A 115,343-nucleotide genomic window follows, 5' to 3' on the forward strand; every position below is an offset into this window, starting at 1 on the left:
CGGACCAGACGTGTTAGAAGCATACAGATTTGATGATAGATTATTCCGGTTCCGGTTTACACTGGTTCCGTATGTGAAAGGATAATGATATAACTCGTTTCCCGAATATCGACGTATAAGTCCGGACATACGGGGATATTCGGGATACAAGAGAACAAAAGTAAAAGCATTTAGAATAATATAGGCATCAGACTGTTTGACACATGAAATTCTAAACATGATTAAGATGAGGAGTGATTCTATGGAAGAAAAAAAGTATTTAAAATGGTATAACAAAGTCGGATACGGATCCGGCGATATAGCAGGAAATGTAGTATATGCATTTTAAACATCCTTTGTGATGATTTATCTGACGGATTCAGTCGGACTTGCAGCAGGTATAGTAGGTACGTTGATCGCAGTTTCCAAACTGTTTGACGGATTTACAGACATTTTCTTTGGCTCGATGATTGACAAGACACACAGCAAGATGGGTAAGGCGAAACCGTGGATGCTTTACGGCTACATTGGATGTGCGATTACACTGGTATGTTGTTTTGCGGTTCCTACAAGCTGGGGAAATACAGCAAAATATGCATGGTTCTTTATTGCATATACATTGTTAAATGGTGTGTTCTATACAGCAAATAATATTGCGTATTCTGCACTTACTTCTTTGATTACGAAGAACAGTAAAGAGCGTGTGCAGATGGGATCTTATCGTTTCATCTTCGCATTTTCTACAAGCCTTTTGATCCAGTCTGTAACCGTAAAATTTGTTGATTACTGCGGTGGAGATGCAGCAGCATGGAGAACGGTAGCAATCATCTATGCAATTATCGGTCTGATTGTAAATACAATCTCAGCGCTCTCCGTAAAAGAGCTTCCGGAGGAGGAGCTTAACGAGGGAGAAGTAAAAGGAGATGAAGAAAAGTATGGACTGGTTCAGGCATTTAAGCTTCTTGTAAAGAACAAGTATTATATGATGATCTGTGGAACATATATTTTACAGCAGCTTTATAGTGCCATGATCGGTGCTGGTATCTACTACATGACATGGGTATTGAAGGACAAGAATCTTTTTGGTCAGTTCGCCTGGGCGGTGAATATCCCACTTATTATAGCTCTTATCTTTACTCCGACACTCGTTGGCAAGTGGAATGGTATGTACAAGCTGAATCTCAGAGGATATATCATTGCCGTTATTGGTAGAGCGTTGGTTGTTGTAGCAGGATATATGGGAAGTATTCCTCTTATGCTGGCATTTACAGCCCTTGCAGCACTTGGACAGGGCCCATGGCAGGGAGATATGAACGCAGTGATTGCTTCTTGTTCAGAGTATACTTATCTGACACAGGGAAAGAGAATTGACGGAACTATGTATTCTTGTACATCACTGGGTGTAAAGATTGGTGGAGGAATCGGAACTGCAGTATGTGGCTGGTTATTAGAGCTTAGTGGTTATGTCGGAACAAATGCAACACAGCCGCAGTCAGCACTTGATATGATGCAGTTTATGTATTTATGGTTGCCATTGATCCTTGATGTGTTAATTATGATTGTTCTTTCCAGAATGAACGTGGAAGCTGTAAATGAAAAATTGAAAGCTGAAAAGGGAATTAAGTCTGATGAAGTAACAGACGCAACAAAGTATTAAGGTTTATATGTAATGAAAAGCATTGTCTAATTGAACATTCGAGAAAGGCAATGCTTTTTGTGCAAGCTAGGTATTCAGTTTTCACAAAGTAGTCCTTTTAGTATTTTATGCATGATATACATGTTCAAAGTAATCAGCGTAGAATACTAAAAGGTTGTTCATATAATTCTTAAACTTGTTCATAATGCGTACCTCCTTTCCTTATTTACAAGCTGATTATAGAATAAATACAATGTGATTGCCTGCCAAATCGAAAGAAAAAGTAGACAAATCTTGCAAAGGGGGCGTAACCAATGCATTTATCATTTGTTGATACAAAAGAAGAAATATTAGCTTTAAAAAGAAAATCGAAGCATGTTGCTCCGCATTTACATAATGCATTGGAGATCGTATGTGTGACAAATGGAACACTGGAGCTGGGAGTTGGACAAGAGTTATACCACATGGAAAAGGGAGATATTGGTTTTGTATTTCCTGATATTATCCATCATTATCAGGTTTTCTCTTCGGGAGTGAATAAGGCGGTTTACATTATTTCTCCACCATTTGCGATTGGGAAATATGCTGATATTATACAGACGATGGCACCGGATTACCCAATCATAAAGGCAGAAATGGTGGAGCCGGAAGTATACCGGGCAATTAATGCCATCTTAGATACAGACCACATGGATATAGCAGTTATACAGGCATACCTGCAGATTTTGATTGCAAGATGCATTGGAAAGCTGAAACTGGTCGAGAAAGGAGATGTGGGAAGTAAAGATCTTGTCTATCAGGCAGTATCGTACGTGTCTGGTAATTTTAGAAAGAATTTCTCGTTAGATGATATGGCAAGAGATTTGGGAGTGAGCAAGTATGTTTTATCACGAACATTCTCCAAAACATTCCATCGTAATTTCAATCAATATCTGAATGATGCAAGACTAAATTATGCTTGCCATCGCTTGGAAAATACCAGTGATGCCATTACAAATATATGCTATGATAGCGGATTTGAAAGTCAGAGAACATTCAATCGGGCATTTAAGGAACGATACAAAGTTACACCGAGCGAATACAGAAATACAAGCCGTACAGATATAATATCGTGACTATCAAACATAGAGGCAGAGAATGGAAAAGTTGTGGCTGTGATTGGATATAGGCAGTAAATGTGGCAATTCTACCTTTGAGGGGTGTACTCTTTTGCTGTGATAAGATAAGATTGTCATGATGAAAGGAGGAATGACCTATGGATATTGCTAAGATTGGAAGATATATCGCAGAAAAAAGAAAAAGAGCTAGGCTGACACAGAGACAGCTTGCAGATAAGCTCGGGAAGAGTGATAAGTCTGTTTCAAAATGGGAACGTGGAATTTGCCTTCCAGACGTTTCTGTATATATGGAACTGTGTGAAATATTGGAAATCAGCGTCAATGAATTTTTAGCCGGTGAAGATATCAGCGAAGATAGTGTAAGAGAAAAGTCTGATGAAACGCTATTGCAGGTGTCAAAGGAAGGAAAGAATAAACAGAAATTTCTGCGACGAATCATTGTAGCACTTTGTATTATTCTGACAGGATTTATCACTGTAATCGCTGTTATAGCGTGTAAGAAGATGAGACAACCCCGAAATTTCATAGAAGAAGTATCGCCGGATAGTGCGGAAATGAAAACTGCGGAACTGATGTCTGGAGCAGATGGGGTAATGATGTTTCGGTATAAGACAAAGGATAACTATAAATGCCTTTTTGTTTACTTGTCTGAATATCAATCCGGAAAAAGAGTATCGCATGAGAAAATTGCAGAAATATCTTTTAATGGTACAGAATCTACCGAAACTGGAATGATAGTGGTTGTTCCTAATTTTGAAAAATTTTCTGCAAGTCTAATTGTGGCAGATAACTATACGAAATACACAACAGAAAATCCAATTTTAAATGATGTTGAAGATCGGAAATATTATGGAAGATCGGCGACAAGCATAAACCATATATGTCCGATAGATTTTGGAACAGAGCAGGGGTTAGCGGCTTTGGTTTATGGTAAAAATGGATTAAGTATGTTACCGATACAGGATATTTCCGGAGATTATCTAAATACAGAGAATGATTATATGTATTATTACTCCGTAGAGTTTACGAAATGAGAATATGGATGATCTTCCTATAAAATCTTTACTGATAAGCATGAGGACTAAATATCCTCATGCTTTTTCCCTAGATAGGTGTCAATTTCCTTCTGGTGGTGTTGCAACTCCTTCAGGTCACGCTCATTTTGCCGCTGTTGTTCTTCAAGGTTATGCATGTTCTGTTTAGCCTGTTCCAGTAGTTTTTGTAGGATTTGGATGTTGGAATTCTCGGTATACCGGATGCCGTACCTGTCGTGCAGGTTCTTTTGTATCTCCTGCATGCGTCTGGCGTTCTGTACATTTTACCATTTCTGCAAGCCAACGGTATCCCGTGATACATCACCAGAGAAGTCACACATGGACGAGATTTTCAATCGACTTTTATCCAGTTTTTTTCACCGGGCGACATGGCATCATAAGCAGCTTTTCGCTTTTCTTTTCGTTCTTCCGCTTTTTTCTTTTGTGTTTTCAGATAGTCCTGTCGTCTCGAAATTCTCTTTTTTATGTTGTCATCGGTATAGAATGAACCGAGAGAGTAGCCACGATGAAAACGTTGTTCAACCGAAAATCGGTATTTTGTAACCGTTCCGTATTTCTTTGAGTTTCCGGTTTCAATTATAATATTCTGTGCTTTTAGTCGATTGATATAATCCTCAAATGAAACAGCTTCCATAAGAAGCTCCTTCAGTTCACACTGGATGACGGCACAGGCACAGACAGAACCATCCTCTCAGGAATCCATGCATTCTATGAGCCAGAGGAGTTAGTCGGCAAGACACTTATTGCAATAACAAACCTTCCACCTAGAAAGATGATGGGAATCGATTCATGCGGTATATATGAAAAAGGACCCCAGATTAGAAGTACACACTTCAGATTTGGGGTTCTCTTTTTGTGTGAGAGACGGATCAAAATCCATGATCGCAGGCATGAACAAGTCCGGTAAGTATGGCGCTGAGCTCAAGTTTTCTGTTAAGTCCATGGACGTAATGAAGGTCATGGTGAAGAGCGATTCCAAGAGCTCCAACGATGCACTCAAGGGCACGATGGCGCAGATAAAAGGTGAGGACTACACCGATCTGCAGGCGGATGCCTCGGATGTCAAAGAGACAAATACGATCATGCTGGACGAGTATATGAAGAGTGAGAACCAGAGCGTGTCCTTCAAGCGATTAGTGGAGGCGAACACTATACCGTTCCTTGTGGCATTGAAAATACTTTTTGCGCTAATAATTGCAGTGATCGTCATATTTGCAAGGCAGCGCGCAAAGATCGCCAAGGTCGATGCACTCACAGGACTTTATAACAGATATGGCATAAGAGACTATATGAAACGGCTGTATGAGAAGAGTAATCAAATATCAAATGTAATTGATATTCTGCGAACTGGAGGGTATAATATGCGGTATCTTTGGATTAGATGCTGCGGTATGTTGATGCAAGCATGTGTGTATTAAAAGCGAAATGACAGGGGTGAAGGGTAGATGAGAAGATTAAAGTATGTTTTACAGAGTGCGATCGCCTGCTTTGTCGTGGCCGGGGCCTTGCTGGTGCTGTTCTGGGGAGCAGGAATATACAATATATATCATGAGTCACATGGAAATATATCGGATCTGTCAGAGCTGTGGTCGTATATTTCGGAACAGGGATTGATGTTTCTGATCGGATTGCTGGCTTTTGTGTCGTTCCTAGTATCCGGATTTCAGGCGAAGAAGGCCAGCGAGGCGGATAGAGCAGCTAACGGTGGGAACGAGTATGATGGTGTAGGATATGGTGATGCTGATTATTCTGGCACGATAAATGCTGGTGGCGGATATACATATGATTCAATGGACACATCTATAAAGTTAGATGAAGGTTCAGGTATGGAAAATGATAGGAATGTATATGGAAAAAACGGTATGCCATATGCGGACATCTATGGGATGACTGGAGATGCACAATTAACCAATACATATTCATTGCAGTTAGGTGCCAGAAAGATAAGCTTTGACCTGCCTCAGAGGTATAGACTGATAGATGGCGATGACAGTGATCCGGCATTTGCGGGGTTTAATGAGGAGCTTAAGCCGGAACTTGTCTATTGTTCACTTCAGGAGGCTATCGATGATGAGACGGCTGAGGATTACGTGCTGGATGAGCTGGTGGAGGATGAAGCCTGCCCGGAGGAACTGCGGACAAGGGCATATCTGAAACATGAAGTGATAGAGGGAAGACTTTATTACTATTATATATTCAAGTATAAGAAGTCCAGAAAGAAGAGACAGAAGTTTGCAGCGGCATGTGACATAGGCGGCGGGCTGTTCTATACGATAGAGACAGAGTGGATATGGCGCAAGGAGGAATTGACGCTGGAAGCACTAATAGACTTTTTGAAGATACGGGTAGAGTGATTTATGACATCTACAGAACATGAGGTGATAATATGTGGACAATAAAGAGAATAGATGAGGCCGACTTCGGCTGTGAGGAGAGGCTTCCGGGGGAGCCGCTTATGGTGCTGGTGAGTCTGGAGTGTGACGATGGAAGGATGCTTCAGCTTGAGGTGGCTGACAACTGGCTGACCATGCAGGAGCTTGACGAGGGCGATGAGTGGCCGGATGATCCGGACGAACCGGATGAAGAAGATGCGAAAAGCGCAAAGCAGGTGCAGTGGATGGAGAGTTATCTGGATGCTCTGGAGGAGCTGGAATAAGAGTGAAAATAATAAGAATATCGACAAAACCGCCATATCATAAGCGATATTGGCGGTTTTTGTGCGTCTGGAATTACTTTTTGCCATATACTTTAGGATAATATGTTGTTATAACGAAAAGAATGGTCGTGTGAATTTTGTCGATGTTTGGTTTGCAGGCAACTGCGTGTGGGAGAGAATTAATGTTTGGATTGTTTGAAATGAAATATATGAATATATGCCTTGTGGCAGGAGTTATACTGGAACTTATAGCTCTTGTCGCAATACTTAATCTTTATATTAATATAAGAAGAAGGGAAAGAAGGCAGAAGAATAGAGAAGATGGAGCAGGACTTTATGATCGTGCGGTATGTGCCGGAACGGATGAGGCGCATATGCTGGTGCGGCGGGAGGACATAAGTGCGGTAAGCCAGCTTATGGATCAGAAGGTATACAGACAGTTGAGAAAGAAATATGAGGGCTGGGACAGACAGGAGAATCTGGAGTTTGATGCACGTGTTGCAGGCAGAGACGGCAGATGGCTCCGCATAATAGTAGTCCCAGATGGCACGGACGGCTGTGATCTCTTTATATTCAGAGATATAACGGAGGACAGAGGCAGGCTTGAAAGTCCATATTCTTTATGATGGAATTATATGGATGCAAGGCCGGGCAGAGCTCAGAACCCTGTATATATTTGCCGATAAGCTATACAATGCGAGAAAATCTGTGGGATTTGTCAAGAGACTAAGGATCAGGTATGGCGTGTAAGCCGTGCCGGGAAAACAAATATTTATACATTTGTCAGCGACAGATATGTCCGTGGATGGACATGTCTGCCGCTGTTTTTTGTTTTACTTAAAGATATCTTAAAGATTCGCCTCATTGAACCTTAAAGGGATGGCGGCTATAATAGCAGGTGTAGTGAGAAGCTGCAGTGCGGATTACGCTGATGGATTGAGGAAGTGTAACCATATTGTAATAACTCTTACATATAATTAAGTCTGTTGAATGTATATTAAGTTGAACTGGCAGAAAGGCATGGCATATAATCTATTCGATTTTGGAAGAAAGAAAAAGGTGGTTAAACGAGGTGGTAAATATTGAAAAATATATTGGAATTTATAGAGAATTCGGCTTTAAAATATCCAGACAAGCTGGCAGTTGCAGATGAGGAAGGCGGACTCACATATGGTCAGATGGAGAGGCTTTCCAGACAGATCGGTGCATGGATATATGAGAAGACAGATGGCGTGAGGAATAAGCCTGTTGCCGTGTTGCTGGACAAAAAGCCTGGGAGTGTGGCTGCCTATATGGGAGTTGTCTACAGTGGCAATTTCTATGTTGTACTTGATGCGGAGATGCCGGCGTCCAGAGCCGAGTCGATACTCGGAACGCTGAATCCGGTTGCAGTCGTGACTGACATCGGGCATATGGAGAAGGCACTGGAGCTTTCCAGAAATGGCGTGGATGAAGATGGATGCCATGGACAGGAAGGCGAGAACAAAGAGGTATTCAGGATATTAAATCTTGACGAGCTGGACACAAGTGCAGATCAGTCGGTGTTGGATGCGGTCAGAAGCAGGGCGATAGACACGGATCCCGTGTATGCGCTTTTCACATCGGGCTCGACCGGAGTTCCAAAGGGCGCTGTGGTATCACACAGGAATGTGATATCCTATACCTATTGGTACACGGAGGCATTTGGTATAGACGAGAGTACGATATTCGGAAGCCAGACACCGTTCTACTTCAGCATGTCGGTGTCAGATCTCTACAGCACTCTTAAAAATGGTGCCACGCTGTACATCATACCGAAGGCGTATTTCACCTTCCCTATGAAGCTGATGGAGTTCATGAATACATACAGGATCAACACGATATACTGGGTGCCATCGGCACTGCAGATCGTTGCAAATTACAAGCTGTTCCAGTACGCCCAGCTTCCCGAGCTGAAGAAGGTGCTGTTTGCCGGAGAGGTGATGCCGACAAAGCCGCTGAATTACTGGATACAGAATCTTCCGGATGCCATGTATGCAAATCTGTTCGGCCCAACAGAGACGACCGACATATGTACGTATTACGTGGTGGACAGAGTATTTGCCGATGACGAGCCGCTGCCGATGGGACATGCGTGCAACAACTGTGATGTGTTTGTTCTTGATGAGAACGGCAGGGAGGTGTCACCGGAGATCGATCCTGAGACGGGCTTCAGCCGTGAGGGTGAGCTCTATGCCAGAGGTTCATTTGTGGCGCTGGGCTACTTCGGAAATGCGGAGAAGACGAGAGAGGCATTTGTCCAGAATCCGCTGAATCCGTACTATCCAGAGCTGGTCTACAAGACCGGTGATCTGGTGAAATACAACAGATACGGCGAGCTGGTCTATGTGTGCCGTAAGGACTATCAGATAAAACACATGGGTTACCGCATAGAGCTCGGCGAGATCGAGGCTGCAGCGGGAGCCATAGACGGTATCAGAAGCTATGCCTGCATATACGATGATGCGGCGGACAAGATCGTGTTCATCTACGAGGGCAGGAAGAAGGACGAGACGGAGCTGCTTAAGGCGTTTCAGGAGAGGGTCCCACACTACATGGAGCCGAACCGTTTTGTCAGGGTGACAAGCATGCCCCACAATGCAAATGGCAAGATAGACAGGAAGAGACTGAAGACGGAATACGCGCAGCATGTGTGACAATTTTATTGATAAGGAGATAAGAGATTATGGAAGAATTATTAAAGATTTTGAATGAGGTAAAACCTGGAGTTGATTATGAGAACGAGACAGATCTTATAGGACATGGCGTGTTGGATTCCATCACGATGGTTACGCTGGTGCTTCAGCTCAGCGATGAGTTTGACGTAGACATTTCTCCTGTTGATATCACACCGGAGAACTTCAAGACAGTCCAGACCATATACGATATGATCCAGAGACTTGAAGACGAGTAAGAGCAGATATAGATATTGGAAGATGACGGGGACTGACTGCCGTCAAAAAATACTGGAGGAGTGAGAAATATGTCATATACGTCGATATCGTATCTGGTATTTATATTGCTCGGAGCGTTTATAGTGTACAATATAGTGCCGCTGAAGCACAGATGGAAGGTCCTGCTGGCATTCAGCTATCTGTTTTATTTTATCAATTCAGGCAGATATATCATATTTATCCTGTTCGGGTCGTTGACCATATATGTGGGCGGCCTGCTTATAAACAAGATAGATGATGGCTGCAGCATGGCAAGGAAAGCTCTGCCAAAGGAAAGCAAAAAAGAGTACAAGGCACTTATCGGATGGCAGAAAAAGTGCGTGTGCGTATGCGTGGTGCTTGTGAATGTAGGAATTCTGGTATTCCTGAAATATTCGGTATTCCTTGGACAGGTATTTACAGATGTGCTTGGACTCATACACATAAATGTAGAGAATCCGATGTATCAGAGGATGATGCCGCTTGGAATCTCGTTCTACACACTGTCTGCGGTGAGTTACATAGTGGACGTGTACAGAGGCAAATACAGGGCATCGGACAAGTTTGGCAAGGTTGCACTTTTCCTTGCATTTTTCCCGCACATTGTTGAGGGACCTATAGCCAGGTTCGATCTTGTTGGAGAGCAGATGTATGAGGGGCACAGGTTCAGTTATGAGAACATGACCATGGGACTCCAGCTTATACTGTGGGGCTTCTTCAAGAAGATAGTTATTGCAGATCGCGCAAATATGTATGTGAACCAGATATTTGACAATTACGCAAGCTACACAGGACTTCCGGTAGTAGTGGGAATGCTGCTCTACACATTACAGCTCTATGCGGAATTCTCAGGCTGTATGGATATAGTAAGGGGAAGTGCCCAGATGTTCGGAATAGGACTCTCAGAGAACTTCAACCAGCCGTTTATATCAAAGACGGTCAGTGAGTTCTGGAGAAGGTGGCATATGACTCTCGGTGCATGGTTCAAGGACTATGTGTTCTATTCAGTTTCACTGTCCAAGCCATTTGTGAAGCTGAGTAAGAAGACCAGGGAACATATGAATACTTTCTTCGCGACATTTGTTCCTATGTCTATAGCGATGTTCATAGTGTGGTTTGGAACGGGTATTTGGCACGGCGCAAGCTGGAAGTACGTCATGTATGGTCTTTATTACTGGGCTATCATGGTAATCGGACTTCTCATGGAGCCTCTTTTCAAGAAGCTGTATGAGAAAATGAATGTTGACCGCCAGGGAAAGGTATACAGACTGCTTCAGGTTGTCAGGACCTTCATTTTTGTGAATGTGGGAATGCTCATGTTCAGGGCTGATGATCTGACAGCATTTGGACACATGTTTGTGTCCATGTTCAGGGGATTTACATTTGCGGATCTGACAAATGGAACTTTGCTTGGAATGAAGCTTGACATGGCAGATTTTGCAGTGCTGGCAGTGGGCGCGCTCATTCTGTTCCTGGTTGGACTTTACAAGGAGAAGGGACATCAGATAAGAGCAGAGCTTGCCACGAAGAATATAGTCCTCAGATGGGCAGTTTACTATGTGCTGCTGTTTGGAGTGATCATACTCGGAGCATATGGCAAGGGCTATGAGGTGGCTGGATTTATATATGCACAGTTTTAGAGGTGATTTATCTATGAAGAAAAGTGGACGTAATATAATAAAATCCATAGCATTTGCCCTGGTGGCCGTGATGATCATGGGAGTGCTGGGAGCTGCGTTTACTCCGAAGCGGAGCGATCCGGGAAGCGGAATAACCAACTCGAATGCAAGGGGCTTCTATGGAGAACCGAAGAATTCGATAGACGTACTGGTGCTTGGAGACAGCAATGCCTACAGTGCATGTTCTCCGATGTATATATGGAACAAATATGGAATTCCAACATATGTGGCGGCTGAGGGATTCCAGAATGTGACCGGGGCATCCAACCTTCTGGATGAAGTGCTCACATGTCAGAAGCCAAAGCTGGTGGTGTTTGATGTGAATATGCTTTGGACAGGCAAGACGACATTGAAAAAGGTTGAGAACAACCTGAAGAATCTGGCATATAAGTATCTGCCTCTTGCACAGTACCACAACAGGTGGAAGAGCATGAGTGTTTCGGACATGTTCGGTGCCAGGGACTACACATACAGATCAGCCTCAAGAGGACAGTATCTCAGCATGGAGGTCAAGCCGTTTTCAGGCCAGAGCAAGATGGTGGAAACCAAGGCTGTTGAGGACATACCGGAGGTATCAAAGATACTGCTCGATAAGCTGATAGACAAGTGTGAGAAGAATGGAATCAAGATCATGTTCATGGAGACTCCGACGGCGAAGTCATGGAATTATGCAAGACACAATGCCATGGTTAAGTATGCTAAAGCCAAGAATATTGAATTTGTCGATATGAATACGCTCAAGGGTGATTATGCGATTGACTGGAGCACCGACACGAGGGATGGCGGAAGACATCTCAACTGCAAGGGCGCAGAGAAGGTAAGCGCCTATCTTGGAAAATATATTTCAGAGAATTATTCTTTTAAGGATAAGAGACATTCAGAAAAGTATGCGGACTGGAATAATGACTATCTGGATTATGTGAAGTATATGTCCGGAGAGACTGTGTCGCTGGAGGCGCAGCAATCCGAGGAAACGGTATCCAACAACTAAATATAAAACACATAAGTGGACGGAGGATTGAATCCCCCGTCCACTTTATTTTTTATTTTACTGTAACTTTGCATCTGGCAGATATATTGCCGGAAGTATATGTCTTTTTCTCAGTGCTGTTTGAAGGTGTGAAAGTTTATTTCTGCACGGCAAGGGACAAGGATTTTTACGCGCAGCTCATGCGTGATGGAAATGTTGCGGTGACGGGCATGAACAGAGAATATCAGATGATAAGGCTGAGCGGAAAGGCGCACAGGCTGGATGATCAGAAGCTGTGGATCGACAGGATATTTGCGGAGAATCCATCTATGAACAGTGTGTACCCGGATGACAGCAGATATGTGCTTGAGCCGTTCTATTGATACAGGATGAATACCCGACACAGGTAAATGATGAGAAAGGCATAGTAAACGCTGCAAACAGCGGTATGACCGGATGTTATGTGCCATGCCACAATTGTATCGATAACTGTATCCGCGCTGTCCTGTCTGCGGAGGTTCTATGGACATGAACCTCCGCAAGGATGGTTATTTTGTTCAGGACAGTGCCTGGTATGAGGCAGAGCGGAATTTTAGTGAGTTTGTCACAAAGTCTATAGACAGTAAGCTTGTACTTCTTGAACTGGGGGTAGGTTTTAACACCCCAACAATAATCCGCTTTCCTTTTGAGAAGCTGACACGAGAACACGATAACGTAACCCTTGTCAGGTTAAATCTCGATCAGGCTGTGATTCCAGAAAGTCTTGGAAACAGAGCTATAGGGATAAATGCGGATATGGCGGAGAGTATAAGTGATATACTCAACGTTTCAGTATCGCATCCATATCCTGTTCAGGAGCAGTGATCGGGTTTAGCTTATAATTCTCCACCAGATATTTCACCACGGTCTCGGACATGAATGCCGGAAGTGTCGGTCCGATATACATGTTGCGCACGCCCAGCGACAGCAGGGTGAGGAGTATGCAGACAGCCTTCTGCTCATACCATGACAGGACAAGGGTGAGTGGGAGGTCGTTTATGCTGCAATTAAATGCATCAGCCAGAGCCAAAGCAACCTTGATGGCACTGTAGGAGTCATTGCACTGTCCCATGTCGAGTATTCTAGGAATCCCGTCAATTTCGCCGAGGTCGAGATCGTTGAAACGGTATTTGCCGCAGGCGAGGGTGAGGACAAGGGTGTCCATCGGAGTCTGCTTTACGAATTCGGTGTAATAGTTGCGTCCCGGATGTGCGCCGTCGCAGCCGCCAACGAGGAAAATGTGTTTGATATGACCAGCCTTGATTGCATCTATGATCTTGCCAGCCTGTGACAGAACTGCGTTGTGGCCAAATCCGGTCGTCAGCATATGGCCGCCGTTTATGCCGCTCATGCTCCTGTCGTGTTCATAGCCGCCAAGCTTCTGTGCGTGCTTGATCAGAGGGGTAAAATCTTTCTTCCCTGCTCTTGTACCTGAGATGTGAACCATGCCGTCATAACCCACGACTGATGTGGTGTAGATCCTGTCCTTGTAGCTCGGCCTTGGCGGCATGAGACAGTTGGTGGTAAAGAGCACCGGCGCGGGTATATTTTCGAATTCTGTCTGCTGGCTCTGCCATGCGGTTCCGAAATTGCCCGCCAGATTATGGTATTTGTTAAGCTCCGGATAGCCGTGCGCAGGCAGCATCTCGCAGTGGGTATATACATTTACTCCTGTCTTTTCAGTCTGCTCAAGGAGCTGTGACAGGTCGTTCAGGTCGTGACCGGAGACCACGATAAATGGCCCTTTTTTGATGTCAACATTTACTCTCGTAGGCACAGGATTGCCAAATGATTCAGTGTTGGCTTTGTCCAGCAGCTCCATGCATTTGAAATTGACCTGGCCCAATTCCATGATGAGTTCTATCCATTCGGTGACGCTGTGCTCCCTGTTAACCTCGCACAGTCCCTTGTAGAACCACTTCAGAACCTCATTATCTGTGTAGCCGAGATTCATGGCGTGATGGGCGTATGCCGCCATACCCTTGAGTCCAAACAGCAGGGTGGAACGCAAGGACACTATATCCGTGTCACCATCCCATAGGTCGATCACCTGTATCTTTTCAGCCTCAGGTCTGCTGATCTTGTTCTGCTCGTTTTTAACCCTTCCCATAAATTCTTTTATTGCATTGTCGTCAAAGTTTACATTTGTCAGGGTTGTGAAAAGACCGTCTATGATAAGTCTGTCGGCGACCGCGCTGTGTTTATTCTCATTTTTTGAGAGTTCTGCAAGTTTTATAAGCTCACACACAAGCTCGTCCTGTAGATTAGATGTGGATGGCTGCTTGCCGCACACTCCAGTATTGATACATGCGGATCCCCCCGCTGTCTGCTGACACTGAAAACAAAACATATTTGACATGTACTGTATACCTCCTGAAATTATGAATCTATCTGAAAAAACTGGTGACTGCCTGGCAGTCTGTGGATTTTCTTCTAAATAGAGTATGGACAGTGAACAGGAGTTTTATACGCAAATTTGCTAAAGTATATCTGTGAAATAACATTTAGGGGGATAAAAAACTTTCGTTGCTCAGATAGAGGCGCCCTGAGAAAAATGGAGACAGAGGTGGGGACGGAGGTACCTGTCCCCTCCGTCCCCACCTTCATTTGATACTGCGGAGTCGCCGGTTATATTGAGCAGATAAGTGCCGTCTTGCACGCATTTGACTGAAATTTTACATGGCGCTGATAGTGGGCAGATGTGAAAAAGTTTTATAGTAAATCAAATAACAGTTGATCTGGACGGGGATAAAGGAGAAATCACGGATGAAAAAGGAATACGGGGATAGACTGGCTCGCGCGCTTGAATTTGCAAATGAATCAGCCAAGTATCATGTCAGGAACTATGCGGATGGGACGCTTATGCCCGGAGATGCATATGCCGATCTGCCGATAGATGAGAGAGACCGAATGTATCTTGGACCGGATGCTGGAGCGCCCAACATGTATTCCAGAATATACCGCAGCCAAAGAGAGAAAGAGATGCGGGAGCAGGGCATGACAAATGAGCAGATAAAGCTGAGATGGGAAGCACTTGATGCCATGTGGCGCCAGGAGATAGAGGAGAGGCTCTACGGGGAAGCCAGACAGAATGATCGGTCAGAGGATGTTATATCAAGATACGAGAATGGAGGCTTGCCCGGTGATTTTCAGAGAAGGAGCGATCAGGCGGATGCGAAGAGAAGGACAAAATGGCTCGGGATACGAATAGTGCTCATAACCGTAGTAGTGGTGATCATGGCGTTCACGATACTTAATGAGGCCGGGCTGATAGACGGTATAAGTATAACTGAGCAGATATTTGACAGGATAGAGCAGATATTTGGCGGTATGGACAACATATCATCAGGCGGTGCGGGAGCTGGTGGCGGAACAGATTCAGAAAATCCCGGCGGACTGGTGATCGTATACGGAGTAGTTATCTTCCTTATATTCAGATGGGTGAGTAAGAGCAAAAAGAAAAAAGAGAATATTTCAGATTCCAGTGTGATTTACACGGAGCTGATCCCACAGATTATCAGGAGACGTTATGGAGAGGGTAGCGTATACAGACATCAGGGTGGACTTCCTGATGAACAGATGAGAAGACTGAACTGCTTTGCTGGCAGACCATTTACACTGGATGGCAAGCCTTTGCTGGTTAACGGCCGCGACATGGTGGAGGGAACATACAAAGGTGTTCATTTCAGGTGCAGTTATGAATACATGGAGTACGAGTATTATCACGAGGACAGTGATGGTGATAAAGAGAAAAAAATAGACAAATTATTTGGGGGGCTGGTTGTTGAGATACCATATAGAAAGGTTTCATCGGCTTTGCTGGGAGTCATGGGAAACTCTGAACTGGCGATGAAGAATATATTGAAGTGTGGTTCGGAGAGTGGCGCAGTGGGAAGAATAGAAAAGACAGAAAACGAGAACTTTAATCTGCTGTTCACTATAAAATGCAATGATGAGGAGAATATATTTTATATGCTTACCCCGTATGTTATGGAGAGGCTGGCGGCACTTTATCCAAAGGAGAAGGCGGCTCTCCATGTGACATTCGATGGGGACAGATTGTATATGTGTATAAGCAAGAGTGATAAATACATGGTATTTGACGAAGAGAAAAATATAAAGAGTATGAATGATGTGGAAGCTTATCTGGACAAATACCTGCGCATGCTGCAGGAGACGCTGGATGCGGCTCTGTTACTATAGAAGAGAAATTGTGAAAATGAGCAAAAGTACACGGAGGAAAATGTATGTTTACAATATTATTTAGCAAAGGTGTGTTAGTATTTGGTGTGTTGGTGGTAATAGTTTTGATATTTTTAGCGTATGTGATAAAGACTGCAAATGCTCTGAAAGCAGCGGAAAATAAGGTAAGAGAGCTGGATTCGGATGTGGATATTGCTCTTGCAAAGAGATATGATCTGCTCACAAAACAGTATGCGATTGTAAAGTCATATATGTCGTATGAGAGCGAGAATCTGATAACATCGATAAAGCTCAGGAAAGGAATGACACCTGATGAAAAGACAGGAGTGGAGACGCTTATGAAAAACGCTTCGGATCAGATAAATGCAGTAGTGGAGGCGTATCCGGAATTGACGGCGGGCAAGAATATAGAGGTCCTTCAGAACAGCTGCACAAATGCGGAGGAGCACATCCAGGCGGCAAGAAGACTGTACAATGCAGGTGTGACAAATTATAACAATCTGTGCAGTCAGTTCCCTTCATCGGTGGTTGCAGACATAACGGGTCACAATATGGTGGAGTATTTCAAGACTGATTCGGATAAGAGATCAGATGTGATATTCTGACAGGAAATCAAGATATTTTTGCGCATAAAAAATCGGTGCGACGGGATTCGAACCCACGACCTCTTCGTCCCGAACGAAGCGCTCTACCAAGCTGAGCCACGCACCGATAGTGTTATATCAACACTGCCATAATAGTATAAGAAGATTCTGAAAAAAATGCAAGGAGTTTTCTAAATAAATTGTCAAGAAATTCACCCAGGAATATCCGAGAAACTTTTGTGAAACTGATAATCAATCAATGACAGATAACTATCCGTTTATGGGGTGACCGTAGATACATTTATGGGGTGCCCATAGATACAATTTATATAATATTTAGATTTGTTACAACGAAAATTTATAAGTGTATGGCAGAGTAATAACCAGAAAGTAGTTGATATGAGGATAAGGTGCAGGTGGTGATGGACAGAATGAAAGCCGCCTGAAATAGAAGGAGACGATAGATCATGAAGATACTTATTACTACGGACTGGTATGAACCTGTTATAAATGGAGTTGTGACATCGGTTGTAAATCTGTCAAATGAACTTAAGAAAAGAGGACATGAGGTAAAGATACTTACACTCTCGAGAAATCACCACACATATATAGTTGGAGATGTGATATATGCGGCGTCAGTAGGTGCCGGAAAGATTTATCCGGGGGCGAGGCTTAAGATGCCTGTTATCAAGGCGGTCATAGACAAACTCATAGAATGGAAACCAGATGTCATACATTCCCAATGCGAGTTCTCAACCTTCTTCATGGCGAAGAAGATAGCAGATGAGACAAATGCGCCGATAGTGCACACATACCACACGATATACGAGGATTACACTCATTACTTTTCGCCAAATGCAGCGTGGGGACGCAAAGTTGTGCAGAAACTTACCAGGATGTTATCATCGAGGGTCGATGCCATGATAGCACCAAGCAGGAAGATAGAGGATGTGCTTGAAAAGTATGATGTGTTATGTCCTGTTGAGGTGATCCCCTCTGGAATCGACATGAATAAATTCGGAAAATATATTGGAACGGACAGCAGACACAGAATCAGAGAGCAGTACGGACTCAGTGATGACCAGACAGTTCTTCTCTATGTTGGCAGATTGGCGAAGGAGAAGAATATCCAGGAGATACTTAGATGCCAGAAGAGAGTGCACGGGTATGGTACAATCCTCATGATAGTTGGAGACGGACCATATAGGGCGGAGGTAGAGGAACAGGTAAGAGCGCTTGGAATCTCAGAGAGTGTGATATTTACAGGCATGATCGAGCCTGATAAGGTGGCTGAGTATTATCAGGTTGGTGACTTCTTCGTAAGTGCATCCACGAGCGAGACTCAGGGGCTTACATATGTAGAAGCTCTGGCAGCGGGAGTGCCGCTTCTGTGCAGAGAGGATCCGTGCCTTGTAGATGTGGTTGATCCGGGAAAGAATGGCTGGAAATTTACTGATGAGGAAACATTTGAAACTGCGCTGGTGAAGTGGCTTGATATGAGTCCTGCTTTAAGGCATCAGCTCAGACGAAATGCAGTGCAGTCGGCAGATGAATTCTCCACATCGACATTTGCAGACAGAGTTGAGAAGCTTTATATGAATGTGTGCGAGCTGCAAGCACTGGTGCTGAGGGCTTGTTAGAAATTTAATTTGTATGAATTCTCTAGTGGCTGTTGGGATAAGCAGGGAAAAGATACAAAATTATCTCCAAATAGATGAAAAAGCTCTAAAAAAGAAAAAATTTTAAAAAATTATCCGTAGGACACAGAATAATGTGTTTTATGGATAATTTTTTATCTTTTAAGTGAAAACAATGTATATGAGATAAAATGTAGGTAATAAGCAAAGATGGCGAGATGGCCGGATGCATGAGTTACTATCTAGATGACAAAAAACTAAAAAAATATGCTTTATTTAAAAATACAGTTGACAATGCTATGATACTAGTGTACTATTCAACTAGTACAGCGGTATAGAAGAGCTAGACAACATACAAGGAGGAGGTGTGTGATGGAATTTAAGACGAATATCCCCATATATCTTCAGGTCATAGAGGATATAAAGCAGAAGATCATAGCGGGCACACTGCCTTTGGGATCTAAGCTTCCGTCATCAAGAGAACTTGCCATAGAATACCAGATAAATCCGAATACTGCAGCGAGGATTTACAGCGAGATGGAGTCTATGGGGTTGTCCTATACCAGACGTGGAATAGGAACATTTGTGACGGAGGATGACAGGGTCATAGACGACCTGAAAAAGGAGAGAATAGAGGAAATCATACAGAGCTTTGACGAACAGCTCACTGGTATGGGATTTTCACAGAATGAGATCCTAGAGTTGCTAAAAGAACACTTTGGGAAGTAAATAAAAAGGAAAAAAGGAAAGAAACAAGAAGGAATAAAAAAGAAGGGAAATGATACAATGTTAAAATGCGAACATCTTGTTAAGAAGTATATCACGACCACAGCCATATCTGACCTGTCACTGGAGATTGAGCCGGGACACATATATGCGCTGCTCGGTCCGAATGGAAGTGGAAAGTCAACACTTATGAAGATCATAGCCGGTCTGGTCAAGCCGGATTCAGGAACTATCACAATAGATGGAGTGCCTATGACATACAGGTCAAAGAAAGACATAGCGTATATGCCGACGGAGGCTTTCTTCTTCGGATATATGAACTGTAAAGACATAGGAAAGTATTACAAAGATTTCTTTGATGACTTTGACTATGACAAATACATGGGACTGCTTGCTGAGATGGAGCTGAATCCAGATCAGAAGGCGAAGAGCATGTCTTCAGGAATGCTGGCAAAGCTCAAGATAGCGGTTACTCTGTCCAGAGACAGCAGGATCGTTATGCTTGATGAGCCACTGAACGGAATAGACATCATAGCTAGGGAGAAGATCATCAGCACGATTGTCCGGAATATATCGGATGACACAGCCGTGCTCATGTCGAGCCACCTTGTGGATGAACTTGAGAGGATCGTGGATCACGCATTCTTTATCAAGAATGGCACCTGTGTGCTTCAGGGTGATGCGGAGGAGCTGCGAGTGAGCAGGGGCAAGTCGATAGTTGATATGTATAAGGAAATATATGCATAGTTAGATGAAGGAGAGATAGATATTATGTTAAAGATGATGAAATATGAATACAGACGTGGAGTATTTCCACTTCTGGTGGTTATAACGGCTCTTGCGGCAGCAGAATTGCTGTTCGTGATTGGAATATTTGCAGAAAAGGATTTGTTAGCTGGACTTGGTATCATCTTCCTTGTGATGGGAGGCTGGGCTTCGTTTATGTTCGTCTTGATATATGGTGTGATAATATACAGTCAGGATCTGAAGAACAAGACGGGGTATATGGTGTTTATGACGCCAATTTCAAATTACAAGATTATCGGTGCAAAGCTGCTTTCAATCCTGCTCACCGGTGCGACACTTGTGGCCTTTCTTGGACTGCTTATAGTTGTTGATTATAACCTGCTTAAGTCACATAACGGCGGTGTAGCTGGCGTTGAGCTTGTGCTGGATGATATTCTGGGAACAAGAGGGTTGTCAATAGGAAGTGTCATTGCAAATGTTGCAGGGTTCATAGTAGTAGCACTTATTCAATTCTATACAATGATCACCATAGCGTACCTCGCAGTGTCACTGTCTTCCACAGTGCTCCAGAATAAGAAGATAAAGGGCGTTGTCAGCTTTATACTTTTTGTGGCTCTTTATGTGCTGGTGAGCTACATAGCATACAAGCTTCCGCACCTTGGGAAGAACGTGCAGGTGGAGACTATGCTTGACGCGATGTATAAGAACATACCGCAGCTTATTCTCTATGTTGTATGCATGATCGGCAGTTATATAGGAAGTGCGACACTGCTTACTAAGAAGATCAGCTTATAATGTAATGAGAGGAATGCATTAAGATGGCAGTAGATATGAGGAATGGTGATGTGATGAAATGGTTTAGATACCTGGTTACAGGAGTCTGCACAGGAGTCATAGTAGTGCTCCTTGTACCTGTGGCTGTGTGTGGGATCTGTGCATATGGTGTGTGGCGGCTGCTCAATATGGTAACAGGCGGAAATAAAGAGCCACGCAGGACGATGATAAAGCAGAATTTATAAATGTATATTTTTAATCAACAAGATAACCCGGAGTGAGAAAATGTCTCACTCCGGGTTATTGACGTTCGGGGAGGAATCATGTAGTATTTTCACTAGAGTTAGACAAGCCTAACCAAACCTATTTGTCACAAGGAGGTTTTGTATGAGTGAAAATACATGGGAGATCATGAAGGGCATGGAGCTCGGTGACGTGGAACTTCAGATGGCACTTCAATGTGCACCGGTGATAACGGGTGTCAAGGTGTCAAATCTGCTGAACATAGAACTCAGCGGATATCGTCAGATGGTGGAGATACTGAAGGACAGTGATATATGTATGTACACACTGGGAGCAACCTGTGGCAGGGTAAATGTATTTATCTACAATGCGGCAAAGCTCAGGGCATTTGTCCGGAGGGATGATGTGCAAAGACTTATGTCTGAGCTGGGATATGAGGACATGGAGCTTTCTGAGATACTTGCGGTGTTTCGTGAAAAATATCAGCAGTACTTAAAGAGCAGAGGAAGATTCACCTCAAAACAACTGGCACATGAAGATCTGGCTTGTGGCGATGGATCTCTTGGCAAGGAGTGGTTCCCACACGAGATGGGCTTGTTGCTGGGATACCCGCCAGAGGATGTGGAGGGATTTATTCTGCAGAACGGAAGAAATGCACTTTGCTCCGGTTATTGGAAGGTATATGAGGATGCTGAATCAAAGCGGAGAACATTTCATATATTTGAATGTGCGGAAGAGAGACTTATTCAATTTCTTTCAAATGGACTGCATATTAGAGATATCATGGGGATGTACACGGCGAGCAGAAACGCGGCGTAGAAGTATATGGAAAGATGCAGATAAACACAGTTTACAAGGATGTATAGGGAAAGCCCCCTTTTACATATAATTTCATAAGGAGGATTATTATGAGCAAAATTAATATCGTATTCTGGACACAGGGCGGAAATACACAGATGATGGCGGAGGCTATCGCAGACGGCGTGAGAGAGGCCGGAAAGGAAGCAGAGGTAGTATTCGTAAGCAGCATCACGCCTGATGCTCTCAAGGATGAGCCGGTGTTTGCACTTGGATGCCCGGCTATGGGAGCTGAGGTTCTTGAGGAGGCTGAGATGGAGCCATTCGTTGCTGAGGTTGAGGGATTTGCTTCAGGCAAGAAGATCGCACTCTTCGGTTCATACGGCTGGGGAGATGGCGAGTGGATGCGCGACTGGGAGGCGAGAATGCAGTCAGCAGGCGCAGAACTCGTAGGCGGAGCCGGACTTATGTGCCATGAGACACCTGACGCAGAAGGCCTTGAGGAGTGTAGGGAGCTTGGACGCCAGCTGGCAAATGCGTAGGTGACGGACGGCACGGACGATAAAAAATAGCCATATATATGCAGTCACGTTCGGCATATATATGGTTATTTTTTATCTACGTGCCTGGTCGTGGGGATATAAAAAGAGCCGCTTGAGAAAATCTGTAATTTGAATGTGATTCTCTCAGGCGGTTCTTTTTTGTGTTGAATTTGTTCTTAGTGTCCTGCGTACTGAGCTTTGTGGGCGCCGTGGCGCTTAATGTGTGCTGTTATGTATGGAGCTATTGTAACATGTTTGTCCATGGCATTTCCAACTATGGCGATTCCCTTGCCCATGGTGAATGCAGCAAGAACTGTTCCGATTCCCAGGCCGTAGATATGACCGAGGATAAAACCTGTCATGGCAGCTGTCGTTGCAAGGCAGATCACATCAAACGAAATCTTAACCTTGGAATATTTTGCCGATATAATCTCAGACAGCTCTCTTGGGAAAAGGTCTGTCGGGATGATCGGAAGTCCACATCTGTTGGACAGTGCGATTCCGATACATATCAAAATGTAACTTATCACAAAGTAAAGGATTCTCCATGGGAGGGCAGTTGGCAAAGCCCCGATCCACATCTCATGGATATCCAGCATCTTGCCAAATACGAAACCAACTATGAAACTGCACAGGTACTGGGGGACAAATTTCCTTCGCATGATCATGAGAGTGAGAATAAGTACGCCCTGAAATATGTATGTCCAGGTTCCGAGAGTCAGTCTTGGAAGAACCAGCGAGAATGCGTATGGCACGCTGGATATTGCCGATATTCCTGCTGCAGAATAGAGCATGAGAACCACTCCGAAACTGTTGATGGTGACTGCTGTTATCAGGGCGATCTCGCCCCACATGTTATGCAGATGTGCATTTCCTGATTGAGTATTCATTTTCTGCTTTTCCTCATTTCTTTCATATATAATGCGTTTTATAACATATACTTTGATTTCCCCGGCATCAGGGGAGCTTTAATTGTCTAAGACTTCATATATATATATCCCTGCGGTTTTTGATTGTAGCACCGACAACACCACATAACAAATAAATAGTTTTTATGGTTTGATAGATTTTGTCTATAAAAAATATTCGGATTGTATTAAAATATGAATAGGATCATGTATAAATAATGAAAAGGGGGAGTTATAAGTGAACCTGTCATATATTAGATATTTTGTTGAACTGGCCCATGTTCAGCATTATACAAATGCAGCCAGAAATATGAATATAACGCAGCCAAGCCTCAGTCACGCAATATCCCAGCTTGAGGAAGAACTTGGGGTAATGCTTTTTGAAAAGAATGGGCGCAATACGGAGCTCACTGCATTTGGCAGAGAATTCCTTGCATGTGCAGAGCGTTCGCTTGGCACTCTTGATGCGGGGGTAGAGTCCATACAAAAGGAAGCTGCCGGGGATGGCGTGATACGGCTTGGTCTCATAAGACCTCTTGGAATGGAATTTGTACCGCGTCTGGCAGCGGAGTATTTGAAGAAAGCTGAAAACAGAAATGTGTCGTTTACATTTCATACAGGGACCACAGGGCAATTGCTTGATGATCTTGCGGCCAGAAAATATGACATGGTTTTCTGTTCAAGACCGCCTGAGACGATGGGATTTTCCGCCGTTCCTGTCGGCAGACAGGATCTTGTTGTCATAGCACCGTCAGGACATCCTTTGGCAGATAGGGATTCGGTGACACTTGAGGATACACTTGGATATAAACACGTATATTTTTCGAAGGGATCTGGAATGAGAAGCCTGGTGGATGAGATGTTTGAAGGACTTGGCAAAGCTCCTGAGATAGCATGCGAAACGGAGGAGGATGAGGTCATAGCCGGACTTGTGGCAGCAGGGTTTGGAATAGCGGTAGTCCCTTACATGGATATGCTCAAAAGGCTTGATGTGAAGGTTCTTAGTATAAAACATCAGCCGGTTGACAGGCTTTACTATGTTGTTCATGACAGCCGGACATATATGTCCCCTGTGGCGACAAAATTCCATAAATATGTGTTATCTAGTAATTGACAAATTAAGGTATGATATATAGAATGGTTCTCATGTAAACTTATAAATTTGAGAAAATATTGCACAAAACAAATTATACAATTACTACAATAAATCGCCAGGAAGTTTAAGGGGGCGCATAGTTAGTGGATAGGACTGCTGTATTTAATATAGCATTTGAAATGTGGGGAATATTAATCTGTCTGTTTGCATTTGTGGTTATATTCCTTCAGAAGAATAATAATAGAGATAAAAAGAATGTGAGTCTATGTATGGAGGCTGCATGTATCATCCTGCTGGCTGCAGATATGTTGTCATGGTATTATCAGGGAAAAACAGGACAGACAGCCTATTACATGCTGAAGATAAGCAATTTTGCCGTGTTCTTTATCAACTATTTATATATGACTCTGTTTACGTTTTATCTTCTTGTCATTCTCAACAGAGGAGAGACGAAGATGCCAGCGAAAGCAAGGGGCGTGGTAGTTCTGAGTGCTGCTGGGATAGTCCTGCTCATTATATCCCAGTTCAGTGACAAGCTGTTCTATTATATAGATGATAACAACTTTTATCACAGGAGCAGCTGTTATCTGTTGTCTCAGCTTATTGCTGCAGCAGGACTTGTTCTAAGCTTTTCGATACTTTTGCAGTATAAAAAACGACTGGAAAAAAGAGTTTTCTGGTCAAGTGTTTTGTATTTTATCCTGCCATGTATATCCACAGTTGTTGTCATATTCTATTATGGGATTTCATTTCAGACGATATCTGTGGTGGCTTCTACACAGATCATGTTTGCAGTTGATATGGTCGAGATGGACAGATCACTTGCGAGATCCAGACAGGAGGTTGAGCGCACAAAGTACGAGGCTGAGCATGATCTTCTGACCGGCATGTACAACAAGACGGCTGGAATGCAGAGAATAAGAGAGTATATAGATAACATGACTGACGAGGACAGTGCTTCCCTTGTATTTGTGGATATAGATGATTTCAAGAGTGTAAATGATACATATGGTCACGCAGTTGGTGATTACTGGATTGAGAAGGTGGCAAAGTTTCTCCGGAGTGACTGCTATGAAGAGGACGTTGCCTGCAGGTATGGTGGAGACGAGTATGTTGTGCTTCATAAGGGCTTATCGGATATATCTGTTCTGGAGTCAAAGGTGATAAGATTTGCCAGAAAACTTCAGCGCAAGACAATGGAGAGAGGGCAGAATGTCCATTGCAGTGCTGGTATATGTCAGATCAATGGTTCAGGATTCAGCACAGAAGAGTGTATGAATGTCGCGGACACTGCGCTGTATGAAGCAAAAAAGAAGGGCAAGAATGTCAGCGTGATCCACAGCATCAACAGGGATGGTACGGACAGAGTGACCGTACTTGACAAGATAGAGTCTGATATAAAAAAGGCTCAATCCAGGGTAGAGGCAAGGATCGCATATATGTATACTGATATTATATATGTTAATTATGAGAACGATAAATACCGTGTTATAAAAGGCGATTCTGAGCTGAACAATGCTGTATCTTGTGCGAATAACTACGATGAAGTAATTGGATTGATAAGTAACCGGTTTGACTCGGATCGGTCAAGAAAAATAGTCAGAGATTTTCTCAGCCGTGAGCGCATGGAGAGTTACACAGGCGGCAATACGGAATATCAGACAGAAAATTTCCTCAGAGGGGTTTTGTCAGTCAGCTGTGCAAACAACCATGGGGGTGCAAGCCTTATACATGCTATCCCAGTGGAAGAGGATGGTGACAGAGGCTACTTTGTGGTCGTACAGGATCTTGACATATATGCTGGTTGAAGTATAAAATCATACATAATAATTTTAACGAAAACAAGTTGGTGGATTTTTCCGGATCAGGTCATCTTTTCGCCCCACAACCGCAAGGTTGTGGGGCTTTATTTATGCCATCCGGGGACGGAGGTTTTATGAACGAGAATTTTATGAAAGAAAAGCCGGTGTTCCCACTTTTGATGTCCATGGCACTGCCTATGGTTATATCGATGATGGTGAATGCTTTGTACAATATAGTTGACAGTTTTTTTGTGGCGAAGATAAGTGAGGATGCGATGACAGCACTTTCGTATGTATTTCCACTGCAGAATTTTGTAAATGCTGTGGCAATCGGATTTGGTGTTGGAATAAACGCGGTGATAGCCATATATCTTGGAGCCAAGGACAATGAGCGGGCAGATCGTGCAGCTAGTTGGGGGATGTTTCTTGCTGTTATACAGGGGGTAGTGATGACAGTCGTGTGTATTGCCATCATTCCATCATTTCTCAGAGCCTTCAAGGCAAGTGGAGACGTCCTTGACCTTGGCTGTCGTTACGCAGACATAGTATTTGGATTTTCTATAATTATTTCGGTTGATCTTGCATTTGAGAAGGTGTTCCAGTCGGTTGGACGCATGATAGTTACAATGGTTGGACTGATGGGCGGCTGCATTTTGAATATAGTGCTTGATCCGTTGCTGATATTCGGGGTGGGACCATTTCCTGAAATGGGTATAGAAGGCGCTGCACTGGCAACTGGCCTGGGACAGGTGTTTACACTGATCATTTATTTTATTGTGTACTTTGGAAGACCGATAAATGTGAAGTTCGGCATAAAGCATTTGCATGAGGGCGGTCTGATGGTGAAGAAGCTTTATGCCATAGGTATACCTGCCATACTCAATATGGCACTGCCGTCTCTGCTCACAAGCGCACTCAACGCCATACTCAGCATGTATTCGGCAACTTATGTCATGATCCTGGGCGTGTACTACAAGCTTCAGACATTCCTGTATATGCCGGCAAATGGAATCATTCAGGGAATGCGTCCTATCATAGGCTATAACTATGGTGCCGGAGAGCATGCCAGGGTGAAGAAGATATTCACCATAACGCTTGCATTAAATGTTGGAATCATGCTGGCAGGAACAGTTGTGTGCCTGCTCATCCCGGAAAGGCTTATAGGTATGTTCACAGAGAATGTGTCTACAATAAATGCAGGTGGAACAGCACTGCGCATCATATGCGCCGGATTTGTAGTGTCGGCTGTGTCGGTAACTTCATCGGGGGCACTTGAGGGATTGGGAAAGGGCACTCCGTCCCTGCTCATATCCTTGCTCAGATATGTGGTTGTCATAATCCCAGCTGCATGGATACTTTCAAGGCTTTGTGGTTTCGGACCTGCTGGTGTGTGGAATGCGTTCTGGGTAGCAGAGCTTATAACGGCGGCGTGTGCGGCGTTTATATATAGAGGGGCTGTCAGAGGACAGAGGGAAGTGGTTTAGATAAATTGAAGATGTAATACAAATAAAGTCACGACGTTGATGCTGAGTGGTATCTGTCCGGGAATCCGGGGATATCAGTGCAGATTAGGTCGTGACTTTGTTGTATTTATCACACACTATTTCTAATTCGTTAAAAGGTAAACAATACTTTCTTATTTTGAAAGGTTCATTGCTAATATACTGGTTATATAATGTTATTGCTTTATTCGCTATTTCTCTAGAGTGATCCTCTTCGTTTACATAATCAGATATAAATTTTAAGTCTCGTTTTCTATTTTTCTCCAAACGAGAGTCATTTTTTCTTATAGAATAATCATCCATTGGTAAAAGTTGTTTTTCTGTAACAGGAATCATATCAATAAAATTTATTCCGCTTACAAAACGTCCGGTTTCGGTAATGACTTTTGTATAACCAGCGTTGTTATGTAGTGTTTTCCTTTTCTGAGGCTTGCCGTCATGTCTTGTTATCGGAATGGCATACATTCTACTATTAACCATAACAATGATGCCAATAAAGTGCCTGTTATCTTTGCCTAATTGAGGGCTTACAGATGGTACATGATCACAAACTTTATGTAGTTCTCGTATGTATTTCATATCTATTCGATATAGATGTAAACGATTTTTTGTCATATATTCCTCTTTAAATGAAAAATTTGGATGTAGGGGCTTACTAATAAATAAAAAAGGCTATGCGCATAATGCACATAGCCAATAATTGTAGTTCCACCTCGGTAGAACTAACGCTTTTCGTATTCCACTTAACGGCAGGAGCCTCCGATTGACTATGATTATAACATATACAAAAGAAATGTCAATTTCCCTATTAGGATTACAGTTTTATAAAAGATGTATGTCACTGAGAATACATGAGAGCGGCTTGGAATTCAAGGGACTTGAAAGAGAGTTAATGAAAGCTTTAGAAAAGTATACAAAACGGAGAATTTGAGCTACAAATTGAGCTATTGTCCATCAAACATTTAGTATGTTAGAATAGTTGTGGTTATCCTATAAAAACACTAGGATAACCACGATTGTTTTGTTGGAGGAAAAATCGTGGGAAATATATTCAGAAAGGCATTCATCAAATCAATCCCAATCATGTGCAGTTATTTGTTCGTCAGCATGGCATACGGAATTATGATGGAGAATGCCGGATTCAAATGGTATTATTCACTGCTGGTCAGCCTGACGGTGTACACGGGGGCGTACCAGTTTGTGCTTGTGACGCTGCTTTCAAGCGGAGCATCCATACTCACCATGGCACTCACTGCATTTCTGATGAACAGCAGGCAGAGTTTCTATGCACTGACATTTGTGGATGAATTCAACCGCATGGGAAAGCGGAAATTATATATGATACATACAATGACGGATGAGACTTATGCCGTGAACTGCACCTTGCCGGACACCGGTAAGGAGAAACAGAGCATCATGTTCTGGGTGGCTTTTTTGTCGAGGTGTTACTGGATGATCGGTGCGGTTGCTGGGGAAATCCTGGGGCAGATCATTCCATTTGATATGACGGGGATTGATTTCTGTATGACGGCGCTGTTTGTCATCATATTTATCGATCAGTGGGAGAAGGCGGAAAGTCATATCCCGGCGATTGCGGGAATTGTGATAGCGGTTGTATGTCTGCTAGTTGTTGGACCGCAGTATTTCCTTCTGCCGTCACTCATCATAGCGTCAGCGGTGCTTGTGGTGTGGAATATGAGGAGAAAGTAGGAAAATATCATGAATACGAAATATATATTGATAGGAATTGCGGTGTCGGCAGTTGTGACATTTGCACTGAGGGCACTTCCATTTGTCATATTTAATGGAAAAAGACAGATGCCGGAGATGCTGGTGAAACTTGGAAGGGTGCTTCCGGCGACCATCATGGCGGTGCTCATAGTGTACTGCCTGAAGGGGGCTGTGTCGGCTCCAGTGGCAACTGGAATACCGAGTCTTGTCGGCGTGCTGGTGACAGGCGGAACGTACAAATGGAAGCACAATACGCTGTTAAGTATTCTGCTGGGGACTGCGAGTTATATGATTATGCTGCGCATAATGTAGATAATCATTTTTGGTTGATTGTTTTTAGCAGTAATCTCTGCAATCGGATTGCGGATAATTTGTACGCAGAATCCCACTATTGAATGAACGTGCATAATTTGTTAGAATAGCTGTGTGTTTATCGACTTAAGCACATATTATAATATGAAGATATCATCGCGGCAGATTTTGTCTGGGCAGGTGATATTGGGATATATTATTAGAAAGGATCTGAATAAGTAATGGATAGATCAGATAAACAGAGAATTGAGGGAATCGTGCAGAGGATATTGGATGATTTCGGCGATGACAGAGCCATCAACAAGACGGATCTGTGCAACGAGCCGGATAAGACAGCCATTATCGATGTGATCGACAAACTCATGAAGATTCTGTATCCGGGTTATTACAGCGACAAGCTGTATAAGATATACAGCTTGAAGAATAACATGTCTGTTATCATAGAGGATGTAATATTCCATCTGAAGAAACAGATCATGATAGTTCTCAGGTATTGCAAAAAGTTTCCTGAGCTCACAGATGCTGAGCTTGAGGATAAGGCGATGGATATAACATATGAATTCATGGATAAGATACCTCAGATAAGAGACTATCTTGAGACTGATATCCAGGCGGCATTTGACGGAGATCCTGCTGCGGGCAGCAAGGATGAGGTCATACTTTCATACCCTGGACTGTATGCCATATCTGTATACCGTATGGCACATGAGCTTTGTCTGCTGGATGTGCCGATGATACCAAGGATCATGACTGAGCACGCCCACAGCGTGACCGGAATAGATATTCATCCGGGCGCCACCATAGGAAAGTATTTCTTTATTGATCATGGTACGGGAATCGTTATCGGCGAGACGACTATTATCGGCGAGCATGTGAAGATATATCAGGGCGTGACACTTGGAGGACTCTCTACACAGGGAGGTCAGAAGCTCAAGGGAGCCAAGAGACATCCAACCATCGGTGACAATGTAACCATCTATTCAGGCGCGTCCATCCTTGGAGGCGAGACTATCATCGAGGACAACGTTGTTGTGGGTGGTAATACATTTATCACCAACTCAGTAGAGAAGGATACAAGGGTTACTGCCAAGAAGCAGGAGCTTCAGTATAAAAATAATTAGAGGACATACAAATGAGTGACATACGAAAGATAGCGGTTCTGACTAGCGGAGGAGATGCTCCGGGCATGAATTCAGCTGTGAGGGCTGTGGTTGTATCAGCCATCAACAGTGGAATAGAGATAGTCGGTGTGATGCGTGGTTACGAGGGACTTATTGACTGGGAGACACAGCCGCTTGGCCTGGCGGACGTCAGGAACATAAACAATCAGGGTGGAACGATACTTTTCACCAGCAGAAGTGAGCGATTCCTACAGAAAAAATACCGCGAGCAGGCGGCAAAGAATCTGCGAGATCACGATGTAGATGCGCTTGTTGCCATCGGTGGGGATGGAACACTCCGTGGAGCCATAGCATTTCAGAATGAGGGTATCAATACCATCTGCATCCCTGGAACAATAGACAGAGATGTTGCATGTTCTGAGTATACGCTGGGATTTGACACAGCGGCGAATACAGCCATGGAGGCCATTGACAGGATAAGAGATTCATCGGTTTCCCACGGACGATGCAGCGTCGTGGAGGTCATGGGACGAAAGAGAGGCTATATAGCGCTCTGGGCAGGCATGGCGACATCAGCTGATGCCATCATAATTCCTGAAAAATGGGATGGTGACTATGACAGTATCATAGATACGATAAAGGCAAAGCATGCTGACGGAAGAAACAGCTATCTGGTGGTTGTGGCCGAGGGTGTTACAGATGCTCCAGAGCTTGCACAGATGATTCTTGATAAGACTGGTATAGAGTCGAGGGTATCGGTGCTTGGCTATATACAGAGAGGCGGACAGCCAACGGCAAAGGACAGGATGTATGGCTCACTCATGGGTGCGTATGCCGTTGATGTACTCAAGAAGGACAAGGCAAATCGTATGATAGCTATCAAGAACGATATACTTATAGACTATGATATAAAAGAGGCAATTGATATACAGAACAATCAGATCGATTCCTTCCAGTATGAGCTGAGTAAGCTGCTGGCCGAGTAATCGGTGAGGCTGGCAGTGGGTAAAAAATAAGCTGACTGATTATAAAAAGATATATAAATGACAGGTATAAAAGATACAATATAAAGGAGAAGGTTATGAAACAGGTAATATTAACAGGCGACCGTCCTACGGGCCGTCTTCATGTGGGACATTATGTAGGATCACTTAAGAGAAGAGTCGATCTTCAGAATTCAGGAAAGTATGATGAGATTTACATCATGGTGGCTGATGCGCAGGCGCTTACAGACAACGCAGAGCATCCTGAGAAGGTCAGACAGAACATTATGCAGGTTGCTTTGGATTATCTTGCCTGTGGCATAGATCCTGAGAAGTCTACTATATTCATCCAGTCAATGGTACCAGAGCTCACAGAGCTCACATTCTACTATATGAACCTTGTAACAGTGGCAAGAGTCCAGAGAAATCCTACCGTTAAGGCAGAGATCAAGATGAGAAACTTCGAGGCAAGTATCCCTGTTGGATTCTTCTGTTATCCTATCAGCCAGGCTGCAGATATCACAGCATTCAAGGCCACAGAGGTTCCTGTTGGAGAGGATCAGATGCCTATGATCGAGCAGTGTAAGGAGATCGTTCACAAGTTCAATTCGGTATACGGTGAGACACTTGTTGATCCAAAGATCGTTCTTCCTGACAATGAGGCATGTCTCAGACTTCCAGGTACAGATGGTAAGGCCAAGATGAGTAAGTCACTTGGAAACTGTATCTACCTGTCAGAGGATCCTGCAGATATCAAGAAGAAGGTTATGTCCATGTACACAGATCCAAACCACATCCGTGTAGAGGATCCTGGTCAGATCGAGGGCAATTCAGTATTTACATATCTTGATGCATTCAGCAAGCCAGAGTACTTTGAGGAGTTCCTTCCAGACTACAGTGGTATGGATGAGCTCAAGGAGCACTACACCAGAGGTGGCCTCGGTGATGTAAAGGTCAAGAAGTTCCTGAACAATGTTCTTCAGGCTGAGCTTGCGCCTATCAGAGAGCGCCGTCAGATGTGGGAGAAGAGACCACAGGATGTATACGACATCTTAAAGAGTGGCAGTGAGGTTGCCAGAGCAAAGGCAGCAGAGACGCTTGCAGATGTGCGCCGTGCTATGAAGATTGACTATTTTGAGAACGACAATCTTTTCAAGTAAGAAATATTATAACTTTTAGCATGATTACATGTGTAAAAAGGATAAAATTCTCGCCAAATGTCCTGAAAAGTGATATTTGGGACAAAGCAAGGGAATTTTATCCTTTTTTCATGCAAATAATCATTTTAGAGATATTTTTGTGCTAATGACGAGCAAATTATCTCAAAATAAGAAAATCCTAGGGAAGTGACATATCACCCGAATGTGGAGTTAAATAACGCTGTCAATCACATATTATATCCTCACAACCACAGCTTCATACGGATACAGTCCTGTCAGTGAAATTACACAGTGCAGATGGGCGTAAATTGCAACAGTCAAAAACAGTAATTACCTGAGTCGTTAACTATATAAACAATCCGGATTTCTCCTTGCTGTGCTCCAGCTTGTCAAGAAGCTTTGCGCAAGGCTTTGCGAGCAGTAGTCCGATGACCGCTGAGATCGCAACATATATCAGCAGGGTGGCAAGACATTTGCCGTAGGTGTGTTGATACATTCCGGCGACACATTCCCTGAGGGCGTTCATGCAGTATGAGAACGGCATGAATTTGTAAAGGTACTGGTACACTGATGGGAGCACTTCCACCGGGAAAGTACCGCCTGCTCCCGCAACCTGTATGACCATGATGACAACCGCGATGGCCTCACCGATATTGCCAAATGCCACGGTGAGAGAGTAGATCAGGAATGTAAATACAAAGCTCGTCATTATGGCGGCCAGTGCAAATGCTATCGGATGCTTGCACTGTATTCCCACGTAGAACAGATCGCCCATAACGGTTATGATTGTCTGGACCTGTCCGATGACGAAGAAGTTAAGATATCTTCCGAAGAACTTCTGGTAAGGCTTCACGCCCTCAAGCTCTTCATTGTCCTTGACCTTAACGTGTATGAGTGCCACAAGTATGAGAGCACCGACCCACAGTGCCAGAACCGTGTAGAATGGTGCCATGGCTGATCCGTAGTTGGATATCTCGTATACAGCAACTGTGTTCATCTGTACCGGTGATGAGATGAAATTCACTATCACCTGTGGATTGTCCTTGATGGCATTTATGAAATCCTGGTAGCTGCTGTTAGACGTGATCGTCTGTATGTCGGCCTTGATCTTGTCTATGCTTTCTTTGAGATCCTTCAGACATTTGATCGTTCCCGCGATGTCTGAGGTTCCGTCCTTCAGAATGTCCTGATACTCGGTCAGGGACTTGCTGATATCGTTGAAGTTTCCCGGAACATTTGCCAGCACGGTCTGTGCCTGCGCCAGAGATGACTGGATATTCTCTAACGAAGATTTCAGTTCAGGCGAAAGTTCGTTATTTATGAGATCCTTCACTGAAGCAATGTCATTTGTACACTTCTTTATGTCGGACGATACCGCTTTTTTCAGTGATGCAAATTCTTCGTCCGACAGGCTTGTGTCGGATACAAGCTTTGCTAAGTCTTCGTTCAGATTTTCAAACTGAAGTTTGGCATCCGATACTATAGGTGACTGGGCTTCGATCAATCGGTTTATGGTGTCCAGAACATTGGTGCCAAGGGAACCATTGAGGTCAGTTTCGATTGACACTGATCCGATATCGTGGGTTCTTGAGAGGCTGTCCACGGTTTTACCAAGCTCTGTAAGCCTGTCAGAGATCATGTCGAGACCTGTGTTCAGCAGTGATATCGAGGTGTCTGCAACGTCGCTGCTTATGCCTGCGCTGTCACTCAGATTTCCAAGACTGCTTGAGCCGCTCTGTGCCATGCTGTCTATGCTTGGAAACAGAAGCTGAGTGGTATCGATGGCATCTGATGCAGACTCTGTGAGCAGTGAAAATGTATTCAGCATATAGACGTAATTGTCCAGCGTGGATGAGATCTGTTCCAGTTTGCTCTCAAGACCGGCAACGAGGTCTGAACCGTCTATGTTATTTCCGGAAATGAAATCTCCGGCATTTGCAAATACCTCGGTCAGCGTGCTTATGATCTTTGTGTTTATCTCGTTTTGGACGGTCGTCTTGACCTTGCCGGTTATCTTGGTGGCAATGGCGTTCTTCTTGCTGTTCTCGTAGTATTCGATATTTGGATTGACGATGTTGCCATTTAGTATGCTGAGCATGTTCGCCGTGAAGTCCTTTGGTATGATTATTCCGGCATAACATTCCCCGCTGGCGATGAGTTCAAGTGCCTCATCTTTATTATCGGCAAATGTCCAGTCGATAGTGTTGTTGTTTTCAAGACTTTCGATCACCATGTCTCCGATGGTCAGATTTATTCCGCTCATCTCGATTCCCTCATCCTCAGAGTAGACGGAGATCTTCATGAGTGAGGTGGCGGACTCTCCATACGGATCCCAGTTTGACAGGATGTTGAACCACGCATACAGGGAAGGGATTATGCACAGACCCATGACTATGGACAGTGCGACAACATTTGTGGTGATCCTGCGCAGATCAGATATGTATACACGCCAAATGTTTTTCATGATAATTCCTCCTTGTCAGCTTCTGTGTTTTCTGTGGCTTCATCCTGTTCATCCGTCTGAACCGAGTCGCCATGTTCATCCGTCTGAACCGAGTCGCAATGTTCATCTGTCTGAACTGTCTCGTTTTGCTCATCAGACTGCACAGACACACTCTGATCATTCTGCACAGCCTCAGCCATCTCAGCCACCTTGTCCTGCACGGCGGTGATCTGTGTCTGAATGTCTGTTTTTACATTTGTTATTATGTCGTCCAGCTTCTTTTTCGGTGCAGCGACTTTTGTATATATGCTGTTGATGTCGATGAGACCGTCAATATTATCTTCCGTATCCTGAAGCGAGTTAACCATCTCCTGTACCTTGTAATCCGAGTATTCCACATGTATCAGATACGCCGCGATTATGAACAGGCTGGCGATCCACAGAACAAGAAATATGATCTTGGAGCTGCCGGTCAGAAAGAGCAGGATAAGGAAGCATGCGGGAACAGTGAATATACACTTAATACCCGCCTTCAGCTTTTTTACATTTGCTGCATGGGCATTGTCTCTGAATGCAAGCACCTGGGACTTTATGTCAGATGGCTCGGTGCTGGTTGTATTTGAATTTGTATCTTCGTTCATGGGTGTTCCTCCTTATTTGCATTACATCATATCCGTATCTTCCATACGTTTCTCGATGAAGTGCATGATATGGATAAATGGTTTTCTGATTATAAGTCCTATGACCAGTGCAACCACAATGAAAATTGACAATTCAAGCAGATATTTGAACAGGTCTGCGTGATACATTCCGCCAATACATTCACGCATTGCATTTATCGCATATGGGAATGGGAAGAATATGTACACCTGTCTGAAGAAGTTCGGAAGAGCCTCTATAGGGTAGGTTCCACCGCTCCCCGCTATCTGCAGCACCATGATCACAACAGCGAGGGCCTTGCCTATGTCGCCAAATGATATGGTGAGTGAATATATCAATATTGAAAATGTCAGCCCTGTGAGTGCCGCGGTTGCCCAGAATGCAAATGGGTGCAGACACTGTATCTTCAGCAGGAACAGATCTCCAAGCACTATGACCAGAACCTGAAGCTGAGACAGCAGGAAGAAAATAAGGTATCTTCCAAAGAACAACTGGTGTGGTCTGGCATCCTTCAGATAGTCCGCATCCTTCACATGCACCTTCATGAGGGAGACGAGAATTGTCATTCCGACCCAGATGGCAAGCACTGAGTAAAATGGTGCCATGGACGAGCCGTAGTTGGCAATGCTGTAGTAGTAATGTTCCTCGACAGCAACAGGCTTTGACAGGAATGACGCCAGCGCCTCTGAGTCTCCGTTGAGGAAGGCGATGATCATGTCGGTCACCTCGCTGTCGGCGGCCTTGTTGATCTCGTCTGTGGCGGTCTGGATCTTGTCACGTATACCACTTATGAGATCGGAGAGGTCTGTGAGACTGGTGTTCATTGATGCAATAGTCACCTTATAATTGTCAAATACAGAGCTTGCACTGCTGATGGTAGAATTCAGGGTATTTAACAGATCCTGAGCGTTTTTCAGTGCATTTTTGATGTTCAGGATAATGTTGTCCATGTCAGGAATGACCTGGCTGGTAAATGTGTCATCTATGTCTGAGACAGAGTCGATGATCTGGTCGAGCTTATCTGATACGGCATTTTCTGCATTTGTGATCGCAGATATATCCAGACTATCGATGGTGTCAGCGGTGAGAGAGGAAATCTTCTTAACCTCTGTTTTCAGCTTGTCAAGCTTGTTGAGTGCATCTGAAACCTCATTCGTGTTGCTTATGTCAAGAGATTTGATATATTCGTCGACTGCATCGATCTTTTGCTGAAGTTTGTCTGCATCTGCCTTGATATTCTCAAGATCGGCAGATATGTTCTCTGCATCATCCTTCATATGGATAAGCTTTGCAGAGCTTTTCAGATTCTGTATGTCCTGCGCGATGCTGTCAATCTGATCCTGAAGAGAATTCCTGACAGTGTAGTAGGTTGAGCCCACTGAGTCTATATCAGACATGCTTGAATCAATGGCGGAACCCGCATCGGACAGAAGCTTGCTGCTCTTGTCAGTTGCGTCCTTGAGCTTTGTGCTGGTCTTGAGTTTGTTATTTGCCCTGATTATGGAATCTATGGTTTTCTGGTATCCGGCGAGATTGTCATCGACGGTCTTGAGTGCTGTGATGAAATCCGTTCCCTTGAGATCCTTCGACAGATCTGTGTCGGAGTCGTCAATGGCAGTGATAAGCTTCTGTGATATCGCCTTGACGTAGGTCTCGTTGATGCTTGTCTTGAGCGTTGAGACTGCAGTGTCGGTTATCTTAGGTGCCACGGCATTTTTCTTCTCATTTTCATAGTAGGTGAAGCTTGGATTTACGAAGTTGTCCGTCAGGGCATTGAACATGTTGTAGGAGAAATCCTCATCAATGACGACGGCGGCATAGTAGGTGCCTGATTTCACACCGCCGATGGCGGACTTTTCAGATTCCGGAAATACCCAGCCGATACTGGTCTGGCTTTTCAGCTTATCGACCACTGATTGGCCCATGTTCATCTCGTTGCCGTCCGCATCTGTGTAGCCCTTGTCCAGGTTGACGACGGCGATATTGATATTGCCGGTATTGGCATATGGATCCCAGTTTGCAAATATGTTGAACCATGCATACAGCGCAGGCAGTATGCACAGTCCAACGGCGAGAACTATTGTGAGTATACTTTTTTTGATACCGATCAGGTCGTTTTTGAATATTTTCAGTATTGTTTTCATTTTTATGTAATTCCTATTTATATAGTAAATGCATCAGCGAGGACTGATGTACATGAGAGAGTCCCCGCTGATGATCGTTTATTATTCTACAGGTCTTTGAAATGGAACTGCTTCTTTCCGGTTGCGTAGTCATCAACTATCTGTCCATGTCCGTAAAGCTTGTATTTGTAGGTTACAAGTCCCTCAAGTCCTACAGGGCCTCTTGCATGGATCTTGCTTGTGCTGATTCCGACCTCTGCGCCAAATCCGTATCTGAATCCATCGGCAAATCTTGTGGAGCAGTTCTGGTATACTCCGGCCGAATCGACAAGCTGCATGAAGAGGGCGGCGGTCTCGTTATTCTCAGTCACGATACAGTCAGTGTGATGTGAACCAAAGTGGTTGATGTGTGAGATCGCCTCCTGCACATCGTTCACGATCTTGACTGAGAGCACCAGGTCAAGATACTCGGTATTGAAATCATCGTCTCCTATGATCTCAATACCGTTCGGGCTGCTCATATTGCGTTCAGCCTGATTGATGATCTCCGCTGCCTCGGCGGTTCCGCGGAGCTTTACACCGTGTTTCTTAAGTGCTTTTGCCATGACCGGAAGCATTTCTTTTGCCACATCTCTGTGGACGAGAAGTGTCTCCGTTGCATTGCAGGCGGCGGTGTACTGTGTCTTGGCGTCTATGATGATAGGGATTGCCTTTTCAATATCCGCATCCTTGTCTATGTATGTGTGGCAGATTCCGTCTGCGTGTCCCATGACAGGGATCTTGGTGTTGTTCATTATATACTGCACAAATGCATTTGAGCCTCTAGGTATGAGCAGGTCAACGGACTTGTTGCATGACAGAAGCTCATCGATCTCGTTGTGCTGGCTTGCCTGGAGCATGCAGCCCTCTGGTGCTCCGTTTGCAACGGCTGTGCTGTAGATCACATCGAAGAGAGCCTTGTTGGTGTTGGCAGTTTCCTTGCCACCCTTGAGTACTGCGCAGTTGCCGCTCTTGATGCACAATGATGATATCTGGACCAGCGCATCCGGTCTTGCCTCGAATATGATTCCGATGACACCGATAGGGCAGGAGACTCTCTGAAGGACCAGCCCCTCGTCAAGCTCTCTCTTGAGCTGGATCTGTCCAACCGGGTCAGGGAGCTTTATGAGCTCATCGATTCCATTTGTCACGTCAGCGAGCTTGTGCTCGTCGAACTTCAGTCTCTTCTTGACTGATGCTGCGATCCCGTTCTCCTCGGCAGCAGCCATGTCCTTTGCATTTGCCGCAAATATCTCATCCTTATGTGCGATGAGTGCGTCCTTTACATGTACTAGTATATTGTTTCTTGTATCTTCTGAAAGTGCAGCCATTTTGTAGCTGTCAGCCTTCATGATGCTTGTAGCTTCCTGCATGTTCATAATCTTGTTCTCCTTTATAATCCTGTATGTCATGTGCACTTATTCTGTCGTGGCACATGAGCATATAATCCATTAAATATTACCACAAGTTTGGGGAGATGACCACAGGGAAGAAGATAAAAAGAGGCCATCGCATAATATGAGCAACCCACATGGAAAATGAAATCTCCGTTGTGTATGATTGCCATATTATGTGATGACCTTTTTATATGGTTATTGAGTTGTTATATATTGCTCCAAATTAGCAGCTTATCACAACAAAGCTCTGTGTCGGAAGAGTGATAACTCCGTCAGCGATACCTGGCTGTGTGCCGTTTATTGCTATAGAATAGATAACCTTTGCGTCACCAGTCAGCTCAGCAAGCTTCCTTGACTGGGTGTCTGTATTCTTAGGGTTCACTGCAAGGAGTAGATTCCCTCTCTTATATACAAGTGGCTTTCTGCTGATGATCTCAAGGTTGCTCTTGTCCAGCAGATCGGCCTGTGAATGTCTGAGAGAAGTGAGGGTCTTCACTGTATTGAGCAGTGAGTTCTGATCTGCCTCGGAAGCCTCAACATTTGCGGCATTTTCTGCAGGATCAACCGGCAGATAGAGCTTGTCGGCAGGCGCTGATGAGAAGCCCATGTTGTCACCGCTTGTCCACTGCATAGGAGTTCTTGAGCCGGTTCTGGTGAATCCGCCCTCCTTGCTTGCCATGCTTCTGAAGCTCATGGCGATCTCATCGCCGTAGTAGATGAATGGATTGCCGGGCATTGTCAGTAAGAATGCGTAGGCAAGCTTTAACTCATCCTCCGAGAGTCCGTAGCTGATACGTGTAGTGTCGTGATTTCCTGTGATGAGGGCTATAGCACCCTTGTCCTTTATCTGCTCGTATCTTCCCATGTATTCATCAATGAAGTGGTCGCAGGTTCCCTTGCTGTCAGCCTTGAAGAAGCTGTTGTTCTCCGTGCTGTCGTCAAGTGACTCTGGAAGAGATGCAAATGCATTCAGGTGAGCTTCGTAATCTCTTACCAGAGAGTTATATCCGTTGCCCATCCAGTCGAGATAGAAATCCATATCGAAGCCGGCCTTGATTGACTGTTCAGCCTTTCCCCACTCAGATACAAATGCTGACTCAGGGTATTCAGCGTGTATATCGCCGAGAATGTCCTGCCATACGGCAACAGTTCCGCTTTTATTCTCGTCATCATGTTTTACAAGTGAATCTGCCATATCTACACGGAAGCCGTCACAGCCCTTGTCGAGCCAGAAGCGGCATACGTCCTTCATAGCCTCTCTGGTTGCGATACATGCAGGATCGTACATGCTCTTGTGCCATCTCTCAGTTGGGTTCAGAACGCCATAGTTGAGAGCCGGCTGGCACTTGAAGAAGTTGACGATGTAGGCACCGTTTCTTGGTGATTCTCCTGCGATGTAGTTGAGACCTGCACCGCCACAGAGCCATCCGTCAGTCCACATATATCTATCTGAGTATTCATTTGGCTCAGCTTTTTTGCTTTCGGTAAACCATGCATGCTCCTCAGATGTGTGGCCTGGAACCAGGTCGAGGAGAATGTGCATGTCCCTCTTGTGAGCCTCAGCGAAGAGGTTCTCTATGTCCTCCATTGTTCCGTATCTCTCGGCAACCTTCTTGTAATCCCTTACATCGTAGCCTGCATCGGAAAATGGTGAATCAAAGCAAGGATTCATCCAGATAGCGTTGCATCCAAGAGACTTGATATAGTCAAGCTTTGCAGTGATTCCGTTAAAATCACCGATACCGTCGCCGTTGGTATCGTAGAAACTCTGTGGGTATATCTCATAAAAAATTGCATCTTTAAGCCATGTAGCCATAATAAATGTCCTCCTTATAAAAATGCAGCATGCGCATATAAATGCAATTCGCGCGGCGCATGCGTTACTATTCGTTTCTCCATAATATGAGCAGCGCACTTGCAGCTATGCGCTGGTGGTTTAAGGTATAAGGTACTGCAAACCCACACAGAAATCTGCCTCAAAATACGGAGAACGGTCTTAATAGTATTAAGAACATTCTACTTATTATAATAAAATATAATATGGAAAAATGTAATCCTTTATATGTAAATTAATAGATTTATTTTGCAGGAAAATATACTTATTGAAAACGCACAGCAAACATAAAAATATCTGTATTTTATCTGGTTCAAATACGGGATAAAATTTGCTTTAAACTGTAAAAGTTTAAACACACAAATGCTGTAATGTATGATACAATCACAGGGTATGTGTCAGAATAAATGAAAAACAATGCAGAATGTAACAGCTTGAAGTAAACATCAGACACAAATAATACTGATATCTGTGAAAGGAAAAGTGTATGAGTAAAGAAAATAACAACGGCGACAGAGAAAAGTTCGCCTCCAGACTGGGGTTCATCCTCGTATCGGCGGGATGTGCTATTGGTCTTGGAAATGTATGGAAGTTCCCGTATATATGCGGGCAGAATGGCGGAGCGATATTTATCGTGATATATCTGCTGTGTCTGCTGCTTCTGGGATATCCTATCCTTACCTGTGAGTTTGCGATAGGCAGAGGGAGTGGCAAGAGCGTTGGTTCAGCGCTTAAGGAGCTTGCGCCGAAGGGCGGCAACTGGCATAAATTCAGCTGGTATGCCTATGCCGGCAACTATCTGCTGATGATGTTTTATACTATGGTAGCGGGCTGGATGGTATACTATGTGTACGTCATGGGATCAGGACAGCTTCATGGTGGGTCAGTAGAAGCAATAGAAGACAAATTTACAGGGATGCTTGCATCACCGGGACTTATGGTCGCGATCACACTTGCGGTCATCGTGTGTTGTATAGGTATATGTTCACTGGGACTTCAGAACGGAGTGGAGAGGGTGACAAAGATCATGATGTTTGCACTTATAGTTCTGATGATAGTCATGGCAGTGAATTCGCTCATGCTCTCGGGCAACGAAGAAGGACTTAAGTTCTATCTTGTTCCAAGTATCGAGCGTGCAAATGCCAGAGGCTGGGGCAATGTATTATTTGACGCCATGACCCAGGCATTCTTTACACTCAGTGTAGGTATGGGATCCATGGAGATATTTGGAAGTTATATAGGCAAGGAGAGAAAATTGTCTGGCGAGGCGAAGAGTGTTATGTACCTTGATACATTTGTGGCACTCATGGCCGGAGTCATCATATTGCCAGCATGCTTTGCGTACGGGATCAGCCCGGACAAGGGACCATCACTTCTGTTTATGACCCTGCCGAATGTGTTCAACCACATGCCGGGAGGAAGAGTGTGGGGAATTCTGTTCTTCATATTCATGTCATTTGCGGCGCTTTCCACGGTTATCGCGGTGTTTGAGAATATCATATCGATAAGTATAGATATGTTTGGATGGAAGAGAAAGAAGTCACTTATTATAAATTTGATCGGGATATCAGTGCTCTCCCTGCCGGCTGTGCTTGGATTCAATGTGCTCTCAGGAATCACTCCGATGGGAGCGGGTACAAATATCATGGATCTGGAAGATTTTCTCGTATCGGGAAATATCCTCCCACTCGGATCATTACTTTTTGTCCTGTTCTGTACAAGAAAGAATGGATGGGGATTTGAAAACTTTGTCGCTGAGGCAGACAACGGTATCGGTAAGCCGTTTCCGCAGTACCTCAGAAAATACATGTCATACGTGCTGCCGCTTATAATTGTGGTAATCTATTTCAAGGGATACTATGATACATTTGCCCCGAAGGGACCAAAACTGCTGTGTATCTGGATGGGAGTTGCAGCATTGTTTGTTCTTTTCATAGGCTATCTGGCGTTTGGACATGGACGGGAGAGCAGGACAGATAAAAAAGAGTGAAAATTTCAGTGAATTTAACACGGACTTATTGTCTTTTGAAGCAAAACATGATATTATATAAGTACCAACAGTAAGTCCTTCGATAGTGCGTTTATCTATGTAAGTGTTCTGTGTGAGCATCGCTCGGAGGCAATTGGTATTTTAAATATTTCAAAAAAGGGATTGAAACCGCGATACAGATCGCAAGGTTCAATCCCTTTTTGATTATGTCAGCTCGTAAACACCCTTAAGTATACCCAGCTCTTTCATAAGCTCCAGCTCATCAGTATAGTGTCCGGTCTGCAAGTGAGAATAGAACAGATTAGAAAATACATCCGCTATCTGCACAAATTTGTTGCAGGCCGAGTCAAAGTAGCTCACTGAGAAATTACCTGCGACCTGACCTGACAGTGAAAGCTCGGTGTTCAGGTAATTTTCAAGGAATGATTTGTTCTCCACCCGCTCATTCCTCTCGTCAAGCTGCAGAAAGCAGTCCTCGTCAGGAAGATATCCATTCTGTATGAAGTAGAGCAGGGCAGATTTGATGGAGAAGTTGAATGTCCTGGAGATGTTGTCGAAGAAGCGGTTCGGCAGATTTTCATTCTTCATCATGATATAGTACACGTCAAAGTGATGCTTCCTGGAGAAGTAATCCACAAATATGTGCTTCATGTCTCTGTCAAACTGTGCACCTTTTAGTTCACGGAATTTGCCGTCCCGGAACATTCTCCCGCCGTGCTTGGTGATCTTGCCGGTCATGTCATCGACCTTATCACTGTCCAGATCAAGAAGCATCTCATAGTTGGAAGAAATAAATCTCTTGTAAGCACGCTCAAGGGCGACGGGATCGAGGACATGGATCATAGACACCACGAAATACTGATCGTTTGTGGCATATTTATTGATAGAACCTGATTCGTCTATGTAAATGTTCACGATTCCCGCCTCCTTATATAATCGGATCACACTGTCCGTCCAATTGGGTGGGACAGACCGTCGGAACTGACGTCAAGTGTGAAAAGGTTCCTTCTAACATAAGTATCGTTACTATTAGTCCACTGATACAAGCTCTATCTTGAAGTTGAGCTCTTTGCCGGCCATCTCATGGTTTGCATCAAATGTGATGGATTCGTCATCTTTTTCAATGACCTTTACAAGGAACTGCTGTCCCATGGAATTGGCAAGGTATACCTGATTACCGACCTCAAGATTCTCAGCGCCAGGCATATCTGCAAGAGGAGCCTTGATGATGGCCTCCGGGTCAGGCATTCCGTATGCGTCCTCAGGACGAAGATGTACATCGATGATATCGCCAACGTTCATGCCCTCAACTGCCTGATCAAATCCCGGAATCATCTGTCCTGCACCGCAAACGAACTCGATAGGCTCGCCCCTGTCATATGAAGAATCGAACTTTGTTCCGTCGTTGAATGTTCCTGTGTAGTGAACCTTACAGGTTCTTCCTGTGTTACTCATAAAAATTTGTCCTCCAATTGGGTAATATGTCATTAATTGTAACATGAAATAGAGGGAATGGATATAGGAAAAATTATGGCGTTCCAACCTCGATAAGATTGCCGTCAGGATCATAGAATCTGATGACTTTTTGTCCCCATGAATGAGTCATGAGACGATTGACATATTCAATGTCGTATGGCGACTCATCAAGTTTTTGTGCAAACTCCTCGATATTATTTTCTTCAAAATATAACTCCGAAGCATTGTTATGTGGAATTACAAGATTTTCAATGAATTCAGCCCAAATAGTTGCATCCTGAAGGACCAGCCCTCCCGTCAGGATCACATTTCCCTCGTTGTCCAAGATAACCTCAAGCCCGAAGATATCTTTGTAAAATTTTTTTGATCGTTCAATGTCATTTACGACGATTAGTACATTTTTTAATTGCATAGCGGTTTTCTCCCAAATGTATAATATAAGTTGGTTTCTGGTATTTAGTTTACCAAATGATTTGCGAACAGTCTACATAATATATGGTAAAATTAGAAAAAGCTATTTATTGATTGTAGCGGCAGCGTATTGTGCAGTCGGCGAGGATAGAGTAAACTGAAACCAGTTTAGAATGAATGGAGATAAATTATGTTGAAATTAGGATGTCATGTGGGTATGTCGGGCAAGGAGATGATGCTAGGCTCAGTGAAGGATGCTGTGGCATTTGGCGCAAATACATTTATGCTCTACACAGGCGCACCACAGAATACGAGACGCAAAGATATATCGGAGCTTAGGATACAGGAGGCACATGAACTCATGGCTCAGAACGGCATAGAGGAGTTCGTGGTCCATGCGCCGTATATAATCAATCTTGCAAATACAGTAAATCCTGCGACTTATGAAATCGCAGTGGAATTCCTCGCAAAGGAGATTGACAGGGCGACAGCGATGGGATCACAGACCATAGTCCTTCATCCGGGCTCACATGTAGGAGAGGGCGTGGACAAGGGAATTGCAAGCATAGTAAAGGGCCTGAATGAAGTCCTGACCGCGGACACCGCATGCCACATAGCTCTGGAGACCATGGCGGGAAAGGGCAGTGAGATTGGAAGAAACTTTGAGGAGCTTGCGCGAATCTATGATGGAGTGAGTCATAATGACAAGCTTCGTGTGTGCTTTGACACTTGTCACACCAGCGATGCGGGCTACGACATCATACATGATTTCGATGGAGTCGTGGAGAAGTTCGACAGACTCATCGGCAAAGATCAGATAGCCGTGTTCCATATGAACGACAGCAAGAACGAACCGGGAGCGGCTAAAGACAGACACGAGAACTTTGGGTTTGGCAAGATCGGCTTTGAGCCACTCATGTACATCATGAACCATCCGGACTTCATGGAAGTCCCAAAGATCCTGGAATCCCCATACATCAAAGACCCGGAAAACAGCAAGAAAAGCTACGAGCCGTTCAAACGGGAGATAGCAATGATCCGAAATGGAAAATTCGATCCGAAGATGAGGGAGAAAGTGGTGGAAGATAACAGATAAAAAAGGAGTTCTACTTAGTAGAACTCCCTGAATGTTTTCTTTCGGCATCTCTGCCTATCCGGGTTTTGGTAAACAAACAACCCTTATGAAGCTCAGCCATGCACTGTTTCCCGGAACATCACACGCATCATCACTCTACAGCCTGCTACGACTATTAAGTTTACGTCAGTCTGATAGGCAACTCCTGTCACCTGCATAACAGCGCTTTCGCCCCATTTCTACTATTCATTATAAGCTGAGCCGCAAGAAAGGCAATAAACCTGTGGTTTACCATTGCATATCTAATGTTCAGTCAAAACACAGGTAATCAGCCATTCATCTGCTTCAAAAAATATAATAAAAGAGATGTATGTTGTGTGTGGGCTATCGGTAGTGAAGCGACAGCAGTCGAACGTGATAGCACATACACAACATACATCTCTTTTTCATGAACTGAATACAGATGAAGGACTGATTACCGTCCGTCCCTTACTTCTCCGGATGCTCCGTCAGCCAATGCTCGATAACCTGCGCATCAGAGTGACACTGCACAAAAGTTCCATTGATCCTCTGGGTGCTCTCGATACCCTTTCCAGTCGTGATGACAAGCTCGCCAGGCTGAGCCTCGTCGAGGGCTCTTGTGAGAGCCTGCTCCCTGTCAACGATTATATAGCAAGGCTTTGTGATGTACTGCTTGATCTCCTTGCAGATCTCCTCACAGGACTCAAAGCCAGGATCCTCCATGGTGAGAACAACCTTGTCGGCATACTGCTCAGCAAGTCTTCCCATATCCTCACGGCGCTTCTTGTAACGCTCACCGCCACAGCCGAATACAACGGTTATAGACTTTGGCTTCATGGTCTTTTTAACCATCTCATACAGTCTGTACATGCTTATATAGTTGTGTGCGTAGTCGATCATAAATGTGCGATCCTTCCAGTGATATACCTGTAGTCTTCCCGGAACATATACATCTCTGATGCTGCTTCTGATCTGATCATTTGGAATGCCGATGAGAAGAGATGAGATGATGGCGGCAACAATATTTTCAACATTGTAATCACCGATCAGGTTGGTGTTGTATGCTCTGTTCTCTCCTCCGTATATAAGCTCAAAGTAGCTGTTATGGTCTGTGAGATCTTCATTGTGGATGCTGGCGAATTCAGTATCCTTTTCAAAGAAATCGTCATCCCTTGACATGAGCTTTTCAATTGATTCCTTGCTTCCGTATACAACAACGTGCTTGTCTCTTACTTCATTATATATTGTCTCAAAATATCTTGTGTCACTGTACAGCACAACGTTGTCGCACTGCTTCAGGAAGGATACCTTGCATCCGAGATAGTCCTCCATGGAGGCGTGCTCTGTCGGGCTGATGTGATCGTAGTCGATATTGGTAAATACTCCGACCTTGTAGTGCTCTCCGTAGATACGGTTCATCTTCATGGCCTGGGAAGAAACTTCCATTATACAGTGTGTACAGCCTTCATCTACAGCCATGTCGAAGTATGTCTGGAGTTCAATAGGCTCAGGTGTGGTGAGAGTGGTCTCAAAAACCTTTGTTCCAACATCAATCTCATGGGTTGAGAATGCTGAGCATCTGTTGTCGGTGTATTTGTCCAGTATATCCTTCATGACAAATGTAACTGTGGTCTTTCCCTTTGTTCCGGTGATTCCGACCTTGGTCATGTTATCGCCTGGATTGCCGAAGAACCATCTGGCAGCAAGAGCCATGGCCTTTCTTATATCATTTACAATAATATAAGGAATGTCCACGTCGTCGTACTTTTGCTGTGACAAATATACGATGGCGCCCTGTGCGATGGCTGATTTCAGGTAATCCTCCTTAAATGAGGCACCCTTGCACACGAAGAATGTACCTGGGACCACATCCTTGGAATTGATGGTTATATGGGAAGGAGTGATGTCTTTGCAATCCTCCGAATATTCAGTTATAAGATCCTGCCTGCTTAAAATATCCAATAAAGCTGTAAATTGTAAATTCTCTTTCATACTTTTCCCCTTGGAATGTGTCTTTTATTGTATTTGTACGGACTTATGATCCGTACGACTAAATGTATCACTTATTATGCTTTCTATAAATAATTATGTCAAATAAAAAATACTCAGATCATTCGTTCTGTTCTCTTCATATTTATCTCCATTTGCATACAAATATATCCAAGCTGGTACAACCATGCCTATTATAGCATAACCTCAGGTATTATAGCACTTAAATTGTCGAAATGCGAAGCATTTTGGCCCGGTATTGATAACTTCTATCATATGCAAAAACTTGTGTTGACAAAGTGCGCCTGTTCAATTAAATTGTAGTCGCAATTTAAAAAAATGAACTAATGAAGAGGTTATACGAATATAGTATAGACAGAATACATATTATAAAGAGGTGATGAAATGTCAGAGTTCATAACATTATTTATACCATTTGCCGGAACAACACTGGGAGCGGCCATGGTTTTCTTTATGAAAGATAAGATATCCCCGCTTGTGGAGAAGGCTCTGCTCGGGTTTGCGGCGGGGGTCATGATCGCGGCGTCCATATGGTCACTGCTCATTCCGTCCATAGACATGGCGGAGGCACAGGGAAAGATAGCGTGGCTGCCGGCACTTATCGGATTTGCTCTTGGAATCATATTCCTGCTTGTTCTTGACACGGTGATACCTCACCTTCATCTGGAAAGTGACAAACCGGAGGGCGTCAGGTCAAAGCTTCAGAAGACGACCATGATGATATTTGCAGTCACGCTCCACAATATCCCCGAGGGCATGGCAGTGGGCGTTGTGTACGCCGGCGCAGCCATGGGCAATATGGGCGTGTCCGTCACAGGTGCATTTGCACTTTCCATAGGAATCGCTATACAGAACTTCCCGGAAGGTGCAATTGTGTCCATGCCGCTTGTTGGCGAGGGCATGAGCAAGAAGAAGGCATTTCTGTATGGAACGCTGTCCGGAGCTGTGGAGCCGGTCGGAGGTTTCCTCACGGCACTGCTGGCTGTCCAGGTCACACCACTTCTTCCGTATTTCCTTGCATTTGCGGCGGGAGCCATGCTTTATGTGGTCATAGAGGAGCTGATACCTGAGTCTCAGGCGGGCGAGCATACCAATATAGGAACCATCGGTGCGGCGGTGGGCTTCGCTCTGATGATGGTGCTGGATGTGGCACTCGGATAATGACGAAAAATGCTAAATGATAAAATATGAGCAACTACTTATGTTGATTTTAAATATAAGTTAGCTTAAACTAACATCGTAGATCATGTGAGCTCCTGTACCCTCTGTAAACTGCTGAATCGGAGGGACAGCAGGGGTTATACTCGCGCGACGAAAGGAGAAATATAAAAATGATGAATTATCTTGAGATTGAAAAGGTAATAGGAAGAGAGATCCTTGATTCAAGAGGAAATCCAACAGTTGAGGCGGAGGTGTATCTGGCAGATGGAACAGTAGGTCGTGGTGCGGCGCCAAGTGGAGCTTCCACAGGTGAGTTTGAGGCACTTGAGCTTCGTGATGGAGACAAGTCAAGATACCTCGGCAAGGGTGTTCAGAAAGCAGTAGAGAATATAAATACTACTATAAATGACGTACTTACAGGAATGGATGCGTCTGATATATATGCAGTTGATGCAGCAATGATCAAGGCTGATGGAACAAAGGACAAGTCAAACCTTGGAGCAAATGCTGTCCTTGCAGTTTCAATCGCAGCAGCAAGAGCAGCTTCAATCTCACTTGACATTCCTCTTTATAGATTCCTCGGTGGAATCTCAGGAAACAAGCTTCCAGTTCCAATGATGAACATCGTAAACGGTGGATGTCATGCTCTGTCATCAGGGCTTGACGTTCAGGAGTTCATGATCATGCCAGTTGGCGCTCCATCATTCAAGGAGTGTCTGAGATGGTGTGCAGAGGTATTCCACGCACTTGCAGGAATCCTCAAAGAGAGAGGCCTTGCTACATCAGTAGGTGATGAGGGTGGATTTGCCCCGGCACTTAAGTCTGACGAGGAGGCTATCGAGACAATTCTCGAGGCCGTAAAGAAGGCTGGATATGAGCCGGGTAAGGACTTCAAGATCGCTATGGATGCTGCTTCATCAGAGTGGAAGAGCGAGAAGGGCAAGGGCTGGTACAAGCTTCCAAAGGCTGGAACAGAGTATACAGCAGAGCAGCTCATCGAGCACTGGGCAAAGCTTGTTGAGAAGTATCCTATCATCTCAATCGAGGATGGTCTCGATGAGGAGGATTGGGAAGGATGGCAGAAGCTCACAGCAAGACTTGGCGACAAGGTCCAGCTTGTCGGTGATGATCTGTTTGTTACAAATACAGAGAGACTTGCAAAGGGTATCGAGATGGGATGCGCAAACTGTATCCTTATCAAGCTCAACCAGATCGGCTCAGTATCAGAGACACTTGAGGCTATCAAGATGGCTCATAAGGCTGGATACACAGCAATATCATCACACAGATCAGGTGAGACAGCGGATACAACTATCGCAGATCTCGCAGTAGCACTCAACACATGCCAGATCAAGACAGGTGCTCCTTCAAGATCAGAGAGAGTTGCAAAGTACAACCAGCTCCTCAGAATCGAAGAGCAGCTTGGCGACTCAGCTGTATATCCTGGAATCAAAGCTTTCAACGTAAAGCAGTAGGATAATAGCATTAGCCATACGAATGCATCTCCACTGGTGGAATCATCGGTGGAGGTGCTTTTTTTATACTTTAATTAAATAAAAAAATGACTAAAAATTGCCAGATAATATGTGTGTATTTTAACATTAAAAATATGGAATCACTTGACAGATAGTGTTAAACTATACATAGGCTTATCGGGAGGTAGGAATCATGGCTTCAAAAAGAGATTATTATGAAGTTCTCGGCGTATCAAAGACAGCCACAGACGCTGAGATAAAAAGAGCATATAGAACCCTGGCGAAGAAATACCACCCGGACACGAATCCTGGCGATGCGACGGCTGCAGAGAAGTTTAAGGAGGCCTCTGAGGCCTACGCGGTACTGTCTGATGCCGAGAAGAGGAAGATGTATGATCAGTTTGGAATGGCTGCATTCGATGGCTCCGGTGGAGCCGCCGGTGGTGATCCATTCGGAGGCGGAGGCTTCCACTTTGAGGGTGGAGACTTCGGTGATATGTTTGGCGATATATTTGGCTCGTTCTTTGGCGGCGGTGGCCGCTCACAGAGAGGTGGATTTGGCGGATTCGGTCAGGGAAGCTTCAATGCGCGGGGCAGAGATATGGAGGCAAGTGTCACGGTAGATTTTGATGATGCAGTATATGGTTGCGACAAGACTCTGTCGTTCAATGATGGACGGGGAGGAAGTTCCCAGTTCACTGTACACATTCCGGCGGGTATAGACAACGGCGGTGTGATAAGACTGGCTGGCAAGGGATATCCCGGAACCGGCAAGGGTCAGCCTGGAGATATGCTGCTGAAGGTCAATGTAAGAGATAAGGCAGGTTATGAGAGAAAGGGTCTGGATATATACACCACGGCTCTTGTGCCATTTGACACGGCAGTTCTCGGTGGAGAGATATTGGTCCACACCATGTTCGGTGATGTGAAGTGCAAGATAGCACCGGGTACTCAGTCGGGAAGCAAGATAAGGCTTCGTGGCAAGGGTGTTCAGGCAAGGGGTGGCAATACCCATGGAGATCACTATGTGACCGTGAGAATTGCAGTTCCAAGGAACATTTCACCAGAGGCGAAGGATGCGCTTAAGAAGTTCACAGAGCTTGTGAACAAGGGCTGATAATATTATGTTCACATAGAAACCAGGGCGGAAAGCTCACTTTATGAGCGGTCTGCCCTGGTTTTCTCAGCTAAAGCGGGAGATTCTTGACTTTGCAGACAAAAATACATATAAAGATTACTTTAAACAATTGATTTCAGGAGGGAAAATGTTATTAGATAAAGATATACGAGAACCCCTGTTTGATTTCCTTGAGGAGCGATATGGCAAGGTGCGTATCCTTGAGGAGAAGACCGTCGGAAACTCCCGTGCGGATGTGGTAATGGTCATTCCAGACAAGATAGTGGGAATCGAGATAAAAAGTGATGCGGATACATACACGCGGCTGGAGAGTCAGGTAGCAGACTATGATCTATATTTTGACCAGAATATCGTGGTGGTGGGAAGTACACATGCAGGTCATGTGGCAGAGCATGTGCCGGACTACTGGGGGATCATATCTGTTGAAGAATATGATACAGGCAGCAAGCCAGATGCAGAAGGCCTGGAGGATGGAGTGTCAGACAAGCTGACTCACAAGATCGATTTCTATGTGGTCAGGGAGATGCAGCCTAATCCACGGGCTGATCTGCTTCGTACCATACGTATATTGTGGAGACCGGAGCTTGCACATATTCAGGAGACCTACAGCCTTCCGATGTATAAGGGAAAGAGCAAGGATTTCGTCAGGACACTTATAGTTGACAGACTTCCGGCGGAGATCGTGCATCATGAGATAAGTGAGATCCTGTTCGAGAGGGATTATGCCGCCATGATCGAGCAGATACAGGAATTCAGAAAGGCACAGGCGGCAAAGCGCGGCAAGACGATCAGGAGAAAGAAAAAGAGATACAGAAGAAAAAAGAGAGATGCATAGAGGTGACAGCATGATAAAGAAGTATACATACGGAAAGCCATTTCAGACAGAATCAGTAGTGGTAGATATCGCAGCAGAAAAAGGACAGCCAGATCACGGCAATATAGACTTAACAGCCGGATTTTCGTACACATTTGGTCTTGAGGACAGTGATATAGTGTATGGCCTTGGCGAGGCGAACAGAGGAATCAACAAGAGAGGCTACAAGTACATAAGCAACAATGCAGACAATCCGCATCATCACGAGGATGTATACTCACTGTATGCATCACACAACTTTATTATAGTTTCAGGAGCGCAGACATTTGGCCTGTATTTTGACTATCCATCCACGATCACATTTGACGTGGGATATACGAAGTGCGATGAGCTGCATATTTTCTGTGACAGCGCAGATTTGGATATCTATGTGATAACAGGTGACAGCCCATATGATATCACGAAGCAGTTTAGGAAGATGATCGGAAGGAGTTATATCCCGCCAAAGTTTGCATTTGGATTTGGACAGAGCCGCTGGGGATACAAGACACCGGAGGACTTTGAGACGGTGGCGAGAAAATACAGAGAGAACCACATCCCGATCGATATGGTCTACATGGATATAGATTACATGGACAGCTATAAGGATTTCACCATAAATGACGACTTTGGCGATTTTTCGGAGTATGTGGAGAATCTGAAAAAGGATAATATACGCCTGATCCCGATCATCGATGCCGGAGTAAAGATTGAGGAAGGTTACGATGTGTATGAGGAGGGCGTGGCAAATAACTACTTCTGCAAGAGAGCAGATGGAAGTGATTTCGTTGCGGCGGTATGGCCGGGATATACACATTTCCCTGATGTGCTGAACCCTGAGGCGAGACGCTGGTTCGGTGCAAAGTACAAGATTCTGACGGATGCAGGTATAGAGGGCTTCTGGAATGACATGAATGAGCCGGCGATCTTCTTCACCCCGGAGGGCGTGAGCGAGCTGAAGAAAGCTATGAAGAAGTTCATTGAGAAGGACGAGACTGTGGACGATGTCTGGGGCATCTCGGGTATGGCGGCAGGTGTTGCCAACAATCCGAAGGATTACGCATCTATGTATCACAATGTGGATGGGGAGATGGTGCGTCACGACAAGGTTCACAACCTCTTTGGATATAACATGACAAGGGCGGCAGGCGAGGCGCTTCGCGAGATCTCACCGGATGAGAGACGACTTTTGTTCTCCAGATCGTCTTATATAGGGATGCATCGTTATGGCGGCGTCTGGATGGGCGATAACAAATCGTGGTGGTCACACATCCTGCTCAACATCAAGATGCTTCCGTCCATGAATATGTGCGGTTTCCTGTATACGGGCGCGGATCTCGGCGGATTTGGATGCGACACATCCAGAGACCTTCTTCTCAGATGGCTCGCACTCGGCGTGTTCACTCCGCTCATGCGTGACCATTCCTGTGAAGGCACAAGAAATCAGGAGTGCTATCAGTTTGAGCATATAGAGGATTTCAGGAATGTGATCGGTGTCCGTTACCGATTGCTTCCATATATATACAGTGAGTACATGAAGGCGGCATTGACTGACGACATGATGTTCAAGCCTCTGGCATTTGAATATCCGGATGATAGGATCGCGGCTCATGTTGAGGATCAGCTCATGCTTGGAAATGAGATCATGATCGCACCGGTTTACACGCAGAATGCCATCGGAAGATATGTGTATCTGCCAGAGGATATGCTGCTTGTAAGGTTTACGGCAGATGGCTCAGTGGAGCAGACGGAGATGCCTGCGGGACATCATTTCGTGGAGGTTCCGGAAAATGAGGTCATCCTGTTTGTAAGAAGTGGCAAATGTATCCCTGTCGTGGATGTGGCGGAGTGCGTTGCTGATATCGACAAGACTACAATGCAGCTGATTGGCTATAAGAACAGCAGCTATATGCTGTACGATGATGACGGATATACCAGAGAGTATGATCTGGAGAAGAATTGTGTCACCTTGAATAAAAAGTAAGATGCGAAGAGCAGCCCTTAGTTGGATCGAGAGAACAGCGGGGCAGGGATAAGCCGGTAGTGGCATGGTTAGTATATAATAGATATCATAGAATATTCACAAGGAAGAAAAACATGAAAAACGTAAAATTAATAGCATCAGATATGGATCACACATTGTTGATGGAAAATGGAAAACTCCCGGATGGCTTTTTTGACTACATTGACAGGCTGGATGAGAAAGGAATCAGATTTGTTGTAGCCAGCGGGAGACCTATGTACACCCTGAGAAACATGTTTGGAGACAAGATGGATAAGCTTGTGGTTATCGGCGATAATGGTGCTGCCATATCAAACTGCGGTGAGATCATATATAAGAGCCTGATGGATGTGGAAGAGTACCAGAAGATGATACGATTTGTGGAGGACGAGACCGATGGAGTCGCAGTGCTCTGCGCCCTTTCCGGGGCTTATGTCCTGAAGAAATACGAGAAATATGCGAAGTTTTTCCGTGCATTCTTAAGCAATCTCACATTTGTCGACGATATGAGGAGCCTTGATGTCGAGGCCAATAAGTTTACGATATTTGCTCCTGATGGGGATGCTGCCGTGAAGTACAAAGAGATCTATACGCCTCGTTTTGGCGATAACTTCTCAGTCACTGTGGGCGGAAGAGAATGGATAGACATCATGAACAAAGGTGTTGACAAGGGCATGGCTATGCGAAAGATCGGAGAACTCCTTGATGTTGATACCAGTGAGATGATGGCATTTGGAGACAACTTCAATGATGCGGAGATGCTTAAGACGGTATATTACAGCTATATCGTGGCAAATGCGCAGCCCGGCATGGAGAAATTTGCAAGATTCCGCGCCCCATCCAATGAGGAGCGCGGTGTGCTGCAGGTTATGGAACAGGTGCTGACATCATAACAAGAATATTCCAGCATTACGAGACTGAAATGATATGTACCCTCTTTACTGGACAACCAGTAAGGAGGGTATTTTTATATGTGTGAGTACAAGTCGAGAATGGAATTACAGTTTAAAGGTAAGTGTAAATATGCTTCCATGTGGTATGTTGTCACATACGGTGAGGTCGGCACTGTGTAGATCTGCTATACTTTTGGCAATGCTGAGACCAAGACCGAAATGGGTCCGGTGATCATTGCGCCCTGAGTAAAATGTCTCAAATATGTGAGGCTTGTCCTCATCGCTTATCCCATCACCCGTATCAGATATCTGGTAACACAATCTCTGGTCTCTCATAGATACTGACATAGATATGGCCCCTTTGGAGGTACACGATATGGCGTTGTCGACCAGAATTGACATGCACTGGAGCATTCTGTCCCTGTCCATGGAGAAAAGCGGCAGCGGGTCGTCCGGTATGGACACAACCAGATCTACATTTTTCTGAATGGCAATGGGTTCAAAGCGATCATAACAATCTATTATTATATCTTCCGGGTGAACCTCATCAAAATTATCTCTGCCAGACTTCTTGATATCGGCAAATGTCAGAAGATTGTTCACCATATCAGTCATCCTGTCACATTCCCTCTGGGCTGTTAAAATATAATCATTGTCAGTCTCGTTCGGCTTACTGCCGGATAGTCCGTTGAGGCATGATTTGATGATGGTTATAGGTGTTTTCAGCTCATGGGACGCCACAGCTATGAACATATCCTGCTTCTGATATGCCTTATTTACAGGGACAAGTATCCTGACCGTGAAAATGCATGAGAAGATGGACAGAAGTATGATCGCGGCGGAAGTTATGAGCAGAAATAAAATAATTATCTTTGTCTTGTATGCGGATAATACAGCATTGTTGAATACTGTGTGTATGGTATAGAAAGTGCCACCTATATTTATGATGCTGTAGCTGTTCCAGTAGTCTATATGATTATACCTGACAGTATAAAATCTTCTGTTGGTTTCCCCTTGATTTACCGCATTGTAATAATCATCCCAGTACATAGGCTGAGAGTATGGAGAGGCAGCTTCCAGAACTGCTGCACTCTCTGCAAAGCTGTTTGTCGACATGACTGTGTTGCTGTTTCGCAGCACATCTATATTGAGATTTTTCTCGCTGTATTCGGTTAGAATCGGAATGTCCAGGATGCTCACCTGTTCGAGATATGAGTATAAAAGATTTACATCCCTTGAGTACGATACATGAGTGCTGTTTGTGTACTCCTTTATCACAGTGTGGAGCAGCAGTATGGACATGGCGGCCAGAATGACCGCAATGACGGAGGACAGAAATGTGGAAAGTCTTTTTTTTAGCTGCGCTATCATGTAGATGTGTCCCCCTCTCCACAGACGAGCATATATCCATTGCCGTATACTGCCTTTATCACAAGATGGCTATGGATTGTCTTAAGTCTGTTTCTCAGAAAATAAATGTAATTCAGTATATTTCCATTTCACACATTTGAGGTCAGTCCCCATATGGATTCTATGATCTCGTCCTGACTGACGATCTTTCCTGCTGATCTCAGCAACAGTTCAAATAGCTGGGATTCTCTGTTGGTGAGCCGCACCGACTGGTCACCACATTGAAGTGTCCGGCTGTCAATCAGATAAGTGACATCCCCATATGAATAGTCAAATGTATGAATCTGGTGAGATCTTCGGTATAGTGCATTTACACGGGCCAACAGCTCGTCAAATTCAAAAGGTTTGACGATGTAATCATCGGCGCCACGGGAAAATGCTGCAGTTTTGTTCTCAAGTGTTCCGAGGGCTGTGAGCATTATCACGGGTATTGATATTCTGTCAAAATATAATTGGTTCAGAATGTCCAGGCCGGACATGTCGGGGAGCATCCAGTCAAGCACCATGATGTCGATGTCCGCACCGGAATATATGAGCTCCGTACCCTGCTTTCCGGTTGTACACAGTGTCACGGTTATTCCGTGATCTTCCATTTGCCTTTTCAGTATTTTCCCAAGATTGAGGTCATCCTCTACAAGAAGCAGATTCATACATATCCCCTTTTCGTTATTGTGATATGGAATGTAGACCATATGTAGTTCGTAGTTCATTCCTACTTTATAGTAATTCATTTGAGGAGCGTTTGAAAGCGGTATACTCAATTTAGATGTTTTTTAGATAATCCATGAGACTGTGGATGCTACAATCTGTATATGAAGACCTGGGAAGAGGGAGAATACCAATTGGGAAAAGGAGGTAATTATGAGACGTATAAATATATTTTTACTGCTTGCCGCCGTTATAATAATGTGTTGTGGCTGCGCTGGTACATCAGAAAATGAAGAAAATGTGAAGGGAATGTCTGAATACCAGAAGGCACAGTTAGATGTGGCGGAGGTGTATGGATTTGGAAAGACTCATGATGGCTATGTATGCATAGGAGAAAATCCTGACGGGGATGCTGTAAAGATGACGCTCACATCACTTGATGGTGAGCCCCGGGAGGAAAAGCTTGACTTAGATTCTATAATATCAGCGGATGAGAAGATATCGGCAGCATATGTTGATGGGGATGGGAGTGTCTATATAGCTTTGAGCAGTGTCACAGGAGATGGTGACATAGAGAGCAGGATCGCCTTAATAACAGGGAATGGAGAAGTCAGACAGTTATCCGAGGGCATTGAGGGAAATGTGACAGCTGTCAGACTGCTTGCTGACGGTTCCGGCTATATCTCAGGCTGCCCGGGCGGTGAGATAAGGTGCTTTTCCATGGACGGCGAAGAGAGATTTGCCATCAAAAATATGGATTACACAGATATATGTGTGGCGGGAGATCGGCTTATGGTTTTAACAGAGAGAAGTCTGTTGTCATATGACATATCCGATGGAAGTGAGGCTGAGACCACCACGTCATTTGATGAGGGAATGGCGGATGGGCTTGCCGAGACATTCAGCGGCAAGGGGATGGATGCGGTGAGCTGCAGAAATGTCATGAAGTATGATGACGCTACTGACTCACTGTATCTCATGCTGAGCACAGGGTTATATGAGTATAAGCTGGAGGATAGGCTGGGGATAAGACTTGCGACATTCAGGGATTCGGATATCGAGTACGACTATGTGGTTGAAAGCAGCGATACATTTGTTGCGATAGCTGGTGACAGGAGCGGAAGAAAGAATGTGGTGGTGTATTCATCTGATCCAAGCTATGCATCAACCGTGGTAGATGAGGAGCCGGATGATAAGACGGTCACACTATATTCGCTCTATTATGCGGAGAGCTATGAAACCTTGATCTCGTGGTATGAGGCATACCATTCGGATATGACTGTGAAGTATGTGTGGGGCGTGGATGACGAGAATGGAATATCTGAGAGCGATGCCATAAGTGCGCTCAATACACAGCTCCTGGCAGGTGAGGGACCAGATGTCATCATCATGGATGGGCTGAATGTTGGAAGCTATGAGGATACCGGAGTTCTCATGGAATTGTCCAAGGTGTATGACGATATACTGCAGGAAAATCCAGATTGCCTGGAAAATGTGTTAAATGCATACAGAAATAGTGATGGTTCGATATACGCAATTCCGGCTATGGAGACATTTACTGCCATTATCGGACCGGAGAATGAGGTCAAGAACGTGACGGATGCCCGGTCGCTTGCAGCATATATAAGCAGTCAGGACAGACCGGAATATGGAAATGACTTGTCATTCTATTACTGGGAGTGCTATTTCGATACGCTGTATCCGGTATATGCATCGGAGATTGTGGATAGTGATGGAAATTACGATGCTGAGATGCTCAGAAAATTTCTGGAGGACTTAAAGCTTCTGTATGACACGGAAATGGAGCGGACGACCCAGGATCAGATCGATGAGTGGACTGCCGAGTGGGGAAGCTACAGCGATCAGGTAAAAAGAGCCATAAACAGTGAATATATGAGTCCGCTGTTTAACAGATCATGGTCTGGCAGAAAGTCAGCATTTGTGAATATGAAAACTATGGGAGAGTCCTGGCGTTTTTATAGTATAAAAGAGGACTATGGGGTGGGAGCAGGCGAGAGCGGAGAAAACACAGATTACGCATACGAAATATGGGGAAATGACAGTGGGAAAGTATTTGTGCCAAACACAGTCATAGCGGTAAATGCCGGTTCAAAGAGCCTGGACAATGCGGTCAGTTTTATGAAGGCTTTGTTCAGCACGGATGTACAGAAAATATATTACGGAGTTGATTGTGGCAATCCGGTAAATATGGAGGGCGTGCGGGAATGGAACAGAGAGGCACAGTCCATGGGAACTCCGGGCGGAAAGATCACGCTGGGCGGAAGTGATTACATGGACTGGTCGTATTGGCGTAAGGAAGAGTATCTTGATGAGTATATAAGAAAACTTAGAGAGCTGGATACTCCGTCAAATCCTGACGCGAGGGTCCGCAGTGTGATAAGGGATAACGCTGCAGACTATCTTGAAAATGGTGAGAGTCTGGACAGTATAGTAGATTCCATCGATAAACTTTTAGGGGTATATCTGAGTGAATAAATTGGTTAGCAGAAGAACAAATGAAACGGTTGGATTTGTGATTCCGGGCTTTGTGGGTGTCCTGATCTTCGTGGTAATTCCGCTGATGGATGTATTCATATCATCCTTTCGTCATGCGGGGCAGGGCGGATTTGCAGGACTGCAGAACTACAGAGCCGTCTGGAGCAATACGGCATTCAGACTGGCGGCGGGCAATTCCCTGAGGTTTGAACTGGTGAGTGTTCCACTGCTCATGGTGATATCGCTGATAGTTGCGATAGAGGTATACGGAATGAAAAGCAACATAGTCAGGTTTGCATTTCTCATTCCACTTGCCATACCGTCAAATTCGTTGGCAGTGGTATGGAAGATATTATTCGCCGATCTCCTTTCGGGAAAGGCTGTCTTCTGGCTTTTTGTAGGTACATTTATATTTAAGAATACAGGATACAACATGCTAATCTGGATGTCTGGATTGTCAGCGATACCGGAGACTGTGTATGATGCTGCCCGGGTTGACGGAGCCGGAAGATTTACACAGATATTCAGGATCACACTTCCGAATATGAAGAGATCTTTTTTTATCGTAGCCATGTTGTCAGTGGTGAACTCCCTCAAAATATTCAGGGAGCAGTATCTGATGGCGGGTAGTTATCCCGATATGAGTATATACCAGATACAGCACACATTTAACAACTGGTTTGAGAAGCTGGAGATCAGCAAGCTCACAGCGGGAGCGGTTATGACGGCTGTTGTATTTTTCGGGATCATACTTGCCATACGTGCCTTATGTCTGATCGACTGGCATGGGATCTCGGCGAAGTATAACAGAAAAATTTTCCAGAGAGGACGTGGGGGCAAATGAGATATATGGCAGAGGGGATACATTTGTTATTGAAGGTGTTCGTCATAATTGGTGCGGTACTTGCGGTGCTTCCGTTATTGTTTCTGGTAAGTGGTGTATTTATGGGTGAGACAGAGCTTGGGCAGTTATTGTTTTCGGGAACTGACGGCGGAGCTGGATACACTGCGTGGCATATGATACCGCTTTATCCGACATTTCAAAATATCGTGGAGCTGCTGTTTGACACTCCGGAATACTATGTGCTTTTCTGGAACTCGGTGAAGATTGTCGGGGTGGTAATAGCCGGACAGCTTGTGTTCGCTGTGCCGGCGGCATGGGGATTGTCCCGGAGCGGCAGCAGGTGGGCAAAGCTGATATTTGGCCTGTATATGTTCTGCATGATACTTCCATTTCAGGTGACGATGCTGTCACAGTACATAGTGCTAAACAGTCTCAACATGATAAATACCCATTGGGCTATCATTTTGCCGCTGATGTTCTCAACATTTCCGATATTCATTATGTACAGTGCCTTTGAGCAGGTTCCTGATTCTGTGGTTGAGGCGGCGAGGCTGGACGGTGCTGGCAGCTTCAGGATATTTATATATATGGCTGTTCCCATAGCAAAGAGGGGGATCATAGCGGCGGTGATATTGGGATTCCTTGAATATTGGAATGTCGTGGAGCAGCCGGTTGTATTCCTCAAGGACAAATATCTGTGGCCGCTGTCTGTATATCTGCCAAATGTGACCGAGGGAAGCGCGGGGAGAGCGTTTACATTTGCCTTGTTCAGCTGTGTTCCCTCACTGATCGTGTTCTATGTAGGCAGGGTAATTCTGGCGGAGGGAATATCCATAGGCTCTGCCGAGGATTGATGAAGGCTGGTTGTAGGAGAAAAACAGGAGAAGAGTTATGAGGCGATTTTCAGGAAAGCGATTTGAAACAAAGCTATGGGCAGAATGCGGGGTAAAGGCTGTTGGAATATTTATGGCGGTGGTTATTGCCGGCACATTTATGTCGAGATTTGCGAGCAGTGCCCTGACACCGAGGGTCGAGACGGAATATGCGGTGTCTGGGACGGTATCCACGGAGATTTTGCAGGATGTGGTGATAGATGGAGACAAGAAGACGCCGGTGTACGTCTATCCAGGACTTTTGGCCCAGGAGATATATGTGAGTGTCGGGAAAAAGATAGAGCAGGGAGATCCCCTTATGAGGGTGGATGTGGCAGCTGTCAGATCTGAGTATCTTGAGAAGAAGCTCGAACAGAAAAAACTGAAGGAACAATACTGGTACACATGGGGAGACGAGATGGCGGTTATGGATGACAAGATCGCCGTGGTGGATGAACAGATCTCATATCTGGGGAAACTCATGGATGACAATGGTGTTGTCTGTTCGGAGCTTAATGGGCTCATATCGGAGTCCAGAGTTGGAATCGGAAATAAGACTACTGAAGAGGCAGCTTTTGTGATAACAGAGAAGTCGGACAGCTACACCATAAAAATGTCAGTGACTGAGGAGCAGAGACGGTACATAGAAAAGGGGGATAAAGTTACAGTCCAGATGGATGACAGCGGTGTGAATACCGAGGTATCTGCAGTGTACAGTAATGTTGAAAATGGTCAAGGCTATATAGTGGAGGCTGTTGTTCCGGGCGATACATTCGATGTGGGGGACAGCGTGCTGGCAGAGATCTCACATCAGTCTGAAAAGTACGGATCTGTAGTTTCCATGTCAGCAATACACGCTGATGTGTCTGGTTCATACGTGCTTGTCGAGAGACCGAAGGATACTCTTCTGGGGACGGAGTATGTTGCAGAAAAGGTATACGTGACCGTCGGGGATACAAATAATTATGATGCCGGTCTTAAGAAGAGCCCATTCACCGGTGATGATAAGATCATTGTAAGTTCTGACAAGAAAGTGGAAGCCGGTGATACTGTACGTGAAAAATAGGTGGCTTTGTATGAGGAAATTTGTGATCGGTATATTTGTCGGAATTGCGTTGTTGTGGCTGTTTATATGGAATGTAGTAAATGAAATATATATGAGTGGCGGGTATGGTGTCGACAGAAATTATGCATTTGTCACCACAGGGCAGACCATGTACACCAGAATGAAGGATGAGGATTATGTGAAGGGCACGTACAGGATATATCCGGGCGAGACGGTTGGCGGAGATGCTGTATATAAAAAGGTGCAGTCAGATATAGTTGTGGTTGATTTTGCGGTGGAGGATATGTTTTGGGGAGCTGGAGCTCTGAGAAGAAATGATGCAGCTGGATGTATCATAAGCGGGGAGCTTTCGTATACACTGTTTGGAAGTCGCCATACCACCGGTTCCGTCGTGACCGTGCTTGAAAAAGAGTATGTCATCCGTTCTGTCATTGACTCGGAGGAAAGTTTCATGATCGTTCAGGCAGAGCAGGGGCATGGCGGTGACTGGGAGTTTGCCGACAGTAAAATTATAGATGGCATGGTGCTCGATATATCAGATGAAAATTACAGAGGGGAATATGCCGAGGAGGCTGCCGTTCATCATGGTTATGGCAGCAGCTTTTACTATGCCTCGGATTATCTGGATATTCTGCCGGACATAAATCTGCCGTCAAAATGGTCAGATTTTGATTTCTGGAGTGATGCCTCAGATGAACTTGAGGCTATACATGAGCGAAGATTGTATTCTGACAAGGATGTGCTGGAGATATTTTATCACAGATGTGGGCAGCAGCTGAATATGTACAGGCAGCGCAGCGCAATATCCGCACTGTTACTATCTGGCTGGTGCGTGATGGTTCTTGTTAATATCAGAAAAAATTCTAAAAAATCTGCTTAGGGAATTGATGCTTTATGAAACTTGTGTTAAAAATACTAGCAGAAGTTCCCTAAGGAGATGTCATATGATTTACACATATCCGGATTATTATAAGAAATTCAATTGCATAGCGGACAAATATTACACGTACCGAATTATTTTCATCTATAAGATCATCTAATGATGAAGTAACCATTCTTGTCTGGTTTCTATCAATTCCAACAATATATGCCATAATCTATCCTTCTAGATTCAATATCTTGCACTTTAATAATACCATTTATTTGAATTGTTTGACAGTCTGGCGTACGGTGCTGTGAGAGGACGGCGGTTAATTACTGCCGCCTACTCGATTATTGATAATGTAAGCAGTGACCACTAAAACTTAATATTAAACGTAATAAGATTGTAAGATGTGGATGTTAGAATAAAATCGTCAAATAGATCAGACGGCAAATAGATCAGATAAAGAAATGACAGAAAATGAAAAAGAAATGAAAAGGAAGATGTATCATGAATATATTATCAACCCACAATCTTACAAAGACATACGGAACAGGAGACAATGTCGTGCATGCGCTTACAGATGTGTCACTTGATATTGAAGAGGGAAAATTTGTATCTATCATAGGCAGTTCAGGAAGTGGAAAGTCAACACTTCTAAATCTCTTAGGAGGACTCGACAGGCCAACATCGGGGGATGTTATACTGGACGGCAAAGCTATTTTTGAAATGGACGATGAGGCACTTACTATATTCAGAAGACGAAAGATAGGATTTGTCTTCCAGAATTACAATCTGGTGCCAATATTAAATGTGTACGAGAATATAGTGCTTCCGATCGAGCTGGATGGAACGAAGATAGACACTGCGTATGTAGATAAAATTATGGATGTGCTCGGGTTATCGGAAAAGAAATTTTCCATGCCTAACCAGCTGTCAGGAGGCCAGCAGCAGAGGGTTGCGATAGCCAGAGCGCTGGCAGCAAAACCTTCTATCATATTGGCTGATGAACCGACAGGCAATCTGGACAGCAAGACCAGCATGGATGTCATTGCACTGTTAAAGCTGACTGGTAAAGAGTTTGCACAGACGATAGTGATGATCACTCATAATGAAGAGATAGCAACCATGGCAGACCAGATGATACGGATCGAAGATGGCAGGATCTTCTCAGCAGGAGTACCAGATGGGGCAAATGGGGGTGAGAAGGATGCTTAGAAACAATAACCAGGCGGCGGTGAGCAGGATATATCACCGCATGTTAAAGCAGAATAAAGTGCGAAATGTAATTGTTATTTTGGCGATCGTTCTCACAACATTTATGTTCACGGCTGTATTTACATTGGGATTTTCCATAGCTAAAAATCTTAACCAGATGCAGCTCAGACTTCAGGGAACAAGATCTTCTATATATATGGAGCATCCATCTGAAGGTCAGATAAATGATATAAAGTCCTGTCCGTCACTTCTTGCGGCGGGAATACAGATTGATGCACAGACGGTAAGCACGGAGTCAGGCAAGTACAGTTATCTGCTTCAATATTATGATGATACGGAATTTAATGAGAATCTGAAGCCGGCCATAACCAATGTAAATGGCAGCTATCCGAAGGACGAGAATGAGATAATGCTCACAAAGCAGATACTTGACAATATGGGTATTACGTCGCCAAAGGTAGGTCAGAACGTTACTTTGGTGATGGATGGTGAGAGGAAAAATTTTGTGCTCTCAGGCTGGTACACAGGATTTGCCAAGAGCAGCATATGCCTGGTGTCAAAGAAATATGTGGATTCCCAGGGAATAGATATGCAGAAAGATGGACGTGTCAGTATCTCCGCAAAGGAGGGCAAGGGTGACAAACTCCAAGATGAACTTGAGAAAAATGTTACTTTGAGGCAGGACCAGAAGTTTGACGTGAAATATGATGTTCAGTCTGAAAATGGTTCAAACCGTGTTTTTATAGCTATAAGTATAGGCATTATAGCTCTTATGATACTCCTTAGTGGATATCTTCTTATATATAATGTAATGTATATATCTGTTACAAAGGATATAAGATTCTATGGAATGTTGAAGACCATCGGAGCCACGATGTCCCAGATACAGAAGATAGTGAAAAAACAGGCACTATATCTGGCTTGTATAGGAATTCCGATAGGGGTACTCCTTGGAACGGCGGTGTCATTTGGCGTTGTTCCTCTTGCTATGAACATGCTGTCGATAGACAGGGAATCTGCACTTTCATCGGCGGTCAGTTTCAATCCGGGAATATATGTATTCTCCGTGGTATTTGCATTTGCAACTGTATTTATAAGTGCAAGGAAACCGGCAAAATATGCTGGGAAGATATCTGCAATCGATGCTATGAAGTATGCTGGAAATATATCGGGAACAAGATATAAGTCCACCAGTGGAGGAAGACCCTGGAAGATGGCATGGAGGAATGTGTTTCGTGAAAAGAAGAGAAGTATACTTGTGTTTGCATCAATATTCATGGGTTCAGTTACATTTCTGTGTGTGAATACATTTATATCATGCATGGATGCGGACAGTTATATAGAGCACTATATTCACAATGATTATGTGCTATATGGCGACGGAGAATCAGATAACTCTAAGCTTCGGGCGACCATGGCAGACATCGCGGATCAGATGCGAAACATTCCGGGTATGGGTACTGTAGAGGCGAACAGAAGTGCAAAGGTAAGGCTGCCATTTGACGCTGAACTTTATGCACCGTTTATTGAGACCGAGGATGACCCGGAATCTCTTGCGACATTTTATGAGACAACGACCAACAGTGAGGCACAGTATGGGGCACCGCTGATATCTGTCAATTCAGATATGATAAAGCTCTACAACAAAACTGCCAGACAGAAGATTGATATAGATGCATTCGAAAAAGGAGAGGTATGTCTGATAGGTTATGTAGATTCCATATCAGCGTCGGAGCGGATGACGGATAAGACTCTGACACTTGTAAATGACCAGACGGGCAGGAAGAGACAGATCTCAGTCGGTGTAGCCATGATGAGAACAGAGCAGTCAGCAATCACCGCCGGATATTACTGGGTACTTGGTGGAGCTCCGGAGGCGATATTTGTGAGTGATGCGGTGATGGATGATCTGTTCCCGGATGCGGAGATCTCATGCATCATTGCGGATGCGGAGAAAGGAAAAGAATCAGAAGTGACACCATATGTACAGCGCATCGTAAAGGAAAATCCAGTCATAGCCGGGAGTGATATCAAGTCGGTGGAGGGCTCGGAATTCAAGAAGTCTATGCTGTCGCTTGAGGTGATAGGCGGTGGAATGTCGATCATATTGATACTTATCGGAGTGGTGAATTATATCAATGTCATGATCACCGGTGTATATACGAGAAAACTGGAACTGGCAGTGCTTGAGAGCGTTGGAATGACAAAGAGGCAGATACGTAATATGCTTATGTACGAGGGCATGTTTTATGGTATTATAACAACAGTACTTATTGTGACGCTTGGAAGTCTTATGATGTATGGAGCTGGCCGGCTAAGTGTGAATATAGCCGATTATGCAGTGTTTAATTATCCGTATGCACTTGTTGCCGGAGTCGTTGTTGTGCTGTTTGCTATATGCATTGTGGTTCCGGCGATGGTGTTCAGACTTGTGACAAAAGATACGGTGACAAGCCGGCTGAGAGAAGCATCATAGATATTGGGCAGACCGGCAGTCGTGAAAATGATATGGAATCAGCATGTAATTGATAGGAGAAAGTATGAAACGTATTTTGGTCGTGGAGGATGATGTGATCATATGTGGAGGTGTGAAGTTATTCCTTGAAAAGATGGGATACGAAGTTGAAACTGCGTACTCATGCAAGGAGGCGGATGGCTGTCTGGAACATGGCTTCGATCTGATATTGCTTGACAGAAACCTTCCCGATGGAAGGGGTCTTGACTATTGCAGAGAACTGAGAAAAAGTACAAATGTCCCGATCATCTTCCTCACGGCAAGAGATACGGAGGCTGATATGATAGAGGGGTTCCGGGCCGGCTGCGATGACTATATAGCGAAGCCGTTTTCCGTGGAACTTCTGTATCAGCGGATAGAGGCAGTCCTTCGAAGAAGTGAAAATGCACTGGATGGGGTAAAGCGCGAACGTTTTCATTATGGGGATATGAGTGTTGACTTTGAACGGATGCAGGTGTACATATCGGATGAACCGATAAAGCTGTCCGTTACGGAATACAGGATACTGGAACTGCTGATAAAAAATAAGGGGCGCGTTCTCACAAGGGATATGATCATACAGAAGATTTGGGATGATAATGAAAATTATGTGGATGAGAACACGCTGAATGTGCATATCAGGAGACTGCGTCAGAAGATAGAAAAGGATGCCGGCAATCCGGAGTATGTGATCACGGTGTTTGGAATTGGATATACATTTGGCGAGACATAGGCAGAGGTAGATAACAGAGATAATATGGATAAATATATTGAAAACTGTGGTAAATATACGAAGAGAGTGAGGATGCTGTATGTATGCTCACTTCTTTTGTTTGTGTTTTTAGCAGTATTTGAGTATGTATGTTCAGGGAAAATACTTGCGGCCATAGGTGCACTGGCGTGTGGTGTAGTTATGTTTTTTGTCATAAAGTTGCTGCAGAAGGCAGATGATGACTTTATTTCGGAGGTCGTGGCAGCTATGTCGGATCTTCTGGACAATCTCTCTGACCTGAAACGGCAGCAGGTATTTCCGGAAAATGATGACTCGCTGGTATCAAGGCTGCAGAGCAAGGTTGACAAGATAATCGATGCGCTGAAGCTTCAGAATTCCAGAGAGAGGCTGGAGCATGAGAATATTAAGGGGCTAGTATCGGATCTTTCCCATCAACTGAAGACACCAATATCGAACCTGAGGATGTACACGGATTTTCTGAAAAATCCGGATATAAGTGATGATGAGCGTACTAGGTACTTGCAAGTCCTTGAACTGGCGGTGGAGCGCTTGTCATTTCTCTCGGAGAGTATGATAAAGGTATCCAGACTGGAAAGCGGACTTATCAATCTCGATGTGAAAAGCCAGAGTATAAATGACACTGTGCTGCAGGCAGTGAAAGATGTATATGTGAGTGCGAAAAACGCCGATATAACTATCAGATATGATGAACAGGTGAAATGTGATATACAGCATGACAGAAGATGGACTGCGGAAGCGTGTTTCAATCTTTTGGATAATGCGATAAAATACGGAAAAACTGGAAGTGAGATAGTCCTGTCGGTCAGAAAACTAGGGCTCACGGTTGAGGTCAGTGTGACAGATGAGAATGAACCAATAGGAGAGGATGAGCGTACACATATATTTGAGAGGTTTTACCGTGGCAGAAATTCCGGTGACAAGGATGGTGTTGGAATAGGACTTTATCTGTCAAGGGAGATCATAGAAAAACAGGGCGGAATGTTAAGCGTTATTCCCCAAAAGGACGGTAACAAGTTCGTGATCGTGCTGCAGAGCCGATGAATGGAATAATGGCATGATTATATATAAAGGAGTACATATGATTTACACATACCCGGATTATTATAAGAAATTCAGCTGCATAGCGGACAAATGCCCGGACACATGCTGCGGCAAATGGCAGATAGTGATAGATGATGATTCGTTGGAAAAATATGAGGATTATAATGGTGAGTACAGGGATGAGCTGCGCCGCAAGGTAAATTGGAAAGAAGGCGTTTTCAGACACGGCAGAAGTGGAAAGTGTGCATTTTTGCGGGATGATATGCTATGTGACATGTATATACATATGGGAAAGAACAGCCTCTGCACTACATGCAGAGAGTATCCTAGACACACAGAGGAATTTGAGAATGTGAGGGAGATATCACTTTCTCTTTCATGTCCGGAGGTGGCACGGATACTGATGAACATCACGGACAAGGTCACATTTGCGACTGAGGAAGATGACGAGGACGAGGTGTTCGATGACTTTGATTATTTCCTGTATTCCAATCTGGAAGACATACGGGAGGAGATACTGAATGTCATTCAGGACAGAAGCGTGGACATCCGGAGCAGAATAGAGCGGGTGATTCAGATCGGTGCGTCGGCTCAGAGACACTATGATGAGGGCGACCTTGTCATGTGGAATGAGTGTGAGGAGCGGGATAAGCCGGAGATCCATGGAGAGCATGAGGAGCATATCCTTCTTCAGAAGCAGGCCATGTTCCTTATAGAAGAGCTTGAGCTTCTATACGATGACTGGGAGGATGTGCTCATTGAGTCGCAGGAGCTTTTGTTTGGACAGGGTGAGGAAGCTTTTGCCGGCAACAGGAAGAGGTTTGATGCATGGTGGAGAAATCACGGTGGGTGTGCCCCTCATATGACATTGGACATATTCCTTGAACAGATCATAGTCTACTTCATATCGATCTACCTTCTCGGCGCAGTGTATGACGACAATATATCCGGCAAGGTGAACGCATGCGTCGGACATGCGGTTGAACTCTATATGCTACTCATGGCGAGATGGCTCAGAAATGGTGAGACTCTGTCGGTGGATGATCTCATAGAGCTCTCTTACAGATATTCCAGGGAGATAGAGCATTCGGACGAGAATCTTGAACAGGTTGAGGTTCTAGATTGGTTTGGTCTGTAAATAAAAAAGCAAGCATCGTTATATCAGAAACAGGTGCTTGCTTTTTGTCATGTGTGGGAATAGTTATATTTTCTCAAGATCCTTATACTGCTCCAGTGCAGGACTTTCGTCGCCGACATACCAGTAGTCGCAGCAATCACCGCCAAGAGCCTCGGTCTGTGTACGGATCAGGCGGGCGTGCATGACCTCCGCAAGGTAGTGGTCAGTTCTGCACAGATAAGGGAGCAGATCTGCATAGCCGTGCTCCTTCGCATGCTTGGCTATAGGGCAGCCGATCAGATGGAAGCAGAACCCTTCAGTCCTGCCATCTGGGTTGATCTCAACTTTCCAGCTATCCATCCATTCTCCTTTAGCCTGGTGTTCCTGTTGCATTTTGTTGAACTTCACATAGGTTTTTTCAAATACTTTGTATGGCCAGTTGCTCTTGTTGCCATTGACAATTTTTCCAAGGAATTTCATCTTCTCAGTAGATTCCCGTTTGATCGTGAGAAGAACCTCGCCGTCAAGCCTGTGATCGCTTGCCTCATAAAATGATATGATGGTGAACCAGTCATACATATTGGCCGCCATCATATTTTTGCCGAGATCCGGCATGTCCCTGCGCATAAATTCCCTGTAATATTCATCAGCCTTTTTGAATATATCATCCGCCTCGGACGGAAGATTTTCTTTGCAGTATTTTTCATAGAGCTTTGCATAGCTCGATACTGAATATGCCCATTTCATCTCATTTATCTCCCATAACCTGATGCCAGCCTAGAATCTGCAGTGGTGTGGCTGACAAATTTAATTTAACTATTGGGTTAGAATATACTAACTGGATAAATTTTATCATATAAAGTTCAGGATAACAAACAATAATGTATTGAAAATTTTTGTTAAGTTGGGGAAAATATATATCTATAGAAAAACAATATAAAAACATTTGCATATAGTGAAAACAAATAATATAGTGATGACATTTAATGGCAAATATGATATAGTTTGTTATTATATTATTAAGTAGTCGTGGATATTGAGATAAAGACAAAAAATGATGGATAATCAAGTATTATCAATATATTCTTGTATATTTCCCTTTATCTTCATTATGAAAATAAATTTTATTTAAAGGAGAAAATTTATATGAAAACGGATGTTAGTTTTATTATTTCAATAGATTCTTCTTTTGAAATGTTAAATAATTTTTTTGAACACTTATTACAAGATGAATTTGCTCTAAATTCAGAAATAATAGTTATTTTAGATGCTATTACAAACTGCAATATTATTACCTATATAAAAAATTTGAGTAAACAAACCCCTAATATAAAGGTATATATTTCTGACAAAAAATTGGGATATGGAAAAGCAAATAATTATGCAGTTAAACAAGCTCAAAACAATATCTTATACTTTATTAATACTGATGTTTTTGCTGAAAAGGAATGTTTTAGTAAAATGCTTGATGCATTAATGCTTGAAAATGTTGCTTGCGTACAACCTTTATTAATTTGGCCTCAAAATAACAGAATACAGTGTGCAGGAAGTACTTTTGGTCCTTTTTACAAGAAGCATCTTTTTGCAGGTCGCTTGTTAAATACTATAGATCTTTCTAATTACCCTCAAGAAAGGCAAGCATTAACATCAGCTTTATATGCTATGAGAAAAGCGGATTTTTATAATTACGGAATGTTTGACGAATTTTATTACAACAAATTAGAGTCCTTTGAATTATCATTAAAGTTGAGTCTGGGTGGAAAACGTTGCTTATGTGTACATGATGCAATTGCGTTTCATTCACAGGGAACTGGTAGAAATCAATATTTTTTTGATTTCTACCAGCAAGAAGCCTATTTCTGGGTAAAAATGGGTAAGGATTTCAAACCCGATATATATAAACATTATAAAAGACAAATTACAAGCAAAATGCTCAATAATACATACTATGTAGTATCAATATGCCAAATTCGAACTGTGAAGAATATTATTGAGCAGTTAGGAATTACCTATTTAGATATATATGAAATAAATGGAATATCCCCTAACAAAATAAATTTATATGAATTGTTACCATATTCATTACATCAACTTGATATACCATTGCTTTTTTTTGTGGAAAATATATTGGATTTAGGAAAAAATAAGCACTGGTTTGAAACAAGGAACCATAACTCTTCTGATCTAGTTATAGATACATATGGAAATTTGGTAAATGTATTAAAGATTTAACGGTGACACATTTACCAAATACGTGTATCTAAAATGAAGTTATCAGAGTCAAATAAAGGATTTTCACAAGCTAATATTATCTTTCCTTTTCTTTTAATTTCTGCATTATGAAATTGTATTTTCTTATAGTCCTCGCCCAATTCAGAAAATAATTGCAAGCATTTTTCTGAATATTTATTTGCTTGAATTATGTCATTATAAAAATAATATATTGCAGCTAAAACATGATATGCTATAGCCTGGTGGCGTTTTCCACTTGCTATAGCTGTGTTTTTCATAAGCATTTTATTCATTAAATTCAAAAGTTCAGTCTGTGTATATTTTTGTGATAGTAACATTATGACTATGATTTTTAAACAGTTTCTTGTATATGAATGTATATACTTTTGTTCTTTCATTTTATCACCAATATTTTGTAGCATAATTATTGAATAGTCTTTTTCCAATAGAGCTTTGGTAAAAGCTATCTCACTTAATGAATCTAATAAACGACGTGGCTCATTACTTTTTTCAAAAATGTCTTTTGCCATATTCAATAAACCAAATGCTCTATACATATCTATATTGTAAATGGATTTAGCATAATCCATATGTGCAAATCCTTCATATTCTATTAAACCAAGTTCATTTGATTTTAAAAGTGCCATTTTGTAGTCATCCTCTGTTCCTCTTCCTTGCATAAAATTACAGAACATTCTACGATTATAATAATTTAGATAACCATATTTATATGATTTAGTATTATTCTGTATATTATTGAAATTCCATAATTCAAACATTCGTTTCAATTCTTTATCTGCGTTATTTACATTTAGCATCCATATATTATTATTTATTTTTTCTGAAATTGTTTCTAGTAAAATATCATTAGGTATAGATGATGTAGATAATTGATATATCTCTATGATTTTATCAAAAATATTATTTGCAGATTCGTAGGATGTTGTGTATTTGTAACAATTACCTAATATAAACATATTTTTAATATCTGAGTAATCATAATCACGTAAATTCTTATGATTTTCCTTTTGTATTGTCTTTGCAATTTTTTCTGCCTCATAGTAATTTGCATTTCCATGTAGTTCATCCCTGAATTTTGCACAAATAGCACGATACTTCCAGAAATATTTTCCACCTAATGATACCAATTGATAATAACATTCACTATCGGTAAGATGTCCTTTGTTTTGACAAAAGAGAATAAATTCTCCAATTTTTTCTTTGTAAATATTTTTCTTCTCAAATTTAAATTCTTCCAGAAGAGTATCATGAAATGGGTATAATTTACCTGAAATTTCTTTTATTACATTTTTTTGGCATAATATAAAAATATCCTCATATATTTTTTCACCAAAAAAATCAACAAGAGCCTTAATATCAACACCACTTTCAAGTGTATAAACGAAATCAAAAATTATATTAGAATAATAATTCACAAATAAATCGTGTCTTATAAAGTTACTTTGAACTGATATTAAATCATCCATAATTTGAGATATTTTTAATGAGGTCTCAATAATATCCTGACAATTAATCTGTATAATTTTTTCTTTTAATCTACATAACAAATCATATAAATATAAAGCTGAAACATCCACATTTGTACTCTTAATTAATGAGACGACAGCTGGATAATTACCAATATTACTTTTAATAGAATATTCTACATCACTTATAGATGGCTGTTGAACTTCTTTATAATAACACGCATTTAACTTTAAAAAATCATTTAATTTCTCATTTTTAGATAATATCGGACGTGAAAAAAGAAAAAATCTTTTGCGCATGCGTTGTCCATACACCCATGCCATTATAGATTGGAATAATTCAAGGACACTTTTGGATGCCTTTTGAATATCATCTATATAAATATTTTGTTGAAGGAAATTTGCTTCTTTAGTTTCTGTTAAATTTCTATTACAGTAATCAACAATTTTATTGTAGGTTATTGGGGAACTTATCCCATTATTTATTTCATTTAGTACTTCTTTGATAGTCAAATCTAAATTTAAATATTGCAAGTCTTCTATCTTAAGTTCCCATATATTCCCAAATTGGCAGAAAATAAATAATTTGTAGCACAATAAAAAATCTTTTTCCTCGTTTCCAGAAAAATTTAAAAGAATTGAAGAAAATGGCTGTGTTACATTGTTACGAATTTGGTTTAATAAATATGTTTTTCCACTACCTGCATTACCAACAATCAAAAAGAATAAATTATTCGATGTATTTGAATTAATAAATAAATTTATATCATTTAATATTGCCATTTGAGATGAGATGAATAGTTGTGGAGTATATAGGTCTAATGTTTTTATATCTTTTATTATATAGTTTTTTACTTCTGAACAGATCTTTATTTTTATTACATATTCAGGTTTAGATATGATGACTTTAACTGGTAAAAACAATGAATTATCACCTTTTTTTACATTCCAATCAGATAGTTCTTTATATATATTCATATAACATGACGTAGATTCAAAAGCATCATCAAGTACAATACCAACATTTTGGTCTTTAGAAGATTTAAACCTAACATATATAAGATATTCATTTCGCAATTTTATAGTAGATAGTTTTAAAAATCTGTTATCTCCACAATCATATTTATCTAAGAAACATACAGTTTCTATTTTGTCTTCAATGTAATATTTCTGGGCACAATTTGTATGAAAATATTTATCTTCGATTGTAGGGTTATCTGATAACCAACTTTCTATTTCTTCCCCATTTATATAATAGATTTTTAGGTTATCTCTATTACTAGCAAAGATGTCCGCACGTCTTTTATAATCATCGCTAATATATGCATTAGTGATAAACGCAATTACAACTACATGCCCATCCAACAAACTAGAAACTAACGTTGAATCTAAATGACTCTTTGGTATACTTTTATTAGTGTTTACGGAGTATTTTGCCTCATACCAATATTTTATAGTTGTATTAAAAGGTAAATAGGAAATTACACTTTCTCCGTCTTTATTACCGTCATTTGTCATTTTTGTTTTTTCCCATCTTAAATTTGGATAATTACTTACCATATATTCAAATGCCAAATTTTCAAATTCTTTATTATTTATATTTTCCCATGTTATCATATTTGCACCTCTAATTTAGTAAAGGAATTATAAAAAATGATCGATAATACTTGATTATCCGTATAAATACCACCTCCGCCGAGGTTGATTAAAGGCGCAAAATGAAAACAAAGCATATCCCCCGAAGGATAATATGCTTTGCTCCCATAACTAAATATTAAAATTATTTCTCGGATGTTTAGTTGCCAAAATACTTCGTTGTTTAGCAAGCGCAACGTGAGTATAAATCTCGGTGATGTTGATAGAGCTGTGCCCCAGCATTTCCTGAATATAGCGGATATCTACATCAGCTTCCAGCAGACTTGTTGCAAAAGTATGTCTGAACATATGGGGGGTAATGTGCTGAGTAATTGCTGCAATGGAAGTATATTTATTTATCATTCTGCGGACAGTCTGATCTGTCAGGGGACGGCCACATTGGTTAGCAAAAAAGTGGTTGCAATTGGCTATCTCCGAATAAAAATCATCTTTGTATTTGCTCAGTATACTTATAACTGAAGTATTTCCTATCTGGATTCGCCGTTCCTTATTGCCCTTGCCATATATAAGGATGCTTCCATCGTACAGGTTGATATCGTTGACTTTCAGCGCACAGAGTTCAGAAATTCGCATGCCGGTTGCAAATAAAAGTTCAATAACGGCTGCGTCTCTCAGAGAATTCCTTCTTTGATAGATAGTTTTGGCACAATTAAGCTGTTCATAAATGGTGGACAAAATTGTTTCAACGGTGTGAAGTGGAATGGTCTTGGGTAATATTACGGGCTCTCGAAATTTGAGCTGCAGTTTATTGAACGGATTTCTATCCAGGATTTCCTTGTATTCAAGATAGTGAAAAAATGCTTTTGCAGATGCAATTTTACGTTTTACGGTCTTGGGCTTGTATTTATTATGAAGTTCACCGATGTAATTCTCCAATATACTGGTGGAAACGTCGGTGATGTCAGATGAGCAAAGATAGTCTGAGAATTGCTTTAGATCGATCTTATACGCTTTCAGAGTTTTTTCATCAAGGCATTTCTGTTTACCACAGTATTCCAAATAGTTTTTTATCAATGTTTGCATGTTGTCCATAGTTGATCTCCTTTGTATGTATTTGTCAGAATTATATGGTACAGGAAAAACGTAGGAAAGTAATTGAGACTGCTAAATATGGCGTAAATAATAAAAAATACGGGAATCAAGTAGTGCTTAAGGTGTAACTATGATAAAATTATTATGGTAATTGTGAAGATATCAAACATGTTTGTGAAGATGGAAGTGAATATTGGAGTGCGAGAGAACTTGGTCCGGCACTTGATTATGTACAGTGGAGAAATTTTGAAAAGGTAATAAAAAGAGCGATGATTGCATGTGAGAATAGTGGACATAGGGTTTCTGACGATTTTGCTGAGGTCAGCAAAATCGTTGAAGCAGGAATTACGTCGAAACCAACAAGAGATTACGAATTATCCCGATATGCATGTTATTTGGTAGTACAGAATGGAGATCCACGTAAGGAAGTCATAGCTTTAGGTCAGACATATTTTGCAATACAGACATACAGACAGGAAGTCGCTGATCATTTTAATGAGTTGGATGAGGATAATAGAAGACTGGTGGTTCGGGGCGATATCAAGCAGTGGAATCAGATGTTGGCAGAGACTGCTTATAATGCTGGAGTAATAACAAATGAAGAATTTGCTTTTTTCCAAAATGCAGGTTATATGGGTCTGTATGGAGGACTTGATGTAGACGATATCCATTCAAGAAAACAGTTAGAAGTTGGGCAAAAAATACTTGACTATATGGGAAGTACGGAGTTGATCGCAAACTTGTTTCGTATATCTCAGACAGAAGAAAAGTTGAGGAAAGACAAAATACAAGGCGCTGATAAGGCAACATCAGTTCATTATAATGTTGGAAAAGAAGTGCGCACTGCCATAGAAAAGATTGGTGGCACGATGCCTGAAGATCTTCCAACGCCAGAAAAAAGTATTCAACAGATCGAGAAAGAACAAATGGAACGATTAAAGTTGAAGGCGAAGAAAGGAAAGCTAATGCTTGATGAATGAGCGCTGGACTATTTGGCGATATTGGAAAGCACAAGCATTATATGTCCTGACCAGACATTTACCCAGAATTTACTTTCAGATGGTGTTGACATTTACAGAAATAAGTCTGGTATATGTTTGATATGAAGTATGATATTGGAGGATAGATATGGGCAGTTATGTAATATCGGACATCCACGGATGCTATGACGAGCTGATCCGGATGCTTGAGAAGATAAATTTAGAAGACAGTGACACTCTGATATGTGCCGGGGATTATGTGGATAAGGGACCAAAGAACGCTGAGGTGCTGGAATGGATAATGAATGTTCCGCCAAATGTCATTCTGCTACGGGGAAATCACGATGAGGATTTTGCACAGAATATAGAGGCGATGAGGATCATCAGCTACAAAATGGATCTTGACAGGGATAGCCTGCAGGACATGAAAACTTTGTACCAGTCGATGAAAAAGCTTGCGAAAAAAGATGCCAGCGTAAAGTTTGACCGCTGTGAGACGGTATATGAGCTGATAGAATCCGGATATACTTTCTCGCGGTTATGTGCATGGGCGGACCGGATAAAGAACATGCCGTATCTGTATGAAACGAAAGTGTCTGGCAGAAAATGCATAGTAGTTCATGCCGGATACATCAGGAGACTTGATACGCCGGAACTTAAGACCAGGTACAGCTCAAGGGAAGAGTTCTATATGAACGCCAGGGGTGATGGATTTACAGATGGCGGCATCATGCACGGCATGGTAGTGGCGGGGCATACTCCAACGATCAAAGAGGAGGAGTTTGCATATAATGATGGATGGGTATTTCGAAGGTATGACGAGGAGCGGGACTTTTTGTTCTATGACATTGACTGTGGATGCTGGATGAGATATACAGGGAAAAAGAACGCAAGACTTGCATGTTTCAGGCTCGAGGATGAAAAGACGTTTTATGTGTGAGGTTGTGAAGTCCTGAATTAGTGGACTTCACAAATTTTTCACAAAATTTATTAGCACTCGGTGTTGACGAGTGCTAACAGAAGTGGTATAACATAATCAGTCAAAGGAAAGAGCTTCTAAATAGAAATTAACGATAAGCCTTGAAGCGATCCTTTGAAAAGAAAACGAAATTATTAACATGTATATACCTGATGCGATAAAGGCAGAGGGGATAGATATTGGAAGGAGAGATGACTTATGTTAATGCCTAGTATTATTGGAGATAGCTTTTTAGATGATTTCTTTGGATATCCTGAGAGGACTTATACAGCACCAAAGCAGACGCAGATGAATGGATTTATGCAGGCTGATGTAGCCGAGAGCGAGGATGCCTACACAGTTGAGATGAATCTTCCAGGAGTTAAGAAAGAGAATGTGAAGATAGAGCTCAAGGATGGATATCTGATCGTGAACGCTTCTACAAAGAGTGAGACTACAGAGGAGGATAAGAAGACAAAGTACATCCGCAAGGAGCGTTACAGTGGCTCAGGCAGCAGAACCTTCTATGTTGGCAAGGATCTGACTCAGGAAGATATCAAGGCCAAGTTTGAAGACGGAGTGCTTAAGCTCACAGTTCCAAAGATTGAGAAGAAACCGGAAGAGCCAAAGTCAAAGTATATAACAATTGAATAACATACGATAGACAGATTACTTTCATTTGTATATAAAAGTCCGGCACAGGAACCTCCCTCCTGTGCCGGATTTTTTGTGGCATCATTGTTGATTGACAACCTTAACTCACAGATTATAATGGGAATAAGCATAATTACAAACAAGACAAGGAGATGTATGACATGAGATACAAGGCAGCGATATTTGATATGGATGGAACAATACTCAATACTCTGGAGGACCTGACAGACAGTACAAACTATGCACTTGCTCATCATGGATTCCCTGAGAGAACTATAGATGAGGTTAGAAGATTTGTTGGGAATGGCATACGAAAGCTCATTGAGAGAGCTGTGCCGGCGGGAACTGATGTGGCAACTATAGATAAGGTGTTTGATACATTTGCTTCTTATTATAAAGAGCATAGTGCCATCAAGACCAGACCATATGACGGAATACATGATGCCATCGCAAAGCTCAGGGCAGCAGGTGTGAAGACTGCGGTCGTGTCCAACAAGGCGGATTTCGCAGTCCAGGATCTGTGTGTTGACTATTTCCCGGGAATGTTTGATTTTGCACTTGGCGAGAAGTCTGGCATAGCAAAGAAACCGGCACCTGACATGGTGGAGGAGTGCCTCAGAACGCTTGGTCTTGAGAAGAAGGATGTTGTATATATAGGTGACTCTGATGTGGATCTTGCCACAGCAAGAAATTCTGGAACGGATGTCATCATGGTTGGCTGGGGTTTCAGGGATGAGGAGTTCATCATGAGCCTTGGAGCACCATTTGTCATTCATGAACCACAGAAGATAGTTGACATAATACTGGGAGAGTAGCGGATGCTGACTTATTCATTTGATGACAGGGGGATGGATTTCCTCTATGAACATTTGTACAAAGAGATAAAAAATGACATATTAATGGGAAATCTTAAAGCCCATGAGAAGCTGCCGTCAAAGAGGGCACTTGCAGCTCATCTGAATGTGAGCGTGGTCACTGTGGAGAATGCCTACAGCCAGCTTCTTGCGGAGGGGTATATTTATTCCAAGCCGAAGAGCGGGTTCTATGTGTGTGACGTGAAGGCCGAGGATGCGGATGTTGTGGGAGTGCGCAATGCCTACTATGCCAGTGAATATAAGGGTGGTACAGAAGGTTACGTAATGAAAGATAATGCAAGGCAGAACATGACCTCAGATGAATCGGACGTTGCATACTTGCGCGGAATACGATCGGAAGACCATGTGACAGAGCATTCTCATGTGATCAGGGAACACGCAGAATCCCCTGGCCAGAACAGGTTCTTTGCCGACTTTGTAAACAATTCCACCCTCAGTGAGAACTTCCCATTTTCGACATGGACGAAACTCATGAGGGAGACGATGATGGATGACCGGGAAAAGCTTATGAAGAGATCACCGTCTGGTGGTATATTTGAACTCAGAAAGGCCATTGCGGATTATCTCTATCAGTTCAGGGGGATGTCTGTAAGCCCGAACCAGATCATAGTCGGCGCGGGAACGGAATATCTGTATGGTCTTATCATACAGCTTCTCGGCAGGGACAGCGTATACGGTGTGGAGAATCCGGGATATCAGAAGATACAGCACATATACGATGCATATCAAGTGAAATGCTGTTATATAGACATGGATGAGAGCGGTGTCAACATAGATTCGCTAGAGCGGTCCGGGGCTGATGTGGTGCATATATCACCGTCACACCATTTCCCTACGGGAACTGTCACTCCGGCGAGCAGGAGATATGAACTGCTGGGCTGGGCGGCAAAGCAGGAGGGCAGATATATCATAGAGGATGAATATGACAGTGAATTCCGTCTGGTGGGCAATCCGATCCCAGCACTTCAGAGTATAGATGCCTCAGATAAGGTCATATACATGAATACATTTTCAAAAAGTTTGTCATCAACCATACGAATAAGCTACATGGTATTGCCAATACCGCTCATGGTAAGGTATAATCATGTACTAAGCTTTTATGCGTGTACGGTGTCGAATTTTGATCAGTATACACTCACAAGATTTATCCAGGAGGGGTATCTGGAAAAGCACATCAACAGGATGAGAAAGTTTTACAGGAACAGCAGGGACAGGATACTTGGTTGTATCAGGAATCATAGGCTGTATCCACAGGTAACGATAAAGGAAGAGAATGCAGGTCTTCATTTCCTTATGGAGATCGACACGTCATACACGGACAGAGAGATGGTGGACAGGGCTGCCGCGGCAGGAATCAACATATCCAGCCTTAGCCAGTACTGCCACGGAAAAGAGCAGGAGGACAGCCACACACTGGTTATCAATTATTCGGGCATAGAAGAAGACATAATAGAGGAAGCCTGTGACAGACTTCTTGAGAGTGTGGTGCGCTTGACGACATAGCATGCAGACGCCGCGCGGAGCGCATTTCATGCGTTTGCAGGAATTTTTCGTAAGGAGGACAACGGATGAAGATATCATTTGATTCACTTGAGGAGCAGAATATTCAGAACTTTAAGGGTGGCGAAGGCGTATTCAAGCCACGCATGCACGTAGGCAATTACAACAAGATCATGAGGGCAACACTTCCAGCCGGAAGTTCTATAGGACTTCACACACATGACACCAACAGCGAGATCATATTTATCATCTCAGGAGTTGGAACCATGGAGTATGACGACACCATGGAGATACTCAATCCGGGCGACTGCCATTATTGTCCGCCGGGACACAGCCACAGCCTGAAGAACAACGGCGATGAGGATCTGGTGTTCTATGCTGTAGTGCCAGAGCACAATTAGAAGAGAATAATATAAGAAAATAAAAAAGAGGTTCTCCCAATCAATGTAATTGGAATATATCTGGAATTCCGGGTGCGCATCAGAATGTGGAGACCTCTTTTTTATTTGTTATCAAGTGATTAACTTGATATATATGCGTTAATTCATGTCACATCTAGAAAAGTTGCAGATAAATGTAACCTGGAGTTGCAATCAAGGCAACCAGAAGTTGGTTGAATATGAGTAAAATTGGTTTTATCATGTAAAAGTAGGCGATAGAATTATATAGTTGGAGGAAATATGTGGTGTTTCGCGTCAGGCTGTAGCAAAATGGGAGAAAGGTATTAACTTTATAATACTATCACTGGATAGACTGTTTTAATGTAGTTTACATAAATTTTACGTGCCTGCATATTGAAAAATACGATACAAAATGCTAGTATAATAGCAAATTTATGGTGATGAAATTTAAGCCAGTAGATACACATGAAGTGTGTCTGCTGGCTTTTCTTGCTTTTTACATAGATTTTACATTTCGTTTACTGCATGTGGATAGCGGCCATTTCCTTATGTGGATATGCTTGTTTAAGATGAGATTTACATAAGGAGGAAAAAAACACAGTGGATGAAAGAGTTAAGATAGTATTTGGATTGCTGGGAGGACTTGCAATGTTCCTATATGGAATGAATAGCATGAGCGATGCACTCCAGAAGGCAGCAGGAGAGAAGATGAAGAGGATATTGGGATTCCTTACCAAGAATCCTTTGATGGGAGCTTTGGCGGGGGCACTTGTAACCGCAGTTCTCCAGAGCAGTTCGGCGACCACGGTCATGGTCATCGGATTTGTAAGTGCAGGACTCATGAGTCTGCCACAGGCTATATCAGTAATATTTGGAGCAAATATAGGAACGACCATGACGGCACAGCTTATGGCGTTCAAGATCAGTAATTACATATATCCGATCATATTCATAGGCTTCATTATGAACTTTGTGTTCAAGAAGGAAAAGATCAGAAATGTTGGTATGGTCATATTCTCATTTGGACTTCTCTTTGAAGGTATTGAGGTCATGGGTGGTGTTATGAAACCACTTGCCAGCAGTGCGATATTTGTGGATCTGATGGGCAAGGTGTCAGAGATACCGGTTCTCGGAGTTGTACTTGGTGCAGTCATGACCTTGGTTGTACAGAGTAGTTCGGCGACCATTGCGGTACTTCAGAACTTTGCGTCACAGCCTGGACCTGACGGAATACACAGTGTCATAGGTCTGGCAGGGGCGATACCTATCCTTTTTGGAGATAACATTGGAACAACCATCACAGCGCTTCTGGCATCCATAGGACAGTCCAAGAATGCCAAGAGAACAGCCATCGCGCACAGTACATTCAATATCACAGGAACCATACTTTTCATGTTCCTTATAAGACCGCTGGCTGCATTTGTGCAGTGGATATCACCGAAGGGCGATGAACTTGACATCATATCAAGACAGATAGCAAATGCGCATACCACGTTCAATGTGGCATGTACACTTATCTGGCTGCCTCTGATACCTGTTATGGTGAAGATAGTTAAGTTCATCATCAGGGGTGAGGACAAGAAAAATTCAGATGGCTTTGTAGCCAAATACCTCGATGATAAAGCTATGTCACAGCCGGCGGCAGCTATCTACATGGCCGCAAAAGAAATATCAAGATTGTCTGTTCATGCGGGTAAGATGATAGGTGCTATGAAAAATGCTATAGAGAAGAGAAATATTACAGATATCCGTGACAAATATGTGGATGAGCATGACAAGGTCAAGGAGCTTCAGAATATAATAGTTGATTTCATCACAAAGCTGATATCAAGTGGTAACCTTACCGAGAAACAGGCAGAGCAGGCGGCAGGCCTCATGGTGGTCAGCAACAATATAGAGCGTATAGCAGACAGGTGCGATGAGGTGGATGGCCTGTATAAAAAGATCCTGGACAATGGACAACTGCTGTCGGATGCTGCGATAGCTGACCTGACAGCATGTATGGATATGACAGAGAAACTTTTCGGTGAGTCAATGAATGCAATAATTACTGGGGACAGCGAAACTCCTGATAAGGTTGCCGCAGACAAGAAGAAGATAAGAAAGCTCCAGAGACAGGCAGGTAAGGCTCATCTCGCAAGAGTCAAGAAAAACACATGTGTGAGAAGCCTGACAGCGGATTATTCAGCACTCCTTTACAGCATGGACCGTATGGCGGACAACTGCATATCCATTGCGGAAGAGGCAATCGACGATTTCACATTTGACAAACTTGATATAGAGAATATGGATAGCGACAGTGAAGTCATGGTGAAGGCAGGTGCTCAGGCATGACAAAATACAAATGTGAAAGAACGTATATTGACAGTAATATAGACAGGAGCTGCAAAAGGGACAGATACTGGAAAATGATTGGCAAATTTCTTGCAATGACTGCACTGGGTTCTCTGTTACTCACAGGATGTGGCGCCAAAGTGGACGTTCCGGATATGTCATCCATGGGTACGATAAATGTGGTTTCCAGAGAGGAAGGTTCCGGTACTAAGACGGAATTTGACAATCTTGTAGGTACCGATGCTACGGGAACAAACACTGTTGCAGAATCCACAGATAAGGTCATATCGGAAGTTGCTTCTGACAAAAATGCGATAGGTTATATAGCTTACAGTGCGGAAAATAACAGTGGTGTAAAGGCGCTGGATGTCGATGGTGTAGCTCCGGATGCGGCATCTATAGAGAAGGACAAATATCCTCTGTGCAGGGATTATATATTGGTGTATAACGGAGAGTTGTCAGCTGTGGCAAAGGATTTCATGGCTTATGTGAAGTCAGCGGGGCAGGCAGTGGTTGCGGACTACTGTGTTCCGGTAAAAAAGAGCGAGACATTCCTGTCAGACAAGTCTGGTGGTACGGTGGAGATACATGGTTCTACATCGGCAGCTCCGATCGTATCTAAGCTGGCAGAGGAATACATGAAGATCAATCCGGCAGCGAAGATCTTGGTCACAGAGTCGGATTCGACACAGGGACTCAATGATGCGCTTCAGGGCAGATGTGACCTTGGAATGTCATCCAGAAGCCTTCAGCCGTACGAGAGCGAGCTGCTCACATCATATGTATTTGGACGTGATGCGATTGCTGTGATCGTAAACAGTGAGAATACGCTATCTGACATATCGGTGGATATGCTGAAGAAGATATATGATAAGAAGTATACTGCCTGGAGCGATTTGAGATGATTACCACAATAAGGAACAGCAACTCACATGGGTGCATATAATGAGTCTGCTCCTATGATGAGAGGGATAGTCATATGGCTATCCGTCTTGTTGTGTATGTATAGAATAAAACAGATAGAAAGAGGACAGGCAATTGGTAAACTGGCTGATCAGACTGATAAGAAAAATAAAGAACAGAAAAGGAGAATATGAAGAAATGGCACAGGATACAAATATAAGTACAATAAAGGGCGTATACGTCAACAGAGAGATTTCATGGCTCAAGTTTAATGAGCGTGTGCTGGAGGAGGCACAGAATGAGAATTCACCGCTTTGCGAGAAATTGTCATTTCTGGCAATATATCAGTCAAATCTTGATGAATTCTTCATGGTGAGAGTTGGTTCTCTGGAGGATCAGAAACTTTTGACCGGAGATCAGAGGGAGAACAAGACAAAGCTCAGCCCACAGGAACAGATTGATGCGATCCTTGAGAATGTCACAAAGCTCAATGCGATCAAAGACAACATATATGAGAATCTCATGAAAGATGTTGAGACGGAGGGGTTTAGACTGGTAAGGTACGCAGACCTGTCGAAGGCTGACGCAAAGTATCTTGACAGTTATTTTGCGCAGGAGATACTTCCGCTGCTCTCAGTGATGATCGTTGGAAGAAAACAGCCATTCCCATTCCTCAAGAACAGAGAGATATATGCCCTTGCCATACTTGAGAGAAAGGGCAAGAAGAAACTCGGTATCATACCTTGTGAGAGTGGCATGCTTCCAAGACTTGTGGCACTTCCGGGCGTGCCGGGAACCTATATACTTTTGGAGGAGCTTATCCTTCACTATGCTCCAGGGCTTTTCAAGGGCTACAAGGTTCAGGAGAAGACTCTCATGAGGATCACCAGAAATGCCGATATCGACGTGAGCAAGGTGTATGATGAAGACCTCAACTACAGAGATCAGATGGAACAGGTTGTTAAGCTTAGAAAGAAACTTGCTCCGGTCAGAATAGAATTTACAAGAGATATATCACAGAAGATGGTGGGCGAGGTGTGTGATTACTGTGAGCTTGACGAGAAACATGTATTTTATTCAAAATCTCCGCTGGATCTGTCATTTGTATTCCAGATACAGGATAAGCTCAGGGACAGACAGGAGCTGTTCTTTGAGAAGAGGGTGTCACAGCAGTCACCGGATCTTGATGTGATGAAGCCACTTATACCTCAGATACTTGAGAAGGATGTGCTTCTCTCATATCCGTATGAGAGCATCAGACCGTTCCTGAATCTCCTTCAGGAGGCAGCAAGAGATCCAAAGGTAAATGCAATCAGGATGACTTTATATCGTCTTGCGAAGAACTCTAAGGTTGTGGAAGCACTTGTTGAAGCTGCAGAGAATGGTAAGCAGGTTGAGGTACTTGTGGAGCTCAAGGCAAGATTTGATGAGGAAAATAATATAGAGTGGAGCCGTACCCTCGAGGATGCGGGCTGTCATGTTGTGTATGGCGTTGACGGACTCAAGGTTCATTCAAAGCTCTGTCTCATAACCAGAAAAGACGGAGGTAAAATCCAGTACATAACACAGATAGGAACGGGAAATTACAATGAGAAGACATCCAGACTCTACACAGATCTGTCGCTCATGACTGCAAATGAGGCTATTGGCAAGGATGCCATGAAAGTGTTTCAGTCGATTCTTATTGGCAATACAGTCAGCCATGCTGATCACCTGCTTGTGGCTCCTGAATGCCTGCAGGCTCCGGTTCTCAAGATGATAGATGATGAGATTGCCATAGCAAAGGACGGTCAGCCTGCTTATATCGGAGTTAAGATCAATTCTCTCACTGACAAAAAGATCATCGACAAGCTGGTTGAGGCATCAAAGGCGGGAGTGAAGGTTGAACTTATAGTCAGAGGAATATGCTGTCTGCTGGCAGGGATTCCTGGTGAGACGGAGAATATACATATAAGAAGTATTGTCGGACGCTTCCTTGAGCACTCAAGAATATACATCTTCGGAACACCTGACAGAGACAAGATATATATAGCTTCGGCGGATTTTATGACGCGTAACACTCTCCGCCGTGTGGAGGTTGCTACACCTATATATGATGATAAGATCAAGCAGCGTATCAGGGACATGTTTGGACTTATGATGAAGGACAACATGCAGGCGCGTATACAGCAGCCTGATGGAACCTACTTGAAACAGAACCGCGATGTTGAGGAGATAAACTCACAGGAACAGCAGTATGCAGATGCCTATGAGAGGGCACGTCAGTAGGCGCATTGCATAGTGAGACTGCGCAAAAGTAGCAAAGGCATTTGCTTTCTGAGGACAGATATGTTAGAATCTGTAAAAATCAAAGATAAAAATAACGTGCAGATTACGGACCGAAAAGGATAACGACTGTGCATGCTTTGGCATGCCGGCTGTTATCCTTTTTGTGTTTTATAGTGATTGCGGATAAGGAGAAGTGCATGTATCTGATGATAGACAATTTTGATTCATTTGTGTATAACCTGAAGGCGTATTTCGAAGAGATGGGAAGATGTGTGACCGTAAAAAGGTGCGATCGGATATCTCTGCATGATGTGGAAGATCTGGAGCCGGAGGGCATAATACTTTCACCGGGACCTGGGCGGCCATGGGAGGCAAAAATGTGTGTGGATGTTGTGAACATGTATAAGGGAAAGATTCCGATACTTGGAGTCTGCCTTGGACATCAGATACTTGGGTATTGTGCGGGCGCCATTGTTGAAAAAGGAAAGATGCCAATGCATGGAAAGGTGACAGAGATACATACCTGTGGAACAGGTCTGTTCGCGCGGCTGCCGGAAAGCTTTCATGTCACAAGGTACCACTCATTGGTAATAAATGGCAGTAGTCTGCCGGATGATTACCAGGTGGATGCTATATCCGAGGACGGTGCAGTTATGGGAATATCACACAGAAGGTTGCCGTTGTACGGGGTGCAGTTTCACCCGGAAGCGGTACTTACGGAGTATGGTCATGATATATTGTATAATTTTTGTATAGCGGCGGAGAAATTTAATTGCAGATAAGGAGTCATATATGAGCAGTATGAGGCGAGTGCTAAAAAAACTTGACAGATATGTGTGTGCAGCTGATGTTTTTGAAATATATGAGGATGAGACAGGAATAGCATTTCTTGACTCATCCCTTGTGAATAATCTGGGACACTATTCGATCATCGGGAGATGCCCGTATCTCAGGCTTGTTAAGAATGGGGATACATTTGAGGTTAATGGAGATTCTGAAAAGAATATAACATTTGAAGAATATATGAGACAGTATCTTGTACAGCATATGGATAAGAGCCCGGAGGATTTGCCAATCGTATCAGGAGCGATAGGGTATGTATCCTACGATTATGGAATGGATAGGATGGGGCTTGATTCCATCAATGAAGACCTTGTGTCTGTTCCAGAGGCAGTCATGACATTCTATGACTGTTTTGTTGTTGAAGATTGCCTAAAAAAAGAGACATATCTTGTGGCAAATGGGATGACAGGTGATGCACAGTCAAATATTGATGTAATGGAGAATGATATAGAGAAGTATTGCGGCAGGGATGATCGGGAAAATGAGAATATAATTGACAGGACAAGTGAAGATGTACAAAAGAGAAAGAAGTATAACTTGAATGTGTACGAAGAATGCAGCAGGGAAGAGTATGAGGACTCTATAAGAAGGCTGAAGGATTATATAACCGAGGGGGATGTATATGTTGCAAATATGACAAGGCATATAGTTGTCGACAGCGAAAAAAAGCCTCTGGACGTGTTCCGCGATCTGCGAGTTTGTAATCCGTCGCCATTTGGTGGATATCTTGATCTGGGAGATTATCAGATAGTGAGCGCATCTCCTGAAAGGTTCATGCAGATAAAGGATCGTCGTGTGTACACCCGGCCGATAAAGGGAACGAGGAGACGAGGAGAGACTGACAGGGAGGATGAGGCGCTCAGGGGTGAGCTTGAGAAATCACAGAAGGAAAAGAGCGAACTTCTGATGATTGTAGATCTTGAGAGGAATGACCTGAATCGTGTGTGCAGACCGGGAAGCGTAAAAGTGACTGAACTGTTTTCGATAGAAGAGTATGCAACTGTTTTTCATCAGGTGGCAAATGTTGAAGGCATGCTGCAGGATGGGGAAGATGTGATGTCTCTTCTTACTGCGGCATTTCCGGGTGGTTCTGTTACGGGGGCGCCGAAACGCAGGGCTATGGAGATTACAGATGAACTTGAATGCGGGAAGAGAAATATTTACACCGGCTCTATTGGTTATATTACATTGGATGGAAAATGTGATTTTAATATAGTGATAAGAACTGTATTGTACAGAAATGGCAGGTATTATCTAGGCGTTGGAGGCGGTATTACTGCCGATTCAGATCCTGGTGCAGAGTATGAAGAGACACGGGATAAGGCAAAAGCAATACTCAGTGCATTGCAGTAGCATTTGAAAATGATGAAAATGGGAGAAATGTAAAATGAATGTAAAAATGGATGATTGCTTTCAATTTGGTCTTGGAGCATTTGAAACTATAAGTGTGGTTGACGGCAGGCCGATATTTCTTGACAGGCATCTGAGACGTCTGGAAGATGCTGCAAGATTTCTGGATCTTGGCATGCCAGCAGAACGGGGCATAGACAGGATAGCTGTGCTGGAATATCTGAGAAAGTGGATGAGTGAGCATGATTACAGAGATCGATCAGGTCATATGAGGCGATGTGCGTTAAAGATCATGCTGACTCAGGAAAATGTGGTTTTTTCAATGAGAGATAATCCTTACACCCCGGATATATACGAACGGGGGTTTGCAATGGACATAAGTAATGTTAGAAGAAATGAGACATCGCCGTTCGTATATCATAAAACCATGAATTACGGAGACTGCATTCTTGAAAAAAGACGGTCTAGGAAAGCTGGAATGGATGAACGGATCTTCCTGAATACGAAGGGACAGATATGCGAGGGTACGGTGAGCAATATATTTTTTGTGAGAGATGGCAGGATATACACACCCGCGATAGACTCAGGTCTTCTGCCTGGAACAGTAAGGGGGTATATCTGTGAATCAGAGGCGGTCACGCAGACGGTGATATTCCCTGATGAACTGTCATCATATCAGGAATGCTTTGTGACCAATTCCTTGATGGGGGTCATGCCGGTGAAACTACTGGGAAATATCAGCTTTGAGGAGAGGAGTGTCACTGCCAGGACGATGAGAAAATATCATGATTTTTCAGCTTCATGCCGGTAAAATGCCTTTTTGTATCATTGTGGTCCGGGCTCAGCCACTTCGCATATGGTAAGAGTGTCACCAGATATGGTAAACCTTATATCGTATCCGCCGTACAGCATTCCATAGCGTCTATTCGGTTCATCCTGATAGCCCGGCCTTGGATCCTGCGCAAGTATCTCTTTTAGGGCCTCGATCTGTGTATTTGAAAATATCGTTTCAAGTTTGGCAGTGATATCGTCAGAGAAACGTACTGACAGCTCCGGAATATCAAGAGAGTCCGTCCAGCCCCCGGTCGCCTCCGGGTGGCTGTCTGTGTATGGCAGATAAGGCTTGATGTCGTACACCGGTGTACCATCCAGGATATCGGCTCCTGACACCACAAGCCCGTGTACACAGCCAGTTTCTTCATTATATATAATGTCCAGAAGCTTCACCGACGACAGTCCGATGTTGTTCGGCCTGAAAGGTGATCTGGTGGCAAAAACCCCCATCCGCTGGTTACCACCCAGCTTTGGGGGTTTTACTGTTGCGGTAAAACCATTCTTGTGAGCCCTGGAGAAGTCCCACAGCAGCCATATGTGGGAGAATCCGTCAAGTCCTCTGAACGCCTCTGCCTGATTGTACGGTGGAAGCATCTCTATAAAAGCGGTGGCGCAGTCTGTCAGACCGCTCTGCCTTGGAATGCCGAACTTTTCTTTATAGTCACATCTCACATATCCTATTACTTCTAAACTGGTATTTGTCATGTATATTTATCCCACTTTCTGGTTGCAATTTATAAGTTATGGCAGATTATTTGCTGTACATTCAGCATGCATTGATTAACGCCGACTTTACATTCAATTTACATAGCGTTGGTTATGTATTTTACTTATGCCATTTATTATAGTTCAAAGAAAAGAACAAAAGGCGCGCGAGTTCTTTTCCGGGACATAAGCAAAGAATGATATGCCCCAATAATACAATATTTGTAAAGACCGGTTCAAGAGATAACCGGCACATGTAACAATTTTCGGAGAAAATTGTTATGCAGCATCAGCCATCGCCGATAGGCGATTTTGCATGGCTGATGTTCCAAGAAAGAATATGGGCAAAGTAAGGAGATAAGAAAAATGATTAGATTAAAGAATGTATTAGCAGTTACACTTGGAGCAGCACTTATGGTAGGAAGCCTTGCAGGCTGTGGAAATAATTCATCAAAGAGCGCAGATGGCGGATTCGATGCAACACAGGATATATCAGTAGTATCAAGAGAGGAAGGCTCAGGAACAAGAGGAGCATTTGTAGAACTCACAGGAGTTGAGGAGAAGGACGCAGATGGCAATAAGGTCGACAACACAACAACAAATGCCATCACATGTAACAGCACAGAAGTCGTGCTCACAACAGTGGCAGGAGATGATTATGCAATCGGTTACATATCTCTCGGAGCACTCAACGATACAGTAAAGGCACTCAAAATCGGTGGAGTTGAGGCAAGTGAGGAGAACATCAACAATGGTTCATACACCCTCTCAAGACCATTCAACATCGTTACAAAGGATGGCATCAGCGATGTTGCACAGGATTTCATCAACTACATCATGAGCGAGGATGGACAGAAGATCATCTCAGCAAATAAGTACATCGAGGTTGCAAACAGCGGAGCATTTACTTCAACAAATCCAAAGGGCAAGATTGTTGTTGCAGGATCATCTTCAGTAACACCTGTTATGGAAAAACTTATCGAGGCATACAAGGCAATCAACACAAACGCTGACATCGAGCTTCAGGAGAGCGATTCAACAACAGGTATCACATCAACATCAGATGGAACATGCGACATAGGTATGGCATCACGTGAACTCAAGGATACAGAGACAGCACTTGGTCTCAAGGCAACAGTAATAGCAATGGACGGAATTGCAGTTATAGTAAATAACAACAACCCTGCTGAGGACTACACAGTAGATCAGGTCAAGGACATATTCACAGGTTCAGCAGCAAAGTGGGAGGACGTAAAGTAATCAGCTTATGCATAAACTTAAAGAAACAATTATGCATGTAGTATTCCTGATAGCGGCACTGGTATCCATTGCAGCAGTAGCACTCATATGTGTGTTCCTGTTTGTGAATGGAATACCGGCCATTAAAGAGATAGGCTTCGGGGATTTCACCCTTGGTGAGGTCTGGAAGCCTACAAATGGATACTACGGCATTCTTCCTTTCATATTAGGAAGTATATATGTAACAGCCGGAGCACTGATAATTGGAGTTCCGATAGGACTTCTCACGGCGATATATCTGGCAAAGTTTTGTCCCGACAGATTATATAAAGTTATAAAGCCATTTATCAATCTGATGGCCGGAATACCTTCGGTAGTATATGGATTCTTTGGAATGTGTGTGCTTGTACCGATGGTGAGAAGCATATTTGGAGTAAATGGAAATACGATGCTCACGGCATCAGTACTTCTTGGAATGATGATACTTCCAACTATCATCAGTGTATCAGAGACCTCAATAAGAGCGGTACCTGACAAATATTATCAGGGAGCTTTGGCACTTGGAGCGACACATGAGCGAAGTGTGTTCAAGACAGTAGTTCCAGCAGCTAAGTCAGGAGTTATGGCTGCGATTATCCTTGGTGTTGGCCGTGCAGTTGGAGAGACTATGGCGGTCATCATGGTCGCTGGAAATCAGGTCCATATGCCTGACGGAATACTGAGAGGTGTCAGAACACTCACCACAAATATAGTAATGGAGATGGGATATGCGACGGACCTGCACAGACAGGCTCTGATAGCGACGGGCGTTGTACTGTTCGTATTCATACTCATTATCAACCTCCTGTTCTCCATCATAAAGAGAAAGACGGTGGCATAGATGACAGAGAGAGTAGAAGGAATAAAGACAGTTGTCGCATGTGGCGATGACAGAACAAAAAATACAATAATCAGCACGAAAAAGACGGCACCTGAGGACGATCCTTCATCCATAGTTGATGTGGACAGCATAGAGGCTATAAACAAGAGCACATGGTCTGAGAAATGGGCTGAGTACAGAAAGAGACCGGGATCATTCATAATGTTTATCTTTGTACATCTGGCAACGCTCATAACTGTGCTCTCCATAGGATTTCTGTTGGTGTATGTACTGGTAAAGGGAATCCCAAATCTTAATGCGGACATATTCAGCTGGGAATATACATCGGACAACTGTTCGCTGGTACCGGCACTTATAAATACGGTTTACATGACGCTGCTGTCCCTCCTGATAGCAGGTCCGATAGGAATATTTGCAGCGATATATCTTGTCGAATATGCAAAGACTGGCAATAAGCTGGTGGGGGTAGTGAGGATCACAGCGGAGACACTTACAGGAATACCTTCGATCGTATACGGACTATTTGGAATGCTGTTTTTCACAAATGCGTGTGGACTTAGATTATCACTCATATCAGGTGCGTTAACCCTGGCGATAATGGTTCTTCCGGTCATAATGAGAACCACAGAGGAGGCACTTATGGCAGTGCCTAAGTCTTATAGAGAAGGAAGTTTTGGACTGGGAGCCGGAAAGCTCAGAACAGTATTCAAAGTAGTGCTTCCAAGTGCCGTTCCTGGAATACTGTCAGGAATCATACTTGCGACAGGACGTATCGTGGGCGAAACGGCAGCACTCATATACACAGCAGGATCGGTTGCAAAGATGGCGACAAAGCTTACCGATTCAACAAGGACTCTGGCGGTTCATATGTACCTTCTGTCAAAAGAAGGACTTCACACGGATCAGGGTTATGCAACAGCGGTAGTGCTTCTTGTACTTGTAGTGCTTATCAACTTTGCGTCCGACAAGATTGCAGGAAAGGTTGCCGCAGATAAGGCCAATTAACACGTGTTGGGGCTTTGGAATCAGAGTCTTGGCAGGTGCTTACAATATCCGGCAGAAGCGATTGAGCTTCTGCAATTAGAAAAGAAAATATTAAGGTGCGATGTGAAAGAAAGACATCATAACAATACAAATGATGTAACGATTCGCATTTGATGTTAAGAATGGAGAAAAATAGATGAATAATAACGTTAAGTTCAGCGTTAAAAATTTGAATCTCTATTACGGAAAGTTCCATGCCCTTAAGGGTATTGATATGGATATTCCGTCAAATGAGGTTACAGCATTTATTGGACCATCAGGTTGTGGTAAGTCAACATTCCTTAAGTCGCTCAACAGAATGAATGATTTGGTAGAGGGATGCAAGATAACAGGTGATGTGAGGCTTGATGGAGAGGATATATACAGCGGAATGGATATTAACCTTTTGAGAAAAAGAGTTGGAATGGTGTTCCAGCAGCCGAATCCTTTTCCGATGAGTGTCTATGACAATATAGCATATGGTCCTAGAACACACGGCATAAGAAATCATGCAAAGCTTGATGAGATAGTTGAGAGATCTCTCAGACAGGCAGCTATATGGGATGAGCTTAAGGACAGACTGAAGAAGTCAGCACTTGGCCTTTCAGGAGGACAGCAGCAGAGGCTCTGTATAGCCAGAGCACTGGCAGTGGAGCCTGAGGTACTTCTCATGGATGAGCCTACATCGGCCCTTGATCCTATATCGACATCCAAGATAGAGGACCTGGTACTTGAACTGAAGGACAATTACACCATTATCATGGTTACGCATAACATGCAGCAGGCAACCAGAGTTGCGGACAACACAGCGTTCTTCCTTCTCGGAGAGGTCGTTGAGTACGCAGAGACAGAAAAGATGTTCAGCAAGCCGGCTGACAAGCGTACAGAGGATTACATCACCGGTAGATTTGGTTAGGAGGGACACGATGAGAGACAAATATGAGATGCAGCTTAGAAAGCTTCACGCAGAGATGATAGAGATGGGAACTATGATTGAGCAGGCGATCGAGACAGCGATCAAGGCTCTCGTGGCCCAGGACACAGAGCTCGCAAAGAAGGCGATCGAGGCGGATGACGCCATCGACCATCAGGAGAGAGAGATTGAGAATCTGTGCCTCAAGCTGTTCCTTACCCAGCAGCCGGTTGCCGGGGATATGAGAAATATATCCGCAGCACTCAAGATGATAACGGATATGGAGAGGATCGGAGATCACGCCTCAGATATATCAGAACTCACACTGTGCATGGCTGGCACACCATATATAAAGAAGCTTGAGCACATACAGCAGATGGCAAAAGAGACGATCGTCATGCTGGTATCAAGCATAGAGGCATATGTCAACGCAGATGAGAAAAAGGCAAAGAGTGTAATAGAGCATGACGATGTCGTCGATGATCTTTTTGACAAGGTCAAGAATGAACTCATCACAATGATACATGAGAATTCGGATGATGGAGAGCAGGCTTGTGACCTTCTTATGGTTGCCAAGTATCTTGAGAGGATTGGCGATCACGCAACGAATATATCAGAGTGGGTACTCTTCTCGATAACAGGAGAACATATAGACTGATGATTGAGTCATGGACGAAAAGAGGTGATTTCTATGAAGTGGGTATGTACGAAGATAAATGAACTGTCACACAGAACAGGTATAGGCAATATGAAACTTTTCATAACAGTCAGCATGGTGGTGTGCGGACTTGCGGGATGTGCTGCAGCATTGCTGCTCCACATGCTCCCTGTGCTGGGAGATGTATCATTCGCAAAGCTGATGTTCATATGTGGCGGTTATGGCATGTTCCTGGTAGGAATGCTTGGAAGTGCGGTGTATCTGCTCATAAATGAGCCTCTCGGAAGCAAATAAACAGATGAAAACAGAAAAAAGGTCTATGTGATACCACAAAACTGTGCCAAATATTTTGCAGGATTTTACATAGATTTTAAATTTACACAGATTTTACATACACATATCTCACATTTTACATATCCCTTTTACAATAGACTCTGATAAAACAGACGCTGTAAAAGGGATATTGTGTATACAAGTCCTTATACAGAAGTAATTGGAAATGTAATAAGGAGACAAAAGATATGGATATTTTCAATGTGTTATCCCTTCTGGGCGGACTTGCAATGTTCCTGTATGGAATGAACGTGATGGGAGATGGCCTTGCCAAGACGGCTGGCGGTAAGCTGGAGAAGATACTGGAAAAGCTCACATCAACACCTATAAAGGGTGTTCTGCTGGGCGCTGCGGTGACAGGAGTGATCCAGTCATCATCGGCGACCACAGTTATGGTGGTTGGACTTGTAAACTCAGGCATCATGAAGCTGAGACAGGCAGTGGGTATCATCATGGGTGCAAATATAGGAACAACAGTAACATCATGGATACTCAGCCTTACAGGAATACAGAGTGACAATATATTTATTAATATGTTGAAACCCTCATCCTTTTCACCTATACTCGCAGTAACAGGAATAATATTCCTCATGTTCACCAAGTCTGAGAAGAAGCACGATATAGGTGGAATCCTTCTTGGATTTACAGTGCTCATGTTTGGTATGGAGATGATGAGCGGTGCGGTTGCTCCGCTTAAGGATGTACCGGAATTTACGAATATACTCACCATGTTCTCCAATCCATTCCTTGGAATGCTTGTGGGAATGTTGATAACAGCTATCATACAGAGTTCTTCGGCATCTGTAGGTATACTCCAGGCGCTGTGTGCAACCGGGGCTGTGTCATTTGGGACGGCGATCCCAATCATCATGGGTCAGAACATAGGAACCTGTGTAACGGCACTGATATCATGTATAGGAACCAAGAAGAATGCCAAGAGAGCTGCGTTTGTGCATCTGTACTTCAACATCATAGGAACAGTCGTGTTCATGGTGGTGTTCTACACGGTCAATTCATTTGTACACTTCCAGTTCCTGAATGATTCAGCGAATGCAGCTGGTATAGCTGTTGTACACAGTGTGTTCAACGTTGCGGCGACACTTCTTCTGCTTCCGTTCTCAGGCGGACTTGAGAAGCTTGCAACGCTCACTGTCAGAGATAAGGATGAGGTGGAGAAAAATACTCCTGCAGAGCTGGAGATGCTCAAGCGTCTGGATGCCAGATTCCTTGAGAAACCAGCATTTGCTGTTGGACACTGTATAGAGGTTGTAAAATACATGGCTCAGCTTTCAAAGAACAGTGTTGATATGGCACTGTCACTGGTTGATAATTATGATGAAGCGGTCAGGGATAAGGTTGAGGATCTTGAGGGCATCATAGATACCTATGAGGATGAGGTCGGTTCTTATATGGTAAAGCTCAGCAGCAAGGAGCTCTCCCATGAGGATAGCCAGAAGGTATCGATCGGACTTCATGTCATAGGTGATCTTGAGAGAATGTCGGATCACGCCATAACCATAGCGGATATATGCAGGAAGATGAATGAGGCGGGCGCGTCCTTCTCAGAAAAGGCAAAGTCAGAGCTGGGTGTATACAAGGATGCAGTTCAGAACATAGTCAGCATGACTGTGGAGGCTTACGACAAAGAAGACCTTCAGGAGGCATCCCATGTGGAGCCGCTTGAGGAAGCCATCAATGAGCTCAACAGCGCGGTTAAGAAGCAGCATATCAAGAGACTTCAGAAGGGCAAATGTACCATTGAGCTCGGAATATCACTGGAGAATCTTATCAACAACTATGAGAGAGTTGCAGACCACTGTTCCAACGTGGCGGTGGCAATGCTCCAGTTAAAATCAGACAACTTTGATACACATGAATATCTGGACAACATGAAGAAAGATTCCAACATAGATTTCCAGAGCATGTACACATATTACAGAGAGATATACAAGCTGAAGTGATATCTGGCGTGCATTTATATAAAAAATAATGATAAAAATAAAATGCAATATGCATGTAAATGAAAGTGGTATTGTATAGGGAAAGGAGACAAAATGGCAGTACATATTTATATTGTAGAAGACGATAAGAATATAAGAGAGATAGAGATGTTTGCTTTGAAAAACAGCGGATATGTGGTGGAGGAGTTTGAGAATGCGAAATCCTTCTTCTCAAGGTCTGTGGAGAAGGTCCCTGATCTGGTACTCTTGGATATCATGCTCCCTGACATGGATGGTCTTGAGATTGTGAAGAAGCTCAGGAGCAGACCTGATACTGTCAGAGTTCCGATCATCCTTGTGACAGCCAAGACTACAGAGCTTGACAAGGTCAAGGGACTGGATATAGGAGCGGATGATTACCTCACCAAGCCATTTGGCGTGATGGAGCTCATATCCAGGGTCAAGGCGCTGCTCAGAAGAAGCAGGGCGCTGCAGGATGACAAGCAGCTGGTACTCGGGGATATAACCCTTGATTCAGAGAGACGCGAGGTGCATGTGGGCGGCGAGTTGTGTGAGCTTACCTTCAAGGAGTTTGAACTCTTAAAGCTTCTCATGGTGAATGCAGGAATAGTTCTTCACAGAGACACAATCATGTCGGATGTGTGGGGAACGGATTACGAGGGCGAATCCAGAACCCTTGATATGCATATCAAGACTTTGAGACAGAAGCTTGGCGAAGCAGGTAATATGATAAAGACAGTTAGAAATGTAGGGTATAAGATGGAGTAGCATATGGGTAAGAGAGACGATAAAAGACTGAAAAAGGTTATCAATCTGGAGTTTATCATCTTTTCACTGGTGGCCATAGCGGTGACCATGGTTCTGTCGACATTCATATTCTATGAGGTGTACAAGGCAGAGATCATAAGGGATCTGAAGGGCTATGCTGAGGTGTTTAAGAATACCGGAGATTTCGACGCGGATGACACCGGTGTGTATGCAAGCGTGGATACCAATGACCTCAGACTGACGCTTATAGCGCCTGACGGCAGTGTTCTGTATGACAATCAGGCCGATGAGACTTCCATGCAGAACCACCTTGACAGACCAGAGATAGCAGAGGCATTTGAAAATGGTGATGGACAGGTTATAAGAAAGTCGGAAACCCTCAATAAGAGCACATATTACTATGCGATACTGCTCAAGTCTGGAAGGGTGCTGAGAATAGCGAGGGAGACCAACAATGTAATCAGTATGTTCCTTGCGGCTGTGCCGGTCATGCTGGTGGTGATGGCGATCCTGGTCTGTGTCACCATCATAGTGACACACTATCTGACCAGAAACATATTGAAACCAATAGAGCAGATGGCAAACAGTCTGGACGACGATACCCACATAGTTGCGTACAAGGAGATGCGGCCATTTATAGATATGATACAGAAGCAGCATGCGGATATAGTGAAGAGCTCACAGATGAGACAGGAGTTCACGGCAAATGTATCACATGAGCTCAAGACGCCGCTCACATCCATATCGGGGTATTCGGAGCTTATCGAGACAGGTATGGCCACCGAGGCGGATGTACATCATTTTGCAACTGAGATCCACAAGAACTCCAACAGACTTCTCACCCTCATCAATGACATAATCAGACTGTCAGAGCTGGATGTATCTGAGGATGCGCCACTGATGGAGAAGATCGATCTGGCGGTCATAGCCAGAACAGCCACGGATATGCTGGCGATAAACGCAGAGAAGAACAGTGTGACACTCAGCTATGATGGCAGTCACGGATATATATATGCGAACAAGATGATGATGGAGGAGCTTGTGTATAACCTCACAGACAACGCCATCAGATATAACAATAAGAATGGAAGTGTGGATGTATCTGTAAAGGCAGAGGATGGCAAGGTTATACTCAGGGTGAAGGATACGGGAATAGGAATCCCGAAGGAGCATCAGGAGAGGATATTTGAACGATTCTACAGAGTGGACAAGAGCAGATCGAAGTCCACAGGTGGCACAGGACTTGGCCTGGCCATAGTAAAGCATATAGTTGCCCGCAACAATGCACAGCTTGATATGGACAGTGAACCAGGTAAGGGAACTGACATAAAGGTTACATTTGACGCATATAGGGAAGATGAACAATGATGCAGTCGAAATCAATGAATTTTGATGGGGAATGCTGTAAAAGAACAGAATAGATGCTACAATAAAAAGGAGCCTGGTGGAAGTGTATTAGCCAGACTCCTTAAGTATATTGGTATTCACACACACCGACATTAAGTTCGAAAATATGTGAAATCTTCTGAATTTAATAATATAATACAGCATGTTACGGAAAAAATCAAGTGGTAATTATGCATAACATACAATGCGGTTTATACATAATTCACAAAACATGCAGTTGAAAGGCAGATAATTTTGGCGGATCGGAAGGAAACAAATTCTTGATTATTGAATTTTATAGTATTACTATATGGTCTTGAATAAGGAGAGTGATAGTATGTCAGCAAACGAATATTTAAGGGCTCAGAAGCTTGGTGAGAAGAGATATCAGGCAGCCGTAGCAAAAAATGAATATCCATATCTTCCGGTTTTGGATGAAATAATATCACCATCCGACACTGTGGGTGAGGTGAATCTTGGTCTCCAGACCATATCGCTTGACCGCGTGGTTGGAACCGCTACCGCTGCAAGGACGACGGCGTTTGCTAGTAATTTTATGCCTATATTGGATTATCATACTGAATTTGGAATGAAATGGGCCGCATTGTGTGAGTCCCACATAGAGGAAGGTATACATGACCCGATAAAGGTATATGAGTATATGAACAAATTCTATGTAGTAGAAGGAAATAAGAGAGTGAGTGTGCTCAAATACTTTGGTGCGGACTCAGTTCCTGCCATGGTTACAAGAAAGATACCTAGAAGGACAGACTCACTTGAGAATAAGATATATTTTGAATTTATAGATTTCCACAAGCAGACGGGGATCAACTATGTATATTTCTCACAGCTCGGTGGATATGATAAGCTCAGGGAGTTCATAGGGATCACTAAGGATGCGGTTTTCACAGAGGATGAGAGACTGGATTTCAACTCGGCACATCTCGCATTTGAGAAGGCTTATCTTGCTAAGAAGGGCAATGAGGAGCTCACTATAACAGTGGACGATGCCATGCTTGTATTCCTCAATGTGTATGGCTATGAAGCTCTTAAGAACATGACTACATCCCAGGTGAAGGACAGTGTTGACAAGGTATGGAATGAGATAGTCCTCACAAATGAGAAGAAGGATAAGACGGTTCTTCCAAAGCTCGATCCTGTGGAGCCTAAGAAGTCCATACTCGACAGGGTTATAAAGCCATCAGGCCCTTCGAACCTGAAGGTGGCATTTGTGTATGATAAGTCGCCAGCCAACTCGGTCTGGACATACAGCCATGAACTGGGTAGAATGGACATGGAGAATAAACTCGGAGATTCTGTCGACAGCAGAACCTTCTGTAATGTGGATACACCTGCCAAGCTGACAGAGTGCCTTGGAAGACTTGTGGATGAGAAGTATGATGTGATATTTACGACAGGGCCTGAGATGCTTCCTGAGGCTCTTAAGACTGCAGTGCTCCACCCGGAGATAAAGATACTTAACTGTTCCCTCAGCCTTGCGAACAGCCATGTGCGTACCTATTATGCAAGAATGTACGAGGTGAAGTTCCTCACCGGTATGATAGCGGGAAGCCTGTGTGCTGACGGACAGATAGGATATGTAGCCGATTATCCGATATTCGGAACAACAGCGAACATCAATGCATTTGCCATCGGAGCAAGGATGGTCAACCCTAGGGCAAAGATATATCTGCAGTGGACGAAGGTTAAGAATGCTGATCCACAGAAGTTCTTCGAGAGAAATGGAATAACATATATATCCGATAGAGACATGATCATGCCGGATGATGCGTCACGAAACTTCGGACTTTATCACTATGATCAGAATGGAGAGGTCGTCAACCTTGCCATGCCTTTCTACAACTGGGGTGCATTCTATGAGAGGATCCTTAGATCCATACTGGAGGGCAACTGGAAGCAGGAGGAGAAGAACGAGACCAGCAATGCGATAAGCTACTGGTGGGGTATGTCAGCGGGAATAGTTGACGTCATATGCTCAAAGCACCTTCCGGCCGGAACACAGAAGCTCATATCGGTTATGACAAACCTCATAAGAGAGGGCGCTATCACACCGTTCAGCGGAAAGCTTACATCCCAGAACGGAATAGTGAGAAATGAAGATGACGGAGCGATGCTCCATGAAGATATACTCAAGATGGATTGGCTTGCTGAGAATGTAGTGGGCATGCTCCCTACAGAGGACGATCTTGTCGATGAGGCAAAGACGGTAGTTGCACTTCAGGGTATAGACACACCGGAGAGTCTGGAGCTCAAGTCGGTTCCGGAAGTGAAATAAGATAAATCTCCTACGGAGAAGGTATACTGTAGTACAGGGGAATAGATACGTGAAGATTTTGTTGTTGGCGGATGAAGAATCCAAGTATTTGTGGGATTATTTTGATAAGAGTAAGGTCGAGGGAATAGACCTGATAATATCCTGTGGCGATTTATCGCCACAGTATTTGTCGTTCCTTGCGACATTCAGTCATGCGCCCGTTCTCTATGTCCATGGCAATCACGACGTGTGCTACAAGGATACACCGCCGGGGGGCTGCGAGTGCATAGACGACAAGCTTTATGTGTATAAGGGTGTCAGAATTCTGGGACTTGGCGGTTCGATGGAATACAAGTTTGGTGGTGCGGATCATCAGTATTCCGAGCGTGCGATGGCCAGAAGAGTACGGAAACTCAGGTTTAAGATCATGAGGAACAAGGGCTTTGACATACTTGTTGCCCATTCGCCTGCATACAGGATAAATGATTCCGAGGATCTCCCACATACAGGTTTTAAGTGTTTCAGAACGCTTATGGAGGAGTACAGACCTAAGTATTTTGTCCATGGCCATGTGCATATAAATTATGGAAGAGATTTTGTCCGCGAATCAAAATACGAGGACACGACGATCATAAATGCCTATGAGAGATATATTATTGAAATTTAGGCAGAAATATTTTGAAATTAAATAATTTTGGCGAAAAGACAGGAATAAATCAAATTTATTGCTGTCTTTCTTGCGAAAATGGAGTTTTTTTGATAAACTGTGGTGAGTTGATATAGTTTATTGATAAGATCCGGAGAAGCTCCGGGATGATGAACAGGGATTGGATAAAGGAAGGAGACATGAGGTTTGGAAAGAAACAGCGAGGAATATAACAGAATACTGGATGAGCTTACAGGTTATTGTACAGAATCTGGCAAGATAGACCAGAACCTCTATGTCAATTATGATGTCAAGAGAGGCCTCAGAGATTCCACAGGAAAAGGTGTACTCACGGGACTCACAGAGATATCTGATGTCATAGGATATGATGTAATAGATGGAGAGAGAGTGCCGACTGATGGTCGTCTGTATTATCAAGGGTACAATGTTGAGGATCTCGAGAGAGGTTTTCACGGAAGTAAATTCGGATTTGAGGAGACTATGTATCTTCTGTTGTTTGGAAAGCTTCCAAATGAGCAGCAGTTTAAGAGATTTGTTGAGATGATGGAGTGCTACAGGGAGCTTCCTAGAAAGTTTACAAGAGATGTTATCCTCAAAGCACCAAGCAAGAATATGATGAACGTTCTGCAGAGATGTGTTCTCACACTCTATTCATATGATGATAATCCGGATGATATAAGCATTGAGAATGTTCTCAGACAGTGTATGGAATTGATAGCACAGTTCCCTGTGATCGCCGCATATGGTTATCAGGGCTACAAGCACTATTTCCACGACATGAGTCTTGTAATACACAATCCGAAGCCGGGGCTTTCCACTGCAGAGAATTTCCTGAGGCTTATCAGATCGGATAAGAAATATACAGAGCTTGAGGCGCAGGTGCTTGACATATGTCTGGTTATACACGCTGAGCATGGTGGTGGTAATAACTCCACATTTACAACTCATGTAGTATCGTCGACAGGAACAGACACATATTCTGCAGTTGCAAGTTCACTTGGATCGCTGAAGGGACCTAAGCATGGTGGTGCAAACCTCAAGGTTCAGCAGATGTTTGATGACCTCAAGAGCCATGTCAAGAACTGGGATGATGAGGCTGCACTGGAGAAATATCTCACAGGACTTATTGACAAGAATGGCTTTGACCATTCAGGCCTTATATATGGAATGGGTCATGCGGTATACACCAACTCAGATCCTAGAGCTAGGATACTCAAGGGATATGCAGAGAGACTTGCCCAGGAGAAGGGCAGGACAAAGGAATTTGAGCTGTACAAGAAGGTTGAGGAGATATCAGGAAGACTGCTTGCGGCCAGAAGACGCAGCGGCAAGCCTATATCGGCAAATGTAGACTTCTACAGTGGATTTGTATATACGATGCTCGGTATCCCTATCGAGCTGTTTACTCCTATATTTGCCATCGCACGTATTGCAGGATGGTCGGCGCATAGAATAGAGGAGCTTGTCAATGCCGGCAAGATCATCAGACCTGCATATAAGTATGTGGGAACACACAAAGAGTATCTGCCGATGGAAGACAGATAAAGTTATGTACGGCAGATTAAGATAAAGTCGGAGAATACAATGGACATGCATACAGCGCTTCAATCTTCAATAGACAAGGTTGGGGCGCTTAGTGCATTTGATGACAAGGAGATGACCTGGAACATGAAAGATAAGAATAAGAACGCAAAGACTGAGGAAAAGACAAATGTCATGCGCATACTTGACAGCAAGAAGATAAAGTACAACCATTATTGTTATGTGGAGACGGGCGAGACGAATGGAGAGAAGGTTGCTGCCATACTTGGACAGGATCCTGCGTATGTGTATAAGACCCTGGTGACCGTTGCGAAGTCCGGCGCAAATTACGTGTTTGTAATTCCTGTCAAGGAGGAACTTGATCTCAAGAAAGCTGCGAAGGCTGTGGGAGAGAAGTCGATAGATATGCTCAAGGCAAAGGAACTCCTCCCTCTTACCGGATATATACATGGCGGCTGCTCACCTATCGGTATGAAGAAGTTTTTCAGGACCACGATAGATGCAAGTGCTGAAGATCTTGATAAGATGTATGTGAGTGCGGGTAAGGTTGGGTATCAGATAGAGATAGCCCCTGCGGATCTGGAGAAGGTCATACGTCTGGAGTATGTGGATGTGACGGTGTAAAGGATTAAATTACGTGACAAAAAAGCTGAAATTAAGAAGCTGAAAAATTAAAAAAACAGGAATATGAGCCCCTATAACGAAGTTTGCTGGGTTTCATATTCCTGCTTTTAGTTTATCTGCAAAATGTATCTGCCTCGACCGATCCGTTGTTATCTCTGCCATCTTCCGGCGGCACCGCAAGGAAGAACAAGACCTGTCTCTGTGACAGGAAGTCCGATCTCATCTGCCACAACATGTCCGCCAAATCTGCTCTTTACCTCTGTGGATATCATATATGTGAGCACCGCAGGCGCGAGACCTGTTGTATATGAATTTACAAGGAAGAAAAGCGGCTTGTCACAGAGAAGTTGGCTGCAGAGCTTGATGAAAGGATGGATCTTCTCTTCGATCTTCCATATCTCACCCTTTGGTCCTCTGCCGTATGAAGGAGGATCCATGATGATCGCGTCATATTTGTTGCCTCGTCTGATCTCTCTTTCGACAAATTTCACACAGTCGTCAACTATCCATCTGATCGGTGCGTCGGCGAGCCCTGATGATGCTGCGTTTTCCTTTGCCCAGGTAACCATTCCCTTGGATGCATCAACATGGGTGACTGCAGCTCCGGCTTTGGCGGCTGCGCATGTTGCGCCCCCTGTGTATGCGAACAGGTTCAATACCTTAATATCCTTTTTAGGTGAGTTCTTTATCAGTTCGCTGAACCAGTCCCAGTTGGCAGCCTGCTCAGGGAACAGACCAGTGTGCTTGAAGCTGAATGGCTTCAGATTGAAAGTCAGATCCCTGTAATTTATTGTCCACTGCTTAGGCAGGCTGAAAAACTCCCATTCTCCGCCGCCTTTGTTGCTTCTATGATAATGTCCGTTCAGTTTATTCCATGCAGGATTTTTCTTTGGAGTGCTCCACAGAACCTGGGGATCTGGTCTGAGTAGAGTGTATTTGTCCCAACGCTCAAGCTTTTCTCCGTCAGAGCAGTCAATAACTTCATAATCCTTCCATCCATCTGCTATCCACATATATGTAATCCTTCCTTATAAAAATAACTTCAAAAAATATATCCTATAGATTATACTTGTATCAAAGCACTGCGTCAAGGCTGCTGTGTGCATAGATTGATGACAGAGATTAATGACGATACAGATTGTTGGTAATGGAGAAGTTGGAATAATGGCAGATATAAGTATAAAAGAATTAATAGAAGAGATGGTACAGAGTGATCCCCACAAGATTATCCTCAGTGGCGGACGCGGTGAATATAGAAAAGTGGTATTTGAGAGAAAAATCATAGGCGGTAAAAGGTGCTTTCAGATAGAAAGGTATACGGAGAAGCAGGTGTTCCACCAGAATATAGATGAGGGCGAGCTTGAAGAAGCACTGGCCGGAGATCTGCAGGATGGATTCAGACAGATAAACATGTTCTCGGCCCGGGAGGAGTGGGATGTGAAGATCTCAAAGAAGGGCAAAATAGCTGTGAATAAGAGGCACACGGAGAATAAACTCATAACTGTTCAGGGAAACAACCGAAGAAAGAAATACATACTTGAAGAGGGAATGGATATCCCTGTATTTACCCATCTGGGCATATTTACAAAGGATGGCAAGGTTGTGCACTCCATGTATGACAAGTTTAAGCAGATCAACAGATTTGCGGAGATCGTGGACAATGTCATGAAGAGCTACAACAAACCTTCTATTAATATAGTAGATTTTGGATGCGGCAAATCGTATCTGACATTTATAGTTTATTATTATCTGCATGAGGTTAAGGGGCTTGATGTCCATATAACCGGCCTGGATCTCAAGGAGCAGGTGATAAAAGACTGCAATGCGCTGGCGGAACAGTTTGGATATACCGGACTAAAATTCGAACTTGGGGATATAAATGGGTATAAGACGGATGTGGATGTGGATATGGTCATGACGCTGCATGCGTGTGATGTTGCCACGGACTATGCGCTGTACAATGCCATTTGCTGGAACGCACAGTATATATTGTCCGTGCCTTGCTGCCAGCATGAGCTGAATAAACAGATGCATTCTGATAAACTGGCTGCGCTGACAAGATACGGTATCATAAAGGAGAGGATAGCTGCGCTGGCAACAGATTCCATCCGTGGACATATGCTTGAGGCGTGTGGATATAAGACTGATATAATGGAATTTATAGACATTGCACATTCGCCTAAAAATCTGCTCATAAGAGCTGTGAAGAAAAATGTATCTCCGGACAGGAGAAAGAAGGCTTTTAAGGATGCGGAAGCACTTTGTGAGGAGTTTGGATTCAGACAGACTCTGATGGAGATGATTAAGGCGGATGGCAGGATATAATTGGATTAAACCTGTGGTTTGTTGTGTGTGTGATGGTTGTGGAATATTATTAAGGAGGATATCATGAGGGCTGCGCTGTATATAGATTGTGATAGCATAGAGGCAAAGGCTGTGCCTGTTATATATGAGGATATAATCAGAACGGACAAGCTTGTGATCTGCAAGATGTTTAATTCCGACAAAGACGATGACAGCTTTATGGAGAGTGCAGGGAGGTTCAGAATACAGGACTGCATGCACGGAGAGTATAAGGTGTCATCGGCGATGGTTGCGCTGGCCGTGGAGGTTATGGCGGATGCTGCGCTTTCAAAGCCAGAGCGCATATATATAGCAACGGGGGACAGTCTGACAGTACCGCTTCTCAACAAGCTGAGGCTCACGGATATAGAGGTTGTGGTTGCCGGTCCATGTGACGCAGACAAAATCCTTGTGAACAGCGCCCAGAGATATATGTATATAGATGTTCTTGCCGGAGAAAAATGCACTGCTGATATACCGGATATAGGTGATATAGCAAAGGAGATATATTCGGTTTCTTCCTATTATAAAGGACAGGGAAGAGATGCTGTCATGGAACAGGTGTATGAAGGCGTTGTGAGAAGATACCCGGATTTTGATGTCAGAAATTATGGCTATACTCATCTTGATACATTTGTGGAGAATAATGTGAGTGGAGTGAAGGTTTATACCGATGAGAATGGCGTGACAAAGCTGACGTTGGTCGATGACAGGGAGGAGATAGACACATTTGCATATGAGTATATGACAGGCAGGGGATATAAGATAGATGATATGGCAGAGCTGCTCGATGCGATTCGAAGCAGATTCCCTGGGTTTGCGATGGAGAATTATGGTTACCATACAGATTACGGGTTCATCTTAAGCTTTTCGAAGTTTGAGATATGGGAGAACAAGGGGATCAAGATGAAGAGGACATTCAAGCTGAGTGAATCTGGCGAGTGATACCCTGTAAATACCCGTTAAAAAAATTCAAAAAAACATAAAAAAATTAAAAAAACCTCTTGATTTAAAGAAATCCCTAGTATATAATCAAACGTGCTGTGGCATGATAGCTGAGAAGCGGAGGTTGCTGCGTACATATATGACGCAGGTTTTTCGTGGAGCGAATGTCAATTTACAAAACTGGCGACAAGTCACTGTACAATATAACCGTCTGTCAAGAGGACAGAAACGACGTGATGGTTCTGGGTTTTAACTTAGGACACACACGGGAGAGTGTACAGTCACCGCTTGTTGTACTAAGATTAAGTGCGAAAAGGAGGCGGCTTTTTTTATGGCAAATCAGATTATGAGAATTACACTTAAGGCTTATGACCACAAACTTATCGACAAGGCAGCAGCACAGATTGTTGATACAGTTAAGAAGACTGGCGCAAAGGTAAGCGGACCAGTTCCAATGCCTACTAAGATTGAGAAGATCACAATCTTAAGAGCAGTTCATAAGTACAAGGACTCAAGAGAGCAGTTTGAGCAGAGAACTCATAAGAGACTTATCGATGTTGTAGCACCAACTCAGAAGACAATTGATGCATTACAGAAGATCGATCTGTCCGCTGGCGTGTTCATCGATGTTAAGATGAAATAATCAAAGTCAGACAGCAATTCAAAAGAAACCCAATTAGATGCGGACTAATTTAAAACAAACCGCAGAAACAATTAAATAACAGTACCTAATGCATTTTCGGATGTAATTTAGTATGATTGCAGATGCAATCCGCTGTGAATTAAATTAGGAGGAAACAGAAATGAAGAAGGCTATATTAGCTACAAAAGTCGGAATGACACAGATTTTCGACGAGAACGGTGTATTAACACCAGTTACAGTATTGCAGGCTGGTCCATGTGTTGTAACCCAGATCAAAACAGTTGAGAATGACGGTTACGATGCAATTCAGGTAGGATTCGGCGAGAAGAAGGAAAGAGTAACAACAAAGGACGTATCAGGAAAGAAAGTTATCAGAAATCCACATGGTGCTGGTAAGGCAGAGGTTGGTCATGCTAAGAAGGCAGGAACAACTCCAAAGGCTTTCTATAGAGAGTTCAGACTTGAGAACACTGCTGAGTACGAGCTTGGCGCAGAGATCAAGGCAGACGTATTTGCTGCTGGCGACAAGATTGATGTTACTGCTAAGTCAAAGGGTAAGGGATACGCAGGCGGTCTTAAGAGACACGGCCTTAAGTCAGGTCCTTCAGGACATGGTTCAAAGTATCACAGACATGCAGGTTCAAACGGTTCTGCAACTACTCCAGGTAGAGTATTCAAGGGCAAGAAGATGCCTGGACATATGGGTAGCGTAAGAGTTACAATCCAGAACCTTGAGGTAGTTAAAATAGATGTTGAGAACAATGTAATCTTGGTTAAGGGCGCTGTTCCAGGACCAAAGAAGTCATTGGTTATGATTAAAGATACAGTAAAGTCTGGTAAGTAGGGCTTTGGAAAGGAGAGACAACAATGGCATCAGTTAAGGTTTATGACATTGAAGGCAAAGAAGTTGAGACATTAGAGCTCAATGATGCAGTTTTCGGTGTAGAAATAAATGAGCATATAATGCATAAGGCTGTAGTTGGTCAGTTAGCCAACAACCGTCAGGGAACACAGAGCGCTAAGACACGTTCAGAAGTTTCTGGTGGTGGAAGAAAGCCTTGGAGACAGAAGGGAACTGGTCATGCTAGACAGGGTTCAACAAGATCTCCACAGTGGACAGGCGGCGGAGTTGTATTCGCACCAAAGCCAAGAGATTATTCAGTTAAGATGAATAAGAAAGAGAAGCAGCTTGCTATGAAGTCAGCACTTTCATCAAAGGTTGCTGAGAACAAGCTGGTAGTAGTTGACAAGCTTGATCTTCAGGAGGCTAAGACAAGCGTATTTGCAAAGATCCTTGCAAAGCTTTCAGCTCCTAAGGCTCTTGTAGTAACAAAGGATAAGAACAATAACGTTGTTCTTTCAGCAAACAACATTCCAACAGTTAAGACAACAGTAGCTAATTCACTTAGCGTATACGATATTCTCAAGTATGAGAAGCTTGTTCTTACTAAGGAAGCAGTTGCAGCAATTGAGGAGGTGTACGCATAATGGCAGATATCAAATATTATGACGTTATACTTAAGCCAGTGATCACAGAGAAGAGCATGAACGCTATGGCTGAGAAGAAATATACATTCCTTGTTCATCCAGAAGCAAACAAGTCACAGGTTAAGGAAGCTGTAGAGAAGATGTTCGAGGGAACAAAGGTTGCAAAGGTCAACACAATGAACAATGACGGTAAGGTCAAGAGACGTGGTATGACACTTGGTAACACAGCAAAGTACAAGAAGGCTATCGTTCAGCTTACAGCTGACAGCAAGGACATCGAGATCTTCGAGGGACTTTAAGATATAGCTGTGGGTGGCTGCACAGTATAGCCGCTCATTACATTAGTTGTATACGCAATCAAAGCGTGAGAATAAATTGAACCGAAAGGAGAACAACAATGGGAATTAAGACATATAACCCATATACACCTTCCAGAAGAAATATGACTGGCCTTGATTTTTCAGAGATCACAAAGACAACTCCAGAGAAGTCACTCGTTGTTTCAACAAGCAAGACAGCCGGTCGTAACAATCAGGGTAAGATAACAGTAAGACATCACGGTGGTGGTGCTAAGAGAAAGTATAGAATAATAGATTTCAAGAGAAATGACAAAGATGGTATTCCAGCAACAGTAGCTGCAATCGAGTATGATCCAAACAGATCAGCAAATATTGCACTTCTGTTCTATGCAGATGGAGAGAAGAGATACATCCTTGCTCCTTTCAAGCTTGCAGTTGGCGATGTGCTGATGAATGGCGCAGAGGCAGAGATCAAGGTTGGTAACTGTCTTCCACTTCAGAATATTCCAGTTGGTACTCAGGTACACAACATCGAGCTTTATCCAGGTAAGGGCGGACAGTTAGTTCGTTCAGCAGGAAACGCTGCACAGCTCATGGCTAAGGAAGGAAAGTATGCAACACTTAGACTTCCATCAGGCGAGATGAGAATGGTTCCGATTATCTGTAGAGCAACAGTTGGACAGGTAGGAAACATCGAGCATGGCCTTGTTAACATTGGTAAAGCCGGTCGTAAGCGTCATATGGGCGTTAGACCAACAGTTCGTGGTTCTGTCATGAACCCTAATGACCATCCACATGGTGGTGGAGAAGGTAGAGCACCTATCGGTCGTCCAGGTCCTTCTACTCCATGGGGCAAGCCAGCAATGGGTCTCAAGACAAGAAAGAAGAACAAGCAGTCTAATAAGTTGATCGTAAGACGTAGAGACGGTAAGAATGTTAAATAGTTAAGGAGGAAGAAATATGGCTCGTTCATTAAAAAAAGGACCATTCGCAGATGCACATCTGCTTAAGAAGGTAGATGCTTTAAACGCTGCTAATAAGACAGAAGTTATAAAGACCTGGTCAAGACGTTCAACAATCTTCCCATCATTCGTTGGCCACACATTTGCCGTTCATGATGGAAGAAAGCACGTACCAGTATATGTAACAGAAGATATGGTAGGACATAAGCTCGGTGAGTTCGTAGTTACCAGAACATACAGAGGTCATGGTAAGGACGAAAAGAAGGGTAGAAGATAATATTAGGAATATTTGAAAGGAGGACTTTTCAAAATGGCTAAAGGACATAGATCCCATGACAAGAGACTCAGAAATGAGAACAAAGATACAAGACCATCAGCTAAGGTTTCATACGCAAGAGTATCAGTAACCAAGGCATGTTTTGTGCTTGATGCTATCAGAGGTAAGGATGTTCAGACAGCACTTGCTATCGTAGAATACAACCCAAGATATGGCTCAAGCGTTATAGAGAAGCTTTTGAAGTCTGCTATTGCTAACGCTGAGAACAACAATGGCATGAAGAAGGAGGACCTTTACGTAGCAGAGTGTTACGCTAACAAGGGACCTACAATGAAGAGAGTTCATCCAAGAGCACAGGGTAGAGCATATAGAATCGAGAAGAGAACAAGCCACATCACAATCGTGCTTGACGAGAAATAGGAGGTAAAATATGGGACAGAAAGTTAATCCTCATGGTTTAAGAGTCGGCATTATCAAAGATTGGGATTCAAACTGGTATGCTGACAAGAGAAATGACGAGTTTGCTAAGAACTTAGCAGAAGATCAGATCCTTAGAAAATACTTAAAGACAACTCTTTACAAGTCAAACATCTCAAAGATCGAGATCGAGAGATCAGCAAAGAATGTAAAGATCGTATTATACACAGCTAAGCCTGGAGTAGTAATCGGAAAGGGTGGAGCCGGAATCGAGAAGATCAAGGCTGACGCTCAGAAGTTAACAGATAAGAAGCTCTTTATCGACGTTAAGGAGATCAAGAAGCCGGATGCTGACGCTCAGCTCGTTGCAGAGAACATCGCAGCACAGCTTGAGAATCGTATCGCATTCAGAAAGGCTATGAAGTCTTGCATGGGTAGAACAATGAAGTCAGGCGCACAGGGTATCAAGTGTGCATGTTCAGGTCGTCTTGGCGGTGCTGATATGGCTAGAACAGAGTTCTACAGCGAGGGAACAATTCCTCTTCAGACACTCCGTGCTGATATCGATTACGGATTTGCTGAAGCAGATACAACATATGGTAAGGTTGGCGTAAAGACATGGATCTACCATGGTGAAGTACTTCCAACAAAGACAGTAAAGGAAGGGGGAAATAAATAATGTTAATGCCAAAGAGAGTAAAGCGTCGTAAGCAGTTCAGAGGAACAATGGCTGGTAAGGCACTTAGAGGCAATAAGATTACAAACGGTGAGTATGGTCTCGTAGCATTAGAGCCAGCTTGGATCAAGTCAAACCAGATCGAGGCAGCCAGAATTGCAATGACAAGATATATGAAGCGTAGTGGTAAGGTATTTATCAAGATTTTCCCTGATAAGCCAGTTACAGCAAAGCCGGCTGAGACTCGAATGGGTTCTGGAAAGGGAGCACTTGAGTATTGGGTAGCAGTAGTTAAGCCAGGCAGAGTTATGTTTGAGGTTCAGGGCGTACCTGAGGAGGTAGCTAAAGAGGCTCTCAGACTCGCTATGCACAAGCTTCCACTTAAGTGTAAGATCGCATCAAAGGAAGAGTTAGAGGAGGTAGCAGGCAGTGAAAACTAAGGATTTTATGAACGAATTAAATAGCAAGTCCGTTGACGATCTCCAGAAAGATTTAGTAGCTGCAAAGAAGGAATTATTCAACCTGAGATTCCAGAATGCTACAAATCAGCTTGACAACACAAGCAGAATCAAGGACGTTAGAAAGAATATAGCAAGAATACAGACAGTTATAGCCCAGAAGGCTAATGCTTAATTATCTTGGAAGGAGGAATTATTGTGGAAAGAAATCTGAGAAAAACACGTGTTGGTATAGTTACAAGTGACAAGATGGATAAGACAATCGTTGTTTCTATCGTAGATAATGTTAAGCATCCTCTTTATGGTAAGATTGTAAAGAGAACAGTAAAGCTGAAGGCTCATGACGAGAATAACGAGTGCAAGATTGGCGATAGAGTAAAGGTTATGGAGACAAGACCATTATCAAAGGATAAGAGATGGAGACTTGTTGAGATCATCGAGAAGGCAAAGTAAGGAGGCAAATTAAATGGTTCAGCAGGAAACAAGACTTAAAGTTGCTGATAACACAGGTGCAAAAGAGTTACTTTGTATCAGAGTGTTAGGCGGATCAGTTAGAAGATATGCGAATATCGGCGATATCATCGTTGCCTCTGTTAAGGATGCAACACCAGGCGGAGTTGTAAAGAAGGGCGATGTAGTTAAGGCCGTTGTAGTTAGAACAAAGCATGGCGCTCGTCGTAAGGATGGTTCATACATCAAGTTTGACGAGAACGCTGCTGTAATTATAAAAGACGATATGAATCCAAGAGGTACACGTATCTTTGGACCAGTTGCAAGAG

General features: G+C 43.4%; 111 protein-coding genes, 1 tRNA gene and 2 pseudogenes (2 of these 114 running past the window's edge). 91 read left to right on the forward strand and 23 right to left on the reverse strand.

Going from position 1 to position 115,343, the window contains the following annotated elements; genetic code table 11:
* The 4 genes and pseudogenes from OCV54_RS05875 to OCV54_RS05890 form a co-directional block, all read left to right on the forward strand.
* Positions 1-85, forward strand: partial view of a glycoside hydrolase family 2 TIM barrel-domain containing protein gene (locus OCV54_RS05875; RefSeq protein ID WP_055223075.1) — the end only. Its footprint begins 2,957 nt before the window's first position; only the last 85 of its 3,042 coding nucleotides appear in the window; the start codon falls outside the window, past its left edge; the stop codon is at positions 83-85.
* A 156-nt stretch (positions 86-241) separates the two neighbouring features.
* Positions 242-1,636 (forward strand): annotated as a pseudogene (locus tag OCV54_RS05880) (MFS transporter).
* 293 nt (positions 1,637-1,929) lie between these two features.
* Positions 1,930-2,730: an AraC family transcriptional regulator gene (locus tag OCV54_RS05885; protein WP_055223077.1), complete on the forward strand. Its 801-nt coding sequence runs from the start codon at positions 1,930-1,932 to the stop codon at positions 2,728-2,730.
* A 140-nt stretch (positions 2,731-2,870) separates the two neighbouring features.
* Positions 2,871-3,767 (forward strand): helix-turn-helix domain-containing protein, encoded by an 897-nt coding sequence (locus OCV54_RS05890; protein WP_015533714.1) that lies wholly within the window; start codon positions 2,871-2,873, stop codon positions 3,765-3,767.
* Positions 3,768-3,814: 47 nt separating this feature from the next.
* On the opposite strand, the gene OCV54_RS05895 is transcribed toward OCV54_RS05890, so the two are convergent.
* Positions 3,815-4,030 (reverse strand): hypothetical protein, encoded by a 216-nt coding sequence (locus OCV54_RS05895; protein WP_055223079.1) that lies wholly within the window; start codon positions 4,028-4,030, stop codon positions 3,815-3,817.
* Positions 4,031-4,119: 89 nt separating this feature from the next.
* The gene (locus OCV54_RS05900) at positions 4,120-4,422 is read right to left on the reverse strand and encodes a hypothetical protein (protein ID WP_055223081.1); all 303 of its coding nucleotides are present in this window, start codon (positions 4,420-4,422) and stop codon (positions 4,120-4,122) included.
* On the opposite strand from OCV54_RS05900, the pseudogene OCV54_RS14895 reads away from it, so the two are divergent.
* The 11 genes and pseudogenes from OCV54_RS14895 to OCV54_RS05955 form a co-directional block, all read left to right on the forward strand.
* Positions 4,423-4,587: pseudogene (locus OCV54_RS14895) on the forward strand (hypothetical protein); the annotation flags it as partial.
* A gap of 58 nt (positions 4,588-4,645) precedes the next feature.
* Positions 4,646-5,206: a hypothetical protein gene (locus OCV54_RS05910; protein ID WP_156327901.1), complete on the forward strand. Its 561-nt coding sequence runs from the start codon at positions 4,646-4,648 to the stop codon at positions 5,204-5,206.
* A gap of 27 nt (positions 5,207-5,233) precedes the next feature.
* Complete coding sequence (locus tag OCV54_RS05915) at positions 5,234-6,142, forward strand: hypothetical protein (RefSeq protein ID WP_055223084.1); 909 nt, start codon at positions 5,234-5,236, stop codon at positions 6,140-6,142.
* Positions 6,143-6,174: 32 nt separating this feature from the next.
* The gene (locus tag OCV54_RS05920) at positions 6,175-6,444 is read left to right on the forward strand and encodes a hypothetical protein (protein ID WP_015533718.1); all 270 of its coding nucleotides are present in this window, start codon (positions 6,175-6,177) and stop codon (positions 6,442-6,444) included.
* Positions 6,445-6,626: 182 nt separating this feature from the next.
* A complete protein-coding gene (locus OCV54_RS05925; protein WP_055223085.1) occupies positions 6,627-7,070 on the forward strand; it encodes a hypothetical protein in 444 nt (147 codons plus the stop codon).
* 456 nt (positions 7,071-7,526) lie between these two features.
* The gene (locus OCV54_RS05930; RefSeq protein WP_055223087.1) at positions 7,527-9,119 is read left to right on the forward strand and encodes an AMP-binding protein; all 1,593 of its coding nucleotides are present in this window, start codon (positions 7,527-7,529) and stop codon (positions 9,117-9,119) included.
* A gap of 29 nt (positions 9,120-9,148) precedes the next feature.
* Positions 9,149-9,376, forward strand: a complete 228-nt coding sequence (locus tag OCV54_RS05935) for an acyl carrier protein (RefSeq protein WP_015533721.1) — start codon at positions 9,149-9,151, stop codon at positions 9,374-9,376.
* Between the two features lie 69 nt (positions 9,377-9,445).
* A complete protein-coding gene (locus OCV54_RS05940; RefSeq protein WP_022217287.1) occupies positions 9,446-11,035 on the forward strand; it encodes an MBOAT family O-acyltransferase in 1,590 nt (529 codons plus the stop codon).
* A 13-nt stretch (positions 11,036-11,048) separates the two neighbouring features.
* Positions 11,049-12,065: an SGNH/GDSL hydrolase family protein gene (locus tag OCV54_RS05945; protein ID WP_022217288.1), complete on the forward strand. Its 1,017-nt coding sequence runs from the start codon at positions 11,049-11,051 to the stop codon at positions 12,063-12,065.
* Between the two features lie 86 nt (positions 12,066-12,151).
* Positions 12,152-12,427, forward strand: a complete 276-nt coding sequence (locus tag OCV54_RS05950; RefSeq protein WP_055223089.1) for a hypothetical protein — start codon at positions 12,152-12,154, stop codon at positions 12,425-12,427.
* A gap of 145 nt (positions 12,428-12,572) precedes the next feature.
* Positions 12,573-12,908 (forward strand): hypothetical protein, encoded by a 336-nt coding sequence (locus OCV54_RS05955; RefSeq protein WP_022217290.1) that lies wholly within the window; start codon positions 12,573-12,575, stop codon positions 12,906-12,908.
* Here OCV54_RS05955 and hcp read toward each other — a convergent pair.
* Entirely contained in the window at positions 12,865-14,433 is a 1,569-nt protein-coding gene (gene hcp / locus OCV54_RS05960; RefSeq protein WP_334291848.1) for a hydroxylamine reductase, read from the reverse strand. The two genes, OCV54_RS05955 and hcp, sit on opposite strands and share 44 nt — an antisense overlap.
* Before the next feature lie 416 nt (positions 14,434-14,849).
* Between hcp and OCV54_RS05965 the strand changes: the two genes are divergently transcribed.
* Complete coding sequence (locus OCV54_RS05965; protein ID WP_022217292.1) at positions 14,850-16,286, forward strand: DUF3137 domain-containing protein; 1,437 nt, start codon at positions 14,850-14,852, stop codon at positions 16,284-16,286.
* Between the two features lie 44 nt (positions 16,287-16,330).
* On the forward strand, positions 16,331-16,891 hold the full coding sequence (locus OCV54_RS05970) for a LemA family protein (RefSeq protein ID WP_022217293.1): 561 nt from the start codon (positions 16,331-16,333) through the stop codon (positions 16,889-16,891).
* A 32-nt stretch (positions 16,892-16,923) separates the two neighbouring features.
* Here OCV54_RS05970 and OCV54_RS05975 read toward each other — a convergent pair.
* A tRNA-Pro gene (locus OCV54_RS05975) sits at positions 16,924-16,997 on the reverse strand.
* A gap of 340 nt (positions 16,998-17,337) precedes the next feature.
* On the opposite strand from OCV54_RS05975, the gene OCV54_RS05980 reads away from it, so the two are divergent.
* From OCV54_RS05980 to OCV54_RS06010, 7 genes are all read left to right on the forward strand, one after another.
* Positions 17,338-18,510 (forward strand): glycosyltransferase family 4 protein, encoded by a 1,173-nt coding sequence (locus OCV54_RS05980; RefSeq protein WP_022217294.1) that lies wholly within the window; start codon positions 17,338-17,340, stop codon positions 18,508-18,510.
* Between the two features lie 369 nt (positions 18,511-18,879).
* Positions 18,880-19,236, forward strand: a complete 357-nt coding sequence (locus OCV54_RS05985) for a GntR family transcriptional regulator (RefSeq protein ID WP_022217295.1) — start codon at positions 18,880-18,882, stop codon at positions 19,234-19,236.
* A gap of 57 nt (positions 19,237-19,293) precedes the next feature.
* Complete coding sequence (locus OCV54_RS05990) at positions 19,294-19,980, forward strand: ABC transporter ATP-binding protein (RefSeq protein ID WP_004849959.1); 687 nt, start codon at positions 19,294-19,296, stop codon at positions 19,978-19,980.
* A 24-nt stretch (positions 19,981-20,004) separates the two neighbouring features.
* Positions 20,005-20,775: a hypothetical protein gene (locus OCV54_RS05995; protein WP_022217296.1), complete on the forward strand. Its 771-nt coding sequence runs from the start codon at positions 20,005-20,007 to the stop codon at positions 20,773-20,775.
* Positions 20,776-20,798: 23 nt separating this feature from the next.
* Entirely contained in the window at positions 20,799-20,999 is a 201-nt protein-coding gene (locus OCV54_RS06000) for a hypothetical protein (protein WP_015533727.1), read from the forward strand.
* Between the two features lie 142 nt (positions 21,000-21,141).
* Entirely contained in the window at positions 21,142-21,816 is a 675-nt protein-coding gene (locus tag OCV54_RS06005) for a DUF3793 family protein (protein WP_055223090.1), read from the forward strand.
* 89 nt (positions 21,817-21,905) lie between these two features.
* Entirely contained in the window at positions 21,906-22,337 is a 432-nt protein-coding gene (locus OCV54_RS06010) for a flavodoxin (RefSeq protein WP_055223093.1), read from the forward strand.
* Between the two features lie 176 nt (positions 22,338-22,513).
* Here the strand turns inward: OCV54_RS06010 and OCV54_RS06015 are convergent, their stop codons facing one another.
* On the reverse strand, positions 22,514-23,227 hold the full coding sequence (locus tag OCV54_RS06015; RefSeq protein ID WP_022217299.1) for a DUF6198 family protein: 714 nt from the start codon (positions 23,225-23,227) through the stop codon (positions 22,514-22,516).
* Between the two features lie 256 nt (positions 23,228-23,483).
* On the opposite strand from OCV54_RS06015, the gene OCV54_RS06020 reads away from it, so the two are divergent.
* The 3 genes from OCV54_RS06020 (at position 23,484) to OCV54_RS06030 (ending at position 27,627) form a co-directional block, all read left to right on the forward strand.
* Entirely contained in the window at positions 23,484-24,359 is an 876-nt protein-coding gene (locus OCV54_RS06020) for a LysR family transcriptional regulator (RefSeq protein WP_055223096.1), read from the forward strand.
* Positions 24,360-24,520: 161 nt separating this feature from the next.
* A complete protein-coding gene (locus OCV54_RS06025; protein WP_262563267.1) occupies positions 24,521-26,149 on the forward strand; it encodes a GGDEF domain-containing protein in 1,629 nt (542 codons plus the stop codon).
* 128 nt (positions 26,150-26,277) lie between these two features.
* Positions 26,278-27,627 carry an MATE family efflux transporter gene (locus OCV54_RS06030; protein WP_055223098.1) on the forward strand — a complete coding sequence of 450 codons (1,350 nt, stop codon included), beginning with the start codon at positions 26,278-26,280 and terminating at the stop codon, positions 27,625-27,627.
* 84 nt (positions 27,628-27,711) lie between these two features.
* Here OCV54_RS06030 and OCV54_RS06035 read toward each other — a convergent pair whose 3' ends face one another.
* Positions 27,712-28,260, reverse strand: coding sequence for a type III toxin-antitoxin system ToxN/AbiQ family toxin (locus OCV54_RS06035; RefSeq protein WP_015533732.1), 549 nt, complete (start codon positions 28,258-28,260; stop codon positions 27,712-27,714).
* A gap of 423 nt (positions 28,261-28,683) precedes the next feature.
* Here OCV54_RS06035 and OCV54_RS06040 point away from each other — a divergent pair, with 423 nt between their 5' ends.
* From OCV54_RS06040 to trpS, 5 genes are all read left to right on the forward strand, one after another.
* Positions 28,684-29,355 carry an AzlC family ABC transporter permease gene (locus OCV54_RS06040; protein ID WP_242859636.1) on the forward strand — a complete coding sequence of 224 codons (672 nt, stop codon included), beginning with the start codon at positions 28,684-28,686 and terminating at the stop codon, positions 29,353-29,355.
* Positions 29,356-29,364: 9 nt separating this feature from the next.
* Positions 29,365-29,688 carry a branched-chain amino acid transporter permease gene (locus OCV54_RS06045; protein ID WP_015533734.1) on the forward strand — a complete coding sequence of 108 codons (324 nt, stop codon included), beginning with the start codon at positions 29,365-29,367 and terminating at the stop codon, positions 29,686-29,688.
* Between the two features lie 221 nt (positions 29,689-29,909).
* Positions 29,910-30,809: a serine O-acetyltransferase gene (locus tag OCV54_RS06050; protein ID WP_004849988.1), complete on the forward strand. Its 900-nt coding sequence runs from the start codon at positions 29,910-29,912 to the stop codon at positions 30,807-30,809.
* 11 nt (positions 30,810-30,820) lie between these two features.
* Complete coding sequence (locus OCV54_RS06055) at positions 30,821-31,795, forward strand: ATP-dependent 6-phosphofructokinase (RefSeq protein ID WP_022217306.1); 975 nt, start codon at positions 30,821-30,823, stop codon at positions 31,793-31,795.
* Between the two features lie 95 nt (positions 31,796-31,890).
* Positions 31,891-32,952, forward strand: a complete 1,062-nt coding sequence (gene trpS / locus OCV54_RS06060) for a tryptophan--tRNA ligase (protein ID WP_015533736.1) — start codon at positions 31,891-31,893, stop codon at positions 32,950-32,952.
* Positions 32,953-33,298: 346 nt separating this feature from the next.
* On the opposite strand, the gene OCV54_RS06065 is transcribed toward trpS, so the two are convergent.
* The 5 genes from OCV54_RS06065 to OCV54_RS06085 all read right to left on the reverse strand — a co-directional run bounded on the left by OCV54_RS06065 (position 33,299) and on the right by OCV54_RS06085 (position 41,430).
* Entirely contained in the window at positions 33,299-35,416 is a 2,118-nt protein-coding gene (locus OCV54_RS06065; RefSeq protein WP_055223099.1) for a YhgE/Pip domain-containing protein, read from the reverse strand.
* Entirely contained in the window at positions 35,413-36,036 is a 624-nt protein-coding gene (locus OCV54_RS06070; RefSeq protein ID WP_055146607.1) for a hypothetical protein, read from the reverse strand. The genes OCV54_RS06065 and OCV54_RS06070 overlap by 4 nt, the downstream gene beginning before the upstream one ends.
* Before the next feature lie 21 nt (positions 36,037-36,057).
* Complete coding sequence (locus OCV54_RS06075) at positions 36,058-38,199, reverse strand: YhgE/Pip domain-containing protein (protein WP_055223101.1); 2,142 nt, start codon at positions 38,197-38,199, stop codon at positions 36,058-36,060.
* Between the two features lie 86 nt (positions 38,200-38,285).
* Positions 38,286-39,596, reverse strand: a complete 1,311-nt coding sequence (locus OCV54_RS06080) for a glutamate-5-semialdehyde dehydrogenase (protein ID WP_055223103.1) — start codon at positions 39,594-39,596, stop codon at positions 38,286-38,288.
* Between the two features lie 241 nt (positions 39,597-39,837).
* Positions 39,838-41,430: an alpha-amylase family glycosyl hydrolase gene (locus tag OCV54_RS06085; protein WP_055223105.1), complete on the reverse strand. Its 1,593-nt coding sequence runs from the start codon at positions 41,428-41,430 to the stop codon at positions 39,838-39,840.
* Positions 41,431-41,935: 505 nt separating this feature from the next.
* Here OCV54_RS06085 and OCV54_RS06090 point away from each other — a divergent pair.
* Positions 41,936-43,438 (forward strand): sodium-dependent transporter, encoded by a 1,503-nt coding sequence (locus tag OCV54_RS06090; RefSeq protein ID WP_055146767.1) that lies wholly within the window; start codon positions 41,936-41,938, stop codon positions 43,436-43,438.
* Between the two features lie 204 nt (positions 43,439-43,642).
* Here OCV54_RS06090 and OCV54_RS06095 read toward each other — a convergent pair whose 3' ends face one another.
* The 3 genes from OCV54_RS06095 to OCV54_RS06105 all read right to left on the reverse strand — a co-directional run bounded on the left by OCV54_RS06095 (position 43,643) and on the right by OCV54_RS06105 (position 45,326).
* Positions 43,643-44,353: a DUF3800 domain-containing protein gene (locus OCV54_RS06095; protein WP_055146595.1), complete on the reverse strand. Its 711-nt coding sequence runs from the start codon at positions 44,351-44,353 to the stop codon at positions 43,643-43,645.
* A gap of 114 nt (positions 44,354-44,467) precedes the next feature.
* Positions 44,468-44,893, reverse strand: coding sequence for an FKBP-type peptidyl-prolyl cis-trans isomerase (locus tag OCV54_RS06100; RefSeq protein ID WP_004850005.1), 426 nt, complete (start codon positions 44,891-44,893; stop codon positions 44,468-44,470).
* A 73-nt stretch (positions 44,894-44,966) separates the two neighbouring features.
* The gene (locus OCV54_RS06105) at positions 44,967-45,326 is read right to left on the reverse strand and encodes a VOC family protein (protein ID WP_015533742.1); all 360 of its coding nucleotides are present in this window, start codon (positions 45,324-45,326) and stop codon (positions 44,967-44,969) included.
* A gap of 192 nt (positions 45,327-45,518) precedes the next feature.
* Between OCV54_RS06105 and OCV54_RS06110 the strand changes: the two genes are divergently transcribed.
* Positions 45,519-46,421, forward strand: coding sequence for a deoxyribonuclease IV (locus OCV54_RS06110; RefSeq protein ID WP_055223234.1), 903 nt, complete (start codon positions 45,519-45,521; stop codon positions 46,419-46,421).
* A 468-nt stretch (positions 46,422-46,889) separates the two neighbouring features.
* Here OCV54_RS06110 and OCV54_RS06115 read toward each other — a convergent pair whose 3' ends face one another.
* Positions 46,890-48,413 (reverse strand): Mur ligase family protein, encoded by a 1,524-nt coding sequence (locus tag OCV54_RS06115; RefSeq protein WP_055223107.1) that lies wholly within the window; start codon positions 48,411-48,413, stop codon positions 46,890-46,892.
* A gap of 402 nt (positions 48,414-48,815) precedes the next feature.
* On the opposite strand from OCV54_RS06115, the gene OCV54_RS06120 reads away from it, so the two are divergent.
* From OCV54_RS06120 to OCV54_RS06145, 6 genes are all read left to right on the forward strand, one after another.
* Positions 48,816-49,592, forward strand: coding sequence for a ZIP family metal transporter (locus OCV54_RS06120; protein WP_055223109.1), 777 nt, complete (start codon positions 48,816-48,818; stop codon positions 49,590-49,592).
* A gap of 173 nt (positions 49,593-49,765) precedes the next feature.
* Positions 49,766-51,067 (forward strand): phosphopyruvate hydratase, encoded by a 1,302-nt coding sequence (gene eno, locus OCV54_RS06125; protein WP_055146761.1) that lies wholly within the window; start codon positions 49,766-49,768, stop codon positions 51,065-51,067.
* A 193-nt stretch (positions 51,068-51,260) separates the two neighbouring features.
* Positions 51,261-52,184, forward strand: coding sequence for a DnaJ C-terminal domain-containing protein (locus tag OCV54_RS06130; RefSeq protein ID WP_015533746.1), 924 nt, complete (start codon positions 51,261-51,263; stop codon positions 52,182-52,184).
* A 148-nt stretch (positions 52,185-52,332) separates the two neighbouring features.
* Entirely contained in the window at positions 52,333-53,040 is a 708-nt protein-coding gene (locus OCV54_RS06135; RefSeq protein WP_055223111.1) for a sce7726 family protein, read from the forward strand.
* Positions 53,041-53,050: 10 nt separating this feature from the next.
* Positions 53,051-55,042 carry a glycoside hydrolase family 31 protein gene (locus tag OCV54_RS06140; RefSeq protein ID WP_022217319.1) on the forward strand — a complete coding sequence of 664 codons (1,992 nt, stop codon included), beginning with the start codon at positions 53,051-53,053 and terminating at the stop codon, positions 55,040-55,042.
* Positions 55,043-55,155: 113 nt separating this feature from the next.
* A complete protein-coding gene (locus OCV54_RS06145; RefSeq protein ID WP_015533749.1) occupies positions 55,156-55,953 on the forward strand; it encodes an HAD family hydrolase in 798 nt (265 codons plus the stop codon).
* Positions 55,954-56,058: 105 nt separating this feature from the next.
* Here the strand turns inward: OCV54_RS06145 and OCV54_RS06150 are convergent, their stop codons facing one another.
* Positions 56,059-57,324, reverse strand: coding sequence for a sensor histidine kinase (locus OCV54_RS06150; protein WP_015533750.1), 1,266 nt, complete (start codon positions 57,322-57,324; stop codon positions 56,059-56,061).
* Between the two features lie 128 nt (positions 57,325-57,452).
* Positions 57,453-58,013 carry a response regulator transcription factor gene (locus tag OCV54_RS06155; RefSeq protein ID WP_055223113.1) on the reverse strand — a complete coding sequence of 187 codons (561 nt, stop codon included), beginning with the start codon at positions 58,011-58,013 and terminating at the stop codon, positions 57,453-57,455.
* Positions 58,014-58,224: 211 nt separating this feature from the next.
* Between OCV54_RS06155 and OCV54_RS06160 the strand changes: the two genes are divergently transcribed.
* From OCV54_RS06160 to OCV54_RS06180, 5 genes are read left to right on the forward strand one after another with little or no spacing between them, the layout of a single operon-like run.
* Positions 58,225-60,507, forward strand: a complete 2,283-nt coding sequence (locus OCV54_RS06160; protein ID WP_015533752.1) for an ABC transporter substrate-binding protein — start codon at positions 58,225-58,227, stop codon at positions 60,505-60,507.
* Entirely contained in the window at positions 60,500-61,351 is an 852-nt protein-coding gene (locus OCV54_RS06165; protein ID WP_055223115.1) for a carbohydrate ABC transporter permease, read from the forward strand. Before OCV54_RS06160 ends, OCV54_RS06165 begins: the two co-directional genes overlap by 8 nt.
* Entirely contained in the window at positions 61,348-62,205 is an 858-nt protein-coding gene (locus tag OCV54_RS06170; protein WP_015533753.1) for a carbohydrate ABC transporter permease, read from the forward strand. Before OCV54_RS06165 ends, OCV54_RS06170 begins: the two co-directional genes overlap by 4 nt.
* A 37-nt stretch (positions 62,206-62,242) precedes the next feature.
* Entirely contained in the window at positions 62,243-63,289 is a 1,047-nt protein-coding gene (locus OCV54_RS06175) for an efflux RND transporter periplasmic adaptor subunit (RefSeq protein WP_022217322.1), read from the forward strand.
* A 10-nt stretch (positions 63,290-63,299) separates the two neighbouring features.
* Positions 63,300-64,169, forward strand: a complete 870-nt coding sequence (locus tag OCV54_RS06180; RefSeq protein ID WP_015533755.1) for a hypothetical protein — start codon at positions 63,300-63,302, stop codon at positions 64,167-64,169.
* 49 nt (positions 64,170-64,218) lie between these two features.
* On the opposite strand, the gene OCV54_RS06185 is transcribed toward OCV54_RS06180, so the two are convergent.
* The gene (locus OCV54_RS06185) at positions 64,219-64,383 is read right to left on the reverse strand and encodes a hypothetical protein (protein WP_015533756.1); all 165 of its coding nucleotides are present in this window, start codon (positions 64,381-64,383) and stop codon (positions 64,219-64,221) included.
* A gap of 278 nt (positions 64,384-64,661) precedes the next feature.
* Between OCV54_RS06185 and OCV54_RS06190 the strand changes: the two genes are divergently transcribed.
* From OCV54_RS06190 to fliB, 5 genes are all read left to right on the forward strand, one after another.
* Positions 64,662-65,369 (forward strand): ABC transporter ATP-binding protein, encoded by a 708-nt coding sequence (locus tag OCV54_RS06190; RefSeq protein WP_015533757.1) that lies wholly within the window; start codon positions 64,662-64,664, stop codon positions 65,367-65,369.
* Positions 65,308-67,845 (forward strand): ABC transporter permease, encoded by a 2,538-nt coding sequence (locus tag OCV54_RS06195; RefSeq protein ID WP_262563268.1) that lies wholly within the window; start codon positions 65,308-65,310, stop codon positions 67,843-67,845. The genes OCV54_RS06190 and OCV54_RS06195 overlap by 62 nt, the downstream gene beginning before the upstream one ends.
* Before the next feature lie 64 nt (positions 67,846-67,909).
* On the forward strand, positions 67,910-68,596 hold the full coding sequence (locus OCV54_RS06200; protein WP_022217324.1) for a response regulator transcription factor: 687 nt from the start codon (positions 67,910-67,912) through the stop codon (positions 68,594-68,596).
* Between the two features lie 24 nt (positions 68,597-68,620).
* A complete protein-coding gene (locus OCV54_RS06205; protein ID WP_055223116.1) occupies positions 68,621-69,658 on the forward strand; it encodes a sensor histidine kinase in 1,038 nt (345 codons plus the stop codon).
* 37 nt (positions 69,659-69,695) lie between these two features.
* Positions 69,696-70,796 (forward strand): flagellin lysine-N-methylase, encoded by a 1,101-nt coding sequence (gene fliB, locus OCV54_RS06210; RefSeq protein WP_055223118.1) that lies wholly within the window; start codon positions 69,696-69,698, stop codon positions 70,794-70,796.
* A gap of 63 nt (positions 70,797-70,859) precedes the next feature.
* On the opposite strand, the gene OCV54_RS06215 is transcribed toward fliB, so the two are convergent.
* Positions 70,860-71,522, reverse strand: a complete 663-nt coding sequence (locus OCV54_RS06215) for an L-2-amino-thiazoline-4-carboxylic acid hydrolase (protein ID WP_055223120.1) — start codon at positions 71,520-71,522, stop codon at positions 70,860-70,862.
* Positions 71,523-71,921: 399 nt separating this feature from the next.
* Here OCV54_RS06215 and OCV54_RS06220 point away from each other — a divergent pair, with 399 nt between their 5' ends.
* Positions 71,922-73,007: a glycosyltransferase family 2 protein gene (locus OCV54_RS06220; protein WP_055223122.1), complete on the forward strand. Its 1,086-nt coding sequence runs from the start codon at positions 71,922-71,924 to the stop codon at positions 73,005-73,007.
* Between the two features lie 11 nt (positions 73,008-73,018).
* Here the strand turns inward: OCV54_RS06220 and OCV54_RS06225 are convergent, their stop codons facing one another.
* Both OCV54_RS06225 and OCV54_RS06230 read right to left on the reverse strand, forming a co-directional pair.
* The gene (locus tag OCV54_RS06225; protein WP_055223123.1) at positions 73,019-76,111 is read right to left on the reverse strand and encodes an ATP-binding cassette domain-containing protein; all 3,093 of its coding nucleotides are present in this window, start codon (positions 76,109-76,111) and stop codon (positions 73,019-73,021) included.
* Positions 76,112-76,261: 150 nt separating this feature from the next.
* Positions 76,262-77,182, reverse strand: a complete 921-nt coding sequence (locus OCV54_RS06230; protein ID WP_055223125.1) for a tyrosine-type recombinase/integrase — start codon at positions 77,180-77,182, stop codon at positions 76,262-76,264.
* A gap of 161 nt (positions 77,183-77,343) precedes the next feature.
* Here OCV54_RS06230 and dinD point away from each other — a divergent pair, with 161 nt between their 5' ends.
* From dinD to OCV54_RS06295, 13 genes are all read left to right on the forward strand, one after another.
* Positions 77,344-78,162 carry a DNA damage-inducible protein D gene (gene dinD, locus OCV54_RS06235; protein WP_055223127.1) on the forward strand — a complete coding sequence of 273 codons (819 nt, stop codon included), beginning with the start codon at positions 77,344-77,346 and terminating at the stop codon, positions 78,160-78,162.
* 148 nt (positions 78,163-78,310) lie between these two features.
* On the forward strand, positions 78,311-79,102 hold the full coding sequence (locus OCV54_RS06240) for a metallophosphoesterase (protein ID WP_055223129.1): 792 nt from the start codon (positions 78,311-78,313) through the stop codon (positions 79,100-79,102).
* A gap of 237 nt (positions 79,103-79,339) precedes the next feature.
* Positions 79,340-79,774: an Hsp20/alpha crystallin family protein gene (locus OCV54_RS06245; protein ID WP_022215836.1), complete on the forward strand. Its 435-nt coding sequence runs from the start codon at positions 79,340-79,342 to the stop codon at positions 79,772-79,774.
* A gap of 161 nt (positions 79,775-79,935) precedes the next feature.
* On the forward strand, positions 79,936-80,589 hold the full coding sequence (locus tag OCV54_RS06250) for an HAD family hydrolase (protein WP_022058003.1): 654 nt from the start codon (positions 79,936-79,938) through the stop codon (positions 80,587-80,589).
* 3 nt (positions 80,590-80,592) lie between these two features.
* On the forward strand, positions 80,593-82,152 hold the full coding sequence (gene pdxR / locus OCV54_RS06255; RefSeq protein WP_055223131.1) for a MocR-like pyridoxine biosynthesis transcription factor PdxR: 1,560 nt from the start codon (positions 80,593-80,595) through the stop codon (positions 82,150-82,152).
* A gap of 65 nt (positions 82,153-82,217) precedes the next feature.
* On the forward strand, positions 82,218-82,550 hold the full coding sequence (locus OCV54_RS06260; RefSeq protein ID WP_004850052.1) for a cupin domain-containing protein: 333 nt from the start codon (positions 82,218-82,220) through the stop codon (positions 82,548-82,550).
* A 600-nt stretch (positions 82,551-83,150) separates the two neighbouring features.
* Positions 83,151-84,884, forward strand: coding sequence for a Na/Pi cotransporter family protein (locus tag OCV54_RS06265; RefSeq protein WP_022215832.1), 1,734 nt, complete (start codon positions 83,151-83,153; stop codon positions 84,882-84,884).
* Positions 84,885-84,958: 74 nt separating this feature from the next.
* Positions 84,959-85,789 carry a substrate-binding domain-containing protein gene (locus OCV54_RS06270; RefSeq protein ID WP_070099098.1) on the forward strand — a complete coding sequence of 277 codons (831 nt, stop codon included), beginning with the start codon at positions 84,959-84,961 and terminating at the stop codon, positions 85,787-85,789.
* 27 nt (positions 85,790-85,816) lie between these two features.
* Positions 85,817-85,981 carry a hypothetical protein gene (locus OCV54_RS06275; protein ID WP_004850057.1) on the forward strand — a complete coding sequence of 55 codons (165 nt, stop codon included), beginning with the start codon at positions 85,817-85,819 and terminating at the stop codon, positions 85,979-85,981.
* A gap of 4 nt (positions 85,982-85,985) precedes the next feature.
* Positions 85,986-88,055, forward strand: a complete 2,070-nt coding sequence (gene ppk1 / locus OCV54_RS06280) for a polyphosphate kinase 1 (protein WP_055223240.1) — start codon at positions 85,986-85,988, stop codon at positions 88,053-88,055.
* A gap of 197 nt (positions 88,056-88,252) precedes the next feature.
* A complete protein-coding gene (locus OCV54_RS06285) occupies positions 88,253-88,837 on the forward strand; it encodes an anthranilate synthase component II (protein WP_015533771.1) in 585 nt (194 codons plus the stop codon).
* 10 nt (positions 88,838-88,847) lie between these two features.
* On the forward strand, positions 88,848-90,251 hold the full coding sequence (gene pabB, locus OCV54_RS06290) for an aminodeoxychorismate synthase component I (RefSeq protein WP_055223134.1): 1,404 nt from the start codon (positions 88,848-88,850) through the stop codon (positions 90,249-90,251).
* A gap of 34 nt (positions 90,252-90,285) precedes the next feature.
* Entirely contained in the window at positions 90,286-91,059 is a 774-nt protein-coding gene (locus tag OCV54_RS06295) for an aminotransferase class IV (RefSeq protein ID WP_055223135.1), read from the forward strand.
* A 14-nt stretch (positions 91,060-91,073) separates the two neighbouring features.
* Here OCV54_RS06295 and tsaA read toward each other — a convergent pair whose 3' ends face one another.
* Positions 91,074-91,787 (reverse strand): tRNA (N6-threonylcarbamoyladenosine(37)-N6)-methyltransferase TrmO, encoded by a 714-nt coding sequence (gene tsaA, locus OCV54_RS06300; protein ID WP_055223136.1) that lies wholly within the window; start codon positions 91,785-91,787, stop codon positions 91,074-91,076.
* 366 nt (positions 91,788-92,153) lie between these two features.
* Between tsaA and OCV54_RS06305 the strand changes: the two genes are divergently transcribed.
* From OCV54_RS06305 to ybaK, 13 genes are all read left to right on the forward strand, one after another.
* On the forward strand, positions 92,154-93,047 hold the full coding sequence (locus OCV54_RS06305; RefSeq protein ID WP_055223137.1) for a substrate-binding domain-containing protein: 894 nt from the start codon (positions 92,154-92,156) through the stop codon (positions 93,045-93,047).
* A gap of 7 nt (positions 93,048-93,054) precedes the next feature.
* Positions 93,055-93,906 (forward strand): phosphate ABC transporter permease subunit PstC, encoded by an 852-nt coding sequence (gene pstC / locus OCV54_RS06310; protein WP_015533776.1) that lies wholly within the window; start codon positions 93,055-93,057, stop codon positions 93,904-93,906.
* Entirely contained in the window at positions 93,907-94,911 is a 1,005-nt protein-coding gene (gene pstA / locus OCV54_RS06315; RefSeq protein ID WP_015533777.1) for a phosphate ABC transporter permease PstA, read from the forward strand.
* 175 nt (positions 94,912-95,086) lie between these two features.
* Entirely contained in the window at positions 95,087-95,845 is a 759-nt protein-coding gene (gene pstB / locus OCV54_RS06320; protein WP_055223138.1) for a phosphate ABC transporter ATP-binding protein PstB, read from the forward strand.
* A gap of 10 nt (positions 95,846-95,855) precedes the next feature.
* A complete protein-coding gene (phoU, locus tag OCV54_RS06325) occupies positions 95,856-96,500 on the forward strand; it encodes a phosphate signaling complex protein PhoU (RefSeq protein WP_022216632.1) in 645 nt (214 codons plus the stop codon).
* Positions 96,501-96,533: 33 nt separating this feature from the next.
* Complete coding sequence (locus OCV54_RS06330; RefSeq protein ID WP_055223139.1) at positions 96,534-96,794, forward strand: hypothetical protein; 261 nt, start codon at positions 96,534-96,536, stop codon at positions 96,792-96,794.
* Between the two features lie 227 nt (positions 96,795-97,021).
* A complete protein-coding gene (locus tag OCV54_RS06335; protein WP_055223140.1) occupies positions 97,022-98,794 on the forward strand; it encodes a Na/Pi cotransporter family protein in 1,773 nt (590 codons plus the stop codon).
* Between the two features lie 93 nt (positions 98,795-98,887).
* Positions 98,888-99,562, forward strand: a complete 675-nt coding sequence (locus OCV54_RS06340) for a response regulator transcription factor (protein ID WP_055223141.1) — start codon at positions 98,888-98,890, stop codon at positions 99,560-99,562.
* A 3-nt stretch (positions 99,563-99,565) separates the two neighbouring features.
* Positions 99,566-100,930 carry a sensor histidine kinase gene (locus OCV54_RS06345; RefSeq protein WP_015533782.1) on the forward strand — a complete coding sequence of 455 codons (1,365 nt, stop codon included), beginning with the start codon at positions 99,566-99,568 and terminating at the stop codon, positions 100,928-100,930.
* Positions 100,931-101,285: 355 nt separating this feature from the next.
* Positions 101,286-103,244 carry a BMP family ABC transporter substrate-binding protein gene (locus tag OCV54_RS06350; protein ID WP_015533783.1) on the forward strand — a complete coding sequence of 653 codons (1,959 nt, stop codon included), beginning with the start codon at positions 101,286-101,288 and terminating at the stop codon, positions 103,242-103,244.
* Positions 103,245-103,293: 49 nt separating this feature from the next.
* Entirely contained in the window at positions 103,294-103,890 is a 597-nt protein-coding gene (locus OCV54_RS06355) for a metallophosphoesterase family protein (RefSeq protein WP_055223143.1), read from the forward strand.
* A gap of 186 nt (positions 103,891-104,076) precedes the next feature.
* Complete coding sequence (locus OCV54_RS06360) at positions 104,077-105,435, forward strand: citrate/2-methylcitrate synthase (protein WP_055223145.1); 1,359 nt, start codon at positions 104,077-104,079, stop codon at positions 105,433-105,435.
* Between the two features lie 123 nt (positions 105,436-105,558).
* On the forward strand, positions 105,559-106,056 hold the full coding sequence (gene ybaK, locus OCV54_RS06365) for a Cys-tRNA(Pro) deacylase (RefSeq protein WP_055146749.1): 498 nt from the start codon (positions 105,559-105,561) through the stop codon (positions 106,054-106,056).
* A 149-nt stretch (positions 106,057-106,205) separates the two neighbouring features.
* Here ybaK and OCV54_RS06370 read toward each other — a convergent pair whose 3' ends face one another.
* Positions 106,206-107,069: a class I SAM-dependent methyltransferase gene (locus OCV54_RS06370; protein ID WP_022216641.1), complete on the reverse strand. Its 864-nt coding sequence runs from the start codon at positions 107,067-107,069 to the stop codon at positions 106,206-106,208.
* A gap of 151 nt (positions 107,070-107,220) precedes the next feature.
* On the opposite strand from OCV54_RS06370, the gene OCV54_RS06375 reads away from it, so the two are divergent.
* The 14 genes from OCV54_RS06375 to rplN all read left to right on the forward strand — a co-directional run.
* Positions 107,221-108,381, forward strand: coding sequence for a class I SAM-dependent methyltransferase (locus OCV54_RS06375; RefSeq protein ID WP_055223147.1), 1,161 nt, complete (start codon positions 107,221-107,223; stop codon positions 108,379-108,381).
* A 63-nt stretch (positions 108,382-108,444) separates the two neighbouring features.
* A complete protein-coding gene (locus tag OCV54_RS06380) occupies positions 108,445-109,344 on the forward strand; it encodes an OST-HTH/LOTUS domain-containing protein (RefSeq protein ID WP_015533788.1) in 900 nt (299 codons plus the stop codon).
* 331 nt (positions 109,345-109,675) lie between these two features.
* Positions 109,676-109,987: a 30S ribosomal protein S10 gene (gene rpsJ / locus OCV54_RS06385; RefSeq protein ID WP_004850108.1), complete on the forward strand. Its 312-nt coding sequence runs from the start codon at positions 109,676-109,678 to the stop codon at positions 109,985-109,987.
* A 160-nt stretch (positions 109,988-110,147) separates the two neighbouring features.
* Positions 110,148-110,831 carry a 50S ribosomal protein L3 gene (rplC, locus tag OCV54_RS06390; protein ID WP_015533789.1) on the forward strand — a complete coding sequence of 228 codons (684 nt, stop codon included), beginning with the start codon at positions 110,148-110,150 and terminating at the stop codon, positions 110,829-110,831.
* A 23-nt stretch (positions 110,832-110,854) separates the two neighbouring features.
* Positions 110,855-111,475 (forward strand): 50S ribosomal protein L4, encoded by a 621-nt coding sequence (gene rplD / locus OCV54_RS06395; protein ID WP_015533790.1) that lies wholly within the window; start codon positions 110,855-110,857, stop codon positions 111,473-111,475.
* Positions 111,475-111,774 carry a 50S ribosomal protein L23 gene (rplW, locus tag OCV54_RS06400; protein WP_004850114.1) on the forward strand — a complete coding sequence of 100 codons (300 nt, stop codon included), beginning with the start codon at positions 111,475-111,477 and terminating at the stop codon, positions 111,772-111,774. Before rplD ends, rplW begins: the two co-directional genes overlap by 1 nt.
* A gap of 98 nt (positions 111,775-111,872) precedes the next feature.
* Positions 111,873-112,718, forward strand: coding sequence for a 50S ribosomal protein L2 (rplB, locus tag OCV54_RS06405; RefSeq protein WP_022216644.1), 846 nt, complete (start codon positions 111,873-111,875; stop codon positions 112,716-112,718).
* 16 nt (positions 112,719-112,734) lie between these two features.
* Positions 112,735-113,013, forward strand: a complete 279-nt coding sequence (gene rpsS / locus OCV54_RS06410) for a 30S ribosomal protein S19 (RefSeq protein WP_022216645.1) — start codon at positions 112,735-112,737, stop codon at positions 113,011-113,013.
* A gap of 33 nt (positions 113,014-113,046) precedes the next feature.
* Complete coding sequence (gene rplV / locus OCV54_RS06415; protein WP_004850120.1) at positions 113,047-113,433, forward strand: 50S ribosomal protein L22; 387 nt, start codon at positions 113,047-113,049, stop codon at positions 113,431-113,433.
* Positions 113,434-113,443: 10 nt separating this feature from the next.
* On the forward strand, positions 113,444-114,109 hold the full coding sequence (gene rpsC, locus OCV54_RS06420; RefSeq protein ID WP_022216646.1) for a 30S ribosomal protein S3: 666 nt from the start codon (positions 113,444-113,446) through the stop codon (positions 114,107-114,109).
* Positions 114,109-114,546, forward strand: a complete 438-nt coding sequence (gene rplP / locus OCV54_RS06425) for a 50S ribosomal protein L16 (protein ID WP_022216647.1) — start codon at positions 114,109-114,111, stop codon at positions 114,544-114,546. Before rpsC ends, rplP begins: the two co-directional genes overlap by 1 nt.
* The gene (gene rpmC / locus OCV54_RS06430) at positions 114,536-114,739 is read left to right on the forward strand and encodes a 50S ribosomal protein L29 (RefSeq protein ID WP_004850126.1); all 204 of its coding nucleotides are present in this window, start codon (positions 114,536-114,538) and stop codon (positions 114,737-114,739) included. Before rplP ends, rpmC begins: the two co-directional genes overlap by 11 nt.
* A 23-nt stretch (positions 114,740-114,762) precedes the next feature.
* Entirely contained in the window at positions 114,763-115,017 is a 255-nt protein-coding gene (gene rpsQ / locus OCV54_RS06435) for a 30S ribosomal protein S17 (RefSeq protein ID WP_022058713.1), read from the forward strand.
* Between the two features lie 13 nt (positions 115,018-115,030).
* Positions 115,031-115,343 carry the 5' portion of a 50S ribosomal protein L14 gene (rplN, locus tag OCV54_RS06440; RefSeq protein ID WP_022216648.1) on the forward strand. 56 nt of this gene lie beyond the right edge of the window, so 313 of the gene's 369 nt are visible here — the first part of the coding sequence; its start codon is at positions 115,031-115,033; the stop codon falls past the right edge of the window.

The organism is Coprococcus aceti, from assembly GCF_025567285.1.
Classification (GTDB): domain Bacteria; phylum Bacillota; class Clostridia; order Lachnospirales; family Lachnospiraceae; genus Coprococcus; species Coprococcus aceti.

Coding starts and splice junctions, on each gene's coding strand:
- OCV54_RS06155 (WP_055223113.1), bottom strand. CDS start 58,013: ATGAATCTGCTTCTTGTAGAGGATGACCTCAATCTTGGGAAAATACTG.
- OCV54_RS06115 (WP_055223107.1), bottom strand. CDS start 48,413: ATGAAAGAGAATTTACAATTTACAGCTTTATTGGATATTTTAAGCAGG.
- OCV54_RS05955 (WP_022217290.1), top strand. CDS start 12,573: ATGAACCTCCGCAAGGATGGTTATTTTGTTCAGGACAGTGCCTGGTAT.
- OCV54_RS06380 (WP_015533788.1), top strand. CDS start 108,445: ATGAGGGCTGCGCTGTATATAGATTGTGATAGCATAGAGGCAAAGGCT.
- OCV54_RS06225 (WP_055223123.1), bottom strand. CDS start 76,111: ATGATAACATGGGAAAATATAAATAATAAAGAATTTGAAAATTTGGCA.
- OCV54_RS06170 (WP_015533753.1), top strand. CDS start 61,348: ATGAGATATATGGCAGAGGGGATACATTTGTTATTGAAGGTGTTCGTC.
- phoU (WP_022216632.1), top strand. CDS start 95,856: ATGAGAGACAAATATGAGATGCAGCTTAGAAAGCTTCACGCAGAGATG.
- rpsJ (WP_004850108.1), top strand. CDS start 109,676: ATGGCAAATCAGATTATGAGAATTACACTTAAGGCTTATGACCACAAA.
- OCV54_RS05900 (WP_055223081.1), bottom strand. CDS start 4,422: ATGGAAGCTGTTTCATTTGAGGATTATATCAATCGACTAAAAGCACAG.
- rplD (WP_015533790.1), top strand. CDS start 110,855: ATGGCATCAGTTAAGGTTTATGACATTGAAGGCAAAGAAGTTGAGACA.
- OCV54_RS06080 (WP_055223103.1), bottom strand. CDS start 39,596: ATGAACATGCAGGAAGCTACAAGCATCATGAAGGCTGACAGCTACAAA.
- tsaA (WP_055223136.1), bottom strand. CDS start 91,787: ATGACAAATACCAGTTTAGAAGTAATAGGATATGTGAGATGTGACTAT.
- OCV54_RS05935 (WP_015533721.1), top strand. CDS start 9,149: ATGGAAGAATTATTAAAGATTTTGAATGAGGTAAAACCTGGAGTTGAT.
- OCV54_RS06230 (WP_055223125.1), bottom strand. CDS start 77,182: ATGGACAACATGCAAACATTGATAAAAAACTATTTGGAATACTGTGGT.
- OCV54_RS06240 (WP_055223129.1), top strand. CDS start 78,311: ATGGGCAGTTATGTAATATCGGACATCCACGGATGCTATGACGAGCTG.
- OCV54_RS05985 (WP_022217295.1), top strand. CDS start 18,880: ATGGAATTTAAGACGAATATCCCCATATATCTTCAGGTCATAGAGGAT.
- hcp (WP_334291848.1), bottom strand. CDS start 14,433: ATGTTTTGTTTTCAGTGTCAGCAGACAGCGGGGGGATCCGCATGTATC.
- OCV54_RS05940 (WP_022217287.1), top strand. CDS start 9,446: ATGTCATATACGTCGATATCGTATCTGGTATTTATATTGCTCGGAGCG.
- rplC (WP_015533789.1), top strand. CDS start 110,148: ATGAAGAAGGCTATATTAGCTACAAAAGTCGGAATGACACAGATTTTC.
- trpS (WP_015533736.1), top strand. CDS start 31,891: ATGAAACAGGTAATATTAACAGGCGACCGTCCTACGGGCCGTCTTCAT.
- pstB (WP_055223138.1), top strand. CDS start 95,087: ATGAATAATAACGTTAAGTTCAGCGTTAAAAATTTGAATCTCTATTAC.
- OCV54_RS05980 (WP_022217294.1), top strand. CDS start 17,338: ATGAAGATACTTATTACTACGGACTGGTATGAACCTGTTATAAATGGA.
- OCV54_RS06205 (WP_055223116.1), top strand. CDS start 68,621: ATGGATAAATATATTGAAAACTGTGGTAAATATACGAAGAGAGTGAGG.
- OCV54_RS06055 (WP_022217306.1), top strand. CDS start 30,821: ATGAGTGACATACGAAAGATAGCGGTTCTGACTAGCGGAGGAGATGCT.
- OCV54_RS06345 (WP_015533782.1), top strand. CDS start 99,566: ATGGGTAAGAGAGACGATAAAAGACTGAAAAAGGTTATCAATCTGGAG.
- rpsC (WP_022216646.1), top strand. CDS start 113,444: ATGGGACAGAAAGTTAATCCTCATGGTTTAAGAGTCGGCATTATCAAA.
- OCV54_RS06175 (WP_022217322.1), top strand. CDS start 62,243: ATGAGGCGATTTTCAGGAAAGCGATTTGAAACAAAGCTATGGGCAGAA.
- rplB (WP_022216644.1), top strand. CDS start 111,873: ATGGGAATTAAGACATATAACCCATATACACCTTCCAGAAGAAATATG.
- rplP (WP_022216647.1), top strand. CDS start 114,109: ATGTTAATGCCAAAGAGAGTAAAGCGTCGTAAGCAGTTCAGAGGAACA.
- OCV54_RS06085 (WP_055223105.1), bottom strand. CDS start 41,430: ATGGCTACATGGCTTAAAGATGCAATTTTTTATGAGATATACCCACAG.
- OCV54_RS06090 (WP_055146767.1), top strand. CDS start 41,936: ATGAGTAAAGAAAATAACAACGGCGACAGAGAAAAGTTCGCCTCCAGA.
- OCV54_RS06215 (WP_055223120.1), bottom strand. CDS start 71,522: ATGAAATGGGCATATTCAGTATCGAGCTATGCAAAGCTCTATGAAAAA.
- pstA (WP_015533777.1), top strand. CDS start 93,907: ATGACAGAGAGAGTAGAAGGAATAAAGACAGTTGTCGCATGTGGCGAT.
- OCV54_RS05915 (WP_055223084.1), top strand. CDS start 5,234: ATGAGAAGATTAAAGTATGTTTTACAGAGTGCGATCGCCTGCTTTGTC.
- OCV54_RS06135 (WP_055223111.1), top strand. CDS start 52,333: ATGTTATTAGATAAAGATATACGAGAACCCCTGTTTGATTTCCTTGAG.
- ybaK (WP_055146749.1), top strand. CDS start 105,559: ATGAAAGATAAGAATAAGAACGCAAAGACTGAGGAAAAGACAAATGTC.
- OCV54_RS06150 (WP_015533750.1), bottom strand. CDS start 57,324: ATGATAGCGCAGCTAAAAAAAAGACTTTCCACATTTCTGTCCTCCGTC.
- OCV54_RS06220 (WP_055223122.1), top strand. CDS start 71,922: ATGAAAACGGATGTTAGTTTTATTATTTCAATAGATTCTTCTTTTGAA.
- OCV54_RS06120 (WP_055223109.1), top strand. CDS start 48,816: ATGTCAGAGTTCATAACATTATTTATACCATTTGCCGGAACAACACTG.
- rplV (WP_004850120.1), top strand. CDS start 113,047: ATGGCTAAAGGACATAGATCCCATGACAAGAGACTCAGAAATGAGAAC.
- OCV54_RS06260 (WP_004850052.1), top strand. CDS start 82,218: ATGAAGATATCATTTGATTCACTTGAGGAGCAGAATATTCAGAACTTT.
- OCV54_RS06245 (WP_022215836.1), top strand. CDS start 79,340: ATGTTAATGCCTAGTATTATTGGAGATAGCTTTTTAGATGATTTCTTT.
- OCV54_RS05925 (WP_055223085.1), top strand. CDS start 6,627: ATGTTTGGATTGTTTGAAATGAAATATATGAATATATGCCTTGTGGCA.
- OCV54_RS05965 (WP_022217292.1), top strand. CDS start 14,850: ATGAAAAAGGAATACGGGGATAGACTGGCTCGCGCGCTTGAATTTGCA.
- OCV54_RS06140 (WP_022217319.1), top strand. CDS start 53,051: ATGATAAAGAAGTATACATACGGAAAGCCATTTCAGACAGAATCAGTA.
- OCV54_RS06185 (WP_015533756.1), bottom strand. CDS start 64,383: ATGGCATATATTGTTGGAATTGATAGAAACCAGACAAGAATGGTTACT.
- OCV54_RS05970 (WP_022217293.1), top strand. CDS start 16,331: ATGTTTACAATATTATTTAGCAAAGGTGTGTTAGTATTTGGTGTGTTG.
- OCV54_RS06285 (WP_015533771.1), top strand. CDS start 88,253: ATGTATCTGATGATAGACAATTTTGATTCATTTGTGTATAACCTGAAG.
- OCV54_RS05920 (WP_015533718.1), top strand. CDS start 6,175: ATGTGGACAATAAAGAGAATAGATGAGGCCGACTTCGGCTGTGAGGAG.
- OCV54_RS06375 (WP_055223147.1), top strand. CDS start 107,221: ATGGCAGATATAAGTATAAAAGAATTAATAGAAGAGATGGTACAGAGT.
- OCV54_RS06200 (WP_022217324.1), top strand. CDS start 67,910: ATGAAACGTATTTTGGTCGTGGAGGATGATGTGATCATATGTGGAGGT.
- OCV54_RS06195 (WP_262563268.1), top strand. CDS start 65,308: ATGGCAGGATCTTCTCAGCAGGAGTACCAGATGGGGCAAATGGGGGTG.
- OCV54_RS05945 (WP_022217288.1), top strand. CDS start 11,049: ATGAAGAAAAGTGGACGTAATATAATAAAATCCATAGCATTTGCCCTG.
- rplW (WP_004850114.1), top strand. CDS start 111,475: ATGGCAGATATCAAATATTATGACGTTATACTTAAGCCAGTGATCACA.
- OCV54_RS06010 (WP_055223093.1), top strand. CDS start 21,906: ATGAGCAAAATTAATATCGTATTCTGGACACAGGGCGGAAATACACAG.
- OCV54_RS06370 (WP_022216641.1), bottom strand. CDS start 107,069: ATGTGGATAGCAGATGGATGGAAGGATTATGAAGTTATTGACTGCTCT.
- pstC (WP_015533776.1), top strand. CDS start 93,055: ATGCATAAACTTAAAGAAACAATTATGCATGTAGTATTCCTGATAGCG.
- rpsS (WP_022216645.1), top strand. CDS start 112,735: ATGGCTCGTTCATTAAAAAAAGGACCATTCGCAGATGCACATCTGCTT.
- OCV54_RS06030 (WP_055223098.1), top strand. CDS start 26,278: ATGAACGAGAATTTTATGAAAGAAAAGCCGGTGTTCCCACTTTTGATG.
- OCV54_RS06065 (WP_055223099.1), bottom strand. CDS start 35,416: ATGAAAAACATTTGGCGTGTATACATATCTGATCTGCGCAGGATCACC.
- OCV54_RS06350 (WP_015533783.1), top strand. CDS start 101,286: ATGTCAGCAAACGAATATTTAAGGGCTCAGAAGCTTGGTGAGAAGAGA.
- OCV54_RS06275 (WP_004850057.1), top strand. CDS start 85,817: ATGGGTGCATATAATGAGTCTGCTCCTATGATGAGAGGGATAGTCATA.
- OCV54_RS06330 (WP_055223139.1), top strand. CDS start 96,534: ATGAAGTGGGTATGTACGAAGATAAATGAACTGTCACACAGAACAGGT.
- OCV54_RS06340 (WP_055223141.1), top strand. CDS start 98,888: ATGGCAGTACATATTTATATTGTAGAAGACGATAAGAATATAAGAGAG.
- OCV54_RS06160 (WP_015533752.1), top strand. CDS start 58,225: ATGAGACGTATAAATATATTTTTACTGCTTGCCGCCGTTATAATAATG.
- ppk1 (WP_055223240.1), top strand. CDS start 85,986: ATGGCACAGGATACAAATATAAGTACAATAAAGGGCGTATACGTCAAC.
- fliB (WP_055223118.1), top strand. CDS start 69,696: ATGATTTACACATACCCGGATTATTATAAGAAATTCAGCTGCATAGCG.
- OCV54_RS06190 (WP_015533757.1), top strand. CDS start 64,662: ATGAATATATTATCAACCCACAATCTTACAAAGACATACGGAACAGGA.
- OCV54_RS05990 (WP_004849959.1), top strand. CDS start 19,294: ATGTTAAAATGCGAACATCTTGTTAAGAAGTATATCACGACCACAGCC.
- OCV54_RS05995 (WP_022217296.1), top strand. CDS start 20,005: ATGTTAAAGATGATGAAATATGAATACAGACGTGGAGTATTTCCACTT.
- OCV54_RS06025 (WP_262563267.1), top strand. CDS start 24,521: ATGTGGGGAATATTAATCTGTCTGTTTGCATTTGTGGTTATATTCCTT.
- OCV54_RS05895 (WP_055223079.1), bottom strand. CDS start 4,030: ATGCAGGAGATACAAAAGAACCTGCACGACAGGTACGGCATCCGGTAT.
- OCV54_RS06035 (WP_015533732.1), bottom strand. CDS start 28,260: ATGACAAAAAATCGTTTACATCTATATCGAATAGATATGAAATACATA.
- OCV54_RS06295 (WP_055223135.1), top strand. CDS start 90,286: ATGAATGTAAAAATGGATGATTGCTTTCAATTTGGTCTTGGAGCATTT.
- OCV54_RS06335 (WP_055223140.1), top strand. CDS start 97,022: ATGGATATTTTCAATGTGTTATCCCTTCTGGGCGGACTTGCAATGTTC.
- eno (WP_055146761.1), top strand. CDS start 49,766: ATGAATTATCTTGAGATTGAAAAGGTAATAGGAAGAGAGATCCTTGAT.
- OCV54_RS06005 (WP_055223090.1), top strand. CDS start 21,142: ATGAGTGAAAATACATGGGAGATCATGAAGGGCATGGAGCTCGGTGAC.
- OCV54_RS06270 (WP_070099098.1), top strand. CDS start 84,959: ATGATTGGCAAATTTCTTGCAATGACTGCACTGGGTTCTCTGTTACTC.
- OCV54_RS06180 (WP_015533755.1), top strand. CDS start 63,300: ATGAGGAAATTTGTGATCGGTATATTTGTCGGAATTGCGTTGTTGTGG.
- OCV54_RS06045 (WP_015533734.1), top strand. CDS start 29,365: ATGAATACGAAATATATATTGATAGGAATTGCGGTGTCGGCAGTTGTG.
- OCV54_RS06305 (WP_055223137.1), top strand. CDS start 92,154: ATGATTAGATTAAAGAATGTATTAGCAGTTACACTTGGAGCAGCACTT.
- OCV54_RS06250 (WP_022058003.1), top strand. CDS start 79,936: ATGAGATACAAGGCAGCGATATTTGATATGGATGGAACAATACTCAAT.
- OCV54_RS06000 (WP_015533727.1), top strand. CDS start 20,799: ATGGCAGTAGATATGAGGAATGGTGATGTGATGAAATGGTTTAGATAC.
- OCV54_RS06075 (WP_055223101.1), bottom strand. CDS start 38,199: ATGAAAACAATACTGAAAATATTCAAAAACGACCTGATCGGTATCAAA.
- pdxR (WP_055223131.1), top strand. CDS start 80,593: ATGCTGACTTATTCATTTGATGACAGGGGGATGGATTTCCTCTATGAA.
- OCV54_RS06145 (WP_015533749.1), top strand. CDS start 55,156: ATGAAAAACGTAAAATTAATAGCATCAGATATGGATCACACATTGTTG.
- OCV54_RS05890 (WP_015533714.1), top strand. CDS start 2,871: ATGGATATTGCTAAGATTGGAAGATATATCGCAGAAAAAAGAAAAAGA.
- OCV54_RS06130 (WP_015533746.1), top strand. CDS start 51,261: ATGGCTTCAAAAAGAGATTATTATGAAGTTCTCGGCGTATCAAAGACA.
- OCV54_RS06100 (WP_004850005.1), bottom strand. CDS start 44,893: ATGAGTAACACAGGAAGAACCTGTAAGGTTCACTACACAGGAACATTC.
- pabB (WP_055223134.1), top strand. CDS start 88,848: ATGAGCAGTATGAGGCGAGTGCTAAAAAAACTTGACAGATATGTGTGT.
- OCV54_RS06105 (WP_015533742.1), bottom strand. CDS start 45,326: ATGCAATTAAAAAATGTACTAATCGTCGTAAATGACATTGAACGATCA.
- OCV54_RS05885 (WP_055223077.1), top strand. CDS start 1,930: ATGCATTTATCATTTGTTGATACAAAAGAAGAAATATTAGCTTTAAAA.
- OCV54_RS06070 (WP_055146607.1), bottom strand. CDS start 36,036: ATGAACGAAGATACAAATTCAAATACAACCAGCACCGAGCCATCTGAC.
- OCV54_RS06050 (WP_004849988.1), top strand. CDS start 29,910: ATGGATAGATCAGATAAACAGAGAATTGAGGGAATCGTGCAGAGGATA.
- OCV54_RS06015 (WP_022217299.1), bottom strand. CDS start 23,227: ATGAATACTCAATCAGGAAATGCACATCTGCATAACATGTGGGGCGAG.